At 36.0% G+C, this 115,343-nt stretch carries 93 protein-coding genes (2 of these 93 cut by a window edge); 52 read left to right on the plus strand and 41 right to left on the minus strand.

Annotated features, from left to right (window positions below):
* Nucleotides 1-1,155: the 3' portion of an AMP-binding protein gene (locus tag CC99x_RS05890; protein WP_083477251.1), read on the plus strand. It extends 1,653 nt beyond the left edge of the window; the window shows 1,155 of its 2,808 coding nt (coding positions 1,654-2,808); the start codon falls outside the window, past its left edge; it ends in the stop codon at nt 1,153-1,155.
* Nucleotides 1,156-1,184: 29 nt separating this feature from the next.
* Entirely contained in the window at nt 1,185-1,418 is a 234-nt protein-coding gene (locus CC99x_RS05895) for a hypothetical protein (protein ID WP_057622727.1), read from the plus strand.
* 78 nt (nt 1,419-1,496) lie between these two features.
* Here the strand turns inward: CC99x_RS05895 and CC99x_RS05900 are convergent, their stop codons facing one another.
* Together CC99x_RS05900 and CC99x_RS05905 are read right to left on the minus strand one after the other, a co-directional pair.
* Nucleotides 1,497-2,216 (minus strand): DsbA family protein, encoded by a 720-nt coding sequence (locus tag CC99x_RS05900; protein WP_057622726.1) that lies wholly within the window; start codon nt 2,214-2,216, stop codon nt 1,497-1,499.
* A 55-nt stretch (nt 2,217-2,271) separates the two neighbouring features.
* Nucleotides 2,272-3,666 (minus strand): MATE family efflux transporter, encoded by a 1,395-nt coding sequence (locus CC99x_RS05905; protein ID WP_057622725.1) that lies wholly within the window; start codon nt 3,664-3,666, stop codon nt 2,272-2,274.
* Between the two features lie 507 nt (nt 3,667-4,173).
* Here CC99x_RS05905 and gstA point away from each other — a divergent pair.
* A complete protein-coding gene (gstA, locus tag CC99x_RS05910) occupies nt 4,174-4,785 on the plus strand; it encodes a glutathione transferase GstA (protein WP_057622722.1) in 612 nt (203 codons plus the stop codon).
* Nucleotides 4,786-5,398: 613 nt separating this feature from the next.
* On the opposite strand, the gene CC99x_RS05915 is transcribed toward gstA, so the two are convergent.
* Together CC99x_RS05915 and CC99x_RS05920 are read right to left on the minus strand one after the other, a co-directional pair.
* Nucleotides 5,399-9,229, minus strand: a complete 3,831-nt coding sequence (locus CC99x_RS05915; RefSeq protein WP_057622719.1) for a tRNA nucleotidyltransferase/poly(A) polymerase family protein — start codon at nt 9,227-9,229, stop codon at nt 5,399-5,401.
* Between the two features lie 144 nt (nt 9,230-9,373).
* Complete coding sequence (locus tag CC99x_RS05920) at nt 9,374-11,215, minus strand: DEAD/DEAH box helicase (protein ID WP_057622717.1); 1,842 nt, start codon at nt 11,213-11,215, stop codon at nt 9,374-9,376.
* Nucleotides 11,216-11,528: 313 nt separating this feature from the next.
* Here CC99x_RS05920 and CC99x_RS05925 point away from each other — a divergent pair, with 313 nt between their 5' ends.
* Nucleotides 11,529-12,716: a BaiN/RdsA family NAD(P)/FAD-dependent oxidoreductase gene (locus CC99x_RS05925; RefSeq protein WP_057623214.1), complete on the plus strand. Its 1,188-nt coding sequence runs from the start codon at nt 11,529-11,531 to the stop codon at nt 12,714-12,716.
* Nucleotides 12,717-12,730: 14 nt separating this feature from the next.
* On the opposite strand, the gene CC99x_RS05930 is transcribed toward CC99x_RS05925, so the two are convergent.
* A complete protein-coding gene (locus CC99x_RS05930; protein WP_057622715.1) occupies nt 12,731-13,966 on the minus strand; it encodes a Ppx/GppA phosphatase family protein in 1,236 nt (411 codons plus the stop codon).
* 252 nt (nt 13,967-14,218) lie between these two features.
* On the opposite strand from CC99x_RS05930, the gene CC99x_RS05935 reads away from it, so the two are divergent.
* From CC99x_RS05935 to CC99x_RS05950, 4 genes are all read left to right on the plus strand, one after another.
* Entirely contained in the window at nt 14,219-15,274 is a 1,056-nt protein-coding gene (locus CC99x_RS05935; RefSeq protein ID WP_057622714.1) for a hypothetical protein, read from the plus strand.
* 106 nt (nt 15,275-15,380) lie between these two features.
* Nucleotides 15,381-15,836 carry a YaiI/YqxD family protein gene (locus CC99x_RS05940; protein ID WP_057622712.1) on the plus strand — a complete coding sequence of 152 codons (456 nt, stop codon included), beginning with the start codon at nt 15,381-15,383 and terminating at the stop codon, nt 15,834-15,836.
* Between the two features lie 204 nt (nt 15,837-16,040).
* Nucleotides 16,041-17,726, plus strand: a complete 1,686-nt coding sequence (locus CC99x_RS05945) for a putative bifunctional diguanylate cyclase/phosphodiesterase (RefSeq protein ID WP_057622709.1) — start codon at nt 16,041-16,043, stop codon at nt 17,724-17,726.
* 8 nt (nt 17,727-17,734) lie between these two features.
* A complete protein-coding gene (locus CC99x_RS05950) occupies nt 17,735-19,015 on the plus strand; it encodes an urea ABC transporter substrate-binding protein (protein WP_057623213.1) in 1,281 nt (426 codons plus the stop codon).
* A gap of 4 nt (nt 19,016-19,019) precedes the next feature.
* Here CC99x_RS05950 and CC99x_RS05955 read toward each other — a convergent pair whose 3' ends face one another.
* On the minus strand, nt 19,020-21,359 hold the full coding sequence (locus CC99x_RS05955; protein WP_057622707.1) for an SPM autocatalytic domain-containing protein: 2,340 nt from the start codon (nt 21,357-21,359) through the stop codon (nt 19,020-19,022).
* A gap of 433 nt (nt 21,360-21,792) precedes the next feature.
* Here CC99x_RS05955 and CC99x_RS05960 point away from each other — a divergent pair, with 433 nt between their 5' ends.
* The 4 genes from CC99x_RS05960 to CC99x_RS05975 all read left to right on the plus strand — a co-directional run bounded on the left by CC99x_RS05960 (nt 21,793) and on the right by CC99x_RS05975 (nt 26,692).
* Nucleotides 21,793-22,569, plus strand: coding sequence for a hypothetical protein (locus tag CC99x_RS05960; RefSeq protein WP_057622705.1), 777 nt, complete (start codon nt 21,793-21,795; stop codon nt 22,567-22,569).
* 246 nt (nt 22,570-22,815) lie between these two features.
* Nucleotides 22,816-25,260, plus strand: coding sequence for an ankyrin repeat domain-containing protein (locus tag CC99x_RS05965; protein WP_158003179.1), 2,445 nt, complete (start codon nt 22,816-22,818; stop codon nt 25,258-25,260).
* Nucleotides 25,257-25,742, plus strand: a complete 486-nt coding sequence (locus tag CC99x_RS05970) for a hypothetical protein (RefSeq protein WP_057622701.1) — start codon at nt 25,257-25,259, stop codon at nt 25,740-25,742. Before CC99x_RS05965 ends, CC99x_RS05970 begins: the two co-directional genes overlap by 4 nt.
* Before the next feature lie 155 nt (nt 25,743-25,897).
* Nucleotides 25,898-26,692 carry a hypothetical protein gene (locus tag CC99x_RS05975; RefSeq protein WP_057622699.1) on the plus strand — a complete coding sequence of 265 codons (795 nt, stop codon included), beginning with the start codon at nt 25,898-25,900 and terminating at the stop codon, nt 26,690-26,692.
* Nucleotides 26,693-26,697: 5 nt separating this feature from the next.
* Here CC99x_RS05975 and CC99x_RS05980 read toward each other — a convergent pair whose 3' ends face one another.
* A complete protein-coding gene (locus CC99x_RS05980; RefSeq protein WP_057622697.1) occupies nt 26,698-27,093 on the minus strand; it encodes a Fur family transcriptional regulator in 396 nt (131 codons plus the stop codon).
* 166 nt (nt 27,094-27,259) lie between these two features.
* On the opposite strand from CC99x_RS05980, the gene CC99x_RS05985 reads away from it, so the two are divergent.
* Both CC99x_RS05985 and CC99x_RS05990 read left to right on the plus strand, forming a co-directional pair.
* The gene (locus tag CC99x_RS05985; protein ID WP_057622695.1) at nt 27,260-27,727 is read left to right on the plus strand and encodes a Dps family protein; all 468 of its coding nucleotides are present in this window, start codon (nt 27,260-27,262) and stop codon (nt 27,725-27,727) included.
* 91 nt (nt 27,728-27,818) lie between these two features.
* Complete coding sequence (locus CC99x_RS05990) at nt 27,819-28,580, plus strand: ZIP family metal transporter (protein WP_057622694.1); 762 nt, start codon at nt 27,819-27,821, stop codon at nt 28,578-28,580.
* Between the two features lie 17 nt (nt 28,581-28,597).
* Here the strand turns inward: CC99x_RS05990 and CC99x_RS05995 are convergent, their stop codons facing one another.
* Nucleotides 28,598-29,617: a class I fructose-bisphosphate aldolase gene (locus tag CC99x_RS05995; protein ID WP_057622693.1), complete on the minus strand. Its 1,020-nt coding sequence runs from the start codon at nt 29,615-29,617 to the stop codon at nt 28,598-28,600.
* Between the two features lie 266 nt (nt 29,618-29,883).
* On the opposite strand from CC99x_RS05995, the gene CC99x_RS06000 reads away from it, so the two are divergent.
* Nucleotides 29,884-31,167: a hypothetical protein gene (locus CC99x_RS06000; RefSeq protein ID WP_057622691.1), complete on the plus strand. Its 1,284-nt coding sequence runs from the start codon at nt 29,884-29,886 to the stop codon at nt 31,165-31,167.
* Between the two features lie 12 nt (nt 31,168-31,179).
* On the opposite strand, the gene CC99x_RS06005 is transcribed toward CC99x_RS06000, so the two are convergent.
* Entirely contained in the window at nt 31,180-31,404 is a 225-nt protein-coding gene (locus CC99x_RS06005) for a hypothetical protein (protein ID WP_057622689.1), read from the minus strand.
* A gap of 344 nt (nt 31,405-31,748) precedes the next feature.
* Between CC99x_RS06005 and CC99x_RS06010 the strand changes: the two genes are divergently transcribed.
* Together CC99x_RS06010 and CC99x_RS06015 are read left to right on the plus strand one after the other, a co-directional pair.
* Complete coding sequence (locus CC99x_RS06010) at nt 31,749-34,481, plus strand: hypothetical protein (protein WP_057622687.1); 2,733 nt, start codon at nt 31,749-31,751, stop codon at nt 34,479-34,481.
* A gap of 41 nt (nt 34,482-34,522) precedes the next feature.
* Nucleotides 34,523-34,756, plus strand: coding sequence for a hypothetical protein (locus tag CC99x_RS06015; RefSeq protein ID WP_057622686.1), 234 nt, complete (start codon nt 34,523-34,525; stop codon nt 34,754-34,756).
* Nucleotides 34,757-34,843: 87 nt separating this feature from the next.
* Here the strand turns inward: CC99x_RS06015 and CC99x_RS06020 are convergent, their stop codons facing one another.
* Both CC99x_RS06020 and CC99x_RS06025 read right to left on the minus strand, forming a co-directional pair.
* Entirely contained in the window at nt 34,844-35,575 is a 732-nt protein-coding gene (locus tag CC99x_RS06020) for an alpha/beta fold hydrolase (protein ID WP_141651860.1), read from the minus strand.
* 119 nt (nt 35,576-35,694) lie between these two features.
* Nucleotides 35,695-35,937 (minus strand): hypothetical protein, encoded by a 243-nt coding sequence (locus CC99x_RS06025; RefSeq protein WP_057622682.1) that lies wholly within the window; start codon nt 35,935-35,937, stop codon nt 35,695-35,697.
* A gap of 155 nt (nt 35,938-36,092) precedes the next feature.
* On the opposite strand from CC99x_RS06025, the gene CC99x_RS06030 reads away from it, so the two are divergent.
* Entirely contained in the window at nt 36,093-36,473 is a 381-nt protein-coding gene (locus tag CC99x_RS06030; protein ID WP_057622680.1) for a hypothetical protein, read from the plus strand.
* Nucleotides 36,474-36,483: 10 nt separating this feature from the next.
* On the opposite strand, the gene CC99x_RS06035 is transcribed toward CC99x_RS06030, so the two are convergent.
* Both CC99x_RS06035 and CC99x_RS06040 read right to left on the minus strand, forming a co-directional pair.
* Complete coding sequence (locus tag CC99x_RS06035; protein WP_057622678.1) at nt 36,484-38,040, minus strand: hypothetical protein; 1,557 nt, start codon at nt 38,038-38,040, stop codon at nt 36,484-36,486.
* A gap of 149 nt (nt 38,041-38,189) precedes the next feature.
* A complete protein-coding gene (locus CC99x_RS06040; RefSeq protein ID WP_057622676.1) occupies nt 38,190-39,743 on the minus strand; it encodes a hypothetical protein in 1,554 nt (517 codons plus the stop codon).
* Nucleotides 39,744-40,055: 312 nt separating this feature from the next.
* On the opposite strand from CC99x_RS06040, the gene CC99x_RS06045 reads away from it, so the two are divergent.
* The 3 genes from CC99x_RS06045 (at nt 40,056) to CC99x_RS06055 (ending at nt 43,638) form a co-directional block, all read left to right on the plus strand.
* The gene (locus tag CC99x_RS06045; RefSeq protein WP_057622674.1) at nt 40,056-42,560 is read left to right on the plus strand and encodes a hypothetical protein; all 2,505 of its coding nucleotides are present in this window, start codon (nt 40,056-40,058) and stop codon (nt 42,558-42,560) included.
* A gap of 126 nt (nt 42,561-42,686) precedes the next feature.
* Nucleotides 42,687-42,992, plus strand: a complete 306-nt coding sequence (locus tag CC99x_RS06050; protein WP_141651859.1) for a hypothetical protein — start codon at nt 42,687-42,689, stop codon at nt 42,990-42,992.
* 10 nt (nt 42,993-43,002) lie between these two features.
* Nucleotides 43,003-43,638 (plus strand): DUF4166 domain-containing protein, encoded by a 636-nt coding sequence (locus CC99x_RS06055; RefSeq protein WP_057622670.1) that lies wholly within the window; start codon nt 43,003-43,005, stop codon nt 43,636-43,638.
* Here the strand turns inward: CC99x_RS06055 and CC99x_RS06060 are convergent.
* Nucleotides 43,604-44,002, minus strand: a complete 399-nt coding sequence (locus tag CC99x_RS06060) for a thiol-disulfide oxidoreductase DCC family protein (RefSeq protein WP_057622668.1) — start codon at nt 44,000-44,002, stop codon at nt 43,604-43,606. The two genes, CC99x_RS06055 and CC99x_RS06060, sit on opposite strands and share 35 nt — an antisense overlap.
* A gap of 32 nt (nt 44,003-44,034) precedes the next feature.
* Nucleotides 44,035-44,811 carry a hypothetical protein gene (locus CC99x_RS06065; RefSeq protein ID WP_057622666.1) on the minus strand — a complete coding sequence of 259 codons (777 nt, stop codon included), beginning with the start codon at nt 44,809-44,811 and terminating at the stop codon, nt 44,035-44,037.
* A 176-nt stretch (nt 44,812-44,987) separates the two neighbouring features.
* Here CC99x_RS06065 and CC99x_RS06070 point away from each other — a divergent pair, with 176 nt between their 5' ends.
* From CC99x_RS06070 to CC99x_RS06080, 3 genes are all read left to right on the plus strand, one after another.
* Entirely contained in the window at nt 44,988-46,613 is a 1,626-nt protein-coding gene (locus tag CC99x_RS06070) for an MFS transporter (protein WP_057622664.1), read from the plus strand.
* A 135-nt stretch (nt 46,614-46,748) separates the two neighbouring features.
* On the plus strand, nt 46,749-47,069 hold the full coding sequence (locus tag CC99x_RS06075) for a helix-turn-helix domain-containing protein (RefSeq protein ID WP_057622662.1): 321 nt from the start codon (nt 46,749-46,751) through the stop codon (nt 47,067-47,069).
* 32 nt (nt 47,070-47,101) lie between these two features.
* Complete coding sequence (locus CC99x_RS06080; protein ID WP_057623211.1) at nt 47,102-48,304, plus strand: type II toxin-antitoxin system HipA family toxin; 1,203 nt, start codon at nt 47,102-47,104, stop codon at nt 48,302-48,304.
* 11 nt (nt 48,305-48,315) lie between these two features.
* Here the strand turns inward: CC99x_RS06080 and CC99x_RS06085 are convergent, their stop codons facing one another.
* Nucleotides 48,316-48,750 (minus strand): hypothetical protein, encoded by a 435-nt coding sequence (locus tag CC99x_RS06085; protein ID WP_057622660.1) that lies wholly within the window; start codon nt 48,748-48,750, stop codon nt 48,316-48,318.
* 230 nt (nt 48,751-48,980) lie between these two features.
* Between CC99x_RS06085 and CC99x_RS06090 the strand changes: the two genes are divergently transcribed.
* Entirely contained in the window at nt 48,981-50,603 is a 1,623-nt protein-coding gene (locus CC99x_RS06090) for a hypothetical protein (RefSeq protein WP_057622659.1), read from the plus strand.
* Nucleotides 50,604-50,605: 2 nt separating this feature from the next.
* Here CC99x_RS06090 and CC99x_RS06095 read toward each other — a convergent pair whose 3' ends face one another.
* Nucleotides 50,606-52,135: a protein kinase domain-containing protein gene (locus tag CC99x_RS06095; RefSeq protein ID WP_057622657.1), complete on the minus strand. Its 1,530-nt coding sequence runs from the start codon at nt 52,133-52,135 to the stop codon at nt 50,606-50,608.
* A gap of 231 nt (nt 52,136-52,366) precedes the next feature.
* Between CC99x_RS06095 and CC99x_RS06100 the strand changes: the two genes are divergently transcribed.
* Both CC99x_RS06100 and CC99x_RS06105 read left to right on the plus strand, forming a co-directional pair.
* Nucleotides 52,367-53,392 carry a hypothetical protein gene (locus CC99x_RS06100; RefSeq protein WP_057622655.1) on the plus strand — a complete coding sequence of 342 codons (1,026 nt, stop codon included), beginning with the start codon at nt 52,367-52,369 and terminating at the stop codon, nt 53,390-53,392.
* Nucleotides 53,393-53,616: 224 nt separating this feature from the next.
* Nucleotides 53,617-53,862, plus strand: coding sequence for a hypothetical protein (locus tag CC99x_RS06105; RefSeq protein WP_057622653.1), 246 nt, complete (start codon nt 53,617-53,619; stop codon nt 53,860-53,862).
* 79 nt (nt 53,863-53,941) lie between these two features.
* On the opposite strand, the gene CC99x_RS06110 is transcribed toward CC99x_RS06105, so the two are convergent.
* On the minus strand, nt 53,942-55,735 hold the full coding sequence (locus CC99x_RS06110) for an ATP-binding cassette domain-containing protein (RefSeq protein WP_158003178.1): 1,794 nt from the start codon (nt 55,733-55,735) through the stop codon (nt 53,942-53,944).
* A gap of 521 nt (nt 55,736-56,256) precedes the next feature.
* Between CC99x_RS06110 and CC99x_RS06115 the strand changes: the two genes are divergently transcribed.
* The 4 genes from CC99x_RS06115 to CC99x_RS06130 all read left to right on the plus strand — a co-directional run bounded on the left by CC99x_RS06115 (nt 56,257) and on the right by CC99x_RS06130 (nt 60,735).
* Nucleotides 56,257-57,639 (plus strand): glycosyltransferase family 88 protein, encoded by a 1,383-nt coding sequence (locus CC99x_RS06115; RefSeq protein ID WP_057622649.1) that lies wholly within the window; start codon nt 56,257-56,259, stop codon nt 57,637-57,639.
* Nucleotides 57,640-57,683: 44 nt separating this feature from the next.
* Complete coding sequence (locus CC99x_RS06120; RefSeq protein ID WP_057622647.1) at nt 57,684-58,682, plus strand: hypothetical protein; 999 nt, start codon at nt 57,684-57,686, stop codon at nt 58,680-58,682.
* A gap of 80 nt (nt 58,683-58,762) precedes the next feature.
* The gene (locus CC99x_RS06125; protein ID WP_057622645.1) at nt 58,763-59,062 is read left to right on the plus strand and encodes a hypothetical protein; all 300 of its coding nucleotides are present in this window, start codon (nt 58,763-58,765) and stop codon (nt 59,060-59,062) included.
* Between the two features lie 1,088 nt (nt 59,063-60,150).
* Nucleotides 60,151-60,735, plus strand: coding sequence for a YybH family protein (locus CC99x_RS06130; protein ID WP_057622640.1), 585 nt, complete (start codon nt 60,151-60,153; stop codon nt 60,733-60,735).
* Nucleotides 60,736-60,854: 119 nt separating this feature from the next.
* Here CC99x_RS06130 and CC99x_RS06135 read toward each other — a convergent pair whose 3' ends face one another.
* Nucleotides 60,855-62,234, minus strand: a complete 1,380-nt coding sequence (locus tag CC99x_RS06135; protein WP_057622639.1) for a hypothetical protein — start codon at nt 62,232-62,234, stop codon at nt 60,855-60,857.
* Nucleotides 62,235-62,452: 218 nt separating this feature from the next.
* Between CC99x_RS06135 and CC99x_RS06140 the strand changes: the two genes are divergently transcribed.
* Entirely contained in the window at nt 62,453-64,729 is a 2,277-nt protein-coding gene (locus CC99x_RS06140) for a hypothetical protein (protein ID WP_057622637.1), read from the plus strand.
* A gap of 43 nt (nt 64,730-64,772) precedes the next feature.
* Here the strand turns inward: CC99x_RS06140 and CC99x_RS06145 are convergent, their stop codons facing one another.
* Nucleotides 64,773-65,339, minus strand: coding sequence for a manganese efflux pump MntP (locus CC99x_RS06145; protein WP_057622635.1), 567 nt, complete (start codon nt 65,337-65,339; stop codon nt 64,773-64,775).
* A 167-nt stretch (nt 65,340-65,506) separates the two neighbouring features.
* Between CC99x_RS06145 and CC99x_RS06150 the strand changes: the two genes are divergently transcribed.
* Nucleotides 65,507-65,863, plus strand: coding sequence for a TfoX/Sxy family protein (locus CC99x_RS06150; RefSeq protein ID WP_057622632.1), 357 nt, complete (start codon nt 65,507-65,509; stop codon nt 65,861-65,863).
* A gap of 7 nt (nt 65,864-65,870) precedes the next feature.
* Here the strand turns inward: CC99x_RS06150 and CC99x_RS06155 are convergent, their stop codons facing one another.
* Nucleotides 65,871-66,059: a hypothetical protein gene (locus CC99x_RS06155; RefSeq protein ID WP_057622631.1), complete on the minus strand. Its 189-nt coding sequence runs from the start codon at nt 66,057-66,059 to the stop codon at nt 65,871-65,873.
* Nucleotides 66,060-66,259: 200 nt separating this feature from the next.
* Between CC99x_RS06155 and CC99x_RS06160 the strand changes: the two genes are divergently transcribed.
* Nucleotides 66,260-66,562 carry an HVO_A0114 family putative DNA-binding protein gene (locus CC99x_RS06160; RefSeq protein ID WP_057622629.1) on the plus strand — a complete coding sequence of 101 codons (303 nt, stop codon included), beginning with the start codon at nt 66,260-66,262 and terminating at the stop codon, nt 66,560-66,562.
* 69 nt (nt 66,563-66,631) lie between these two features.
* On the opposite strand, the gene CC99x_RS06165 is transcribed toward CC99x_RS06160, so the two are convergent.
* Nucleotides 66,632-67,705, minus strand: a complete 1,074-nt coding sequence (locus tag CC99x_RS06165; protein WP_057622626.1) for a hypothetical protein — start codon at nt 67,703-67,705, stop codon at nt 66,632-66,634.
* Between the two features lie 344 nt (nt 67,706-68,049).
* Between CC99x_RS06165 and CC99x_RS06170 the strand changes: the two genes are divergently transcribed.
* Nucleotides 68,050-68,505 (plus strand): hypothetical protein, encoded by a 456-nt coding sequence (locus tag CC99x_RS06170; RefSeq protein ID WP_057622625.1) that lies wholly within the window; start codon nt 68,050-68,052, stop codon nt 68,503-68,505.
* A 70-nt stretch (nt 68,506-68,575) separates the two neighbouring features.
* Here CC99x_RS06170 and CC99x_RS06175 read toward each other — a convergent pair whose 3' ends face one another.
* Nucleotides 68,576-70,276, minus strand: coding sequence for a hypothetical protein (locus tag CC99x_RS06175; protein WP_057622623.1), 1,701 nt, complete (start codon nt 70,274-70,276; stop codon nt 68,576-68,578).
* Between the two features lie 256 nt (nt 70,277-70,532).
* Nucleotides 70,533-70,754 carry a hypothetical protein gene (locus CC99x_RS06180; RefSeq protein ID WP_141651857.1) on the minus strand — a complete coding sequence of 74 codons (222 nt, stop codon included), beginning with the start codon at nt 70,752-70,754 and terminating at the stop codon, nt 70,533-70,535.
* Nucleotides 70,755-70,988: 234 nt separating this feature from the next.
* On the opposite strand from CC99x_RS06180, the gene CC99x_RS06185 reads away from it, so the two are divergent.
* The 4 genes from CC99x_RS06185 to CC99x_RS06200 all read left to right on the plus strand — a co-directional run bounded on the left by CC99x_RS06185 (nt 70,989) and on the right by CC99x_RS06200 (nt 74,210).
* Nucleotides 70,989-71,726 (plus strand): DUF2520 domain-containing protein, encoded by a 738-nt coding sequence (locus CC99x_RS06185; protein ID WP_057622620.1) that lies wholly within the window; start codon nt 70,989-70,991, stop codon nt 71,724-71,726.
* A complete protein-coding gene (gene panB, locus CC99x_RS06190; protein ID WP_057622618.1) occupies nt 71,723-72,508 on the plus strand; it encodes a 3-methyl-2-oxobutanoate hydroxymethyltransferase in 786 nt (261 codons plus the stop codon). The genes CC99x_RS06185 and panB overlap by 4 nt, the downstream gene beginning before the upstream one ends.
* A 25-nt stretch (nt 72,509-72,533) precedes the next feature.
* Complete coding sequence (gene panC / locus CC99x_RS06195; RefSeq protein ID WP_057622616.1) at nt 72,534-73,334, plus strand: pantoate--beta-alanine ligase; 801 nt, start codon at nt 72,534-72,536, stop codon at nt 73,332-73,334.
* A gap of 108 nt (nt 73,335-73,442) precedes the next feature.
* Nucleotides 73,443-74,210 carry a type III pantothenate kinase gene (locus tag CC99x_RS06200; protein ID WP_057622615.1) on the plus strand — a complete coding sequence of 256 codons (768 nt, stop codon included), beginning with the start codon at nt 73,443-73,445 and terminating at the stop codon, nt 74,208-74,210.
* A 145-nt stretch (nt 74,211-74,355) separates the two neighbouring features.
* Here CC99x_RS06200 and CC99x_RS06205 read toward each other — a convergent pair whose 3' ends face one another.
* The 8 genes from CC99x_RS06205 to CC99x_RS06240 form a co-directional block, all read right to left on the minus strand.
* Nucleotides 74,356-76,758 (minus strand): ankyrin repeat domain-containing protein, encoded by a 2,403-nt coding sequence (locus CC99x_RS06205; RefSeq protein WP_320416227.1) that lies wholly within the window; start codon nt 76,756-76,758, stop codon nt 74,356-74,358.
* A gap of 188 nt (nt 76,759-76,946) precedes the next feature.
* Nucleotides 76,947-77,990 (minus strand): ankyrin repeat domain-containing protein, encoded by a 1,044-nt coding sequence (locus CC99x_RS06210; RefSeq protein WP_057622611.1) that lies wholly within the window; start codon nt 77,988-77,990, stop codon nt 76,947-76,949.
* 217 nt (nt 77,991-78,207) lie between these two features.
* Complete coding sequence (locus CC99x_RS06215) at nt 78,208-80,127, minus strand: ankyrin repeat domain-containing protein (protein WP_057622610.1); 1,920 nt, start codon at nt 80,125-80,127, stop codon at nt 78,208-78,210.
* A gap of 276 nt (nt 80,128-80,403) precedes the next feature.
* Nucleotides 80,404-80,679 (minus strand): ankyrin repeat domain-containing protein, encoded by a 276-nt coding sequence (locus CC99x_RS06220; protein WP_320416228.1) that lies wholly within the window; start codon nt 80,677-80,679, stop codon nt 80,404-80,406.
* Nucleotides 80,680-81,085: 406 nt separating this feature from the next.
* Nucleotides 81,086-82,447 (minus strand): ankyrin repeat domain-containing protein, encoded by a 1,362-nt coding sequence (locus CC99x_RS06225; RefSeq protein ID WP_057622604.1) that lies wholly within the window; start codon nt 82,445-82,447, stop codon nt 81,086-81,088.
* Nucleotides 82,448-82,692: 245 nt separating this feature from the next.
* The gene (locus CC99x_RS06230; protein ID WP_057622602.1) at nt 82,693-84,678 is read right to left on the minus strand and encodes an ankyrin repeat domain-containing protein; all 1,986 of its coding nucleotides are present in this window, start codon (nt 84,676-84,678) and stop codon (nt 82,693-82,695) included.
* 189 nt (nt 84,679-84,867) lie between these two features.
* Complete coding sequence (locus CC99x_RS06235) at nt 84,868-85,290, minus strand: hypothetical protein (protein WP_057622598.1); 423 nt, start codon at nt 85,288-85,290, stop codon at nt 84,868-84,870.
* 301 nt (nt 85,291-85,591) lie between these two features.
* Nucleotides 85,592-85,891, minus strand: a complete 300-nt coding sequence (locus CC99x_RS06240) for a hypothetical protein (protein ID WP_057622596.1) — start codon at nt 85,889-85,891, stop codon at nt 85,592-85,594.
* Between the two features lie 172 nt (nt 85,892-86,063).
* On the opposite strand from CC99x_RS06240, the gene CC99x_RS06245 reads away from it, so the two are divergent.
* On the plus strand, nt 86,064-87,044 hold the full coding sequence (locus CC99x_RS06245) for a retropepsin-like aspartic protease (RefSeq protein WP_057622594.1): 981 nt from the start codon (nt 86,064-86,066) through the stop codon (nt 87,042-87,044).
* Nucleotides 87,045-87,448: 404 nt separating this feature from the next.
* On the opposite strand, the gene CC99x_RS06250 is transcribed toward CC99x_RS06245, so the two are convergent.
* The 4 genes from CC99x_RS06250 to CC99x_RS06265 form a co-directional block, all read right to left on the minus strand.
* Entirely contained in the window at nt 87,449-87,814 is a 366-nt protein-coding gene (locus CC99x_RS06250; RefSeq protein WP_057622592.1) for an RT0821/Lpp0805 family surface protein, read from the minus strand.
* 166 nt (nt 87,815-87,980) lie between these two features.
* The gene (locus CC99x_RS06255; protein ID WP_057622589.1) at nt 87,981-91,538 is read right to left on the minus strand and encodes a translocation/assembly module TamB domain-containing protein; all 3,558 of its coding nucleotides are present in this window, start codon (nt 91,536-91,538) and stop codon (nt 87,981-87,983) included.
* Between the two features lie 12 nt (nt 91,539-91,550).
* Nucleotides 91,551-93,257, minus strand: a complete 1,707-nt coding sequence (locus tag CC99x_RS06260; protein WP_057622587.1) for an autotransporter assembly complex protein TamA — start codon at nt 93,255-93,257, stop codon at nt 91,551-91,553.
* Between the two features lie 229 nt (nt 93,258-93,486).
* A complete protein-coding gene (locus CC99x_RS06265) occupies nt 93,487-95,055 on the minus strand; it encodes a S1C family serine protease (protein WP_158003177.1) in 1,569 nt (522 codons plus the stop codon).
* A 439-nt stretch (nt 95,056-95,494) separates the two neighbouring features.
* On the opposite strand from CC99x_RS06265, the gene gshA reads away from it, so the two are divergent.
* Nucleotides 95,495-96,784: a glutamate--cysteine ligase gene (gshA, locus tag CC99x_RS06270; protein WP_057622583.1), complete on the plus strand. Its 1,290-nt coding sequence runs from the start codon at nt 95,495-95,497 to the stop codon at nt 96,782-96,784.
* Complete coding sequence (gene gshB, locus CC99x_RS06275; protein WP_057622582.1) at nt 96,784-97,728, plus strand: glutathione synthase; 945 nt, start codon at nt 96,784-96,786, stop codon at nt 97,726-97,728. Before gshA ends, gshB begins: the two co-directional genes overlap by 1 nt.
* 361 nt (nt 97,729-98,089) lie before the next feature.
* Here the strand turns inward: gshB and CC99x_RS06280 are convergent, their stop codons facing one another.
* Nucleotides 98,090-100,102 (minus strand): NADPH-dependent 2,4-dienoyl-CoA reductase, encoded by a 2,013-nt coding sequence (locus CC99x_RS06280; protein WP_057622580.1) that lies wholly within the window; start codon nt 100,100-100,102, stop codon nt 98,090-98,092.
* Nucleotides 100,103-100,364: 262 nt separating this feature from the next.
* On the opposite strand from CC99x_RS06280, the gene CC99x_RS06285 reads away from it, so the two are divergent.
* The 5 genes from CC99x_RS06285 to CC99x_RS06305 all read left to right on the plus strand — a co-directional run bounded on the left by CC99x_RS06285 (nt 100,365) and on the right by CC99x_RS06305 (nt 105,940).
* On the plus strand, nt 100,365-100,946 hold the full coding sequence (locus tag CC99x_RS06285; RefSeq protein ID WP_057622578.1) for a hypothetical protein: 582 nt from the start codon (nt 100,365-100,367) through the stop codon (nt 100,944-100,946).
* The gene (locus CC99x_RS06290; RefSeq protein WP_057622575.1) at nt 100,946-101,875 is read left to right on the plus strand and encodes a DUF2157 domain-containing protein; all 930 of its coding nucleotides are present in this window, start codon (nt 100,946-100,948) and stop codon (nt 101,873-101,875) included. The genes CC99x_RS06285 and CC99x_RS06290 overlap by 1 nt, the downstream gene beginning before the upstream one ends.
* 115 nt (nt 101,876-101,990) lie before the next feature.
* On the plus strand, nt 101,991-102,590 hold the full coding sequence (locus CC99x_RS06295; protein ID WP_057622572.1) for a LemA family protein: 600 nt from the start codon (nt 101,991-101,993) through the stop codon (nt 102,588-102,590).
* A 14-nt stretch (nt 102,591-102,604) separates the two neighbouring features.
* Nucleotides 102,605-104,557 (plus strand): M48 family metallopeptidase, encoded by a 1,953-nt coding sequence (locus tag CC99x_RS06300; RefSeq protein ID WP_057622571.1) that lies wholly within the window; start codon nt 102,605-102,607, stop codon nt 104,555-104,557.
* Nucleotides 104,558-104,566: 9 nt separating this feature from the next.
* Nucleotides 104,567-105,940 (plus strand): FAD/NAD(P)-binding protein, encoded by a 1,374-nt coding sequence (locus CC99x_RS06305; RefSeq protein ID WP_057622569.1) that lies wholly within the window; start codon nt 104,567-104,569, stop codon nt 105,938-105,940.
* A gap of 80 nt (nt 105,941-106,020) precedes the next feature.
* Here the strand turns inward: CC99x_RS06305 and CC99x_RS06310 are convergent, their stop codons facing one another.
* The gene (locus CC99x_RS06310; protein ID WP_057622567.1) at nt 106,021-106,803 is read right to left on the minus strand and encodes a hypothetical protein; all 783 of its coding nucleotides are present in this window, start codon (nt 106,801-106,803) and stop codon (nt 106,021-106,023) included.
* A gap of 239 nt (nt 106,804-107,042) precedes the next feature.
* Between CC99x_RS06310 and CC99x_RS06315 the strand changes: the two genes are divergently transcribed.
* From CC99x_RS06315 to CC99x_RS06330, 4 genes are all read left to right on the plus strand, one after another.
* Nucleotides 107,043-107,720, plus strand: a complete 678-nt coding sequence (locus CC99x_RS06315; RefSeq protein WP_057622565.1) for a L,D-transpeptidase — start codon at nt 107,043-107,045, stop codon at nt 107,718-107,720.
* A 172-nt stretch (nt 107,721-107,892) separates the two neighbouring features.
* Nucleotides 107,893-108,111: a hypothetical protein gene (locus CC99x_RS06320; RefSeq protein WP_057622564.1), complete on the plus strand. Its 219-nt coding sequence runs from the start codon at nt 107,893-107,895 to the stop codon at nt 108,109-108,111.
* The gene (locus CC99x_RS06325; protein WP_057622562.1) at nt 108,104-108,889 is read left to right on the plus strand and encodes a 3-deoxy-manno-octulosonate cytidylyltransferase; all 786 of its coding nucleotides are present in this window, start codon (nt 108,104-108,106) and stop codon (nt 108,887-108,889) included. Before CC99x_RS06320 ends, CC99x_RS06325 begins: the two co-directional genes overlap by 8 nt.
* On the plus strand, nt 108,886-109,542 hold the full coding sequence (locus tag CC99x_RS06330; protein ID WP_057622560.1) for a histidine phosphatase family protein: 657 nt from the start codon (nt 108,886-108,888) through the stop codon (nt 109,540-109,542). Before CC99x_RS06325 ends, CC99x_RS06330 begins: the two co-directional genes overlap by 4 nt.
* Nucleotides 109,543-109,589: 47 nt before the next feature.
* On the opposite strand, the gene CC99x_RS06335 is transcribed toward CC99x_RS06330, so the two are convergent.
* Nucleotides 109,590-113,771 carry a hypothetical protein gene (locus CC99x_RS06335; protein ID WP_057622558.1) on the minus strand — a complete coding sequence of 1,394 codons (4,182 nt, stop codon included), beginning with the start codon at nt 113,769-113,771 and terminating at the stop codon, nt 109,590-109,592.
* Between the two features lie 240 nt (nt 113,772-114,011).
* Here CC99x_RS06335 and CC99x_RS06340 point away from each other — a divergent pair, with 240 nt between their 5' ends.
* Nucleotides 114,012-114,869 carry an ankyrin repeat domain-containing protein gene (locus CC99x_RS06340; RefSeq protein ID WP_057622555.1) on the plus strand — a complete coding sequence of 286 codons (858 nt, stop codon included), beginning with the start codon at nt 114,012-114,014 and terminating at the stop codon, nt 114,867-114,869.
* Between the two features lie 117 nt (nt 114,870-114,986).
* Here CC99x_RS06340 and CC99x_RS06345 read toward each other — a convergent pair whose 3' ends face one another.
* Both CC99x_RS06345 and CC99x_RS06350 read right to left on the minus strand, forming a co-directional pair.
* On the minus strand, nt 114,987-115,295 hold the full coding sequence (locus tag CC99x_RS06345) for a hypothetical protein (RefSeq protein ID WP_057622553.1): 309 nt from the start codon (nt 115,293-115,295) through the stop codon (nt 114,987-114,989).
* 27 nt (nt 115,296-115,322) lie between these two features.
* Nucleotides 115,323-115,343, minus strand: the 3' end of a protein-coding gene (locus CC99x_RS06350; RefSeq protein ID WP_057622550.1) for a hypothetical protein. Its footprint extends 258 nt past the window's final position; 21 of the gene's 279 nt are visible here — the last part of the coding sequence; its start codon lies off the right edge, out of view; its stop codon occupies nt 115,323-115,325.

Raw genomic sequence — 115,343 nt, forward strand, 5'->3', positions numbered from 1 at the left:
TACATCACAGGTAGAAAGAAAGATATTATTATTAAAGCAGGGCGTAATTTATTTCCAGAAGTAATTGAAGATGTCACTGGCCAAGTTAATGGAGTGCGCAAGGGGGCTGTGGTTGCATTTGGCGTCGTTGATAGTAGGTTAGGCACAGAGAAGTTAATTATTGTTGCAGAATCTCAAGAGCATAATAAAGATATGCAATCCAAAATGATTCAAGCCATTATTGAGCGTGTAACCCTTGCTATAGGCATACCACCGGATGAGGTTAAAATCGTTTCGCCGAACACAATTCCCAAAACCTCTAGTGGAAAATTGCAACGTTCGCAATGCAAAATAATGTACGAGTCAGGAAGCCTCACAAAATGGAATCTACCTTTATGGCTTCAAGTTACTAAAATTTTTCTAAAGGCATGCCTTTCTAAAGGTTTAAAGAAAGTAAGTACTATTCTCCAATTTTTATATACATGCTATGTATGGCTAATATCTATTGCAATCATTATCCCTGTTTGGCTTATGGTCATGCTCTTATCGCCCGCCAAAAGTAGAAGCATTGCTAGAATAGGTGCAAAAATACTCTTAAAGCTAGCGTGCATTAAAATTAAGATTGTTGATCCTTCTCATTCACTAAAAAATAATATTGCAAAAGTATTAGTTGCGAATCATGCTAGTTATATCGATGGGCTCATTTTGTATTCTATTTTGTCTGATAAGTTCTCGTTCATTGTTAAAAAAGGTGTATTTAAAGCCCCTTTGTTAAAAAATTTAATGCTAAAGCATCAGCATTTTGGGGTTGATAGAGAGGATTTTCAAAAAAATATTGAAGATACGCAAAACATTATAGACTCTTTAAAAAATGGCCGTTCATTAGCTGTATTTCCTGAAGGCACTTTTATTGCTGCTAAAGGACTTAGAGCTTTTAAATCTGGCGCTTTTAAAATTGCAACAGAAAACAATTTGCCAGTGTTGCCGGTAGCCTTATCTGGAGCGAGAGAGGTTTTACGTTCTCAAGAATGGTTATTAAAGCCTAATACTATTCAAGTGACGGTCGGAGCGCTTATTTATCCTAATGAAAATTCATGGCAAGAAATGACACGGTTGCAATCTCAGGCGAGAGCCTTTATTGTTAGCCACTGTGGTGAATCTAGTATTGAGATGTAAAATAAAGTAGTACCAAGGAGTTTATTCAGATGCAGGTTTTATCTGATGAAGAAGTAAAGTGCGTTGTTGGTGGTTATAGCATGTTTGATATTACCATCAGTACGACGGTGTGGGGGGGGCTATTGAGTTTATGGAAAGGTGATCCGACTTGGCTATTGTGCGGTTTGGTCGCAGGACTCATTTTAAGTGCGACTAAAGTAGCTGACGATAAACTAGGCTATACAACTAAAGAGAAGACCGGCGAGATTGATCTTGGTCTTTAGTTGTTTAACTTTTTTGATATACAACATTAACATCTTTCATAAACTCCCAGCAGTTGCTTGAGAGCTTAAATCCTATTGCTATTTTTGTGGGATAATGCCATACAAAAATCGTTTTAGTTCCGTTCTTTCTAAAGAACCTTGAACATAGTAAATATGTGGTTTTTTATTTAGATCTATGCCATAGATAATGAAAGTAGGCGTGCCAGAGATTTTAAGTGCTTTAGCAAGCGCATAATTGTTAGAGATAATTTGATAGGTCTCTTTGGATTCCATATCACGTTTTAATTGTTTAATATCTAATTTTAGTTTTTCAGCTTGATGAATAATAGAGCCATTTGTGAGATCGTTGTAATACATCAATGCACGGTGGTAGCTGACATATTGGCTCTGCTGTTTGCTCGCTATTGCAGCCCTTGCTGCATATCGTGCTTGATCCCCTCGGATGGGGAATTCTTTGTAGATAATTTGTATATTGGGGTGTTTAGCAGTAAATGAACTGAGTCTTTTGGCCATTTGTTTACAGTGCCCGCAGGTATAGTCAAAAAACTCTACCAGTAGTGGGTGTTCTACCTTCGATAGATCCTGCGTTTCAAATATTTCTGCTTCACGATTGATGATTATTTTTTTAAGCTCAGCAATTTCTTTGGGTGATGAGTCACCTAGCAAGCCTGGGCTAATGATGGTAATCATATCTGGTGTAATTGCTGCTGAGACGAAGATGGGAAATACTAATAAAGAAATGGCTGCCAGATGAATGGCTGATTTTTTAAACAGATCGATAGCCTTGGTTATTTTCATATCAAATATTCCGTTTCGAAGATGCCAGCTAATTTAAAGAATTATAGTAGCCGAATTATAGCTGAATATAAACGCATTTATGTCGTTCATTGTATAAAAATCTTAGATAGTAGCAAATAAAGAGTGTGCAACAAAACAGTGTAGAAATTTGGATAGTTAGTATAGGGCTGCCTTCATTGACATAAACAAATAGATAAACAGGAAGCAAAAAGAGTATCCAGGTACCAATGGCATTCATATAAAAAATAAATTTAGTATCACCAATAGCTGTTAAAATGCCATCTACAACCCAGACCATGCCATCAAAAAAGATAGCTATCCATAACCAAATCAAACTGCTTTGCACCAGTTCTATAAGATTTGTGGAATTTTGTGTATTTTCTGGCAGAAAAAGATTGATCCATAACTCAGGCAAGACAATCAAAGGTATTGCTAGAATAACCGCAAAAATAGCGAATATTGTGAGTCCTGCTTTTAAAATTTCAGGTAATTTTTCGCGATGATTTGCGCCGATATAATTTGCTGCTACGGCGGTTGTACTTTTTTGCAAGCAATCGGTTACAAAATAAGAAAGCATCCATACAGATAAAGCAATAGACACGAGCGTTACATGTGCAAAGCTTAGTTTGCTTAGAAAAATTAAATTGATTGCCCAAGCTGTTGTTGCTGATAAGTGTCCTAGTGCGTTGGGTAACCCAATTTTAATTGATTTTTGAAACAGTACTTTGCTAAACCGCCATTGATGCGTGCCGTACATTTTTCGATAAGCCGGCTTGATAAAATCTTTTAAGAGGATAGAAAAGATAATGACATTTGCAATGCCGGTAGAAATAGCTGCACCCTGTGCGCCATATCCTTGCATGATTCCTTCAATCCCAAAGATAAATAAATAAGAAAGTGGTACATTTGCTAAATTACCAATAAAAAAAGCAATTAATAATGTTTTAAAATCACCCCTGCCCAAATAAAAAATAGAAAGAGAAGCACACAGCGGGAACAAAGGGCCAAAAATCATAATCCAAGTAAAATAAGGGATTGCATGTTCTGCAATTGGTGCTGCAAATATGTATTGACTGCCCCATATGCCAATCGGAATCATGATGCAGCCAAATAATAGTGAAAACCAGATCATTTGCCAGACAGGTGATCCTAATTGTTTATATTGCTTGGCACCATTGTATTGACCAACAAAAACTTCACCAACCATTGCGATAGATACTGAACCAATCTGAAAAATAAAAAAAATATTGGCGGCGGTGGTGGCTGCAACCATGGCGTGCGTATCATATTGTGCTAAGAAAATCCTGTCTAAAAAAATCATTAAAGCAGAGGATAATTCTGTTGCCATTAATGGCAGACATAATAAAAATAGCTGTCGGATACCAAAATATTTTGTTGAAATTAAATGATTATTATTTAATTTTGCATGTAATAGCGAAGCGGTTGTCATAAGACACCAAAGTAAGTCCTAAATAAAATGATAGTGGAGGTTGTCTCAAAAATGCCATTTTTCGTTGATCCTTTGTTGCAGCTCCTTTTGCGCAGCTCAAAGAATCTACGCCTTGGCTGAACAAAAAATTACTATTTTTGAGAAAGCTTCTAATGATAAAGAAAATAATATATGTGCTATTTGTTAAAATAGTCAGTAAAAATGAAGATCTTTTTCAAAATGGTGAATCATAAAATGAATAAATATTAAATTTATTAACAATAATAGCATATTTTTTAAAAAAGAGAAGCTGAATACTTTGCCTGGTATGTAAAAGCCGATAAAAGCACAAGAATATAATTATTTTAAAAAATATAATGCAAAAATAGGCTAAATTATGTAAATGCTATATGTGTAATTGTATGTAAAGATGTTCAAGCAATTGACTCATTTGTGTATATCTATAAAATTTATCTGGCGCTTTAAAGATTATTTATTGAGCCGCTCAACTAAGATTAAGGGGGATCTATGAAACTTTATTATTCTTCAGGTGCATGTTCACTGGCACCACATATTATTCTTGCTGAATGTGGTGAAAAATATACTTTAGAAAAAGTAGATTTACAGAACAAAAAAACGGAATCAGGCAAAGATTTTCTTCTTATCAACATGAAGGGCTATGTGCCTGCTCTAGAGCTGAATAACAAAGAAATACTTACGGAAGTGGGCGTTATTCTTCAGTATATTGCGCATCAGCATCCAGCAGCACAATTGGTTGCTGAGTCAAACAGCTTTGAGCATTATAAAATGCTTGAATGGTTAAGTTTTATTAGTTCTGAAATTCATAAAAATTTTGGATCTTTATTTGCACCTCAAATACCAGAGACTTATGTTGAAATGATCAAAGCAAAAATCAACAATAGATTGAAAGTATTAGAGCAAGCTTTAGAAGGTAAACAGTATCTTTTTGCAAATCGTTTTACCATCTTAGACGCTTATTTATTCACTGTCCTTAGGTGGGCACATCATTTAAAAATTCCCGTGGAAAATTTTGCCGCAGTAACGGACTATTTTTCAAGAATAAAAGAGCGTCCTTCTGTTAAGCAAGCGATGCAAGAAGAAGGTTTGATTAAACCATAAATATAGTTTACCCATGTCTCTTCGAGGGAGGGGCTTCTCCCTCTCGCAATCTGAGTGATTCCAAAGGGATTTTTGGGGTTTGATTATATAACACCTATACAAGTATATACTTTGGTGCGAAGCACCTTACGCCCACTTTGTAATCAAAGGGGGCAGCCGTTTACGGCGGGGGATTTGTAATTTCAGGTTAAGGCTAAATGCTCACAGAAAATGAAATGCCCGATATTTACGCATTCATATGACAGGATTTTGAAGAAGCTCATTGTGAGTAATATAAATTTCGAGATGTATGTTTAAGAGAAGCAAAAATACATGTATTGAGCTTCAATAATTATGAAGTTAAACATCAAATGGATGGTGTACTTGAAAAATTGAATTCTATCATAGAATAGATAAAACAGTTTGGAACAGAGAAAGATTGATAAAAATCCCCCGCCGTAAACGGCTGCCCCCTTTGATTACAAAGTGGGCGTAAGGTGCTTCGCACCAAAGCACATACTTGTATAGGTGCTAATGTTTTACTCCTTAAGTTGACGCTTATGAGCGGAGGCAATCCAGTAGCCCTTTGGGCTACCAGGCGCAAAACGCCAATTTCCTTTCTACGAATGACCGTCTATAAATGGTTTGTCTTCTTTTTATCTGTACTATAGCTTGATATCTGGTGGTCTTTCTTTTTGAATTTTCGGTTTTGCCGTGTGTGGATTGACATAGGGACAAAAGCAGGTTTCTCCTCAAGTGCGGCTTGCATTATTTCGCTTGAAGTTGACGAGCTAGGCGCACGTGGTTGTCTTTGAGAGGGATAAGAATAATACTGTACATATTGCTTATATTGAGACAATATTCCTATCACTTGGTATTCGTTATCTTGCGAGCGCCTTGTCGTATCAAACATAAGAGAGGCAACGATCTTTTGTATTTTATTTCTTTCTGCTAATTCACACGAGCCTGTATAATTTGCAAAGAAATTATTTAGACAATGCTCCAATTTTTCTTGCGGTGATGTCTCTGGTGTAAGTTGCAGCATGGGAATAAGCGTAAACACTGCGAGTACATAATAATAATTATAATTTTCTTGCGCCAATGAAAACTCATGTAGTTTTTGTGTAATAAAGCCAAAAAGCATTGGATCTTGATATAAAAACAGTATATCTATCATCTTTAACAGTGGGCAAATTTGAGGAAGGATCTGACCTGTCAGGATAAGAGCTAAATTTTGTCTGGCGTATGTACTCACAAAAAGATATTCTATATTTTTCAAGTAAATTCCAATATCAAGACTTTTTATTTCTTCCGCGTGTTTGAGTAGCATACACCAGTCATGAGACGATATAGATTTGTCTAACTGCTGAGAAAATCGAATAAATCGCATCATTAATGAAGGATCGCTTTCAAACCGCTTTTCAATATCTCCTAGCATAATAAGATAAGGAGCGTGTAGATCTTGCTTCTTTTCTAAGAGATCATATACTGCTCCGTCATCTTTGCAGATAAAAGTATTGATAGATAAATCACGTTCTTTTAATTTATCTTCTAATTTATGCCATGGCTCACACCACAGATCTATTTTGCCCAATTTGAATTTTCTAGGTTCAAGCAACTCCTGTGAGAATCCAGATTTAATATGCAAAGGTAAATCACTTGCTTTGCAGTTTACAATGATATCGACATCTTCGTGAGGTGAGAGGGGGATACCTAATAAACGATTTCTGACAAAGCCACCTGAGAAGTAATATTCTATGCCAGCTGTTTTAAGCGTTTTAAGGATATAGAGCGTCTCAGGTGGAAGTGTAATGTGAGCAAAAGGCATCAATCCATCGGTTGCAGGCAGTTGAAGCGTTGATAGTTCTTGTTCACGCTCAGAAAATACGGCACTTTGAGAGGCGTGTAATGACGAGACTTGTATTTGCTGTTGTTCTTTTTCTTTCTCAAACGCCTGTTCTTGTCTTGTGTAGTGAGTGGCCTCTAATTCACGTATAGCCTTTTCATGTCTGACTGTGATGCCTTGAATGTTTTGCATATGATCGTTTTTCAATTGCGAGAGTGCAAGTTCAAGCTTTTGTTGTAGAGCTTCAATTTCTTTATGTAAACGCTGATCGCATTTTTCTTGGTGCGTTTTGATAGCTTTTTCATTGCTTGCAGTCAAGGCTTGGATAGTTAATTCATGATTTTCGCGCATGCTTTTTAATTTTTGTTCATGCCGGATCTTTAGTTTTGAGGCAGCTCTATTTTTCGTTGTCCCTAGTTGTTGGGTGGTTTTTTTAAATTCTGCTGCAAATGTTCTTTCTTGCGCTGAGATATCATTTTGGTACTGCGATTGTATGGTTTCTATTGCTTGTGAATGCATTTCTTTCAGTGACTGAATTTCCGATTCATGGCTTTTTTGCAGTGTTTGTATCTTTTTGTCATATTGTTTTTTCTTTCTTGTTTTGAATTTTTCAATATTTTTTTCATGCTGTGCTTGTTCAATATCTAAAGCATTTTTATGTCGAAAGGTGAGCGATTGTATGTGTTCTTGGAAGTTATTCTCTAAATCAAGGCTGATTTGAGATTTTTCTTTTTGATGCGTTTGACGCATTTGTGCTTTCTTTTCTTCAAACAGAGCCTCTATTCTTTTTGTTTCGGTGAGCAATTTTTGTTCATATTCTGCTCGTAAAGATTCTAGGGAGCGATGATGTGCTTTTTCCTCTATTTTTAGCTCAGATTCATGACTGTGTATCAATGTAATCATCCGAGGATCTAATGCAACGTCCTGTCCTGCACTGAATAAATCTTCTTCGTGTTTTAAGGGGGCAGAGGAATTATTATCTGCTTCAGGTGTGTGATTTGTCTCTTCTTTTATCAGTTTAGAGGGAGACACTTCTGTAGGTTCTAAAATTAATTCACTCAGTTGGTCAGCAACACTGTCAATAAAACGATTAAAGTTAACATCATCCTCTGTTTCTGCGGTTTCTATTCTTTCCAGTAGTGGCGGCAATGATTTTGAAGAAGAGGGTTGCTGTGCTTGTGATGCCTTTGCTTTTGTAGGAAGCGCATTTTTAAAATCATTGCCAAGATCGTCTGCTAATTTTTTAAATAAAGCCAAAATTATTTGGTGGTAAAATATATTATCCAATGTGCTGGACTTGGCTGTTTTGTATAGCGCGAGTGCTAAACTAAAATGTGCTTGAATGAGTGTGGCGGTTTTTAGCTCATTTGGAAGTATTTTGTATTGTGAAAATAGAGCGAGCGCATTTCGAAATTGCATTGTCAAAGGTAGAATAGTCTGTGTTTCTGCTTCTTTGTCAAGCGCTAATTTGCATTCGTTTACTGTTTGACAGATATATTCTATATCATAGTGTGTCGCATCTGTAAAAGGTGAGCTAACGGCGGGCGTCCAATCTTGTTCATAAAAGAAAGATAGCGTGCCTAAAAAAGGTAGCCATGTATTATCTAATACAGAACCCGCTATTTGCTCTATGTGCTCATATTTGTCGCGCTGCCATTTATATATACCATCGATAAACTCTATAGATGTCTCGGGCGAGACAAAGCGATCTTTGCCTTCATAGGATGCTTCGAGAAAGCTTTGTGCTATTTTATGAATCGTGCCAGCTTCTTTGCTACGTTTGCAACTATACAGAAAATAAGCGATTGATTGATAGCATAGTAAGAGTTCACAGGTTTTTTGCCAGGCTAGCTGTTTATCTGACACTTCTTCGCAAGGTAGCGCTTGCAAGTAAATTTGATATTCTTCTGCATAACAAATCAACCAATCTGCTTTTTCTAGGAGATATACATAGCAATCATAGTAATTAGTAGCACTCAGCTTGCATAGAATGAAATAATCGGTTAAATGAGAAGTGGCTTGGGTTAAATCTACAAACATATTCATCATAGATTTCTGTCTGAGATTTAGCCGTTCCTCGCCATATTTTTCAAGTAATGTTAATACAGTTTGCCATACATTTACTTTTTCATAACCCAGTAAAAATAAATGCTCAGATTCCCTGACTTTTTTATTAAATAATTCAATTTGCTTTTCAGGATTGCTCTCGATTTGTCCTGTTTGGATCTGCCGTAACCGTTGTGTAATGAGTGCATATGGAATTTCGTGCTTTTGTAGAAAATAGGTTTCAATAGTATTAATCAGTGACTTAAGGCGTAAGCGAACAAAGTTTTCATGCTTGCTGAGAAATGAATTTAATAATTCATTTCTTCTTTGTGTGTTATGTAATTTTGTCGAATTAATGAACTCAACTGTTTGTGCTTCAAGTGTTTTTAATTGACTAAAAATTTGACTTACTTCAGGAGGTAAACCAGACTGCTCTGGATTTTCTAAAGCTGCCTCTAGACTGATGTGCTGTATGACAGGAGCAACGACAGAAGTGTTTAAGGAGGTAGAGGCTTGTTGTTTTGCTTGATGTTTTTTTATCAGTCTTTTTCGCGTGGCGCCGTGCTTGGACATGTAATACCTAAAGTAAGTCATGAGACAAAATTAAATAGTAGTTAATTATATTACTATTTTGTTGCAATGACTACTTTAAGCGACTGCTCTCATTGCAATGAGAGCAGTCAATAAAATGCTGAGTTCTGAGAAAGGAATGATCAATTAAGCAAAAGAAGTAGGCTGCTTATCCACCGATCTATCTCTTCTCTTTCCTTTATCTTTCATGTCTCTGCTTCTTACTTTTTTATGATCTCGTTTAGGCTTTTCGCTACGAGGTGCGCCTTCTGACTGCTCTCTATTGCCTGTATAACGAGAGATGCTAAGCTTACTGCCGGCAACCCATACTTTTTCTAAAGTTTGTAGCGCCTTAGTTGGCAGCTGGCTAGGCAGCTCGACGACACTATAGTCTTGGAAAATTTTAATATCGCCAATATATTCACTATCTAAAGAAATTTCATTCGCAATGGCGCCAACAATGTTGCCTGGACTAACACCGTGCGTGCGTCCTACTTCAATGCGGTAGGGGGACAAATCAAGATCTTTTCTGAATCGTTTACCATAGGGTTTTGATGAACGTTCTCCTTCCTCTTGACCTCGACCCTCTCTATCTTCTCTTCTAAAGCCACGATTGTCTTGAAAAGAAGAAGGTGCGAATTCTTTATTTGCTTTATTAACTTTAGCGTTGAAATTGCTGATTTTATTACTGAATTGAATTTGTGCCAATGCACTTGCAACAGCTAATTCTGAAATTTCGTTTTCTTGACAATATTCTTTGATGAGATTTTCAAAAATCTGATCTGCTTTCCCAGCTAAAACATCTGTAATCTTTTGTTTGATTTTTGCTATTTGATTCTTGCGAACAAGTTCAAAAGATGGAAGTTCCATAAGGCTGATTTGTTGTTTTATTACACGCTCTAGGGTTTTGAGTTTATAAGCATCGCCACGTGTGCAGAATAAGATGGCTTTACCTTCACGTCCGGCACGACCTGTACGACCAATGCGGTGAATATAAGCATCAATATTGTGAGGCATGTCATAATTGATAACATGTGATATGCGGCTTACATCTAAACCACGTGCTGCAACGTCGGTTGCAACGATAATATTAAATTTGCCAGACTTGAGCGCTTCAACTGTTTTTTCACGTTGTTTTTGCTCCATTTCACCATTGAGGGGAGAGGTGTGATAGCCTAAATCACGTAATTGGTCAGCTACCGTAAGTGTTGTTACTTTTGTACGCACAAAAATAATCACGCCGTCTGTTGGTTCTGTTTCTAAAATGCGAACAAGTGCATCAAATTTAGTCCCTTCTTTTAGTACTAAATATTTTTGAGCAATGGTTGACGCCGTTGCTGTCTTTGCTTGAATCGTAATTCGTGCAGGATTATTTTGATGTTTTTGCGCAATTTTTTGAATAGGCGCAGGCATTGTTGCTGAAAACAAGATGGTTTGTCTGTCTTTGGGGGTTTTGTTAATGATTAATTCAACATCATCAATGAAGCCCATTTTCAACATTTCGTCTGCTTCATCTAATACAAAATGTGTAATATTTGAGAGATCTATGGTGCCGCGATTAATATGATCAATCACTCGACCAGGTGTTCCCACAATAACAGAAGGTGCATTTCTTAATTGCTTCATCTGAATGGTATAACTTTGACCACCATAAATGGTTGCAATTCTAAATTGCTTCATGTGCATGGCATAACGGCTAAAGTTGTCTGATACCTGAATCGCTAATTCTCGGGTAGGCGCTAAAATCAATACTTGTGGATGTTGTGCACTAGGATCGATCTGAGACAAGATCGGGAGCGCAAATGCTGCCGTTTTACCTGTTCCTGTTTGTGCTTGACCAATCAAATCTCTGCCATCTAAAAGCAAAGGAATGGATTGCGCTTGAATTGGAGAAGGTTCTTTATAGCCAACCTCATCGAGCGCCTGCAAAAGGCTAGGGTTTAAATTAAAATCACTAAAACTCGTTGCGGTAGGGTGCAAAGAAGACATTCATTTACCTCGAAAATTATATAAATTTACATGACTATTGTTATCAAGTTACTAAGAAGTGATTACAATTGAAGCAGTTAGCCGGCATTCTATGCCTTTTCAACGCTAAAAGCTATAGGTTTCGAATAACTTTTAGCTGCAGGGCGCACAATATTAAGGGAAGCTGCCTTTGCCATCTTGCAATCCTTATTTTACTTCATCATTACTGGGTACATAGTGAGTAGTTGCACGCTTTTGGGTTGCTACTGAAACTTGTATCGACCTAGGTCTTACTTTAACATACATGCAAACTTATGTGTTAACTGTTAAACTCATGTCGAAAAACTATGATGTCGTGATTCTCGGTGCTGGGGCAGCCGGTCTTATGTGTGCCATTGAGGCTGCTAAACGAAAGCGACAGGTGCTGGTTATTGATCATGCCAATAAGCCAGGCAAAAAAATTCTCATGTCTGGTGGTGGGCGTTGTAATTTTACCAACCTGCATACCAGTCCTGACAAATATATTTCCCACAATCCACATTTTTGTAAATCAGCCCTCAGCCGCTATACGCCCTGGCATTTTATAGAACTGATTAACAAATATAGGATTGCTTATCATGAAAAGCATCTGGGCCAATTGTTTTGTGATGAGAAATCTAAAGATGTTGTAGATTTATTGTTGGCAGAATGTCAAAAATATGGGGTGAGCATTCAGCTGGGTCAATCCATTACAGAAGTTCATCAACGTGCAGAAAACCAATTTACACTCGTAGCCATCAACGCAGTCCATTATCAATGCGAGTCTTTGGTTATTGCAACAGGTGGTTTGTCGATTCCTACGATGGGAGCCAGCGGTTTCGGCTACAATATTGCTAAACAATTTGAAATGCCGGTTCACCCAACCCGCGCAGGCTTAGTTCCACTGACATTGCATAAACAAGATGTAGAGCGTTTTGCTAGCTTGTCTGGTGTTTCACAAGATATTTGTGCAATGGTCAATAAACAATCATTTAAAGAAAGTATGTTGTTTACTCATCGCGGTTTAAGTGGTCCTGCTATTCTACAGATATCTTCTTATTGGAAAGCAGGAGAAGCTGTTGTTATAAATTTATGTCCTCACTATAGCATTGCACAGCTTATCGAAAATACACTCAAGATATCTGGAAATCAGTCTTTAAAAACGTTCTTAAGACACCTACTTTCAAAACGCCTTGTGAGCATATTATGGTCGGCAGATTTTCTTGATAAATCATTAAAAAGCCTTAGCTCAAAAGAAATCGCAGCATTAGAAAAGTCAGTGCATGCCTGGGAAATTGTACCCAATGGCACAGAAGGTTATCGTACGGCCGAAGTGACTTTAGGGGGTGTGGATTGTAATGCCGTTTCCTCTAAAAATTTTGAAGCCAATGCTGTGAAAGGGCTTTATTTTATTGGTGAAGTTTTGGACGTTACAGGTTGGTTAGGGGGCTATAATTTTCAATGGGCGTGGGCGTCCGGCTGGTCTGCCGGACAGTTTGTGTGACAAAAATGTTGCTTTTAATGTATGGCAAGATTTTGAGAAAGTATATTCCCTTGTGCAATTAAGCCATCTGTATTATTGGCTTTGACAGTGCTAACCTGCTCAACATTGAATTTTTCCATGAAAGCACTTACCAAGATGAGATTGGTAATCGCCGTTTTGCTAAAAGAAGGATTTTTTAATTGCAATAGACCTGCGATTTGTTGATCATTTAAATTATATAATAATTCTGCTGCTTGAGAGATTTGTTCTTTACTGTAAGTGTCAGCATGGATATTTAAGACTTGATTGATGGTATTTTGTACCGATGCATTGTGCACAGCGCCGATCGCTAAGATGTCGGAGCCTTGCTCAATATGGGCTTTTATAATTGCGCTATCGCGCTCATTAAACACCAATTGTTCTTTGGCCAATGCAAAAGCAACAGAAAATTCCATGTTATTAATAGGATTGGGGGTTAAAGACAGATCTTCAAGCGCTCTTATATGTTGATTAAATAGCGTCATAAAGGTTGAAGACGCGATTGTGCTTTGCAAGATAGTAAATTCACCATTTTCTTCTTGATGCGTTATTTGCATGCTACCACCGCCAATATCCCAGACAATAGGATCAGACCAATCAATCAGATCTCCATGAGGATTTTCCTTAGCAGCAGCAGATTTTGCAGCATAATAACCTAAAACACCTTCTTCTTCTTGAGAAATAACACTGATATGAATATCTAATTCAGATTCTATTTTAGATAAAAATAAATCAGCATTTTCTGCTTTCCTAAAAGCTGCGGTTGCCACACCATAATGCTCAAGTGCTAGATCTAAATTTAATTTCTCAAAGTCAGCTTCTATCAGTGCTTTATGATTTTTTAACTGTTCAAGTCCCATTTCCATAATTAAATCTGAAAATTGATTGTTTTCTGATTGCTCTAAATCTAGGCTGTATGTCATAGGGAAAGAGTATTCTGCGAATACGGCTTCGATATGCATTGCTTCAGTATTAAAGAGCACGCCCTTTATTTTTGTACCACCTGATCCCATATCATAAGCCACACGACCCGAGTATTGACTCAGATCAATGTTTTTAAAGTTGAGTTCATGATCTGTGCTTTCTGGCAGGGAAGTATTGTCTGAAGGTTGGGCTGTTTCGCTATCAACGATTAGATCAAAGCAGCTAGCGCTGTAGAAAGTATCCAAAAAACCATTGACGTAATCGGATGGTTCAAGAGGAGATCCTGCATCAAAACTATCAAAGGCCATAGGAAGTTCTTATTCTAACATTCATAAAAGAAAATGTGAGTATAGCAGCTAAATTGAGTTTGTAAAGTTGCAAACTTGTAGAAACTACAAGCAATTGATGTATATGCTCGAATTTCCTAAATTGAGAATAAGTATTCATATTAATCAGAAAATCCCAGCCATTTATCATTGATAAATAGATCTCTAACCTGATAAAAGTTAGTATGCTTTCATTAACGCGGTTTTAGATTACACAATGAGGCAAGAAAGATAATGTTTAACAATTGGTTCTATAAAAATGTCACAGAATCTGCGCTCACTTATATACCTTCCAATTTTGAGAACATTCCTGAAAGTGGTGTGATCGAATATGCTATTAAGAAATTAAATGATACGGCAGCAGAAGTTACTCAGCCAGGTTGTCCAGCACAAATTGTAGATTGCACAGATTTGAATGTAGCACATAAGATTAGTTATGCTGTAGACAATTGTGTATCTATGACGCTTCAATGTGGTCATGAAGTAAAACAAGTGTTTAGCATGGATGAAGTAATGACTTTACCTTCCTCTCTGTCAAAAGTGGCTCAAGAAGGCTTGGGCGATTTGATGCATGTCACAACACAATATGGTGATCAATTATCACAGGCTTGGTTAGAGTGGCAAAGTACTGCAATGAACAGGTTGCCTGATGCAGACATCGTTACCAATACCGCAAAAAGTTTTTTTGAAAGTATTAATCCTGTAAACCTGTATCAACAATCTATACATATTTTATCTACACATTTTGATGATACATCTAGAATGAATGGTAGTACTACTGGAACCAATACAATTAAATCAATTTTTGATGCAATAAATCCAGTTAATTTATACCAACAACATGCTTCTGGCTGGGGAGATTATATTGGTGGATTTTTTAGATCAAGCACCCCAGAGATTACTGCGATTCCTTTGCAAGAAGAGAGTACAGAATCTTTGTTGAATCCTGCAAACTTAGCAAGCAAATTAATAAATTTTGCAAGCAGCTATTTTGAAGAAGCTGCGCCTGAAAAAATTGCATGTGCTTGGGATGATTTCTCGTGTCATCAGGATGCTTTGAGTGAAGCAATGCAAGCTTGTTCAAATGAAGAAAAGCTTGGCTATCTTCAGTGTGCCCTAAGTACGCTTCAACAATATGCCAGCGAATATGATATAAATGAAGTCTTTGAAGATATTCAAGAAAATTATTTGCCAAGTGCTGCTGTAACTTGTACTGTTATTGCCGCAGTGTCCGGGGTTGTCATTGCTGCTGCTGCAATTCGTAAATACAATAGACAGAAAGGCAAGTAAATTTTCTCTTTTCTTTATATATAAGAGTATAGGTATTGTGAAAAACACAAATTAGCTATACTCTTAACGCTTTAAATGTGGATAGAAATGACAAGGGTAGGGTTATTTGAAAATATTGGTTGATGCGGATGCCTGTCCAAACGTGATTAAAGAAATTTTATATCGTGCATCAAAGCGAACTTCGATTTCTTTGGTCTTTGTGGCAAATAAGCCACTGCAAATCCCTCGTAGCCCCCTTATCAAATTTGTATTGGTTGGCAGTGGCTTTGATGTGGCAGATAGTACCATTGTCGAGATGACCGAGACGAATGATCTCGTTATTACGGCTGATATCCCTCTTGCTGCACAAATTATAGAAAAGAAAGCATATGCACTGAACCCTCGTGGTATCTTCTATGACAGTGATAATATGAGCCAGAAACTTGCCATGCGTAATCTCATGGAAGAACTCCGCTCTTCAGGCACATTGATGGGGGGAGGACCTGCGCCCATTGATAAAAGAGATCAACAACAATTCGCAAATGCGCTCGATAGCTATTTAGCAAAAGCGCGAAGACGATAGAACCAGTGCAAATGAGCCACATAAAGAAATATTTTTAAAACTATAAATATACAGTTATTCCTGATGTTTCCATTTCTTCTATAATTTCAATAATCCTCATTATTTATATTCTCTTAATAAATGCTAAGTATATTTACAGATCTTGATGGTTCCATTCTTTGGCCGTTGCTAACGACTCTGTTTGGTTTGGCATTGTGCACTTGTATGATAGTCATCAATAAATTGCATTACTATTTACACAAAATTAAAAAAATGAATGCCGTTTTAAGTGATCTTACCTTGATTCCTCTAGCAAACCCTAATCCAGTATTGGGCGTTGATAGAATGGGCGTGATCACTTTTGCAAATCACGGCAGTGAGATTATTCTTGCTGAATGGAAAGTCAGTTTAAATGAAAGAGTGCCACCGGAATGGCGAGAAATTATTCATCAGATTTTGATATCAAAAAAAATACAAAATGTAGAGATGCGTTGTGGTGAACAGTCGTATATCCTAACGATTGTTCCTAAGCAACATAATTTTGTAAATCTATATGGTATGGAGATTACTCCCTATAAAAATTTAGAAAAAGAATTATTAAATCGCGCTATCAGTGATGAACAAACAAAGTTACCTAATAGAGTAGCTTTTAAGCAATCATTGGATGTGAAAAGCTTAGAGGCAAAGAGAACCAAATCGAAGCTCGGTATTCTGGTTGCGCGTATTGATGATTTTTCTCAATTAGTTTATACCTATGGACAAGAGATTTCTAGTCAACTTTTATATGAGTTTTCGCAACGCTTAACGACTTTTGCTAATAAGAACAGCACTATTGCGAGAATTAGTGAGAGTGAGTTTGGTTTGCTTGAACCTAAAATGACAGAGTCTTCTATTTTGGCTGATTATGTGACAAATCTAATAGAAAAATGTACGCAACCTTATTTTATTCATAATAGAAATATTGTAATCTCAATATCTATTGGTATTACCATTTGCCCTAATGATGGTGATTCTGCAGAAATCTTATCTAGAAATGCTCAATTGGCAGTTAATAGAACGAGTGATACACGCAATCAATATGAGTTTTTTCAAAGAGGCATGGAAGAACAGATTCAGATGAAACGTCAAATTATAGCCGATCTGCATGACGCTTTGGGAAAGCAGCAGTTTGAACTATTTTATCAACCTCAAATACATTTACAAACACAAGAGCTTGTGGGATGTGAAGCTTTAATTCGCTGGAAACACCCTCAAAAAGGTTATATTTCACCGTTTTATTTTATTCCTGCTGCGGAAGAGGGTAATTTAATCATGCCCATTGGTGAATGGGTGCTCAATGAAGCATGTGGGCAAATTGCAAAATGGAAAGCAGCGGGATTTAGACCAATAAAGGTAGCTGTAAACTTATCAGCGAGACAAATTTTAAAGGCAGGGATTATTGATTTTATTACGGAAACAATGAACAAAAATCAAGTTACAGAGGATTGGCTTGCATTAGAACTAACTGAAAGTGCATTGGTAGAAGATCAGCAACATGCCATTGAGGTTATGAAGCAAATTAAATCGCTGGGTTTGGATTTGGCATTGGATGATTTTGGTACAGGCTATTCATCCTTGAGCTATCTGTTACAATTCCCAATTGATAAAATTAAAATCGATCGTTCTTTTGTGAAAATAATTGAAAATGAAAACGATGAGCATGCGGTGACAAAAGGGATTATTGATCTAGGACACAGTATGGGGCTTGCTATTGTGGTTGAAGGTGTTGAAACTGCTGCGCAATTAAATTATTTTATCAAACATAAATGCGATATTATACAAGGGTTTATTTTTGGTAAGCCAGAACCGGCAGAAGTATTCGAGAAATTTTATGCAGTAAATTGGAAAAGCGAAATTGAAAGGCATAAGTGATCAATCCTATGTTGTCAATTAATTATTTTTTGGAAGTCGTGGCATTTATTACGGTAATGATCGTATTTATCACTTTTTTTTATTTCTTCTTCAGGCATATTGTGAGGCGCAATAAATCATCTTTTATTAAAGTTGGCATATTACATTCTTTAACAGGTACTATGGCGATCAGTGAAAAATCTGTCGTAGATGCGATGCTATTGGCAATTGATGATATTAATCTCAAGGGAGGAGTATTAGGTCGAAAAATTAAGCCAATTATTGCAGATGGATGTTCTGATGCGGATGTCTTTGCTAAAAAAGCAGAGAAACTCATTCTAAAAGACAAAGTTTCGGTAATTTTTGGTTGTTGGACATCCGACTGTCGCAAAGCAGTTAAAGTAATTGTAGAAAAGCATGAGCATTTATTAGTTTATCCATTACAATATGAAGGGCTTGAAGAATCAAAAAACATTATATACTGTGGTGCTATACCAAATCAGCAGATTATTCCTGCTATTAAATGGGTGTTTGATAATCTTGGTAAGCGGTTTTTTCTTGTGGGTTCAGATTATATTTTTCCACATACGGCAAATGAAATTATAAAAGATCAAGTCAAAGCTTTGAAAGGAGAGGTGGTAGGTGAAGAATATTTACCACTGGGTAGCTCTGACGCGAGCAGCATTGTTAGCAAAATACTGAAGTCAAATCCAGATGTTATTATTAATACAATTAATGGGAGCAGTAATGTTGATTTTTTTAAGGCATTAAGAAAATCTAATATCATGCCATCTAATATTCCATCTATGTCTTTTAGCATTGGCGCAGAAGAGTTAAAACACTTGAATGATTGTGATATGGTTGGAGACTATGCTGCATGGAGCTATTTTCAAGAAATACCCAGCATGATAAATCAGATTTTTGTTCAAAAATATAAAGAAAAATACGGAAAACATAGAGTAACAGATGATCCAATTGAGACAGGTTATTTATCCGTACTTTTATGGTCTGAAGCTGCTCAAGAAGCAAAGACAGATGATACATTAGCAGTAAGAGAAGTGATGAAACATCAGTTTTGTTATGCGCCTGAAGGGCGTGTTGCCATTGATGCGGATAACCAGCACACGGCTAGAATCCTAAGAATTGGGAAGATTCGAAAGGATGGTAAATTTGACATTGTTTGGACTTCAGGACATCTAATATTACCCTCACCTTATCCAGAGTTTAGAACCAAGCAGGAATGGGATACTTTTTTACATAGTTTATATAAGAAATGGGGGAACCGGTGGTCTTCCCCAGAAAAAAATTAATATTTTATAATTCTACGGTTTCTGCCACTTCTTGTAAAACAGGAGGTGGAGGTGCCCATTCTGCAATAGGCATCTTTGAATCGCTGGTCTGAGGCACTTCTGAGTAGCTCAATAAAACGTCCGCAGCTGCTAAACTTTCACCATTCACTTTTTGTGCGCTAATGGTTCCAAGGATAGTGTTTCCATTCAGCATTTGTAAATGGCCATCAGAAGTTAGATTAATAGAAAGAATACCTAAGTCATCTAGACTAGAATATTCTCCTGCATCCGTAATGCCGTTTTGATTTTTATCTTGCCAAATGCCCATTTGCTTCCATGCGACGTCTTGTGCATCGAGTATATTGTCTTTGTTGCTGTCAAAAACCAATTGCAAGCCTTCTAAGTCAGATTTTGCATCAGGATGCCAATTCGCAAAAGAAAATTCATTTACATTTGTGATTTGTTTATCATCGAATAAGTCAAAAACAAGGATACCATCATTAGGGCCAACCCAAGCTGTTTGTTCTTTTATGCCATCGTTATCCACGTCAAATAAGACATTGGATTCTTCATGAGAGAGTAAATTGAAGAAGCCATCGCCATCAAGATCAAAGACAATAGGCGCAGTTTCTCCTTCACTACTATTTTCACCGCCCTCATATGGGGTGCAAATAGTATCCATATATTGTTCAAATGTCTGTATATAAATATTGGGATCATTATAGAGCGCACCATGTGGTAAATACTCGCCAGACACAAAACTTTCGGGATCTCCAGAACCAAAATATTGGCTTGCACTATAGGTAAAGGTGTATACACCACTTTGATTAATCTCGTCTTCATTTCCATAGTCACTACGCACTAAATACATATCGGTTCCATTAGGTGCTTCGAGCGTGAGGGAAAATGCGCCATTGTTAAAATTGGCGATATCGAGATAAACAGAGATACTAAAATCAGAAATATTTTGAGACTGTATATCCTGGACAAGAAGCTCGTTCCATTGCCATAATCCTGATGAGCCAGGATCAACAACCATATTCGCATCAGGACTGGTAAAGGTTTGTCCATCGCCGAAATTTATTTCCCACGAGGAAACACTGATTGAAGCAGCATCGCTCGATCCTTCAAATTCTGCCTGAAGCCAAAGTGTCCAGTAACCATTTACATCACAAGCACAGCCACATTCATCAATAGAACAAGCATCATTGAGAAAACCTGTAAGACTATAGCCATCACCGCTGTTATAAGTGTTATAAATGCCCGTGTCAATATCTCCATCAGGTGTGCCCGAATCATTATCAAAATTTGGATCTAACGTAAGATTGGGTAAACTTAGATCGCTGTCATCTAGCTCGTAAACACCATTATATCCCAATACAGAAGAGGAGTTAGATCCATCAGAGTTGAATCCTGATAAAAGCACTATCGAAGATCCATTGGGCGCAAATAATGTTAGAACTAATCCATCACCATTTGGTATCTCTAGATCTAAGGTCACCGTCATGGATAGCGGTAAGTCTGCACAAGCATCTTCAACGAGGATTGACATTGTATTAAGATAATAGGGAATATTATTATAGGGAGGGAGATTAGGATCGTCCCAACTAAGACTCGTATCGCTGCTAAAACTGAGTCCATTACTGAAATTTAAAGTAATGCTATTGATGATTCCAGCTATATTGACTTCTTCGCCCCATTCACCAGGATCGTGAAGGACCACTAGAGTCCACTGCCCACTCAAATCACAATCACAGCTGCAACCACATCCTTCTTCCGTTGCAAGGCTAACGGTGCTTGGCAAGACTTCTGTATAAAAGCTTTGTACATAAAAGCTAGAAGAAAAGACATCTAAATTTCTTTCTTGAGAAAGAACAGAAGTATTGTTGCCAATGCCAATATTTGCATAATCCTCATCCCAACCATCACGAATAGAGAGTGGATTGGGGAGTGGTGTTAAATATTTATTGACTTGAGATTGACTGATGTCAACATTAGCCTCTGTATTACTATTATCATTGTCGCTGGATTGAGTTTCAGAAAATGAGGATGAATCATCTTTTGGTTTTTCAGAATCATCATTTTCAGTTTGGGGTTTTGCATTCTCTTCAGTTGTTTCTTGTGCTTTTATATCTTCTGTATCCTGACTATCTTGTTTTTCTTTTGCGGTTTTTTTGTCTGCTTCTAATTTTGCAAGCACCATCTCAACCATATCAATGGGTATGGCTTGAGTCGCATCATTAAAAGCGACGAGCGAGGATGTTGCATGATAACTATGTGTTTTTTCAACAAGCCAGTCATAGGGAGAAAAAGCTTTAGAACTAATTTGTGATATATCTGGTAATAGTATGTTGGGGTCTTTCATAATTTGCCTACTACTTGCAATCTAAAGACTGCTTTTTATCTGGCCTAGATCTATCATGGCAAATTGTTAGTCAAATAGCTACTTGGGTTTTTCTCCAGCAAAGGGAATTTGCTGCAGATTGGCTAAAATATTCTTTAATAACAATGGATTAATATGTCTTCACGCGTCAATAAAGAGGGGAGAGGGCAGTGATAGAACACTTAAGATAGATTTCTCTGTATTATAAAATTCTTTGTAATTGCATCTATTCTATATTTTTATTTATCTTTCAATATAAGGTTGGATGATTAATTACTCAAGTAAATACACTAATCTCACCATTATTTATTGGAGTGGGTGGTACTACATAGCAAATTGATTAGCATTACTATAAAATACAAGGCTTATTAAAGATGATTTTTTGATGAATTCTTTGTTTTTTTAAGGGTTTTTAATGTTGCAGGGTATAAGTATTCAAGAAAATATAGTGGATTTCTATACCGCAATTAAAGATGGCAATTTTGCAGTCGTTAATCGATTTTTAGAGTCCGATATTGTCAAAGATAATATTGCTTCTAATGATATAGCCGTGTCTAGAATGCTTTTTGCATTGAGTAAGAATAAAAATCTTGTTGTACTCAACCGTCTTTTAGAACTTAGAATGGTGCAAGATAATATTGCAGCTAATTACAATCAAGTTTTTTATTGTGCATATTATAATGGTAATAATGACGTCGTTAATCGGCTCTTAGATTTTAGAGCGGTACGGCTAGAGCTACTTCAGTCAGAGGCTAACATAGATGAGAGCGTTCTTGCGATCGCACGAGAAAAAGAAAAATTAATGCTCTGTAAAATTGCGGAACCAAGTGATGTATGTGTTTTTGGAGTATCTAAGAAAAGAAGAAGAGAAGAATCCCTTAATGATTTAGAGCAAATAGCACCATCTTCTAAAAAAAGTAGGCATTGTCTCAAAATAGAAATAGAGCATAGCGCATCTAAGAAAAGAACAAGAGAAGAACAGCATGATGATTTAGATCAAGAGAATCCAAGAAAAAGACAAAAAATAGAAATAGATGCACTCATGGTTCAGGATAACACTTTGAGGTTTAGCCAAACAAAGTCAAGTGACTCTGGTGCACCGCACCCTTCTGTGATAGAAGATTTTGAGCATTTATGGTTAGATGCAAGTGATGCTCCACAGTCTTTAACTACGCCAAAAATAAGATTTTAGAACTATTGAATCTTTAAGTTACATTTGTCAATCAATTAAATTTTATGAGTCACAATTTACTTACTTAATGGCTTTGCTGCCTATCTTTCTAATAAACCATTTCCTATCAAGCACAGCGTTAATGTTTATTTAACTATCTACTACTTTTATCTCTATAGCAATGTCAATAGTAATTATTACTATAAGAAAAATAATATTAATCTGTTATACATGCATTTTTTATTGTCTTTTATAAAGAGTTTGAATTTGCCAAGTGTAAAAAAAGAGCGTTTTTGTACTGCTATTAGGGATGGCGATCTTGATGCGCTAAACTTTCTTCTGGAAGACAAAGAAGTAAGAGAGGATATCCTTGAGTACTTTAAAGGATCTTATATAAGAGTAATTAAAGATGACCGTCTTGACGTGTTGAATCGTCTATTAGAATTTCCAGAAATACACAAAAATATTACCTTTTGGCACAATGATGTTCTTCGTTGTGCAGCTGAAAATGGTCGTCTTGCTATAGTGGATCGACTGTTAGTTTTTGATGACGTGCAAGATAGGATTGCAATTAATGATAACAAAGCTTTTTATAGCGCATATCACAATGGGCATCTTAGTGTGGTGATGCGCCTTTTAGAGTATCCATTAGTTCAGAATAATATAGATTTAAGAGATATCAATAGTATTCTTCGTCCGGCTGTTAATCATTATTTTAAGGTTGTAAATTATTTATTATATTTTTTTGTGCAAAATAATATAATTGGCGTTCGTTATGGCGAGATTCTTGTGTGTGCGACTGGTTATGGTTGTTGTGAGGTTGTAAGTTTTCTTTTGAGCTTCCCTGTCATTCAAGGTGATGCAGTTGCTCTGCATAAAGCGCTTAGCAGAGCCGCTTTTAGAGGGGGTCTTAAGAGCATAAATTATTTTTTGGCGCTTCCGATAGTAAGACAAAATACTGCTGCATTGTATGATGCTCTTTATCAGGCGACTTCAAACGGCTGGGACGCAATCGTAGATCATTTTTTGGCTCTTGATGAAATTACAGCTAATAATAACGAAGTTTTCCGTTTAGCAGTTCGGAATGGCTCTTTTCGTATAGTGAGTCGCCTCCTAGAAATTCCAAAAGTGGCAAATAACATCGTAGCTGAAAACAATGAAGCTTTTTGTTGGGCATCTAGAAATGGCCGTCTTGACATAGCTAATTTGCTTTTAACCTTTCCAAAGGTGACAAACAACATTGCAGCCAATAATAACCAAGCATTTCGTTGGGCTGCTCAAAATGGCCATCTTGAGATAATTAAGCTTCTTTTAGCATTTCCAGATGTGGCAAACAACATTGCAGCTGAAAACAATGAAGCTTTTTGTTGGGCATCTAGAAATGGCCGTCTTGACATAGCTAATTTGCTTTTAATCTTTCTAAAGGTGGAAAACAACATTACAGCCAATAATAACCAAGCATTTCGTTGGGCTGCTAAAAATGGCCATCTTGATATGGTTAAGCTTCTTTTGACATTTCCAGATGTGGTAAACAACATTGCAGCTGAAAACAACGAAGCATTCCGTTGGGCTGCTCAAAATGGCCATCTTGAGATAATTAAGCTTCTTTTAACATTTCCAGATGTGGCAAATAACATTGCAGCCAACAATAACGAAGCATTCCGTTGGGCTGCTAAAAATGGCCATCTTGAGATAATTAAGCTTTTTTTAGAATTTCCAGATGTGCTAAACAACATTGCAGCTGAAAACAATGAAGCATTCCATTGTGCCGCTCAAAATGGCCGTCTTGATATAGTGAATCTTCTGCTAGCGTTTTCAGTGGTGGTAGAGAATATTGTTGCTAACGACAACTACGCTTTTCGTGTGGCTTATGCTCGAGGGCATATAGATGTGTGGCATCGTCTTTTAGATTTTCCCGCAGTCCGAGCAGCCGTATTGGCAGAGGATAATGTAGACAAAAATCTTCTCACAATCGCGCAAGACAAAGAAAGCTCAATACGTGATCTAAACCTGCAAGAGCAAGGCATCGTATATACACTCAAAAAGCTTTATCCTGATTTGAATATTAATGAAGAGCTAAACTCTCTAAACACTTATCTTGAAGCGCGTCTTGCAAGCAAAGGCTTAAGTTTGGAGCGTAGTGAAGGAGATGAATTAACGCGTCAACTCTTAGATGCAGATCATCAAGCATGGCGTTATCTTGCACGCCCTAATCATTGGATGTCGCCTAAAGCAAGATTTGTAGAAGTAACAGAGAAAGGAAGACAATCTTCAATTAAGGATGAAAATTGGCATCTATTAGCGCTGATTTGGCATACTTTAAATGATGAAAAAATTGAGTTGCTAGATAAAGATAATAGGGAGTTGATAGAAAATAACACTGTTTTGATGGATGATGGCGATGTCAGTAAAGCAAAACCAGCAAGTGTAGCGGGGATTTTTAGCAACTTAAGAGAAAGCTTTGTATTAACCTTAGCCTTATTAGACCGAGCGCATAATTATGATACTAAAGAAGAAATCGATGATGGCGATTTGGATAAACCAAGCTGTAGCATGGGTGTATCGAAGCGCTTGGTAACATCAATGAAAGGTCTTGACGTTGCAGATAATTCAGATACAAGACCCATAGGGGTTAATTATTTAGCAGAGCGTTTTAAGGAACAGTTAATCACGCATGAAGCTAAAGGATTGTTGCCTAAGTTAAAGGCTTGAGTCATACAGAATTAGTGCAGCTTAATGAACTTTTAGATAAATTGATCATAGATACTGATGGATCAGTATTAAATGGGCTATCATCAATATTGTCATTAGAGTCTCAAGAGGTAGATGATTTTATTAATGCGACAAAAAAATATTATGGTGAGTTACGATTTTCGGCCTTGAGAAATTTATCTTATCAGGGCGTTATTCATGAAGATGCAGAAGCGATGATAAGCTGTTTAGCAACTATCCCATATATTGCTTTTTCTCAAGAGATTTATCACTTTGTGAATCAAGCATTAAAAGAACGCTGTGAAGCGATCAACGTAGATGCAGTTATGATTGAAAGGCCTGTTTTGCTATTTAGTGATGAAACAGAGTCAAGCAATTCAAGAGCGCCAGCACTTGCTATAGAGGAAGATTTTGGGGATTTACGATTAGAGGCAAGCAATGAATCATCATCTTTAAAAAATATGCAAAGGAAAAATTTTTAGAAGCTATTGAGTGTGTTTTTTCGGATATTTATAGGTATCCTCATCGTCACTGTGCATAAGTGCAGCGCATGTTTATCAGGTGTTTTTATAGATTGTCATTCATTATCCTATACTGTATAGAAGTGAAATACGGTTTTATAGAGAGATGGCATAAAATGACAGACGATGATAAACCCATTAAGATTCTAATCGCAACACCTTGTTATCAAGGCATGTGTCACGCTGACTATACACTCTCTCTTGTGAAAACTTTTGCTTATTTTCAAAATAAAAAAAACATTAAAATCGCGCATAAATTTATTTTGTACGATAGTCTTGTACCGCGTGCTAGAAATTATTTTTCTGCAATGGCATTAAGTGATAAAACCATTACGCATTTATTATTTATTGATGCAGATATAGGATGGTTGCCCGAAGATATCATGAGATTGATCTCTCATAATAAGCCTATTATTGGGGCAGCTATTGCCAAGAAAAAATATATATGGGACAAATTGCGTAACGAACATGTCAAGCAGATTTTATTGGATGATAGTTTGCCGATTGAAGAATATAGAAATAGAATTCGTGCTTGCCTTGTTGAGTATGCTGTTAATTTCGGTGCCTCAAGAGAGATTAAAGATGGTGTGCTTGAGGTTGAACATATTGGTACGGCATTCATGCTGATACAAAGACAAGCTTTAGAGAAATTATGCCAACATTACCCTGAATTAAAGATTAGGCAATCGAATCATGAGTTATTATCTATAGAGGCTCTAAATCACTTTTACTGTTTGTTTGAATTAAGATTACAAGAAGGCAGATATTTGTCCGAGGATTTCAGCTTTTGCAAGAGATGGAATGATTTAGGCGGAAAAATTTATGCCGATCTGAGCATAAGTCTTATGCACCATGGTGCAGAAGATTATTATGGTAGTATTCTTGGCCTTGACAAAACAAATAGAAAATAATTGAGCTATCGTTTTTTGTGAGCATAGATAAAAACGTCTACCTTTTCAACAGCATAATCTTCAATCTGATGTGAAAACTGAATGGATTTAGCATCGATATCTTGAAATTTTCCTGTTTTTGTATCTACAAGGTGATAATGGTGATGTGTGTTTTTATCGTAGTAAATTGTTTTTGATCCAGGAGGACTCATTGCATGAATCATACCTTTTTCAACAAAGACATTCAGTGTGTTATAGATGGTGGCAACGCTAATCTTAGGACAGTGTTTTTGCGTCCAGTCAATAATATCATCTGCTGTAGGATGATCGGCAATTTCATATATGAAATGTAAAATCATAATACGCTGATTTGTAGCTGTTAAACCAGATTTCTCAATCAATTTAGATTCTATTTCATACATGGTTTAAGATAACCTTAAAGTAAGTAATTGATATACATACATATTAAAACACCTTATACCTATATTATAGAATAAATTTAAAATTATAACAATTATATATCTTGAATAATTATTAAATTATAACTATTCTAAATTTAAGGCTTGTTATAAATAATGAGAGGCTCATATGAATGTACACCCAATTGAAAAGCAAAATGCTAAAGTAGCTAAAATTTTAAAAGCAGTTTTGGCAGATACTTTCGTGCTGTATCTTAAAACATTAAATTATCATTGGCATGTCACTGGAAATTCCTTTTATAGCTTACACAAATTATTTGAAGAGCAATACAAGGCATTAGCAGAATCTTTAGATGAGATTGCAGAAAGAATTCGTCAATTAAATGAAATAGCACCTGCCACGATTAAATCAATTTTAATGCATACGCAGTTAGAAGAAACTGAAAAACGCTTAAGTGCGAATGAAATGATTAATGATCTTATTGAGAGTCATCGTACTATCAATGAGTCTTGTAAAAAAGCTATAGAAGTAGCTGGTAAAATTCATGATGATGCAACCGTTGATCTGCTTACACAGCGTGTTGTATACCACGAAAAAGTAATTTGGATGTTAAAAAGCATGCTTTCTTCGGTATAAAAATCATGTGCAAAGGCAATATAGTCAAAGCACATGAATTGTAGAGTTCATGTGCAAAGACTATAAAGAGTGAGCATCTATAGGAGATATCATGGTCGATAATGCATTGCCTGCCCTAGGTCTTAGTTTTTTAGCGGGATTAGCCACAACAATTGGTGGCATACTATGCATTTATATTGGTAGAGAGTCATCTGTAAAAATGGGAGCAGCTTTAGCATTGACAGCTGGTGTCATGCTCTATGTTTCATTTATGGAGCTTTTGCCTGAAGGACAATTACTCTTATCAAGCTCTTTTCCCAATCTCAATGCATTATTAATTTTACATTGTCTTATACTTACACTCATTGTTATTTTCTTCTTAGAGAAAGGGCACAAAAAATGTTTATCTGAGGAAGCTTTACTTTATAAGTCCAGCCTTTTTATTGTTGTCTCCTTGACATTGCATAATTTCCCTGAAGGGATGGCAACACTTGCCTCTACATTGGCTGATTTTAAGCTAGGGCTTGTCAGTGCATTTGCAATTGCAATGCATAATATTCCAGAAGGTCTTGCCATTGCCATACCTGTTTATAAGCTGACGGGTAGCTATAAAAAAGCCATATTTTATGCTTTTCTATCTGGAATGGCGGAGCCTATAGGCGCATTGATAGGATTGTTTTTTTTAAACCAATTTATGAGCGAGGCAGTATTAGGTGTTATTCTCTGTAGTATTGCTACTATTATGATTTATATTTCAATGATTCAAATTATTCCATTAGCACGAGGAATGGCAAAAACCAGTGTTGTTACGATGGCAACGCTGGCGGGTATGCTGGTAATGGGACTTAGTATCACGCTCTTCAGCTTAAGTTAAAGCTAATTACTTAGCTTTTAAACTTCTTGGCTTGAGTCATAGCTCCCCAGCATAGCCGCGCTGTTTAAGCGTGCTCGCTTTAATAAAGCCTGTTGTGCTTTAAGATTGTTTTCAGTTTTGCCCTCCCAGATCTTTAGACAGGGATCTTGCAAGGCTCGCCCATAGGAAAAGCTCAAGTTCCAAGGCTGATTGCTAAGTTGATGGATGGCATTCAGTATAGCTGTGGCTTGCTCAGGTGATTGCCCTCCAGATAAGAAATTAATGCTTGGCACAGCCGCAGGCACAGTTCTTCTAAATACGCCTATCGTTGCTTGGGCAATTTCAGAGATAGAATTTTGTGTGACAGCGGTTTTGCCTGGCAATACCATGCTGGGCTTTAAAACAATATATTCTAAAAGAACATTATGTTTTGCAAGGGCTTTAAATACACTTCTTAATACTTCTTCTGTAATGGCTGCACATTCTGCAAGTGTGTGAGAACCATCGATGAGGATTTCGGGTTCAACAATAGGCACAATTGCATGGTGCTGACATATTGCGGCATACATACCCAAGCTATTGGCATTGGTTTTGATTGCCAGAGAAGAGGGCTTGGGTGATACTTGAAAGACAGCCCGCCATTTTGCGAATTTTGCACCTTGAGATTTATAGGCAGCTACTCTATCTGTTAATCCATCTAATCCCTGTGTAATTTTGTCATTTTCAACATTCACCAACGGAATCAGACCTTTGTCAACTTTTATGCCTGGCACAATATCTTGTTGTTCCAAGCATTGAACAAAAGATAGCCCTGAAGTTGTTTTTTGTTGCAGGCTTTCTTCAAATAAAATGATGCCTGAGATATATTGTGATAAACCTGGGGTTGTAAATAATAACTCACGGTAAGCACGTCTATTTTCTTCTGTTGGTTCAAGGCGAATACTTTCAAATCGCTTGGTAATGGTTGCCAAACTTTCATCAGCGGCTAATATACCTTTGGCTGGCTGTATGATTTTATTAATAATTTCTGAAAGATGTCTTGCATTCACTGTGTTCATAGCAACCCCTATCTGCAAATAAATATAGATTTTATATATCCTTCACAGATGAATCTTACCCGTTGTTTTATAAAAAGTATAAGATATATTATAGTCACATCGGCGTAAATGAGGATTACGAAAAGGTGATGCCCTCCGATGGCTCATGTGCGAAGACTAATACCTACTGTCCCCTGAATGCTTATTTTGGTCGGATATTCATATATTTTTTTGCTTAATACTCTATATTATCGGATTGATAAAAAAAGATATATTTGGTTATTGATATGAAAGAATTCATACGAACATGTGCAGAAAAAATAGGTGTTTTGGATCCAGTTATGGAGCCTGTTTGTGAGCATATCAGTGATTTTCTCTGTCAGTATACAGAGGGAACGCATAAATTAAATGATTATTTACCAAGCCGTTTATTTGATGCTACAGATTCTATTATTGATTGGTCTTATGAAAATCCTTGGGCTGTTGCTAAAAATGTATTATCTGCTGTAGGCATAGGATATTACCTTTATAATAATATAAAAAACGATAAAACATTAAGCTTTGCACTTTCCTATGAGTCTATCTATGGTAGACGGAAGGGTAATGCACATAAACCTGAAGCGCCTGTTTCTTCTGTACTGAATAAACTTAGTAGCTCGAAAAACACAGGATTATCTTTTGATCTTGATGCAATGAAGAAGCCCAATATTTTTGATTTTAAAGATAATATTGAGGTAACAGCTCTTATTAAAATATATGAAAAAGTATATACTGATGAGCATGGTGCAGAGAGTTGTTTAGGTGTGTTTAATCGTAGACCTATCTTAAAATTAGAAAACGATGGTATTTTCCAAGCTGTTACATATGTTGCTGTCGATGCCTCATTTCCAGATAAACAAACTGTGAGTGAGAGCTTAAATGATTGGCTTATGAATATGCTGGCTTTTTGTGTTGTAACAAATCAAGCCATGCTGCCCCTTGAGTTTAGAACTATGATGATGATAAATCATAGCAATGCACATTGGACTGTGTTAAATGCCTCTTTAAAAACGAATGAAGCAACACAAAGCTTTTTTCAAGAAGCAAAAAGAAGGTATTCTCATTTGTTTGCCTACCAACGTGATGGCATCATCAATAACTATTTAGATATTAATAATGCTAAAAATATAATGATGACTATGCTTTCTGAGCCTAGCGCACCTGCATTATCATTTGCAGAGATTGAGTTGGTGCATCATGATTCTATAAATCATAGTGGTTGTCATATATTAGTAGGAAGTTCTTTGGCAACATTTAAAACACTTTTTGAAAATACAAACTATTTTTACGAAGAGGTACCACAACAGCGTGGTAATACCTGTGCAGATCATGCCGTCTACATGGGAATGTCTAGCAGTTTGTTTAATATTCCCGTCACAGAGGCAAATTCATCTGAATTAAGATCTTTGACAGAAGCGGTGCATCCAAGAGTTGAGACTCAAAGAATATTGGAGGAGCAATACCAATCTTATATTGAATTTGAGGTGCAATCTGAAGATGCCGAGAAGGTCAAACGTTTGTTAGGAATGTAGCGTGCTAGATCTTCAGATCTTCTTTTTAGTCAAAGTGGGGGGCGATGCTGTCTTGACCAAGCTTAAATTTTCCTCAGTGCTCTCAACTGGTGCATGATCTTCACTTAAAACTCCCGCACTGACTCGCTGAAAGAGTAACAGCATGCTTTGTGATTCGTTACTGGGTAAGAAATTACCATCTGCGAAGACTTCAAGCATAGATGTTTTTTTAGATTTTGGGGCAGGCGCTTTTAACATTTTAGAACACTTATACATTATTTAAGAGTTAGTAAACTTTTTGACTTTGCTATTCTGAGATTTTTGAGTAGATAAGTCAACAGCATCCATACAACATTATTCGTGTATCCACATGATAAAACAATTATGACTTGATGGGGTATAGATCGTTATAGCTCTTAAGCTATTTATAAATATTCCTCCGATACTTATGAAGGCACTTTTTTTTTTGAAATTTTAATGCTAATACTCTAAAGAGTTGAGTCAATTAACTAGAAGGAAGCTATCTCAAAAATAGTAGCTTTGTTTTGGAGCGTTTTTGAGCCAGCTTCTTGTGTGTATACACATTTTGAGTGAGATGCATCATGCTAGGAAATAAAATTAAATCACAGTATATAGAAGCGCTAAATTCTCCCAATTTAGATTCTTCTGATTTGATTCTAATGAGTATTCAGTTGTTAGAAGCTGAATTAAAAGTAGAGTTGGTAGATGTCAGAAATGCTTATATTCAGAATGATTATTCTACTGCAAAGCAGATAATAAATAATTTATGCGCCAATAATATTGAAGATCAACGCATTGCAATGCTTGTTATACAAAAAATGCTGCAAGTAAGAGATATTCCAGAAGAAAATCAAAGTAGACGCTATTTTGAGGCACGATTTTCAAAGGCATTATTGGGTGGTTTGAATGAAAGAGATTTTGAAGCCTTGAATCATTTTTTGCAAACCATAAGAAGATTAGACACGGATGGTGCATTCGCGAGTCAATTACCCACAGCAGATGTAATGACATTGCAAGATGCTGTTAAAGTTGTGAATGTGGTGCGTGGTTTTGGAGATGATAATCCTATCGTCAATGGATATAGAGGGCCATTGCGTAAAAAAAGCCCTATTGTGCCAAGAAAGGATAGAGACGACACGCCTATCAAAGAGGATGATAATAGTCGTGCAAAACCACTATCATTAAACCCTGGGGTTATGAAAGCTTCTGCGCCGATACCCGTGGATGAACAATTAGATAAAGCATTGCAAGGAAAAACACCGGATACATTTAGAATTGATAGAGGCGTTAATGATGGTTTTTCTGCAACAAGAGCAGATATTCCTTTTGTGAATTCTGTTTCTGGCACCGCATTTAGCTTGTCGGTGATGTTACACTTCTTCTTAGAGGAAAATAAGGGGCAAGAAGGTTTAGAAGCAGAAGTTGATAGCATCATAAGAGCATTTATGGGACACATGTGCGGAAAAGGCTATCATAGTATGGGAGAAATGATTGAGGTTTTGCGAGATCCTTCGGTGCAAAATTTATTTGCGCAGCATCAAATAGCTTTAAATTTAGATTTTAATTCAGATACAACACGCGATACCTTTAAAGCTGCGGCAAGCTACAGCAAAACAATCAATATCAAAAGAAAGTTCAGCGAAGAGCTTGTGGTACAGCATCAACAAAAAATGGAAGATGGCTGGAACATTCAACCCATAGACGCTAAACAATATTTACAAAAAGTTAGAGATAAAGAGGCTATTATTATTGATGCACCTCATACCATCATCAACAATGGTATATTTTCACATGAATATATTGGTGAAATCTGTGAGCTAGTTGGTAATTATAATCTTGCGGAGAATGTTGCCTTTCCTCCAGAGCGATTAGCATTATTTCATACAACCGCATTTATTGAAACAGAGATTCAAAGAGATCCAGATGCCAGTGAGATAGAAAAGCGCGCAGAAGATGATTTGTATTCGATGGTTTATGATGAATTTTATCCAAGTGTATTGGAGAAGATTAATGCTTCTAAAGATCGATTTGATGCACTACAAGATTTAATATTTAATGACGCGCGCACTACCATAATGAATTATTCAAATGGTAATTATGATGCAAGTGTCAGAGCGCAAATCAAAGATCCTTTTTTCTTAGAATGTTTAGACTATCTAGATAAAATTCAAACAAGATTTCTTGAGAATAAAGTATCCCATGGCCAATATAAAGAAAATGCTGACTTGGGCAGCATTATGATTAGAGCGCTTTTTACCAAGATGTATAATCGTGAAATGGGTCAAAAAATAGCCAGTATTGTAGATGAGGTTGGCAATGATATTATCAAGAAAAAACAATATCCTCGTATGTCAGTGCACGCAAGAGACGATCGTCATACTTATATGATGATGGGCGCACCTGCTTGTGGCAAAGGAGTAGCTTTAGGTAGGGCCGCTATATTAGCAGAAGAAACACATCAAGTTGCTTGGCGTGATGTATGTAAAATTAACACAGACGACCATAGAGCTATCGTAACCCAAGGACAACATCTTGGACAAGACACAAAAATTCATGCTCAGCTCAGTAATGTTGAATCAATGATCATTACATCAATTGCGAATCAAAAATATAATCAGAAATTAAAATCAGGTGGTGCGCCTCATTTATTGATAGATACTGTGATGCCTTTGATGAGAAAATTCAATATAGGTTTGGAGCAAGATGGACAGTTGCATGTCTTTGCTGTTACGGCTCCTGTAGACGAATCCCTCAAACGCATGGTTGCTCGTGGACAGGATACGGGGCGATATGTGAGTTCAAACTATGTGATTCAAGCACATCAGTCTGTTAGCAATGATTTGATTAAGAATTTATGTAGCCTAACAGATGCGGGCAAAAATTTTGATTTTGTTATATTAGACACCCATGTTCCATTAGGATCAGATCCTATTGTCGTGATGGTGGGGGATACAGCGCTTAAAAAATTACTCATTTTCGATGAAGATGCAGCGGCATACTTCTATGGTAAAAAAAATATAGATACCAACGGAAGGAGTATGGCTCAATTATATCAAGATAGACCTATGATGGATAATGGTTATTTGGATGTGTTTAAGGCAAGTGGCTTTGAGGTTGCACTCCCAAGTCAGAGCATAAATGCTTCTTCTTTTATATCTGAACCAGAGCCAGTATCCCCCACATCAAATCGACAAACATTGCTGCTGAAATTTGATCAGACTAAAAGTGTGGAAATACCCAGTGTTAAGCAAACATCTGGTCTAGCGATAGATCTTAAAAAAACAGAAGAAAAAAAGGGACCAATTATACGGTGATTATAATTTTTTTGAAGTTAAATAAATGAAAAAGGTGATATATGCCTAAGAATATTGACCCAAGCAAAAGTGATGAAAAATCTAACGAGGCGCATACTCAAGCGCTTAAGAAGAAAAAATCTATGCTTAAAGTATTTGAGCATGGTCAATTTATGCCAGAAAGAGAAACGGCTGCCGCACAAGATTTATATACAAGGGTGAGCAATGGTTCTATGAGTGAGGATTCATTGATTGATTTTCAGAACGATAGTATGAAACCCGCTGCTGGAAGATAAATAAAATGAGCGAGAATTTTGTTGTTGTGTCTGATTTTTACGCCCCATCTTTTAGATGCCATTACTCTCAGTGCTTCAACGCTTGCCTTATAAGATAGTTTGAATAGATTGTTTTAGTACCTCTACTAATGCTTCTGGATGCCCATGAAAGGGACAGTGATCGGTTTTTAATTCATAGACACGAGAGACATTCCCTCGTTGAATCATGCGTTCTTGATCATAAGGTAAGAGAACCCTATCGTCTAGGCATTTGACATATGCTTTAGCAACAGAGCCAAAACCTTCAGGCGATAAAAATTTTATTTTTGTGCTAAATGCTTTAAGAGGTTCTGGAATCATAGATTGAAGTTCTTTTTCAGCAATTAGAGGCGGGCAGCTATTATAAATCAGAGATTTTGCTCTATCAGATCGCTTAATTTCGATCTTATTTAAAGCGGGATATGATATTGCTTCTGTTGAAATACCTGGGTTACTAATAGTAGCGGCAATATCAAATAAGCATTCATCGGATTGTGGTATAAAAGCAGCAATATAAATCAGTTGCTTGATGAGATGTGGTTGATTTTCTGCAACTTGAGAGATAGTTAAGCCCGCTAAACTATGTCCAATAACAATGCAAGGTTCACCAATAGACTTGAGATAATTTTCTAGGGTAGTTACATAGTCGTTCAGTGTGAGTCGCTTGTAAGTCGAGGAGTTTTCAAAAATGCGACCTGGCATATTAATAGCGTGGACAGTGCCCAGCGTTTGTAAGCCTTTTAATATTTGTTTCCAGCATGAAGCTGTGTGCCACGCGCCATGAACGAGAACGATATGCATAGTTTTAAGAGGTATGTAGTTACTGTAAAGGAATAGTATATCTGCTGAGGCTTGATTTTTCACCTAGAGAGAAGGGGGGATTTGAGTGAAGTCCCCCTATTTGTCGCTATATGTAAGGATTATTTGTATGAAGATATCGCTTCATATATGTTGTAGCCAAGATAGTAAATGCTTTGGGCAGGGAGGATCACAAAAGCACAAGGAATACCAATAAGGAATCCTGCCGTTGCTCCTACAGTATCAACACCTGCTTGAAAGCCTGTTGAAAAATTAATAGGGGCATTGGGATCAACAGGAATCAGCAGGTTGATGCTATTAGCGCCCGATACAAAGGTTTGTTCTTGATTTGATAATACTCTCATTTTTTAACACCATAAAAGCTAACTAACAAATAACAGGTGGACATGGTAGCGGTTTATGATATTAATATCAAGTCTACCAACTAGAATATTTGACAGCTTTGAACTCAAATGTTAGTTTGGCCTTTTTATCCCGTTTTAAATTAGGGTGAAGTTATATGTTGTCTTCTTTCACGCCAACAGATTCTTGTGTTGAACCAGATATCCATCCCCTACAGAGTCGCTTGCTAGGCTTATTAGATCAAACTTGGGATAAATGCGAAAAAAATTCTGTAGGTGTAGATAATCAAGAGCGATATGCAATGGTAGCACAAGTGCCACGTGTTGTAGAAAACAGGGCTAAAGCCAACATAGCATTTGATGCGATATCAAGTGAATTGAACAATATTCATAGTGACGAAGCTGTACTTGCTTTTTTAGAAAGCCCCTTGATAAAAAGCGAAGGGCTATTTTTTAGGATATTAAGAGGAAAAATCAATAAGTACCTTGTTCCTGATTTTGAGCCTGAAGTACAGGAGAAGATTCGTTATCAGAAATAATATCCGTTTATTATCTGCGAAATGAGTCCTTATTGAAGGATAAATTTGTATTGGGCTCAGGGCTTATAGCGTCTTCTTTGGTTGCAACAACAACACCTTTGCTAAAACATATAGGTTCTGCAGATATAGAGAGTGTGCTCACACTGTAATCTTGTGCTTCATCTTGTATTGTTGATGAAGATGTTGTTAATGAAGATAATATTGCCAATGAGAGATTTTCCAATTGATACTTCTCTAACTCATGTGCAAGCACATTAATCTGATCGCTAAACACTCCAATCTTAGATTGAGCAAATAAAGTAAGTGTCGATCTTAGAAGTGCTTCGCATTTTTGAGGACTGTTTAATTTCACTCTGCTATAGAGCGCTATCAAGTCATTAAAACATAAAATGCTTTTATCGGCATCGCCCTGGTATTGCAAAGCAACAAGTTGTAATAACAATAATTCTAAATGAATAATGTCTCGTTCTTCTTGAGGAGAGATAGAGTCTAATCGCTTAAATGCTAATTGAATATATTGCAAAGCAAATTCTGTATTATGAGATTCAGGTAATAGATAAAAATTTGCAGCAAATACTAGACTGAAAACGATCATGGATTTGTTTTCTAGTCTGGATGCAGCGCCCATATAAGACAAAGAGATACGAAATGCTTCGGCAGCTTTAGGGTGATTGCCAGACTCATAGCTATGTTTTGCATAGACTAAGAGCATGGTTAAGACTTTTGTTTGAGCGCTTGTTGCACAGGCATGGGCCGTTTTTTCAAATAATGATAAATCATTGAGTAGTGTGAAGGCGGTGCTCCACTCTCTTTTTTCCATCAATAATAAAAATAACTGGGAAATAATAGAAACGAGAAGGGGATGCACATTATTATTATCATTTTCCAATTCATCAGAACTGACAGATAAGTAGAGTTGATATGCATTTTTTAAGGCTTGAATGGCTGCATCTATATTTTTATTCATTCGATGAAGCTGGCATAAATGATACTGTATTTCTAGGTTAGAATTCAGATAGTGAATGATGCCGATAGCGCCATTACTGCGCCATCTTGTCAGTGTATTTTGGCAAAATTGTAATTGTGTGTATCCTGCCTGGGTATCATGTTGTTGTATATATAAAGTAGCTAGTAATAAGTTGCTTTCCATCCACTTAAGATCATAGCCTTGCTCATCATTTCCGTGACAATAAATTAATTCACCAATAGCCTCGGGTATTTTATCTAGTAATACATAAGCGCGTGCTCTTAAGTAATAAGAATTAATACTTGTATATTCAGCACTAGGTGATAGTTGCTCCAAGATTTTTAGGGGCGCATTTAGTTGTAAATAACAATCACACAACCAGCTTTGCACTTGGCGATAGAACTCTCTTTTCTTCTTTGCTTCAGTTGTCTGGGATAAGGAGGAGGGCGTTAATCGCTCAAGCGCGACAAGATAGTCATTTGCAGCGCTCTGATATTGTTGATTGCGGAAAGAATCCTTCGCTTGAAGGAGCAAGCTTTTGAGGTCAATTGCTCCGTGATTCTGGGTCGTAGTTGTCAATGTGCGCTTGTCGCCTAGCATTTTATTTTAGTCCCTGACATTGAGGGGTATTGATGCTGAAACATTTTTTATGTATTGACATTCAATAATTTCATACAGCTAAATAAGCGACTACTCTATCACAAGGCAGAGATAGATTTCACTATAATTTTTAGAGTATATGCACCAGACTATTTTATATGGTAGCTGTGTGCCTTTGCTAGGCTTTCTCTTCTTGTTCTTTCTACAAAGCTTAGGTTGCCATCTTCGGCTATCGCTTCGTTCTCTTCTTTTTCAGTGTTATAGCTTAAAAGAACAGAAGGCGGATTAATGACTGGAGGTAGTGCGCTTGTTGATTGTGCAGACGTTTCTATAGATAAAATATCTAAAAGCATATTGGTTGCAATAATAGGTAGTTGTATTTTCTCTAGCTCAATTTTAAAGATAGCGATTTGATTTTGGAATGTAAGATTATCGGTTGCGTCAAAAAGTGGTAGTAATTTTTCAAGCAAAGTACAAAGGGATGAAGGAGAGTCTATTTCTGCCTTTAGCAGCATTAATTGATTGAATATTGTGATAGCATCTGCTGTTTTATCTAGTTGCTGTTCGCAGATGAGTCGCATCAATAATATTTCAATGGTTGCAAGCTTCTGTTGGTCTCTTGGTAAAAAAATAATATTTTTTTGAGCAATATTCAAAAAAAGTAAAGCTAGGTCGATTCTTTTACTTGTAGGTTGTAAGTAAAGATTAGCTGCAACGATACAAACTTTGCAAATAAGTTCTTTGGGAATAATGTTTTGCTGCGCCCAAGAGAGCGCGCGGTTCAATTGTTCGACAGCGATTAATATGTTGCCTTGCTCATAATTAAGCTTTAGTCCGATTAAGTATGCATTGAATGCTTTGGTTTTGGCTTCTAAACTGGCGTAGGTTATTTCTTCATCCATCAGTTCTACCAGTGATTGATGTACTTCCAAAATTTCAGTGATATCTGATTTTTTATTTAATAAAAGCAGTAAGGTTGCATTGGCGGAGAGTATATTAAGTTTTATATCTTGATCAATGAGTGTGCTAAATTCTTGCTTATATTGTTTGTACAGATGAATGGCTTTTTGCAAACTATGAATGGCTAAAGAAATATTGCTTTCAGCACGATAGATATTACTGGCGTGACAGAGACATTCAATTTGAGTAATCAGAAAATATTTTGTTGTGCGATTTGCTACTGGAAGATCAGAAAGATAATTAGTAATAATAGATAATAATCCTTTGGCTTGAGTGAATTGGTGTTCTTCAATTAAAAGTGGTATTAACCAGAAAGCGGCTTCTATGGCTGCTAATTGCTGAAAATCATTTTTTTCAAGCGGTGCTGTTGCTTGTTGAAGTTGCATTATAGCTTCTGTTCGCTTTCCCAATTGTAAAAATGCTCTTGCTTTTAATATTAAAGTCTCGCATTGAGTATGATCATTTTCAAGAGAGGGATAATTTTTAATTGTTGTTAATGCATCTGCTGCGTGCAAAGTGGATATTTGGCATTTTACAAGTGCGAGTAATGCTTTATGGTAAAGCAAAGACAACCTAGGCCCTAAAGGCTTGTTAAGCCGAGTCGTTTGAGCGCTTATCTCATGAATAGCTGCTTTATAGTGTAATTCAGCTGTTGAGTAGTCATTTTTAGCAAAAGCAGTATTTGCAGTCAATAATTCTTCTTTAAAATCAATGATTTTTGTGTGTTTTAAGCCATTGAGCATTGACTGATTTCCCCATTGATTGACTGTTATTTAGAGTCTGTTCTCACACAAGATTACATCGAGCTAGTTGAAGAAATCAAAATATTAAAGATAAACGGCATAGCTTTATCGACCAAAGGTTGTTTTATTCATAGGAATAGATTTTCTACTTTAAAAAAATATATTGAATTTTTCTTTGATAATTAAAATTTTTTGGCAACCATCTCTTTTTTATTACAGTTTATCTGGAATCATTACAGTCTTGGATTAAATATTGTTATAAGTATTCTAAATAATTTATTAAACAATATGGTTTCTTACGGGTGAGGTACTATGTCTAATGATGGGCCAGTTAAAATTGAAGATAAACAAATAATTGATATGCCATTTTTATATCCTGATCGCATTTTGGAATTATCGAAAAAATCAGCGTTATCTTCGAAAATAGAGATAGAGCCAGCTGTAAAAGCCACAGCAAAAGAAGTTATTGAAAGTAGCATGGACAGTATAGACGATGAATTTGATCTATCAGAAGATGAACTTGAGTTTTTATCGCCTGGAGAAGCATCAGAATCCCAAGCACGTGTAGACCTATCTTCCAAAGCAGCGGATGATATCGTCATAGAAGAGCATAAATTGAGTCTGCTTGATTTTCTGATTGCTCGTTCTGGCTATCCTATTCAGGATATTGAAAATTATTCTGAGCACTATCGCTTGCAATTTGAAAATATTATTCTAGAAAAAGATGGTATTTTTGAAAAATTCTTTTTGGCAGTTCAAAATAATATTGAACTGCTATCAGCAGAAAAAGGCAATGAAAAAAAATCTAAGGCAACGATCACAAAAGAAGCAAGAGAGAAAGCTTTGGTTGATTTTGGTCCAGCTATTTTTAGTAGATTGGGCGCCTATTATGCCAAAGATAGTAAATACTATTTTGAACAAAATGAATTAGCGGTTGAATTATCTGCCTATTTTTTAAAACAATTATATCAAACACCCGTTGTAGCAAAGAAGATGCTTCAGTCGCACAAAAATAAAGTTGATGCGCACCATAAAATTAAATTAGCTGAATTGCAAGAGAGATTGCCAACTACTTTTTACGGGGAAATTAGTGAGCTTGCTCTGATTAAAGATGATTTTGATTTATTTTTATTGTCTCCAAGCGTTCTTTCATTAGCTCAAAACCAACCATTCAAGTTTGTTGAACCATCGTTTAGCCGAGGATCTTTGTTGCTTGAATTACAAGAAGTATTAGAAAGGTCGCACAATCTTTTTAGAGTCAAACATGGCTGTTCTCAACGAGACATGTTGAGCAGCGTTTCTTCAGATGTTGAATATTATGATATTTGGTCAGAAATTGAAACTCCAGAGCATGAATTAGCAGAGAGATTCTCGCGCATAAGCTTTGAACGAGAAACTGAAATGCTACCATCAGAGTTTTTAAATATAAAAATCAGATATTTTAGTGATTTTTTATTTCAAAATAATTTTGACTTCAATATTTTGAACAATTTAAACGCAGTTGAAAAAATATATATAGTAAAGAAATTTGTTATAGATACTGTTAATAATATATTAAAGCCAAACCTTTTATCTGAGATAAAAGCGAACGAGGGCAAAATCAAAGCTGTTAAATTGCAATTAACACAAGCAAGAAAAAGGGTAGAGGATAAATACCTTAAGGATAATCACGGAGGAAAAGCGCTAAAAGATCTTTCAAAAGAATTAGGAAAAGGTGCTGCAGAGATTTCTGCTAACATAAAAGCGCAAGTAGAGGTCGATGAAGAATGTATCCGTCTAAATGGAACGTTAGTTGCTTTAGAAAATAAACAAGCACTAGCGTCTTTAGATGCGATTGAAAAAGCTGCACAAGAATTTAAAGATGAATTTATTCATTTGTATCATCCTGAGATTTTAGTTGTAAAAAAAGCGCTTGAAAAAAGCTATAAAGAACTATGTGATGCTCAAAAAGCTACAGAAGTTTTTTTGAAGACTGGCGGAACAACAAGTTGTTTGACATTTTTGCCAATTAAAATTTCTAGTGATTCTCCTGGTCCTGATAGGTATGAGTGTTTAGTTGCGATGGCAGGAGCAGAAATTCAAGAAACAGATGATGCTATTAATGCACACGCTTTATTAGAAGCGTTCTCAGCAGGGTTAGAGCAATTTAATGATTTTACTTTCCGTTATGTTGGTCAAAGCTCTCATGCTTTAGATTTATTGTTAAAACAGATTGGAAAAGGTTTGTCTGGCAGAGAATACGCTCTTTCTTCAATGAAGCAGGACATTTTGCCTGTGTATGAAAAATCTTGTGCAGAAAAACGCTTAATCAATGAATTAATTGCTTTGTTTTCTTCGTATGGTGAGCAGGTACAAGTATTAGGTTGTGATAATATTGCATTGCCAAAATACATTGATACGACACCGGAAAGGCAGAAGGCACTTGCGCCAGTTGTCGAAGAGCCAGTATGTGATGATAAAAAAGCAAAGAAAAAGCAAGCGTCTAACAAAGAAGACTCTTCAAAGAAAGGCTCAAATTATTTTACAATTGATGCAAAGCTTTCAAATGAGAAAGATGATATCACTTATCTTTCCGCAGAGCATATTACCTGTTGTTCGTCTTGCCAAGCACAAAAACCAGCTGTGATGACGGTTTTGTTCAATGCTTTAAGACAATCGGAAAAATTAGCAGAAAAACAACGTGTATTATTATCTGCAATGCCCGTCAAAGAGGAAGAAAAGGTTAGCATTGTGAATGCTGATGCAAGACATTGTGGCATGCAAAGTGGTGTTATTGAGAGTAAAGACGCTCGAAAAACACTCGTTTGTTCTATGTAGATAGAGCACTAGAATAACTTGCCAAGAAGAGGTATTGGAAACAGTACCTCTTTTTTTGTTTATATTTTTAGTACTAATTTGTTATATTGTCTTTTTATAAAATTCTGATAAATAAGACAAAGTAGTATGACTCAATTATCTAAATTCTTTTTATTTATCCTATTCTTTTCACTGTCTGCTTGTAATCATACGCCTTCGCTTGGCGAAAGAATGATCCTTAAAGGTTCTCATACACAAGCATTGGGTGAAAAATGGACAGAAGGGCATCAGTTAGTAGAGAAAGGCAATAAGCAAATCAAAAATGGCAAGGAAATGGTCAAAAAAGGTGAGCACCTTGTAGACAAAGGAAAAGCCAACATTCGAGCAGGACAGAAGATGGTCAAGCAAGGGCAAAAAATGATGGAAAAAAGTGAGTCATCCTTCCAAGAATAAGTGTTTATATATGAAAGAAAAAAAGATTATATTTCAAAATATTTTTGGAGAAAAGTGGCAGCACTTACCTGAAGTTTTTAAAAAGCATTATGCTGTTCGCGAATACAGCAATGACAAAATAACCTCTACAGGGACTATCACAGTGCGCCTCTCATGGCTTACTAAGTTGTTCAGTCCATTTATGAGTTGGATGGGAATTTTGCCACCTTTGAGTGAGACCAATATCCCTATTACCGTTATTTTTTCTGCTAAACCAACATCAAATGCTTTTCATTTTGAACGAATATTTTATTATTCAAAAAGAAAGCCTTATTTTTTTAAAAGCAAGATGGTTCCTTTAGCGGGTAACAAGATTGTTGAGTTAACTCAATGGGGTATGGGATGGATGTTTTGCTGCGAGTTTTCAGATAATCTTGTAAAATTGCGGCATGAGCGCTTTGTCTTTAAGTTATTTTCTTTATATATTCCACTACCCGTTGCTTTAATCTTAGGTAAGTGTTTTGCAGAAGAAATGGCTATATCGGAAGATAAATTTAGCATGAAGATGCAATTTGTACATCCTTGGTTTGGGGTTACCTATGAATATTTTGGTGACTTTAAGATTGAAAATCCTAAGGGTGCTCAATCTTTGAAACTCCCAGAATAAGTAATAGCAGATTTCGAATCGTTCTTAAAATAGGGTATAAGATTTTAGAAAGTGTTTTAGATTTAAAAATAAGGACATTCAGTTTATTAAAGAAATCACTGGAAGTACCTACCAAGGAAAGAAAGTGCACGGCTTCTTGACCGTGATAATATTTATCTTGAAACTTTACAATAAAACCTTCATTTAAATCATAACCTTTGTTCATAACCTCCTCAACCAATGGGTGAGGGATGCGAGCATTTATGATTTCTAAATGACCCACAGAGCTTCTGATTTTAATCACTTTAGAGCAATAAGCGCAGATAGGGCAATCACCATCATAAATGAGATAAAGAATATCGTTATTACTGGGGGTTGTTGACATTTTTCTTCTTTTTGCCTTCGAAGACTATAAGTTTAACTGAAATACGCCTCATTACGACGCAGATACTTTAAAATTACCACCCCCAAGAGATAAATAAAAGAAAAGGGCGAGATAAAAATAAGCATGAGTGGCCACAGATTTGAGCCAGCTATTAATGCAAATATTGTATATATGCCAAGTGGGATCATCACGAATAATGGTATACGCGCTGCCTTTCTCCAATTATCTTCGTATTTACACAGCGTATAGATTTGCAAAATCAAATACCCTGGTGTCATTAAAAACATAATCTGCATTAGAAAACCAAATAGAAATGAACTTTCTGTATTCATGGCAGCGGTGGATACTGAATTTTGCTGTATGTTGTTCAATGTCTGTGCCCAGTCTGCAATAGGCGTGGGGGTAGAGGCAATGCGGTTTGTCCAGTTTGCGGAGAGATTTAAATCTTGACTGCCGATTTGTTGCCACTGCTGATTGTAAATATTTACACGAATTTTATTAATGCTTGTTGGACCGTCATAGGCTAGCCATGCAATAGCCTCACCCTTTCCCTGCGCATAAACTGGTGAAGGGTTATAGCGTACATTTTTTTCATTCTGTATATCATTTAAAAGGCCTCTTGCTTGAAAACGTAAAGGCTGTTCAGATTGATATTGAATGCGTACGAAGAGCGCTTCATCTTTATGTAAGATAGTTGAGAAGTTCGGACTTATTTGGGGGCTGGTTTGCGTTAATTCTACCTCAAAGGCCAGCAAGCTTCCATGATGTATCCATAAGAAGACAATAAAAAGTAAGCGAGGAAGATACATGCACTTTTGCCTCATAATTAATACAGTGTTTTCCCATAGACGAGATGAAACTGAATAATATACTAATCTATAGATAGCAGATTATTGAGATTAAGGACAGAATAGCTAGCGTGCAAACATTGTGAGACGTGGTATTTTGCGTGGTGCTTGCCTGCGGTGAAATAGGATAATTATTTATGCTAGCCGACAAAAAGAATTCTGCATTTACACCTTTTCAATATCAAGCCTTTACTATTTTATGGTTAGCTGCACTTTTTTCTAATATTGGCACCTGGATGCATTCGGTAGGTGCCAGCTGGTTAATGGCTACCTTATCCACTTCGCCTTTTATGGTCTCTTTGGTGCAAACAGCGACCACTTTACCTGTCTTTTTCTTTGCTTTGCCAGCGGGTGCTTTAGCTGATATTTTCCATCGCAGAACCATACTACTGATCGTTAATGCATATATGGGTATAGCAGCAACCCTATTTGCTTTGCTGGTTTGGCAAGACTGTATGAATCCAAGCCTACTTCTTATCTTGACGCTTTTGATGGGTACAGGAACAGCTTTTATGGCTCCGGCTTGGCAAGCGGTTATGCCAGCACTTGTCCCCAAAGAAACCTTGCCAGAAGCCGTCGCCTTAAGTGGTATTAGCGTTAATGTAAGTCGAGCGATAGGGCCGGCGTTGGCGGGTATTATGATTACGGGTCATAATATGGCATCGCCTTTTTTTGCGAATGCACTATCCTATATTGTGATCATTTCAGCACTATTATGGTGCAAGAAATATTTACCCTATACCCCTAAAAAAACACCGCCAGAACGTGTGCGACATGCAATGAAAGCAGGCGTTCGCTACGCTTTTCATAGCACGCCACTTAAAGCGACGATGTTACATGCCTTGGGTTTTATGTTTTGTGCTAATTCTTTTTGGGGCATGCTGCCTATTATTACCAAAGAAGTTTTGCACGGAGATGCGAGTTTTTTTGGAATGTTGATGGCGGCCGTGGGATTGGGAGCAGTAACGGGCGCTTTAGTGATGCCGAAACTGAACACACGTTTACATGCAAATCATTTAACACTCTTAGGAACCTTGTGCACAGCAGGTGTATGTGCTTACTACAGTGTGCCACATTTTAAATGGTTAATGATTTTTGCAAGCTTTATCTTTGGTATTGGATGGATTTTTGTGATCTCTTCCGTCACCGTTTCTGCGCAACAAGCCTTGCCTGATTGGGTTCGTGCGCGTGGGTTGGCTATTTTTCTCATGATATTGTTTGGTGGCATGAGTTTGGGCGCCGCTTTTTGGGGATGGCTTGCGGGTGTAACCTCCATTCAAATAACTATGTTAGCATCCGCCATCAGCAGTATTATTTTTATTGCTTGCGTTTATCGAGTCAAATTACAGCAAGGCGCTATGCTTGATTTGACTCCCTCAGAGCATTGGCCTGTTCCCGTTGTGCATGAAAATGTACATTACGATAAAGGGCCAGTAATGATCACCGTTTCTTATCAAGTTGCACATAAACATAGACATGAATTTATCAAGGCAATTTATGATTTAAAAAATGTACGTTTGCGTAGTGGTGCTCATCATTGGGGACTTTTTGAAGATACAGAAAAACAAGGCCATTTTACCGAATATTTCCTAGAAGATAGCTGGGCAGCACATATACACCACCATGAGCGTGTCAGTAATGCAGATATTCCCTTACAAGACAAAGTAAATGCGCTTCATGAAGGGGAAGGCGCCCCCAAAGTATTTCATAATGTGGCGGTGTATCCTGAGAAAAAGAAAAAAGAAAAAAAAAGATCAAGATAGAAAGTAGCTCATTTTGATGTGTTATAATATATCATATATATTTTTTGATATATATAAATATATCGATTGTTTGCTTTTTTTATTGATATACTCTAATATATCAAATTAAGAAACTGATATATTAAAGAGTATCAAATGAATCATGTACCTGCACTAGAGTACCTTGCTGAGACGCTACGGCGCGCGAGAGAAGCTAAAGGCCTTAGCCAGCGTGCATTGAGCACTAAAGTAGGTGTCCCACAAAGCCATATCTCAAAAATAGAAAATGCAAATGTTGATTTGCAAACTTCCAGCCTTATTGAAATTGCGCGTACACTTGATCTTGAGTTGATGCTGATTCCACGTCCATTGATAACAACAGTAAAGGCTTTGAACCAGAATAGGGTTTCACTAGACATCAATAAAAAGGATATACCTGTTCCAGCCTATCGTTTAGATGATATGGATGAGGCGTAAATAAAGTGTCAGCTTTGACCGTCTTACGCATTATGCTGCACGATAAAGAGATCGGCACCTTGGCGCAGCTTCCAGATGATAGAAATTTGTTTGTCTTTAATGAAAATTATATACATGATCCCATGCGTTCAACTTTAAGCTTATCCTATAAAGATAAGCTAGGCGGTTTGATTAGCCATACAAAACCGACACAAACACGATTGCCTGCTTTTTTTTCTAATTTACTACCAGAAGGGCGGATGCGTGAGTATCTTGCGGAGCGTGCGCTTGTAAAATCCGAACGAGAATTCTTTCTGTTGTGGATGCTCGGACAAGATCTATCAGGTGCTATTAAAGTGTTGCCCGTTGATAAAGATGCGCTACCTAAAGAAGTCTCTCGTATGCAAGAAAAGCGCAAGCATATTACCCAAGATGAAAGAGTGCTACGTTTTTCTTTGGCAGGTGTTCAGCTCAAGTTTTCTTGCATAAAAAAAGCACGAGGTGGCTTAACTATTCCTGTTGATGGGATTGGTGGTTCTTGGATCGTAAAACTACCAGATACACATTTTAAGGGGGTGCCTGAAAATGAATTTGTTATGATGGAACTAGCAAGACGCATAGGGATCGATGTACCAGAAACAATGCTAGTTCCTTTGGACAAAATTGTCGGTCTTCCCAAAGGTATTGAGCAAGCTGGCAGGCATGCTTATGCCATTAAACGTTTTGATAGAACAGAAGATGGCAGGGGCATTCATATTGAAGACTTCGCTCAAATTTTTTCTGTTTATCCAGAAAAAAAATATAGTGCAGCGAACTATCGCAATATTGCTGAAGTGATTTGGGTTGAAATGGGAGAGGTGGGTATTGTTGAATTTATGCGTCGATTTATTTTCAATGCATTGATAGGCAACGCAGATATGCATGTAAAAAATTGGTCTATTATTTATCCAGATGGGCGTACAGCAGCACTAGCGCCCGCTTATGATTTTCTTTCTACGATTCCTTATATTAGAGATGATGAGTTTGCGCTTAAATTTGTAGATTCAAAAGCTTTTGATTCTTTAACAGTTGAGCAATTAAATCGATTTTCTGCGAAGGTTGGTGTGCCTAAAAAGCTTATACTAGATACCACAATGGAAACGATTGAAAATTTTCAAGAACATTGGAAGAATATAAATGATTTAGGGCTTTCAAAAGATCTAAAGAAAATAATCAATACCCATTTAAAAAAAATACCGCTTTATCGCCTTCGATAAAGCTTTCAAATTTAAAATAGATCTGAAGATCGCTTTTTGTTTTTCTTGCTATCGCCCAAAAGAGCGTAATCTTCTGTAGAAGATTCTGCTAGCAGTGGTGTTGTTTCGGAACTGGAGTTTAATCTAAGCTTCGCCTGGTTATTTTTATAGCTAGGGACAATAGCTTTATTCTCAGATTCAGAAGCAAGAAAACCCTCTCTATATACGCTTAAGCATCTTGCTACATCTTCAGCCGCTCGTATGAACGCTGAACCTAAATTTTTATCGAGCCATGTACGCTGTGCAGATGGTTTAATTTCTTCAATACGCTCATTAAACGCATCAGCTGTCAAATTTGGATGAATATGCTGCAACAAATAAACCACAAGCGCTTTAAATTCACCGTATTTTTGAAAAGATTTTAAATGTTCAATGGCTGCTGAGAGTGGGTGATGACTTTGTAACATCCTTATAAGCCTCTTATCATTCGAATGGTTGCAAGATCAAATGTGTATTTAAATGAAAGCATATAAATGCCTTTTTGACTACTGAACAGAATAGCAAGAATTATTGTTGTTTAAGTGATTATACACACAATGGCTTATCCATAAACAGGCGAATTATGTGATTCTTTCATTGATCTTAAATAGCATTGTTAGTAAGATTACAAACCCGATTGCTTAAATAACTTTATACTATGATTTCAAATGCATCTTTAGCCAATACCCCCCCCCATACAACAGACACACAACTTGTTGCCTTTAACCACTCTTATTCTCAGCTACCCAGTGTTATGGCTACTTTATCAAGTCCTGCGATTACATCTCATGATATGTCTGCAGAAGAATTTCAAGTTAGATTAAATAACATTGCTGCCCTTATGGAGTGGCGAGCCAATAATATTGGTTATGCGTTTGGTGTGCAGTTAGGGCATATGATTGGAACACGTGCGTGCACAGATGATGGTTATTCTTCCGTCCAAAGCGCTTCTTATTTTGAAGAATATGACACCGTGGACATGGAAGAGGGCACAGAAAATGAAGATAATATACAAACAAATGCACTGGTTATCCGAGAAACGACGCCACAGCAGCAAGATAATTTTTCTTCTGATCCCAACCCTCTTCATTCATTTTGGCATGCATCGATAAACAGTATCGATGGACACTTTTCAAGCATGCGACAAAGATTAAATTCTGTTGTACAAGGGGCTGTAGATACAACTTGCAGAACAATAAAAAATGTATATGAGCGTGTACTTATACATGCTACAGAGCCATTACAATTTACATTTAAGCAAATGAAAAAATATGAAAATCTCAAGGGAAGTATATTACCTAAACCGAAAGCAATTCAGTTCGTTACCGCCAATGATCCTGAAGGTGTTTTTGCTGCTGATGGTCATGTAAATAGATTTAATGAGGCTTCCTTATATCAGCAAGGATATAGATTGTATCGGGAGCCAATTAGCAGTGCAGAGCAAATATGTAAAATACTTTTTACCGATTATAGAGGTAAAAAATTTGATTTTATAAGCATTGAAGGGCATGGTTCTACTTATTATGTAGAATTTAGTCGAAATATGGGGGATAACGATCCTAAGTTGACTGCCAAAAATATTCGAAAGCAACTGCATTGCCTGCCACAATATATGCATGAGAGATCGAAAATTACTTTTCGCTCTTGTTCTACAGGTGCTTTCTCAAAACTACCTTATTACAATAAACTGCTAGAAGAAGATTTAGTTTTTACTGTAAAAGACTATTTTCAAAGTGGTATAGATTATTTATTGTATGGTAATCAAGATAATTTGGCGACAGCGACTTATCGTTTTTTATCCAAAACAAATCCTGGTATAGAAATATCTGCCCCTGGATTAAATACATATGGTTCTTATGTACATTCTATTGAACCCTTTGATGTTGTATCTCCTTCACGACTGAATGGTCAATATTATGCAAACAGCAATCTTATTTATAATAAACACAGTATTGCTCTCATAGATAAATTAAGAGAATTATCAGAGTTTGATCCTGAAAATTCGCATATCGCATTTTTAGATGATGCAAATCTAAAAGTAGAATGGATAAAAAAAATCCAACCAGATATTCATGAACTTAAAATGGCATTGAAGCTAAATATGCGTGATAAACGTGTACAAGATGAATATTTATATGGGCAAATATATCTAGATGCAAACACAATGATTCTGCAAATGATGTTCACTTATGCTGGACAGCTTGTTTTAACATTGTCCGCTGGATTAGCCGTTAACTATGCACGCAAAAAATTACGACCAGCAAAAGTGAACAAAGTATAGTATTAACCCATACTCATTCGCATGGATTGCTCGCTTGCCATGCAGCGTTGTTTAATCTGTTCAAGAGCAGTGGCGCTATCTAATCTGTCATTTGCGTGCACACGGAGTAAGCCGTCAATAATTGGATTGCCGCTTTTTTTCGCATACGTTACTATGGAGATAGTCGGTTTTTTGCCATGCATTAATTCATAATACATCACACCAAGCGCCCAACAATCATTAGAAGGACAAGCTTTACCTGGTTCTATGATTTGATCTTTGAAACGATTGAAGACATCTTTGCCAAGTGTTCTCAACGAATTAGAAAAATAATAATTGTATTGTTCTGAATTCCTGTCTTGATAATAGGCAAGAATTTGGGGGGACTCATAACCCAGTGTACTTAATGGTGCATGAATATTGCGATTATTTTTAACAGAAATACCAAAATCACTCAGCTTTGCCACTAATGCCCCTGATTTATCTCTATAAATAAGAATATTTTGTGGTTTAATATCTTGATGCACAACATTTTTAGCGTGTGTAAATGCAACAGCATCCATGATTTGCATCATTAGAATTTCTTTTTCTTCTGGTGAGCATGAAATGTTTCCATTGATAACATCTTCTAAAGTACCAATAGCCAACTTAGAATACAGCGTTATTTTTTTTCCATTTTTATATCTAGTTCCAATTTCAAAATGCGCAATGTGCGGATGCACTAATTGATTGGTAAGCTCAGCTTCGGAAATTGCTTCTCGTATTTCGCTTTTAATTTTAGAGCATGCCCAGGTTTTGGGTATATCAGAATCAAGCTGATAACAACGTAATACCGTTTTAAACGTTCCTTTGCCAAGCAATGCATTGGAGAGATCTTTTGTTCCCATTTTAGATTTTCTATTCGTCTCTACAAAAAGTCTTAATTTTCCTGAGGCGGACTTTGAAATTTGTAGATTTCTCGCTAATTTTGTTGTTCCTTTATTAAGGCGAATTGATTTTCCATTGACTAGATTTGACAGCTTGGTCACATTTCGAGTCACATAATTAATAACATACTCGAAAATATTTTTTAAATCGTCTTGAAAGAATATATCTTCAAGCAGATCAGGTACAACGTTTTTATTTGCATTGTTGCGCAACCGTTGAACAAATCTACCCAATGCAGAAAAGAGATCTATTTCTTTTCGAACTGGTGTTCTAACAATTTTGCGTTTTCTTTTGATTTTTTTTATTGGCTTTTCTGCAATATCAGTCAATTGTTTTTGCGCAGGTTCTTCTCGTCGAATACGTTTTGCAGTGTTTGTAGCTTCGTCAGGAGATTTTAGCGATGCTTGAAATTCAAATCGTGATCTTTTTTTAGCTCTTGTATCTTCTTCAATCAGCATAGGATCGTCTAGCACAGGCACTTGAGAAAATTTTTGTATTGCGAACGATTGAAAATCAGCTGCAAATGATTTTTGAACGAGAGGCACTGTAGGGCCAGCTATAAAATTGTAGATTTTAGAAAATAGCGATGGCTCTGTTTCTTGCGTTGAAAAACTATTACCTAACATGTGTGCCTCAGTTCATAACTTTAGAATATTTTTTTAATGCAAAGCAGTCTAAATATAAAAAAGTAATTTAACAAACATGTTTGGATGAACGGCTGAAATTGTCCTACCGTTAGCAATAATCTTATTTTATAGGACAGCCATAATAATATTTTTCTCAACTATTTGATTTATTTATGAATAATACTTCGGTAATATATGGTTCTTAACTAAAAAGTGATGTAGAGAAATGTTATGGTGGTAGGTGTCCCTCATCAATGGTCTTTAAGTCAAGCTTCGCGTCTGCTTACAGTTGCGCGTCTATTATTTACACCAGACAGTGGCTTTTATTTAAAAAATTCTAAAGCTTTAGGTTTGTTTAGAGAAGATCCTGACACTGAGTTACTGAATATGTGTAGAGAAAAAATGCTTGCATTTTTTGATTCACCTGAATATTTGGAGCAGTTGCTTCATTTCTGCTACATAATCAATTCCTCGCCCACTGCGGCGCAGAGAGAGGAATTAGCAACATCTGCATTAGCAAAGCTCATGCTTGAGATAACAGACACAGAAAAAGCAAAAATATGGGGTTGGCTCATTAAAGAGTCTTTTCGCCAAGGCGATATATTAGATATAAGTAATCCGTCTGTTGATAAATATTGGCGAATATTTTGCAATAAGCTCAAAAAAATAGCTAAGGCCAGAGAATTTGATTCGACAAAAATTGTAGATTGTGTCTTTACTTTTATTGAAAAACTAAAAGAAATTAAGGCGGATAAATCTGCTCGAGCTTTTGAAAGTTATATCGACTTGGCCAAAATTATAATGCATCGCTGGGAGCAGGAAAATACAGATCCTGAGGTATCAATTTCTTCTGTTTTAGGAATGCTGTTGGGGCCAAGCTTATTTACTGCATTGAAGCTACAAAACCAGATATTTTCTTATAAAAAGCATGAAGCGCTTGCTGTCAAACTTTCCAAAGAGTCAAAGTTTAGCAGAACATTTATGCAAGCAATATTGTGTATGCAAACTTTAGAAAATGATTTTATATTAGCAGAAGATCTGGTAGGTAGATTAAATCAACTTACCATCACTGATTCTTCTGAGGCGCAAACAGTGTATTCTCCTCAGTTCAATATTAATCCGCTCTTTGACATATCTGCTGTGAAAGCGAAGAAGCAAGCAATCAAAGGGGATAAAGAAGATATTCAAGTCCACATGAATCCATTATTTGGAAAGATGTTGCCAGATTCAATGAGGCGCAGCCCAACGAATAAATAGCAGCTGTCTCAACAATAGAATTGATGACAAAGGTGCTTGATTACAGCAGAATTAATGCATTTTGTTGTAAAACTTTCATAAAAGTGATGTTGGAGTGATTACAGAATTATGCTTTAATTGGATGTTTTTTGAGGCATATGACTGTTAATAATAATAAACAACCTTTATTGCATAGCTCTTCTGTTTATGCAGCAAGGCGATAATAAACTTATAGGGAATAAACAATGGCAAATAGTGGCCCCATGATTCAATTACAACTTTTAATGTTAGCAGATTTGGCAAGACCAGAACCAAGGCGAACACTGCAAGATGAAGAGAGCGCTAGAAAAAAGGATTTGAACTTTCTCTATAGCGAAACTAAACATAGACAGAAAGTAGAGCGGAATCAGGAAAAAAAACATCGAGGAAACAAGCCTGTTCATTATGGCAAGTCATCCACACCTATACAAAAGAGAAAAGGCAAATTCTAAACCTAGATTAATACGATTAACGCAATGCAAATTCTAAGATTATTTGCATTGCGTTAATCGAGCCAGGGAGGGTTAGTAATTACGCGACTTTTCTTGTTTTCGTCTTAGAAAGATGTACTTTATTATCACAGAAATCGCCGTTACTTGGATTGTGATCGGTATAGAGAATGGTTGTATTTGGCAAATGATTTTTGAGCAAGTGTTCTATTTTGCCTTTATTATTTGTTTTTGCATCATGATCGACTCTAGAGGTTGCCTCATCCATAAAAAGTATATCTGGCTGCTTCATGATTGCAGAGATGATTTCTACTCTTTGTTTTTCGCCATCACTTAAATGTGGTCCATTCCAATCTTTAACAACTTCTAAGTCATTAATTGTTTGATCTTTAAAGCTTAATTCTTTCATAAGCGCTTTGATTTTTGCAATTTCTTGAAGGGTCGCTTTATCTTTGCGAGGGTATAAAATAGCTGCCAACAAGCTTTTATTCAATGGAAAGTAAGGCGTTGATGGTACAAAATGAGTTTTCTTTGTGAGGCCACTGATCTCGCCACTTGCATAAGGAGAAAGTCCTGCTGCGGCACGTAGAATAGAGGTTTTTCCACTACCTGATGCGCCTTGTAATAGTGTGACTTTCCCTTTGGGAATATTGACTGAAAAATTAGTTAAAATAGGGGAGCCATCAGGTCTTTTGAGATTGAGATTTTTAATGCTAATTTCAGTATTGCTGCCTTCTGTGAAGTGCAACTTTGATGCATTTTCTTCTTGAATTTTTTCCCAATTGCCCAACATGGCATTAAATTTTTCTATACGTTTTAAAGAAACAGCGCACTCAGTTACTTCATCAAAGTTATCGCTTTTCCATGTGAAAAAATTAACTACGTTTTGAAAATGATAAGGAATTTCTAAGATGCTAGAAAAATCGAGTTTTTTTGCAATAATATTAGGTGCACAAAGTAAAATAGCAAAAAAGGAAGTGAATTCCGCGTGTAAATTTGTTGCAAAGCCTAAGATTGCTCGTATTTTAGAGGCTGAACTTTGAACAACTTTGCTTTGCTTAATGGTTTTGAGTAATGAGTGATGCTCGTAATTACCTCCATTTTTGAAAGCAATACCTTCGGCATATGTTTTAACATGATGCGCTTGCGCCTGTACTTTTGCTTCCATTCTTGCTTGGCGAGACTGGAGGCTTTCTAAAGTATCACCCATTTTGTTTATAACGTGATTATAAACTAAAGCGTATAATACTGTGCTCACAACAAGATAACCGGGTAGCGCAAAAGAAAGAGAAAACAAGGTAATTTCAAGAGGGGCTGATAACATATAAAGCCCAACAATACCGACTGCAAAATTACTTACTGTTGTTAGAAAATTGTCAAATAGCTCCATTACTTTTGCATTTAATTTAGCATTATCTTGACTCAAAATTTTAGCGGGCGTTTGTGTATTATTGCCTGGTAATAGAGCTGAGCCATAATATGCTTTGCTTTTCATCCATCTTTTTTCAATGCTTTTATTAATCGCATGAGACAATGAGCTGCCTAAAGCGCTTGCCATCCAAGCATCAATCGCTGTAATTGCCCCATAACCAACAATCGCTACCAGGAATTGAGTTGCAGCATAGAAAAATGCAGTGTAGGTAACGCCTGGCAACATGAGTAATCCCATCATAGATTGCAAAGAGACGTTAACAAAAACTAATGCAAAAGCGAGCAGAAAATTACCCAAAACAACGCCTGATAACCACAATGTTCTTTTACGATTTTTAGCCTCAAAGCCTAAATAAGGGCGGTATAATTTATATAAGCGTTTTGCTAAAGCACTTAAGCCTATGGGTTCATCTTCTTGTTTTATTTTGCTTTCTTCTTTACTCATTTTTTTCATAACTCCATAAGAGAAAAGGCGAAATGTTAATCTCGCTTAAATATTCATGACAATCGTAAAGGTTACGAGGTCATGAATAGCTTATCTCGTCTAATTTTGATGGTATTTTATATGCTTTATGTTATCGATTACGGTATTGTCAGGATATCTTAAGAAGGATTATAGTCTTCGCACATGATCTTTCGGCATTGTTGTCTCTTTGCCATCTTGCAATCCTCATGTGCTTTTATAACACGGCTAATGTATACCATAAGCCAGCATAGAAACATGCCACTTATCGTACATGCACTACCATTCATCGGTTTTTAGACTATTTTTTGAAATATTGATATAAATATCAATTGGTTAATTTTTACAGACCTTAGTATTAGGTTATAAAACTAAGTAGAATTATATGGCGCTATGCGATAAAAGGAGGAAGAAGCTTGATGATTGCAGTGCAGCATTTTATAAGAGGAAGCATATAATGGTCAAAGGCTCAAATCCTCATAATTTAGGGTTAAATAATATTTATGTCAAAGTCTGGTCCCGTTTGGAAGATAGAAACCAAGCGGCATTATAAAATATGGTTTAGCGCTAATCCTGATGAATTTCTAAATGACGAAAACAAGCTAAGATTTATTCGAGCCTGCCTCGATAATCCTGATATTCGTTTTTCTTTTGTTTATAGCTCAGCTATTTTAAGTGAATTCGCTATTGCAGAATTGAAGGACTTTTGTGCAAAACTCAATATTCAAGCAGTTGACGTTGATAGCGATGTTTTAAGGCTGCTTGCGCATAGACTTGATAAAAAAAGTTATCATCACGCAATGCAAGAAATAAGACATGCTGTGAAAAAACAAGGTGGAAATCTGGCGGCCGCTTCAGATTTGATTCGCTGGTTGCCTGGTCTCATACAATGTTGTGGCATTTATTCTGATTTTGACGTTGAATTAAAATTTCAAAAACTTGAACCTGTTATCAATGTTAAATCTCCGGTTATACTACCAACGACACTTGAATTTGAAGACGATGCATTAAATGCGTATACCATTAATAATGAATTTTTAGCCTTTGCTTTCGATGAAGATAATACAACGCAATTGTCGGCAGACAGTATCGAAATTATTAGAATTGTACAAAAAGAAATGCTCAAGCGCTATACTCAGCCAACTTTAGCAATGCTCTCTCCCGTTATTTCTGGCTTTCAAAATCCAAACACACGTAATTTACCATTAAAAATTATTTTACATTCTTTTAGCACAAATAGCGCAGATGACTCAATCTTTGCGCTTCGCCATTTTATTCAACAATTAGATTTTAAGATACTGTCTAAAACGCTTTATCATAAAGTACTGCCTAAAATATTAGGCGAGAATAATATTGATGATTTTTCTGACAACGAGCTTTGTATATTAATTGGGAAATACAGAAGAAGACAAATTGAGGCTAAATATCCCGGTAAGATGAAAGATCTGAAAGATGAGCAGATTGCAATGCAGTTTTTAGAAAGATTAAAGCAAGCACTCTATAAAGCTAGTGTAGAATGTATTTCCGGGCCTTTTGTCTCTATGGCTGTCCTTAAAAATCGACTTCAATCGTTTGATTTTGGTGATTCTATTTTTTCTCACCCAATAGAAGTACAGCAATTTTTGATAAGGGCAATATCTGATTTCGGATTAATAGAAAACAACCTTTCAGAATGTGTATTTGGCCAGGATTTTAACGCTCAACAGGGAATCATGCTTAGCGATCAATCTTGGACGGAAGTAGGTGAGCTTAATTTGCGCAATCGCTCTGAGCTTATTAGACATGCTGCGATTGTTATCCAGCGCGCTGTTCGTCGACACATGTTACAAGAGGAAAAAGAAGCCGATCTATCAAATAGGACAGCCACAATAAGTTGCTTTACCTAAAATTTTTGAGCTAGAATTCCATTCAGTAATAAGGGATTCAAGTTATGACAGTAGCTCGCTCAGAACAAATCGATTTAAATGCAACACCGTATTATCATGTCATGAATCGATGTGTACGCCGTAGTTTTCTCTGTGGTTATGATAAGCTTACCCAAACCGATTATTCTCATAGAAAAGAATGGATAGTCAATCGATTAAAATATCTATCAGATATTTTTGCCATTAAAATTTGTGCCTATGCCATTATGAGCAATCATTATCATGTTGTTTTATATGTCGATGAGCAACAATCTCAAGCCTGGAATGAAAAAGAAATTATAAATCGTTGGACATCCATCTTTCCTAAAGACGCCGAAGAAAATAAGCATTTAAAACAAAAAATTCAACTTTGGAAAGAGCGACTCACCAGCATCAGCTGGTTTATGCGTTGTTTAAATGAACGAATAGCGCGCGATGTAAACGAAGAAGATGATACCGCAGGACGCTTTTGGGAAGGACGCTTTAAATCTCAAGCCTTATTAGATGAGGGAGCACTTTTAAGTGCTATGGTTTATGTGGATTTAAATCCGGTGAGAGCTGGAATCACAGATACGCCTGAAGAATCTGAATTTACTTCCATTTATGAACGCATTCAGCATATTTCTAAGCAATTAAAGGTCAATAAGCCAAAATCGATTAAACAGCAAAAACATGAAAAGGCTGATGTATATAATAATCTTTCTCAACCCAAATCTTTAGTACCTTTTGTTCATATGTCAGAGCATCACTCTCATGCTATTGATTTTAAACTGGTTGATTATTTAGAACTTGTTGATTACACAGGACGAATGATTCGTGATGATAAAGAGGCGGGCAGTATCCCTGAATGTCTGGACCCGATTTTAACTCGCTTGCAACTCGAACCTCAAAATTGGATTTCTCTTGTCAAAAATTTAGGTAAAAGCTTTTCACATGCAGTAGGTAGTGAGATCTTACTACTCAATTTTGCTAATAACCGTAGCGTAAAGGGTATAAGACAAGCGAAGAAAGTTTATAGTACTTAAGCTGTAAAAAAATATCAATCTACGCATTATTTGGCTAAAATGCAATTTTTTTCTCTAGTGAAGTAAATAAAGGAAAATATATGTACGAATTGAACAAAAATCAAAGCGCTTTAGTTTCTGGTGGCTTATATAGCTATATTGCCCAGAGTTGGAATGAGAATGAAGCGATTGCTGGTGGCGCTATTGCTGGTGTAGTAGGGGCAGGGTTAGGTGGTATATTTTGCGCATCTGGTGCTGCATTACAAATAGTTACGAGTGTCGCCATTGGTGGAATAACAGGTTTTGGCATTGGTTATGGTGCTACTATGCTTATGAACTCAAGCACAGTAAACAATATGTGGTATGATTTTAATTATAATTCCATTATTTTTGCTGCTTAGTGTCACTATTCAAGCTTGAGTTTTACTCTCAAGCCTTTAATACTGTTCTTTCTTTATATGTTGTGCTTTCTGCGGAAAGCTGTTCTGCTAAGTGCACTTGCGCATACTGATCTGCTTAATGTCTTGCATACTGATTTAAAATATTAAAGCTTATTCGCATTAGATCATTCTGACGTTGTCTACGCTTATTTTCCAATTGCATTTTTTCCTCTTCAGACATTTTTTGCTAATAGCAAGCAATTAACATAAATTTTTCTCTCTTGGATTATGCAACTACGAAATACATAATTTTATCACATCAATTATGGTTTTTAAATTATAGGACAGCCAATAAAAGTTGATTTACTATCAAAAATATGGCTGTCCTATTTGTTTTAGTCAATTGTGATATGTCACTAATAATTTTGTAAAATATTTTATTTTAATAAACATATATTTAGATGCATATCAGGAAGGGTACTGGAACTTTTATTCAGTTGTGTTTGTCGAACTAGCAAAAATTTATTTAAGGTGGTAACCGATATGAAAATTCCAAAACTACTTTTTGTATTAGGTGCGACAGTGGTAATAAGTGGTTGTGAGGCGCTTAGCACAAAAAGCAATTATTATAGAACATCTAGCGTTGATTATTATCAGCCCGTTTCAAGTTACATTGTAACTGAAAGGAGATATGTTCATCCATATTATAATAATAGATACAGGCATTATGAATATCGTTCTTCTGTATCACCTTATAATTCATATTATTATGAGTATGATTATAGCGCGCCTAGAGATCCTTTTAGATATTATTATCAACACAGAAGCCCAGATCATTACTCCCAATACCACAGCTATTGGCATAGACGTTATTGACACTAGAAGCTGCCTCAAAAAAGCCTCTTTGTGTTGATCTTATCTTGGAATATTGAGTTGCTTTAAGCTTTAACGGCTTATGAATGCATATAATCATTAAACATCTTTGCAACTATTTTATAGGAATAAAAGATTTTGCCTTATGAAAATAGATAGTTGCATTACTACAACACAAAGTGGATATTAATACTATTTATAATAGATCTCCTATTACCACCAAAAGTGATTACTGCATGAAAACTTATGTTTTTTTGGTTTTGCTGATTAACTTGTTATTTACCTCAATGAGCTTTGCAAATGAATATGCAGATGATCGTCGTAAAATGAAAATCATGTTGACTCAAATAGTAAAAGATTTAAATGATGGCTCACTTAATAATTTTGATCAATATCTCTCTAAAGAGGCTGTTGTTACCTTCTATGATGGCGAATACGCAACAGGCATTCCTGCCATTAAAAAATGCATGGAAAAAATGTTAACAGGTGATAATCCAGTCTTAAAAAGCATAAGAACAACAGCTAAAGAAACAGAAGAGGCAAAAGTATACCCTAATAATACAGCCATTGCTTATGGTCAGATTGCAAATGATTTAGTATTTATTAATGGAAAATCTATGCATATTGATGGTAGATGGACCACAAGTCTAATAAAGCAAGATGAACAGTGGAAAATTACAAGTCTGCATTTTTCAGCGAATCTCTTTGATAATGCTATTTTAAATGAGGCGAAAGAAAGACTTCTGATGTTCTGTAGTATTGCATTGATAATTGGTTTTATTCTAGGCTGGATATTAAAGAAACATAAAAAATCGTTATAATCCTAATTCTATCAGTAGAATTATACTATGTCTAAGATTAGCCATACATGACTCACATGCCGCATCTACATCAGTAGAGGCATTTTTTTATTCTTTAGTAAATGATTTTGAAGAAAAATTTATTGATAACGATTGGGGGCACGCCGCATTCGAGTACTTCTTCTTGGGCTTTCTCTTGTGTAAACAGGCATAGAAAGGTTTTGAGGTGCATTATTGTCTAAGGATTCCTCATCACTATCATCTACAAGCGGTTCGATTGATGAAAGATTAGGGCTATTTTCAAGATCAAATGACGAATTCAAACTAGCATTTTGTGAATTTTGTCGTGGAAAATTAAATAACAATCCTTGCGGCTGCCTTATATTTTCCCATTCTAAAGAGCCATCATTAAACATACGCTGACGCAATTGTTCAATAGAGATAACTGGTGCCTCGGCTCTTGTGTTTGTATTGATTCTTTCAATCATCTTCTCTCTTGATAAAGCTTGTTCAAAAAAATCAGAAAGCAATGAATTGAAAACTTCTGTTTTATCACAAGTTATGGCATAAGCATAAGCAAATGCGACATCTGCGCGCTGGCGAATGATTGTATGCAATAAGTCACAAACGCTAGATGTGCTAATAGCATGTGGACCACAAGCATAATTAAAATTTGCATAAAGAAAAGTACATATTGCTTGTTCGGCAGTTATTATATGATGAGGATTTTCATTATCTGGTGCAATGCTCTGATCATTAGAGATCAGAACCACAAGATTATTTTTTGAGCCATCTTGATGATGAAGCGTAAAAGACCATTTTAAACCATATGCATCTATATAATTACCATCAATTTTTCCTTGAATATCAGCGCAATTTATAAGTCCTGATGTTTCGGATAATTTTTCAATCACCTCTTGATAGCGAAGTGTGCCTCCCAGTATTTCTGCAAACTTTTCTGTAAGAGTGCAACGCTCTGAGCCAGGCGCAGGTGGTAATGCATTTCTGAGTGTTTCACGCGTAGCGTCAGCATTTGCCGTTATTATCGCTCTTTCTTGAATACGAGCGTTTTTGATCTCTAAACCTATTTTGCTCAAGTAGGTTGCTTGATCTGCAGTTTCTGTGAGGATAAGATCTTGAAAAGCTTTCTCAATATCTGCATCTGTTGCCTCTTCTAAATCAGACAATAAAGTAGATATTTTTTCTTCTTTTACTGTCTCATCATCTGTATCAAAATCAGTTTCTATAAATTTTACAGGATAATTTTTTATATATTGAAGTGAGATATACATATCATAGTCATTTAGCATATCTTCTATTTTTTTGATGTCTTCATACAATTTATTATTTATTGCAGGAGTGGATGTGATGATTTGTTTGTGTTCACAAATTTCTGTGAGTAAATGTGCAGCTATATCAAATTCTTCAGGTTTTTCAAAATGAAAATGTTTAACAACATTTTGAATATTTTCTTGTATTTCTTGCGCGAATGAAGAAGAACTAAAATTTAGCTGTGCCATAAGAAGATTTACCTTTAAAATAGCTTTCTAATCAAGGGTTAGGATACTACCTTAGATATTGAATATTGCAAGCATTATTTTCGTGCATATACTTCAATATTTTTCAATAAATTAAGAGAGCGCCTACAATTATGCTATCCAGATTAATTTTTTAATGCGCTACCTAAAATCAATTAGAATCTATATAAAGCAAGTATTATAAAAATGGTGGATTGACTATGCCTAATGATAAAGAATCACAAGATATTGAGGCAATTAATAAGACTGTCATGTCAGCACTTGAAATGTTAATGGGAGCAGGGGGACATAAAGCAGGTTTTAAAGGCTTAAAGAGTTCTCGCTCATCCGCTCTAAAAATAGCCAAAGGGATTGCCACTGATCATACACACCGTGGCTATAAAGATGTGACAATGCAAGCTTTTCAGCGTGGATTACAGCGGATATTAGATGATTATTTTGTAGCGCTTAAATTACTAGAAGGCTCAAAAATCGATGATGTCCATATCCTTGATAAATTATCAGATCATGCTAATTGTGATTATATTTTAAAAATATTAGGATTCACAAAAGCGGCACGCAAAACAATTCATTTAAGTATAGAAGGCCCTCCTGCATTAAACGCCCAACAAATATTTCAAGAAATAAATAATTTACTCGTATTAAAAGGGCAAAAAAATACAGAAGACAGAAAGCAGCGGATCGAATTAATGATTTCTGGTGCTATGTGCTATTTACCTTTTTCTGAACCCAATGATGGACATCCCGTTAATATCCCCATTAAAGATGTTAATGGCCACTATCATCAACAAGCGACTCAGGTAGAGCGCATTAACATGAACCCTGGAATAGGAGGGCCTTATCATGCATTATATCTGAGGCCAGCGCAACCAGCAGTAGAATACACACAAGGTCATGTTGTATTTATGGGAACAAATCCATTACCTACTTCTTCAGGCCCTTCTATTACGATACATGCAGATACCATTTCTGGTAATAGTATTGGAGAAAATTTTGTTCAAGCATCTGAAGATCGATTTGAAAAATTGTTTAAGGAACAATTCAAAAATAATTTAAAAAATCTACTAGAGAATCATTTGAATGATTTTAAAAATACTCAAGGTGTTGTGGATTATGAAAAACTTTGGTTGGCAGCACGCCTTAAGTGCGTAGGACAAAGCTTAGGAGGTTCTATATCACTGCAAATGCTTGTTAAATTTCCCTTTATGGTTGAAATATCTGCTTTTGAACCGCCATTTTTACTTGAAAAGCATAGAGAAGAAATGCAATCTAATTTAGAGAATGCGCATGTTCATTTTAACCAAATACTCAATGAAATTGCGCCTGAAATACAAAACAAACAAGCTTTAAAGGATCTTAAAAAAAGTTTTCCTAAAGACAGTAAAACACTTCATGGTGTTTTAAAAAATAATAACATTGTGATAGCTCAATTAATTGATTTTGCGACAAAATTTGGTACCTTTTCGCCACCCACTAAAATTTTACATGTAGACACAGATAAAACCGCTCCTAAATATTCTGCAATTAAAGATTATATTTATAAACGTGTGATGGCTTACTCGTTGCTTTCGCATGCAATGATTTTAGCGGGGCAAAATGATAAGAAGATTAAAGAACTTGATAACTTAGATGAGTTGTTTACTCACAAATCTAGAAGACGATTTACAAATGTTTTAAGCGCAGTGGTTTGGAAAGCAATTAATCATCCTATGTCTGGCTATATCCGGTTGAAAAATTATATACTCAATCATGTGTATGATCCCATGTTAAATCCTGATAAACATCCAAAATATCGAGAAACGAATATCGTTATTCTTAACAAACAACTTAATGGAAAGTGGGCCACTATTCAGCAAGCGCTTAATAACTTAGACGATTCTAACAGTTGGCAAACAGGCGCACATGTACAAAATAAAATGAATGAACTATCTAGAATGATGCAACGTGCAGAACAACTTGGAATAGATACAACGCATATTTTATCCGAGATCAAATCTATTTATGATAGTATTTATAATTCTGGCAATACAGATATTGGAAAGAAAGAAATTTATCTGGGATATTTAATGCATGTATTATATCCCACTACGAATAACATACAACAAGAGTTTCAAGAACAAATTATACAAACTGCTATTATACAACTAAAATCAACACCTTTTTCAGTATCAAATATTACTGAGATGTATGTATTATTGAATGACGACAAAAGAAGAGATTTTATTACTGAATTGAAAGTACATATAGAGAAAAATGGTAATTTGTCAGAATTTTCTAAGCTCATCAAAAGTCTTTCAGATCACGCTCAACGTAACTCAGAAAAATCATCACTTAAAGATTTATCCAGAAAGCATCATTCAGAAGAACATCATCGACGTTGTTTTTTACCATTTCAATTCTTCAAATCTTCATCTGTTAATACAATTGCATCTGATTTGGAACCACCACAACCGTCGAAACGAAGGGGATTGAAATAAGATAGCACGATGAAAAAATATTTGAGCTTAAATAATTATTTACTTAAACAGAAGGAAGATTAAGATGTTCAAATAATATCTTTGTGCCAATTAAAATCAAGGATAAACCTCCCAGCACTTCAGCAATTTTACCGGCTTTTGTGCCAAGATAATGTCCCATCATAATGCCAAGAGTACTCATACAAAATGTTGCTGTACCAATGATACTGGCCATTAGCCAAATATTGGCTTCCAACAACGCGAGTGTGGCACCTACGGCCATAGAGTCTATACTGGTGCCTATAGCTGTTAGAATCAGAACACTTATCTTATGTTCTTGCTTGAGCTCAATTTCTGTCTTGTGAAAGCCCTCATAAATCATCTTAGCACCAATCAGTGATAAAATAGTAAATGCAATCCAATGATCGATGGAAGAAATAAATCCACCGGCCATCAGCCCAATGCTCCATCCAATAATGGGAGAAACAGTTTCAACTATTCCAAAGATCAAACCAATTCGCATTGCGTAACCCAAGCTTGGTTTATGCAAACTAATCCCTTTGCCTATAGCAACCGCAAAAGCATCCATCGACATACTAAATGCAATGATGGTATTTGAAATAATGCTCATAATATCCTCTGTACGCACTTGTATAGTACAGACTGCATCTAATACTTCACAAGCCAAAGTAATTTAGTCAAAAAACAGGCTAACGCTGTAACCTTCACATTGTATGATAGTATAAATTTATAAGATAATTTAATGCTTCGAATAGTCTCAAAAGCTAGGTGACTAATATGGCCGTTTCAAATACTGAAAAAGAATATGCAATGTATGTCGTAGATCTTATGCAATCCATTGGGCCTGTTTATTCAAAAAAAATGTTTGGGGGCTATGGCATTTTTCTGGATGGTTTAATGTTTGGCTTAATTGCTAATAGTGTACTTTACTTAAAAGCAGACAAAGCGACTGAAACAGATTTTACAGAAAGAGGGCTTGAAGCCTTTTCATATCAAAAACAAGGTAAAATTTTTAAATTAGGCTATTTTCAAGCGCCCGAAGAAACCTTAGACAATATTGGAGAAATGCGTGATTGGGCAAATAAAGCTTACAGTGTGGCTATAAGAGCAGCCAACCCAAAGAAGAAAAAATAAATTTTCTTTAGAGTCCTTTCACTTTATTTTTTCCAATTAAAAAAGAAAGGGGGGGAGATACTGGGCTGGTTGCCATAAATGATGAGCCAAATATTTTTTCCATTCGTCGTTGGATAAGCGTTTTATAATGTATATTTTTCTTCATACATTTGCTCATCACAGTCCCATATTTAGCTACTATTTTTTTACTAATCATGTTTTTATCCATTAAAGAAACAATTATTTTTTCATTAATAATTGTTCTGATCCAACAATAACAGACAAAATGCATAATATTGGCGCTCTATTGTACTTTCATGTTTGCAACCAAGATGTGCATATACTGTTATAAAGCGCTTAATATTGCTTCATTTTATTGATAATAACTATGTTACTTTGCTAGAAAGAAGTGTAATAGTGTTCTTACACGCAAAGTTTGGGCAGACAAAACTGGGGGGTAACCAGGTATGCGTTGGCCTATTAAAATTCTTATCTGAAAATAAATTTGATCTTATTGATCTCATTCGTGATAAACCGCAATCAATTTCCGAGCTGGTTAAAGCATTGCATCGTAATCGCGCGGCTGTTACCAGAGATGTTAATACTTTGGAAGAATATGGCTTGGTTAAATCTGAAATGGTGGTAAACGCGGGTCATGGTCGTGTAAGAATCGTGATGCCTGTAACTAAGGAAGCAGTAACCTTACAAATTAGACCCTGAATTGCATAGTACACTTATACTATGCATCTTGAGATCGCCTCAAAAATAGCCGGCCAACTAATTTGTCAGCTATTTCTTGGCATGTCTCTTTTTATGTTTTGCGGCATTTGAGCTATCGCTGTCTTCTGGTGCAGCTTCGTCGATTGTTAAAACTTCAGCAATGTGTTGACGATATGGACTGTAATTAAAAAATTCTTGTTTGCTAAATGCTTCAAATATATTTAAGTTAAATTCTCCTCGAGCATGTTTTTCCATTAATGCACATAGAGACACGCCACAATCATAGATATTCTGCTGATTTGGCATTTTGAAAGATTCATATGCGATTATTGCTTCAGGATGTAATTTTGAAAAATATGTGGAAGTATTTTTGAGATATTCTGCATGATGTTGCAACATATCTAAGCTATCGCTCCCATAGATCTTAATGTATTCTAAATCTGTCAAATCTGCTAGCAAGCTATAATAATGTGATCCATCATTGACAGAAATAGCGACATGTTTCTTCCCTTTCAGCTGCTCTGCTGCTTTCTTCAGTATTTGCTTAAGCGGAATTTGCACAAAACCTTCGTCTTGTGTTTCTTCTAGGGCTTCTGGTGTTTCTGACCCAGATTGTAAATCTTGCAGAAACGGTATAATGGTTAAGCCATAATCTATAAATTTAAAATCAGTATGAATCTGCTCCAATTTTTGTGCAAATTTACGAATTAAAATACTAGACATCCAAAGCTCTTCTGGCTCTATATCTGTTTTTTTAAAACGTAAACGCTCTTCTGCTTTGGGATCAACAGACTGAATCGTGCTATCTCTTGAATATTTATCCTTAAGTTTTGCAAGATTCTGTTCATGAAGTAAGTTTGAAGAAGGACAACTAAAGCTTAGCCCATTTTCTTTATCGCAAATGAATTCTAAAGCAGATGGAGAGGATGCTGCCTCAGCTTCTTCATCTTCACTTGAGTCATCGATTGATAAATCGATAACTTCAGCTTTTCTTGTTTTTGGACGTTTATGATGTGCTTTTTCTTTTTGGTTGAGTATCGAATGAGGGCGTTTTTTATGGTTATGTTGGGGGGAAACGGTAGTTTGCTCCTCTTCACTTGAACCCAAAAACCAATAAAAAGGCTTAAAAAACATGTTAAGCATAAAAACACCATAATAGAGCGTATATTCAATATCATGGCATTATAACGGTAGAAATACTGCCGTGCGATACTGTTGGTCGGACTAATACATGATTTTATCAATATATACTCATTAAAACCATCATCGAGCACAATTGGCCTAAAGATCTTACGTCCCTTCTCTCCCTATTATCATGATCTTTTAGGCAGCCTTCATAACCTGTATTTCGTTTTCTTTGCGTTATAAGGATTGGGGCAAGCCTGTACTATAGCAAATCATAGCTTTATAAAAATAATTTGATATCATTCATTAAATGATTAATTACTCGCACTGTACTAAGCAAAATAACTACATAGGAAATTTAAATGGTTTATAGCAAGCCGCTGTTTTTTGGGCTATTGGCATGTCTCGTTTTGAATTGCTCAGCATCTGAGCAACATGCTTCTTCCGCAAAAAATAAAGCAATGATTGTCACAATCGATAACACACAAAAAAATAAAGACTTGTCTCAGTATTCAGACAATGATGCCTTGCTAGATTTGTCAAAAAAATTAGATGATTTTGTGGAAATATCTTCAAATTGTCTTGGAAAGACAGAAATTAAAACATCAATTTGCATAGTGCGGGAGCTGGAAAAAATAGCAGGCGAACAAAATAATTATATAGCGCAACATATGCTGGGAAATATATATGAAAAAAGAGACAATTTTAAACTTTCTCTTCAATGGTATGAACTAGCTCTTTCAAATGAAAATTTACCACATTTTTATAAAGCTCAAATCCAAGCAGACTATGAACGTGTAAGATTAAAAGTGTTTTAAAATGATGTAATGTGGGATTAAAAAATCAGGCGGTTGTATACCGCCTTTCCGTTTCTAATTTTATCAAAAATCAAAATCCTTTTTTCTTAGGGCTACTAGAAGTTCCGGCATTATCATTATAATACTCTGCATCTAATTCAATAGAGGCGCACGTTTCGGCGCCTATCCTAACCTCTGCCTTTTCGCCAGCCAACGGAGGTATTGTTAACAGATTATTTTCTGTTTCCTCATCATTCACATTCTCATCACAGAGTAACTCTATAAGAGAAGATGATGGCATACTATTACTAGGCTGATATTCTCTACGCTTCTTTTTAGGGGTAGTTAATACTGCCAATCTTTCTCTGGGATCCATCTTTGTATCGCCTACACAGTTTCGCATGGCATATAGCTGATACATTGGGGTGGTGCGGCTATCGACAGGAACACCATCTTCAATATCACGTACTTTTTGCCAACACTCAAATGTTTCTTCATCTTTTCTTAGTTTTTCGGCTAATGCAGCACAGAGATCTGTGTCTTTAAGAGGGCGCCACTGTTTACTTGCCCATTTATATATTTCCGTGAATACCGCATCTACGGTTGCTGTCTTCTCGCTCATTAATTCTAGCTTTTTTGACTCACATGTTTCGTAAGTTTTATCAATCATAAAATGAATCAAGTGAAGAGTCGTTGCTCTTAATTCTGGCTCAAGATTTTTTCGCTTTTTTATAACATTTTCGTAAAAATCCATTACAAATTGATACTGCTCAGCAGGATTGGTTTTGCTATAGAATCCTTCAAAAAAGTCATTATTTCCAAAAAAATCTAATTGCCCATTGACTTCCTCACGAAACCTTAATAATAGAGGCAAAGTTTGAGCAGTTTTTTCGTCAAAATCTTCTTCAATTGTCCGGTTCATTTCAGCAAGCGGATCCAATTTTTGAAGATTGCCCGCTACTGTATGTAAGCTAGAGATATCAGCAGTTTCACTGATAATGGTGGCTATTTTTTTTAAATGCGTAATGTCTCGTTCGGCTAAAATCAACTTGGATAGATTATCTAATATCGCTACGTTTTCTACAGCAATGATATGATTGACATGAGGATTTGTTAATAACGCTTCGCGATGCAATGGGTCTAATATATAATTAATCGCTTGATGCAAATCATAAGCACTATGCCTTGACAATATAAGTTCGGCATATTGTTTTAGTAGTTCTAAATTTTCTGTTTGTAAAATAATTGCGGCATATTGCTTTGTGGTTATTACATTGCTTGCATCAAAAATCAAATAAGCAAATTTCTCATACAAAAGCGTAATCCATTCTTTTATTTTGGGTCTTACTTCAAATAAATGTCTGTCTGCTACTTCATTATTAATAATTGCACGCTCTAATCGTGCAACTTGTTGGTAAACCACTTTAGGACTGTAGCCTTCTGATGCAACAATATTCTCTGCATCTGAGACTAAAACAGATGGCGCACAAAATACTGCTTGTTCCACAAGTATGGCAACATTTATCACTTCTTTTAAATCTTCAGGAAGTGCTACTTTAAAAGCATACTTATTTACAATCTTACCAATTTGAGCGGTACGCATGTGCTTAATAAATTCTTCAAGTACGTTTCTTAGTTCAGAATTTGATATTACTTTTTCATCTTGAGAATCTATCTTATCAGTGGGAAATTTATCTACAATATATTTTTCTAAGGTTTGTATTAAAGCCGAACCAAAGGCTATGTTCATGGATCTTAGGCTGGAAAATTCTGTAAGGTAAATATTAGGCATTAAGTTGTTAGCTTGCTACTTAAAAGGGAAATGATTTTAACATCATGTCTAACTAATTACCAAGACTAGATTTACAGTGTAATTGCAATTAATTCAGATGAAAATGAATCGCTTAAGAGATAGTGGAAGAATTTTATACCTAAAACAAGCCCCTGCTTAATTTGAGCTAGATGTCGTAAGTTGTTCGACAAACATCAAAAATCCCCTACTGATTTTAGTAAGTAAGGGATTGTTTAAAAATAAAAAACTATAATGATTATCTTTTCTTCTTATGCTTTTTGTGCGTGGTTTCTTCATGCTCAGGCTGCGCCCCGGGCAATTCAACACCTACTTTTCCTAGTAATTCTGCCCCTTTCTTTCCTGCATCGACTATTGTTTGGCCTGCTGCTATGGCTTCTTCTGCGCTAATAGTGCCATCCTTATCCGTATCAATCGCAGATTTTGTTTTGTTTTTGAACATAGTTAGACAGTTACCCATTTTTAATCCTTTAATTATTTTTTTTCCGACTGAACTTTGATAATACCACTTTTAAAATGCCGGTCTTCTGATTTTTAAAACAGAATTATTTCTTTACAAGAGCTTCGATATACAGCATAAACTTTACAAAACCATCTTTGATTGTGTAAATTGACCCTCGCGATGACTTATCAAATTAAGAAAGCATCGACAACTTTAACCAACTAACCTAAAAACTAATATAGGACTTGATCCATGAGACAAGTACCACGATATGCCATCATTGGCGCAGGCAAAATGGCTACACATTTTGCACATTACTTAAAACTACTTGCCATTCCTCACACTCAGCTCTCTCGTGCAGAAATCACTCAAGAAAAGCTTCAAAGCACATTACTGTCTTGCGACAGGCTATGTCTTTTAATCAGTGATGGGGCTATTCCTGATTTTATTGAAGCGCATTCACTGAGATACAATAGTAAAATTATACATTTTTCAGGTAGCCTTGTTATTGAGGGATGCTATAGCGCGCATCCATTGATGACATTTGGTACTGAACTATATACACAAGAACAATATCAATCCTTTCCTTTCATTATAGAGCAAGAAGGTTCTGATTTTGAAAATCTCCTTCCCGGGATCCCCAATCAACATTATAAAATACCTAAAAATTTAAAGCCTTTTTATCACAGCTTATGCGTAATGAGTGGGAATTTTAGCTGTATTTTATGGAAAAAATATTTTCAAGAACTAAAAGAAAAATTTAACATTTTAGAAAAAGACGCAAAACCTTATTTAAATATTATTTTTCAAAACATCTGCAATAATCCCTACGCAGCCTTAACAGGACCATTGATAAGGCAAGATAAGACGACGATTGAGTCTAATATGAATGCTTTAGACAATGACCCTTTTCAGCCTATTTACCAAGCCTTTGCAAGCGCTTTTCAAAACATACACCCAAACTATACAACGGAAGATACCTTGTCATGAAAATCACTGAACTCAAAAATGCCAAATTAAGAAATAACAAAATTACGATGGTAACTTGCTACGATTTTTGGAGCGCAAAAATCATTGCAAACACTCAAGTTGATATGATTTTGGTTGGCGATTCATTAGCAATGGTTATGCATGGATATACAACCACTGTACCCACAACTGTTGAGCTAATGTGCTTACATGTACAAGCGGTTGCTAAAGGAGCACCCCATAAATTAATTGTGGGAGATATGCCCTTCTTATCCTATCGAAAATCACTCGATCAAACGATGCTTGCTGTTGAAAGACTCATGCAAAGTGGCAGCCATGCAGTCAAACTTGAAGGTGGTCTGGGTAATGAAGAAGCCATTAAGCATATCGTTCAGTCTGGGGTATCCGTGATCGGACATATTGGCCTCACCCCACAGTCAATTCATCAATTGGGTGGCCATAAAGTACAAGGTAGTGAAGATGCAAAAGCAAATACACTGCTCACAGAGGCAAAAATACTAGAAGATGCGGGATGCTGTGCCCTTGTTTTAGAGTGCGTGCCAGAAAATTTGGCAGATCGCATTACTCAAGAATTAAGTATACCCACTATCGGCATCGGTGCCGGTAATAAAGTAGATGGACAAGTATTAGTTTTACAAGATTTGCTTGGAATGGATCCTGAATTTCAGCCTAAATTTTTAAGAAAATACTTAAATGGCTTCGATTTGTTAAAAGAAGCAATTGATCAATACAGTGCGGAAGTTAAGTCTGGTGCTTTTCCCTCTGCTCAACACAGTTATTAACTATCTACAAAAAGAAGTAAAAAATATGCAAATCATTGACTCCATCCATGAATGGAAAAAAATTAGAGAAACACTGCAAAATGAAAGCATCGGCTTTGTCCCCACTATGGGAAATTTGCATGCAGGACATGCTTCTTTGTTAAAAAGAAGCATCCATGAAAATAGCACAACTATTTTAAGCATATTTGTTAACCCCACCCAATTTAATGATGCCAATGATTTGAGTCGTTATCCAAAGACTTTAGAGGCCGATCTTGATATAGCTAAAGATTTAGGTGTTGATTATGTTTTTTTCCCTAATACAGACATGATGTACCCTGACAAATATCGATATAAAGTCACAGAAAATGCCTTTAGTGCTCAATTAGAAGGTCAACATAGGCCAGGTCACTTCGATGGGGTACTCACTGTCGTACTCAAATTATTTAATCTGATTAAGCCACATAAAGCATATTTTGGTGAGAAAGATAGACAGCAATTACTCTTAATTCAAGATATGGTAAAAGTCTTATTTTTGGATATAGAGATTATCCCGTGCCCTACTATTCGGGATGCCTCTGGTCTTGCTTTAAGCTCTCGTAATCAATTCTTATCTATAGAAAACAAACTGTTAGCTTCTAGGTTCCCTGCAATTCTACAAAGCAATAAAGCCCTCGAAGAAATTATTGGTCAACTATCAAACTTGGGGTTTGTAGTAGATTATGTAGAAGACTATGGTCAATATCGCTTTGGTGCGGTTAAAATACAGTCTGTAAGATTAATAGATAATTTTGATATACCCACAACAGATGATTCTGTGGTTAGGCGGCGAGTGTACGAGCAATAGGAGTGATGTATTGTGAGATGCGCGAAGCCAACAACGCCGACATTGCGCCCTTTAGGGCTAAGATTCATTTGTGAAGGGTATAAGCGAAGCTGAGAGGAATGTTCAAAGATGCTTTTATGTTTAGATGTCGGCAATTCACAAATTTTCGCTGGGTTATTTGATAACCAAAGCTTGGTTTTAAAATTTCGTTATGATAGCCGACATAGCTTTACCTCTGATCAATTTGGCGTCTTTATAAGAGGATTATTAAGAGAGCATAACTTTGACCCTCAAAGTATTAAGCAAGTAGCCTTAGCCTCTGTGGTGCCTGAGCTGGATTACTCCATTCGTGCAGGATGTATAAAATATTTAAATTGTGATCCCTTTATTTTAAAAGCAGGCGTCAAAACTGGCCTCAAGATAAAATATCATAATCCACTGGAAGTGGGCGCTGATCGCATTGCCAATGCAATTGCTGCTTGCTCTCAATTCCCCAATCAAAATATCATGGTTGTTAGCCTAGGAACAGCAACGACTTTTTGCTGTATTACAGAGGACAAATCCTATCTGGGAGGCGCTATTTTTCCAGGATTTTCATTGTGCATGAATGCATTACAAGAAGGCACCTCAAAATTAAAATCGGTGAGTATCGCCAAGCCAGAACAAGTGGTTGGCCAATCCACCTATCATGCCATCCAATCTGGCTTGTACTATGGACAGTTAGGTACAATCAAAGAGCAAATTTTTCAAGCTACAAGAACCGTATTTAATAAAAAGCCTCCTTGTGTTATCGGTACTGGCGGTTTCAGTCATTTATTTGAAGGTGAAACAGTTTTTAATGCCATTATTCCCGATCTCGTTCTTCATGGGATCCGTTTAGCCAATAATCAGCAATAAATTTATCTTGTCCAAGTAATAAGACTTAAAAGCCGTTTATTAAGCTGAAGCGTTTCCAGAAAGTTTTTGTACTGAAAAAATAAAAAAACATGTCATGCCAGCGAAGGCTGGCATCCAGATGACTTTTGAATTTTTATCTAAAATTTTAACTCAATTTTTTCTTTTTCTTAGGTGGTGCTAAGTCATCAAATCCTTCAGAATCTAACTGCATATCACCAAAACGCTCTGTGAAAGGAGCAGGGTTACGCGAATTGCTTGATTCAGTTTGGCTAAATTGCAAAATATTATTCTTAATCATGGCCACGTCTATATCAGTTCCTATTTCATTGTTAGCTTTTTTTAAAATTTTTACTTGATTCATAAGCTCATAAATCTCTTGGGCAAAACTAATATGCAGATTACTTGCCCATGTTTCTATCATCTGCCCTGCATCCTCATAGATCTGATCTTGATAAGACAGCTTTCTTAAAGACAAAAATCGTAATTCACCATAATATTTTTTTGTTTCTTTAATAAAAATATCTATTTCCTCATTTCTTAGCGACAGCATATCTAACAATTCTTTTTGCGCAGACTCATCTCTATCAAGAACCAATTTATCTAAGAGCAACTTGAGATTTTCCAGTTCTACATTACTTAAATTTTTTAATCTTGGTAATATACCTTGACCATCATTAGTAATGAGCTGCTCTTTAAAACGATTTAACAAATAATTAACCCCTATCGGTCTTGTCTCCGGCTTCTCTGCTATAGCTAAACCAATCATTGTATCTAGTAAACGTCGTCTTACACCTGTATTGCAACTTGGTTCATCATATCCTTTATTATCTACTTCATTATCATCAAAGTTATGTGCTCTATTTAAGAGAGCCAATGTTTTTATGAAGGTTTCTTTTTGGTTATTACAAACCTCCTCTTTAGTGGTTACTCCTTTTTCTATCAAATTCATATTATCATTGCTCAGCTCAATATTTTCATCATTTAGAGCATGCCAAATCAGCGCTAACAAACGCCAATCTTCAGGGGTGATTGAGGTTTGCCTTGCCTTTGATGTTCCTTCTACAAATTTTGCATTAGGAGATATCCATTTATTCTTAGAACCTGCAAACAAATAGCGCCAGGCCTGATGTTCTATATTTAAGAGCTGACGCTTCGTTAATTTTCTATCTTTTTTGTCTAGCTCCAATTTTAATTTTTTCTTCGCAAGACGGCCGGTAAGATACGCTTTCAAATCATTTAATGATTTTTTTTCATCCAGATAAGGGTAAAGCTTCTCTAGTGCATGCACGATACCTTGTTCTTGCAGGTTCAATAAGCGTTGTGAATTTTCTTTGTCTTGCGCCATTGCACGAAGGTCTTCAACGACATTATCTGCATCCAATATCGCTGCTCGTACCGCATCAACCCTTAAAAGACGCTCAACAACATCAGAAAAATTATTCAAATATGCCTGACGAATAATTTCGTTATGATTGTTTGCGATTTTATTTCTTACAGCATCAATCTCTAAAAGAAGATCAATTGATGCAAGCTTTTTGTATTTGTCACATTTTTTATATTGTGCAACTATTCGAAAAATTTCATTATCTTTGTCAGCAATTTTGTCTCGCACCGTTTCAAATTCCAAAAGACGAGAAATCACAAGAAACGCGACTTTTTCAGCAGCCAGATGAAGAGCATAATTACCATTTTCATAAACAATTCTCTGCAATTTGTCAATTTTCAAAAGGCGATCTACAACAGCAAGGCGCTCACAGATAATTGCTCTATGGAAAGCATTTTTGATAATATAAATATCATCATTTATTTCTTCAAATTCTAAAAAAAGATTAACCACATCAAAATGACCATTTTCTGCAGCCCAATAAAAAGCCCTATCTAGTAGTGCACCACGTACTGATGGAAACTCTAAAAGACGAACAACCACATCAAGACAACCATTTTTAGCAGCCAAACATAAGGCTAAATTATCATCTATTGAAACACGATTTTTAATAGAGTTAATTTCCAACAAGAGATTGACCAGATCAAGAGAGCCATTCTGACAGGCCAAACGGAACGCAGTATTATTAACATCTTCAACAATATTATTTTTGACCACATTAGAAGATAAAAGATGACGTACCATATTAATATCGCCATACAAAATCGCAGTACAAAAAAATTCATAATTAATTTCAACATCTTTTCGATAGACTAAAAATCTCAAGCAATCATAAATTTCATCATTCTTTTGTTTTTGGCATGCTCGCTCTAAATCATCGAGTATGTGTAACATGTTACTTGTATCTGATAGGCCTGTGGCAATGCTGCGGCTTTGAGTTATTGAGATTGTTTTCAGATTACTTCCCATACTGGCAAAGCAATAAATTTCATGTAGAAAAGCAATTTGAGGACGATCTGCCAACGTATTTATCAGTTCTGTTGCATTTTCATAAATACGCCCGTGATAAGAAAAATTTCTCAAAGCCAAGAAGTGTGACTTACCATAAAATTTTATTCTGTTTTCAATGAAATTCTCTACGTCTCTGCTGTCTAGTGATAGCATGATAGACAACGATTTTTGTAAAGACTCATCCTGATCTGAAAACTTATCTAGCAGTTCTTGAAGATTTCTTAATTCGACAACGCTCAATCTTTTTAATTTAGGCAATATGCCTGTACCACTTGTAATCAGTTGTTCTTTAAAACACTTTACTAAGTAATTAATACTTAACCGTAGGCTACGGTCTTTAGTTATAGATATTTTTTTTTGGATCTCCCACACACTGGCTGGCTGGCTGGCTGGCTGGCTGGCTGGCTGGCTGGCTGGCTGGCTGGCTGGCTGGCTGGCTGGCTGGCTGGCTGGCTGGCTGGCTGGCTGGCTGGCTGGCTAACAAGATAATAAATTTTATCTGCAAAAGCAAGTTGAGGATGCTTTGCCAAAGTGTTTATCAGTTCTGCTGCATCTTTATAAATATGCTCGTGATAAGAAAAATCTCTCAAAGCCAAGAAACGTGATTCACCATAAAAATCTTTTCTGCTTTTTATAAAAGCTTCTACTTCTTGATTACTTAGTGAGAGTATGGCGGATAACGATTCTTGTACGGACTCATCGTTGTCTAAAAACTTACCTAATAATTCGTGAAGATTTTTTAATTCGGCATCACTCAAGCTTTTTAATTTTGGCAATATGCCTTGACTATCATGAGTAATCAATTGATCTTTAAAAGACTTTACTAAATAATTAACACTTATTGGTCTGTTACCCGGCTTTTCTGCTATAGCACGTCTCGATTCTTTACGCTCTTGAATTATAGAACGAAAATTCTTATCTGCAGCATCATCAGAAATTAACACTAGATCTTGTACGTCTGAAAAATCTAGAAGACGAATGCACACATTCATATGGCCGTTCTGAGCAGCCGCACGAAAAACTTTGTTATTATCGATCGCAATTATACTTCTAACAGCATAAAACTCTAGCAGCCGATTGACGATAGCAAGATTGCCATTTTGAGCGGCCAAATAAAGCACTTCATTGCGATTAGATGCAATGTTATCTTGCACCGCATAAATTTTCAGGAGCGAATTTACTATATCAAGATCTCCGATGTTAACAGCTGCACGAAGTACTATATCAAAATCGCCACTTTCAATAGCTGTACGAAGTTCTTTGTTACTACTATTAATATTTTCTAAAAATTTCTTTTTATAGGCATCATAAAAAGAAATAAAACTATCAACGTATTCATTAACTTCATTCTTTATATTTTTTTTAATACTAAAAGAATCCAGCATTTTTATACCTTTAACTGAGTTTTATATTTAAATAAATTTTGCCAGCCTATCAAATTAAGCGCATAATTTCCTATAGCATTAATTGCTATTGATTTTCCTGTATGGTAGTAAAAAAAGACGGTAGGTAGGGTTTTATATATGTGCTATTACACTTTTCTTCATGCAATAGCACATGTTTACATCTTTCTTCAAAAAGCCAAATCTTCTTAAGAATAGATTAAGGTTTTCGGAGACGAATATTCGAAGACTCTAATTCACTAGATTCTAGTTGCATATCACTAAAACGCTCTGCTAAAGGCTCAGGATTAGGCGTATTGTTTGATTTTCTTTTACTAAATTGCAAAATGCTGCTCTCATGCATGGCAACATCTATATCATTTTGAAACATTGTTGGCTCAGCAAAGCCTAACTGCATATCACCAAAACGCTCTGTCAAAGAATCAGGGTTACGCGAATTGCTTGATTCTGTCGTACTAAATTGCAAACCTTGCTGTTTCAGTGCTTGTATTGAGTTTTCTTTATCTTGCGCTAAAGCACAAAGATTTTTATATAGATTGTCTTCTACCAATCTTCCGGTACGCAACAATGCGGCACGCACCGCATCAATCTCTATCAGACGAGAGACTACAGCATGATGACCATTTGCAGCTGCTGAACGAAGTGCCTTATTATTATTGATGGTGATCTTGTCTATCACTGCTGGGAACTCTAAAAGACGGTTTACGACATCAAGATGACCATTGCGAGCAGACCAGCAAAGTGCTTTGTTATCCTCTGCAGAAATATTATCTTTTACTGCCTCAAATCTTAAAAGACGATTGACTGTAGCAAGATCGCCATTGTGAGCAAAACAGCGAAATGCTTCATTGTTCCTGGCAGCAATGTCATCTCTTATTGTCTTAAACTCTAAAAGGCGATCGACTACATTAAGATGGTTATTGCGAGCAGACAAACGAAGTGCTGCGTTATCTTTGACAGCAATGTTATCTTTTACTGCCTTAAATTCTAAAAGGCGATTAACAACATCAATACGACCATATTGAGCTGCCCGGCGAAATGCTTTGTTATTCTCGGCAGAAATGTTATCTTTTACTGTCTTAAATTTTAAAAGACGATTAACGATATCAAGATTGCCATTTTGAGCTGCAACAAAAAGTGCTGCGGTACCATAAACGGCAATGTTATCTTGTACTTCCTTAAACGCTAAAAGACGCTCGACTACATTAAGATGCCCATATTCAACCGCATCGAGAAATGCTCTTTCATTGTTTGTAGTGATGTTATCACGGACGACGCTATTGTTGGTTAAATGATCCTCAACCTTAAACAGATCGCCATTTTGAATTGCTGTATAAAAATCTATTTCAAAATGCTTTTTTGTGCTAGATGTTCTATCAGGATTACGCGTATTGCTTGATTTGGTTTGGCTAATAAATTGCAAATTTTTCTGTTTCAGTGCTTGTATTGCGTTTTCTTTACCTCGCGCTAAAGCACGAAGATCTTCATCTGTATTGTCTGCTGCTAATATGGCTCTACGGACTTCATCAAACTGCATCAGATATGCGATGACATCATAATATTCGTTATAGTATGCTACTAAAAAAGTGTCATTATGGTATTGTGTAATATTATTTCTAACATCTGGATACTCTAAAAGACGAATCACTACAGACAGGCATCCGCTTTCAACAGCAAGGCAAAATGCTTCATTCTTATTTGCTGCAATATCGCGCTCTACCTCCTTGAATTTCAAAAAACGATTTACAATATCAATATGATCATTTTCAGCTGCCATACAGAACGCTTGATTATTTTCGGTAGCAAACATCTCTGCAACTTTATCGATCTCTAAAAGATGATTAACCATTTCAGTATGGCCTTTCCTAGCAGCTGCACAAAGCGTTTGATTATTTTTTGAATCAGCGCTATTTTGAACGCTTTGCATTTTTAAAAGGCGATAAAATATATCAAGATGCCCCTTGCACACGGCTCTATAAAGAGCGTCACCATTTCTGATTAAAGTAGAATTTTGAACCATCTCATCTTCTAAAAGACGCTCAACATCGTCTAAAGATCCTTTGCTGATTGCTTCATAAAGCTGATCATTTTTTTGTGTGAGAGTAAATGAATCCAGCATTATCAACACCTTATATTTTTCAATGATAATATTTTTTGTTAGAACCTCTTTATTTAAATTAAAATAGAAATTCTTTCTATAGCATTAATTACTATTGACATCGTCACATGGTCGTGATGGACAAAAATTGGGTATATATTATGGTGAAAATAGGTATGATTATTGAAGTATTCTTAAGAAGAGTTGGTGAGCAGATAAATTTTTTAAAATATTTGCTTTAAAAATCCTCCCGCTGCAAATGGCAACTCTCTTACATTTTTTCGTCAGACAAAGTACTCAGTAATTTTTAAGGCTTTCTTCTGATACAGCCGCTCGTTCAATATTAAATTTTTGAAGAAGCTCTACTATATCAAGGTGGCGATTATTATCAGCCAAGCGTAAAGCGTCGTTGTACCAGGATGTAATCTCATCTGCTACTTCAGGAAATTCTAGAAAGCGCTTCACTATATCAAAGTGGCCACTATGAGCCGCCCAAAGTAAAGCGCTATTTTTATTGTTCGCAACCTCCCTTGCCACTGCCGGAAATTCTAAAAGACGGTTCATTATCTCAATACATCCACTATAATGTTATTGACCACCGACTGAGACTCTAAAAATCGGTTTACTATATCAAGACGCCTCATACAAATAGCACTGCAAAGAGGATAGTGGCCTTTAGTTACAAGATAAACCTGTATCACCTCATGCTCTAAAAATTTATTAATATCTTCTAAGCATCCTTTTTGAAGGGCTGCATAAAAATCATTAATATATATTTTTGTTTCATCAGACGAGCCAAACATTCTTTTACCTTTTAAATAAAAAAAATTTTTTGATTAAAACAAAGCAATGTTATTGTTTGCTATAGCAACAACTGCTATTGACAAAGATTATCCTATTCTTCTTTGGATACTCCTCTTCTCACCTATCCTCATCATTTATATCTTTCTTCAAAAACCTAAATTTCATGAGGAACAAATTAAGGTTTCGAGAAATGAATATTTAAATGCTTTGATTCATTAGAATCTAACTGCATATCACCAAAAGGCTCTGCCAAAGGTTTAGGATTACGTGCATTACTTGATTCTGTTTGACTAAATTGCAAAACGCGGCTCTCATGCATGGCAACGTCTATATCAATTTTTGGAGATATTTCTGGCTCAACAAATTGCAAAATATCTTTTGCATAGAGATTACCGCCTAAAAAAACTTCCCCTATGAAACTTGTACATTCATTTTTTATTATCTTCAAACCACTCAAGCATACTAACAAGTGTTCTTGTACAAGCATGCTGCAACCTGGCTTGTCTAGCCCACCATCATCAATACCATTATTAAAATTATGCTTTCTAGCTAAAACAACCAGATTTAATAAAAAATTTTCTTTTAAAGAATTATTCCCGCCATTTTTTGCTAGCTGGTTTTTCTGCATGAGGGCGACACAAGCCTCATTATAGTTAATATGCCCTTCACAGATGGCACGCCATATATGCCCTAACAAATGCAAATCTTTCTCTGTAATTGAAGACCGTCTGCCTTGCGCTGTATTTTTTACAAAATTAGCGCCTGGAGACATCCAGAAATTAGGATCTCCAAATAAATATCGATAAACTTGGTGGTGTGTATTTAAGAGCGGAGAATTTAATTCATCTCCATCCCTCATCTTTAAGCTCAAACCTTGAGCCGCAAGGCTTGTTTCAAGGTAGCTTTTTAAAGAGTTGAGTGACATAGCTGCTATTACTGCTCCCCATAAATCCTTAGAAGAAGGCTCTTTTTTACATGCGGCTAAAACATAAGACTTTATACGTTCTTTTTGGGGGGGCAATGCTGCTACTACCGCGCGTACTTCATCAAATTCCATTAAGCGTTTTACAATTGCATCATATCTAAATTTATATGCTGTTTGTAAAGCACGGTTATTACCGGCAGTGATATTTTTTGTTACTTCTGGAAATTTCAAAAGACAGTTCACCACATCCAAACGCCCATGCAAAACAGCAGTCATAAGCAATATGTTGTCGTTAATTGCAACATTATTTTTTACACCATCAAACTCCAACAAAAATTCAATTATACCAAGATTTCCTTTCTCAATAGCCAAACAAAGCGCATAATTACCGCTGCCTCCAACTGCATTCTTAACACCTCCAAATGTTAAAAGATATTCAATTATATGAATGTGTTCATTCTGAATAGCGGTACAAAGTGCCTTATTGTTTTTAGATGCAATTTTGTTTTTTAATGCATTATTTTCTAGCTGCTGCTTAACTTTATACAAATTACCTTTTTTGATTGCAGATAAAAATTCCTTAAACTCTATCGATGTGATTTTTCCCAGCATAAAAAATATCTCTTTATCTTTATTCTTTGAGTCCAGAATCTCTTTATTTAAATTAAAATAGAAATTCTTTCTATAGCATTAATTGCTATTGACTTCGCGACACGATTATGGGAAGGAAGTGAGCTGTGGGTATAATTATGCGAAAAATATGATACATTTTATGTAAATACCATATAATGATATGTTTCTTTTCTTGTTGATGAACAACCTGGGGGCTTTGAAAGCCCCCAGAGAAATGCTAAAAATTATCCTATCCTTCTTCTTTTCTTTGGATTTTCCTCTTCTTGCCTATCCTCATCAAAGGCTTCTTCTCTTTTTCTTTTCTTAGATGCTTTATCAGGATTGCGTGCATTGCTAGATTCTGTTTCACTAAATTGCAAAACATTAGTCTTAAGCATGACCGCATCTGTATCCGCTTCATTTTGTTGTTTTTCTTTTAGTGCAAGCTCTTGCTCAACAAATTGAAAAACTTCATTCGCAAAAGCAATGTGTGGATGAGCAGCCAATCCTCGCATCAGGTTTTCTGCATTTTGATAGACTGTTCCTTGGTAAGATAGGTTGTGCAAGGCTAAGAAACGAAGTTCTCCGTAATAATTCTTTGCCTCTTCAATAAATGCATCTACTTCTTGCGACTCGAATGCCAATATTGATACTAGTTCATCCAGCACCGAACCATCATTCTCCATGATAAATTTATCTAACAGCTCATTAAGCTGTTTTAATGCTGCATGGCTTAAGTTTTTTAACTTAGGCAACAATCCTTTAGCTTCATGCGTGATTAACTGTTCTTTGAAGCGCGCAGCCAAATAATCTGCACCGATGGGTCTTGTATCTGGCTTTTCTGCTATCTCCAAGCCGATTAGGCCTGTGAGCAAGCGCTGAGTCACACCCATGCTGCAACTGGGTTCATCTAACTTACCATTATCTTTTTGATTGTCACCATAATTATGTGCTCTAGCCAATAAAGCCAAGGTGGATATAAAGCTTTCTATTAAGTTGCGTCTAATCAGCTCTAAACTAGCAAGGCCTTCTTTGGTTAATTGAGCATTCTCTATTAAGGCAAGATTATCGGCATTCAGCTTAATGTTCTTATCAGTCAATGCTCGCCAAATTAATGCTAATAAATGCCAATCTTTTTCTGCGATTGAGGATTGTCTGCCTTGTTCTGTAACCTCTACAAAATTAGCCTCTGGAGACATCCAGGAATTTGGACGTGCAAACAAATAACGCCAAGCTTGGTGATATATACCATCAACTTGATACTGAAAATTACGTCTACTAAAAATCAAATGCAGTCGTTTAGCTTTACAACCCTTTTCAAGATAATTTCTTAACGATTTTAATTCTTTTTCTATGGCTGAAATATTTTTTGAGTCTAAATCTGGGTACAGCTTTTGCAATGCATTCACTATGCCTTGTTCTTGCAGGTTTAATGCGCGCATTGAGTTTTCTGTGTTTTGCGCTAAGGCACGAAGGTTTTCATCTGCATTGTCTGCTGCCAATACGGCGGCACGTACTGCCGGAAACTGCATCAGACGATTCACTACAGCATGATACCCCTTCAAATATGCCCAACGAAGTGCTGCGTTATCATCAGCAGTGATGTTATTTACCACGGCAGGAAACTCTAATAGCCGATTTACTATAGCAAGATGACCATTACGAGCAGACCAACAAAAGATATTATTTCCATTCATTGCATCTAGTATAAAATGAGTTTGTACTGCGGGAATTTTTAAAAGGCAATTTACAATTTCAATATGACCGCACATGCTTGCCCCGGAAAGAGCAGAATTATTAGCATCTGTAACCTTATCTCGCACTGATTTAAACTTCAAAAAGCGCTTTACTATAGCAAGATGCCCATGCTGTGCCGCTAAAGAAAGAGCTTGATTATCATAATATGCAAGACCAACTCGTATTGTAGGAAACTCTAAAAGACGCTCTAAAATATCCAAATGCCCATGCATTGCCACAAAAGCAATAGCACTATGCTTAGGATCTGCAATCATTTTTCGTAGTATTTTAAACTTTAAAAGGCGATTAAATACGGCAAGATTGCTACAACTAAAAGTAACGAAATGAAAAACCATGTCAAGATTAATTGTGATATCATCTCTCACTTCTTTGCGTTCTAAAAGCTGATTAAGAGCATCTAGATTACCTTCGTGAATGACGTTACAAAGAGCAAGCATATTTTCTCTACTATTTTCATTTAAAAATCCTAGCATTTCATCCTCGCAAAATTATTTGAATAACTTTGTGGAGAATTAAAGCAAATTTAGCTTGTGATTTTCTATTGTATTAATTGCTATTGATATTTCTGGTCGGCAGTAGAGAACAGACAAGAGGTATGATTGTTAACAGTTATATAGAGTGCTGGAGACACTAGGTCTCCAGTAAACATTTAAATGGGTAAATTAGCCTCGCTTTTTGTTTTTCTGCAAGGGTGTATCTTGCCCTGAATCATTAAGCGCTTCTTTTTTTAGTCTTTCAGAACGTCTAGGCAATTCTGTTTCATTAAATATCAAAGTACGTTCTCCATTAATCATAAGCTTATCTAATTCTGTCTTTCTTCTTTTCTTAGGTGGCTCTGCTTGCGCCAAATCACTAAGAGATTCTTCTCTTGCTCTTTTAGATGCACCATCACGACTTGACTCTGACTCTAGCTCAAACAAACTACTACCTCGCACAACACTTTCTAATGTACCCTTAGGTAATTTTGCTAATAGCTTATATAGTTCTTCTATGTCTTGTATCTGTTTATTGTACTTTTTCCACTCTGGAGACAGAGTTTCATCAACTTTTTGCGATGCGCCAGAAGAATTATGTATAGATTTCATTTAAAACACCTTAATTTTATTCATTTAAAATACCTGACCAAGTCACAAAGCAAACTTGGCTCTGGCATTAAAGCAAATTAAGATCGTTTTTTGCCATTGCATTAATTGCTATTGACATTGATGATTGCTAACAAAAAACAGATAATTGGTATATTCGTAGAAATATTCATATTTTTTTACAAAATATGCTCTATGCAAAATGCATTTGCAGATCTTTGGAAATTAGATATTGGTAATTAAAAGACAATAAAAAAGGCGCAAATTGCGCCTTTCCTATTTTTCATCAACCACGAGGAAATCTTTATTTGGCTGTTTTTAGCCTATTTGGATTTGAAATACCCAACATCATTTCAAACATATCTAATTGAGATTCTGCTTGAGGGTTTTTGCCCAATAATTCAAGTTCTTGTAATCTTTGTAAGTAATCGGGTGTTTGGCCACTTACGATATCTTCATAATTTTTGCCCAAGCGGATTAAAAAAGTTTTCATAAAGCCTTCGGTGACAGAGCCACCTATCAACTCTATCTGAATCAGTTCGCACAAAGTAAGACCAACTGTTTGTAATCTCTCTAATAGTTCAGAATGTGTCTTGCTGACCATGATTCACCTTAACTTTAAAAACCAGCCATTTATCGGGTAATGCATGCATTCTAACAGTTTTTGAAAGCAAATCAACTAATTTTTTTTATTTATTTTTGCTGTATATACACTTACTGGTTTGTGGTGTATCAGACTTGAAACTATACTTTTGAAAAACGCTGAGAACCATATAATGCACAGGCTTATTCAAAGGCTTACAACCATTGCGACTGTATTTATAAGCGCTCATAGCTTTGCCGATACAAACAAAGCAACCTTCACTTACCGTGATGATACCAAAACGTTTATACCAGGCTCCCATGAAATAAAAAACAATCTGACAGTTAATGCGCCTATTGGCGATAATGGATTAATGAGTCCTATTATCAAAATTAAAATAAATGGCCATGGCCCCTACAACTTCTTATTTGACACAGGTTTTTCTCGCTCTATGATTTCTAAGGCACTAGCAGAGAAACTTCAACTCACAAAAATAGATACAGAAAAGGTAACAGCAACCACTCCTACACAAGTGGTTAATACTTTTCAACATCGATATTTGGTAGAAAAACTTCAAATAGGTGATGCTGTTATCAGAGATTATGGAATGGTTGCCTCAAGCGGATTTGAGGATGATGTTCAGGATCTAAAGCGTCTAAAAGTAGATGGTGTTTTAAGTGCGAATGCTTTTTATGGATTACTGCTCACGCTTGATTACAAAAATGAAAAAATACATATTCAAAATGGGGATTTATTGCAGGAATCTAATGAAACAATCCCATATGCACACACCTCAGACGTTCCTATTGTTAATATTAAACTTAAATTTGATAAACTAAAAAAAGATGTTGAGCAAACAGCCATTATAGATACTGGTTTTGGCGCTTATTTTTTCATCAATGCTTGTAATATACCAGAAATGCTAAATTTTAGAGGTCGAGAAAATTTAATTGCATATGATTACCTTGGTTATGAGCAAACAAAATATTTTGCGCAAATGTATGGTGATATTGTTATTTCAGATAAATACACCATTAATTCACCCTACATAACTTTTGGAAAAGTAAATTGTGAAGTAGAAAATCCACATGGGTTGATTGGACGAACCTTTTTTGAAAAATACAAAGTTACCATTGATCAAAAAAATAGTCTTGTAAAACTTACAAAATATTAGAGACTGTTGACATTTTTCTGACCTACTTACCGACCGCTACGTCCCGCGGCTTGTCCTTGAATCTTAGTCACATTTTTGATTAGGCTACAGAGTTATATTTTTAACAGAACTCTCGATGAGCGTAGCGAATAAAAAATCTCACTTTTTGAAGGGGGATGCGCACTGACAAGTGCGTAAGGGGGATTTATGCTGGAGGCTAAGTTTAAAAAGCTAAATCCCTCTGCTCGTACAGCTATGCTATACGAGCGTCTCCCTTTATAAAAGTGAGAAAATGTTCGCTTTGCGAACGAAAAAAAGACAGTTACTATGCTTATATCAACTTATATAGAAGAGACAGGGACAAGCCGCGGGACGTAGCGGTCGGTAAGTAGGTCAGCAAAAAGCATTTTTTCACTTTGCCTATATTACTTATTAGGAAAAGTAAAAGGCATCATTTCTATTTTATCATCGTTATCTTTGCACAAAGTGGCTGCAAATCTTACGGCCTCTCCATTTTTAAAATGTATATTGTGCTCTACCTCGTGGCAAGCATGATTATTAATTTTAAAAACACGAATTAACTTAACTGTCCCTGATAATCCTGTTTCTTTATTATCCCAAGGTATTTCTTCTCCAATCGATTTCTGAGGCAATTCATGTCTAGAGATATTTTTCATCATATCCAAGTCTGAACGCACCAAAGGCTGCGGTAAGTAATCATTCCAGGCAGCATTTGCACTATTAAAATACAGCCCCATCAATAATAAGAAGGTGATATTTTGCGTTTTCATATACATACCTAAGTTATGTTTATAAAGCTTTGAATCATTAAAAAAATGTATGATCTCCTAACTATCTAATATTACAGTGCCCTAGTAATATTTCGACTTATAAATTAAGCATGGAGTTCAAATATTATTTAGTGCGCATGCACGTTTTTTTTTCATATTAAGACATCTAATAATCTTTTTTCCAAAATATTTTAATGTCATTTCCAGATGTGCCTGGCCCTCCACTACTTTCAATGGTGATATTGTCCGTTGCTTCAATCTGAATGGATAATTTTGAATCTTGTAGCGTTGCGCCTTGTTGCCCACCAACATACACTTTATCAAAAAGATATTTCCCTGCACCAATAGAAAACGGCTGTGTATCACTTGAGTTGACATCAAGCAGATCAAACTTTAAGAGTGAGCGCGTCTTATCTAATAGATCCAAGCTCCCTCCTCGGCTTTGCATATTGTTTAAGCTGCTCAATGTACTTGCTAAACGAACAGCCTGAATGGGGGTCAGTTTTTTGATTTCATGACCAAAGAGTAGCTTTGCAATAATTTCATCTTCTGGCAATACAGGAATTGAGGATACCTTTATTTTTGCTTTTTCTGGTGAGCCAGTTATTTCAACAATGGCTGTCAAATTGCTAACTTTAGACTCAGCTCTAAAATCTAAATACACATCCTCTTTATCAACCTGCACATTACCTTTAGTGATAATAAATTTTTTGTTTAAAAAAACATATTTTCCTTTTAAAACTTGTAATTTTCCGTGAAAAATAGGTTGTGTATGACTGCCTGTGATTTGCAATTTTCCACCCAGCTCTGCATCCAAACCTTTGCCTCTGATAAAAGCCCGCTTATCAATGCCAACCACTAAATCCAGCATAATCTCAAAAGCGCTTTTCTTTTTTAAAGATTTTTCAAAATCTGCTTTTGATATAACATTAATTTCAGGAACATTACTTTGAAAACTATCTGGCACTTTAATATTTAATTCTGAAAAATCAATTTTTCCAGATAAGCGCGGCGCCAAAAGATTCCCATCTAGTTTCAAATTAGCATCTACGATGCCTTGATATTTATCAGAATTAAAAAGCCTCATTTTGTTCAGTGTGCCATTGACAGCAAGACCAGCCACATCTTCTCTCGCTAAATCAATAACGCCATTAAATTCAGCTTTACCTCTAGCATCATCTTGAATAGATAATTTACGAAGATGAACCTTATCTCCATTGGCAACAGCGTTTAAATCAATATTTTTCAAATGTATTGCAAAATTTTCATCATCAAAACCACCTTTGCTTATATTAAAAGAGCCAAATAATTGAGGCTTTTCTAAAGTTCCTTCAAAGCGAAGATCGGTTTCCAAAGTGCCATAAAATTCTTTTTTATCTAAAATCAATAATTGTGATATAGCGCTCATATCTGTTTGAGATTTGATTTTAGCGAAAAATGGCTTGTCTGCATTAAAGTGCATAATATCATTCCAGCTACTTTGAAAAGTGATATCACTCAATTTACTTCTATGGCCATCTAAAACAGAATGTGCTATCAATAGATCTTCTTTTAATGAAAGATCAACATTAAAATTAAGCGCCCTATTTAAGAGACTATCACTATCGATATAGAAATTTTCCACTTTAGCCGTTATATCCATATTAGGCTTATCATGCGTTCCTGAAATATTGCCTTCAGCAGATACGCTACCTTTTAATATAGAGATTGGCAAAAATCGCAAGAGAGTTGCAGATGCCCCATTTAAAGAAAAATCAAACTGCTGCGCATCCGAACTATAATATCCTTTTGCTGCAAATTTTCCATCATTGATGGTTGCTTTACACTTTTTTAATATTAATTTATGATTTTCTTCAATAAGCGCATAGATATCTACATTATCAATAGAGAGAGAGACATTTTGATCATGATAAAATCCCTTCAATATGCGCATATCACCTAAGATTTGCGGATTCTCATACGTTCCTAAAATCTGTAAATCAGAATCTAAAATCCCTGAAACCTGGTACGACTTTTTGTTAAAGACTTGAGACAAATTATCCAATGAGGATTTAATTTTTATTTTTGCATTTAATGCTTTTCTTTCATTAAATGAAATAAGGCTTGCCCAATCAGACTGGGCAAAAATCTCTAAAGTAGGCTTATCATCTGCATTAATCGCCATTTCTATATTTAATTGTTTGTTAGCGACAATGGCATTTGCGTTTGCATTTATCACAGAGCCTGAAAACCTGTCGTTTTTATTCAGACTTGTTTTATAATTTATTGCAACATTTATTTTAGGATTAAAAATATTACCGCTAGCAAGTATTTTTGCATCAGCAATGCCTGGCAGAATTTCTAGATCTCCATGACTCAGTGAGGGCACGGAAAAATTTTTCAAATCAGCATCAATCGATAGATTACCTGTGATATTGGGCTTTGGATAATTACCCAATAAAACGAGATCTGCCTTTAAAGTACCTTTTAGATCATATGTAAAAATTGGCGGTAAATTTTCTAATTTTGATTTTACTAAAATTTTAGCATTCAGTGGTTGCTCTATATCAAAGGCAGGAAAATCTGCTAAGTGTGTTGATAGTGTCACACCCAATGCAGTTTTTTTATCAAGCTCAACATTAGCATTTAGAACTAAATTCTTTTTCTTTATCGAAAAATTATTATCTATTTTAAAAGGTGCTAAATAAGATCTCTGTGTATCCTTTAAAACAGCATTATAGGTGATGCTTCCTTTTACAAAAGGATCATACAGATTGCCTTCTATATTCAAAGCCCCGTCTAAAAATCCTTTTGAAAGTTCAACTTCATTATAAAGAAAAGCAGGTATTGGAAATTGAAGGATATCTGCTTTCATTGCCAAAGTGTTATCATCATAAAGACCGCTTAGAATTGTATTACCATCTTTATAACCTATCTTTACTTGCTTAATTTCAATTCGTTTATTATCAAAAATGTTTAGCGCACCCTCAATCTTGAATTGTTCTTGATAAATTTCTGTATTTTCAGACATAACATTTAAAGAATAGCCCTCTTTTTTGAGTGAAAAATCCCCCGTTATCGTTGATTTTATTGGGTAATAAGCGACATCAAGAGGATATATTTCATCTAAAAGATAAGGCTTTTCTTCTGTGAATGAAAGCATGAACTCTGTTTTTTCTTGTTCAGCACGTGTATTTAAATTAAGCAATGTGGTTTTATGGCTGTCTGATAATTTTAGATGAATCGCTTGAGTAATAAGATTCACATCTCCATCAACAATAAAAATCTTATGGTTTTTGAGTATATTAACTTGCAATTCTTCAATAACAAGTGGAATTACTAATGATTCCAGTGAAAATGATTGATTGCTTTTTTCTGGAGGTGTTTCTGTATTATTTTTTTTATCAGCGACAAAGAGAGATTGTATATTTAATTTTTCGATATGAATTTTCTTTTCAAATAAAGATTGTAATTGCCAAATCACACTTAATTCTTTCACTGTATACAAAAGGCCATCGGAATGATGGCTTAAAGAAAGTTCTTCAATACTAAAATCTGAAAGCAAATTACCTTTTATATTATTGAGAACAACTTGATAATCAGAATAATCATTAAACAAATCAATGGCACTTGACAAGAATATTTTTTGACCGGCAGGAATCAAGAGAAATAGCAGGATAATGACTGCCATGCTCGTGGGCAACCAGAAAATAAGCTTTGCAATATTTTTTAAAATTTTTAACATTTGAGGCAGCTTCTAATAAGATTGACCAATACTTATATATATTTGATAACTATCATCTATACCTTCTCGTTTACGGATCGGCATCCCTACATCAAAGCGCAAGGGGCCAAAACTGGTAAAATAACGAAGGCCAAATCCAGCCGCCCATCGAATAGGTAAACTGAAATCAGGTATTTTTTGATCAAAGATATTTCCACCATCTAAGAAAATAACAAAACCATAGGTATCTGTAATTTTCTGCCTGATTTCAGTAGAAAGCTCAATGAGAGAACGACCACCTTGCGCTTCATTATCAACCAATCGTCCGAGAGATTGATATTCATAACCTCGGACAGATTGTCCCCCACCCGCATAAAAACGCAAATCAGCAGGGATTAATGCACGAGAAGATCCCGCAATACTCCCCAGCGCACATCTAGCAGCCCAAATAGTATAATTACTTTCATTTAATGCCCAATAATGATTCGCATCTACTCTGGACTTATAAAATATAGTGCTTGTATCAAATAAATCCCAATAAGGTGCTGATTCAAATTTAAAATATAATCCTTTAGCAGGATCTAAAATATTATTTCTTGAGTCAAAGCTTAAATTAACAGGCAAATATAACAGCCCAAAATTTTCTGTTTTCGACAACTCTCGCACTTGAGTTAAATAGTGACCGATACCATATTGAAAGCTCCAGTGCTTATTCATTCTTTTTCTAATATTTGCAGAAGACGACCAACTGGATGATTCATATTTATTTGTATCTTCATGCTTTAATTCAGATTGTATGATTAAACTTTGATTTCTATTACCCATAAAAAGATCTGTATAGGTCGTCTTAAGATTTTGCAGCCGTTGATTAACAGTGCTTTCAAATTTAAGCAGCTCTGCCATACCGAAAAAATTGCGATGCTCCCAGCTACCATAAAACCCTGGCCCTTTATCAGAGTGATAGCCAGCCCCTAAACGTATGGTTCGATGCACTTTTTCTGTTAATTCGATGGTTATGGGGATCTGATTTGTATTGATAGGTGTATCAGAGTACTGAACTGTAGCATCTGCAAATACTGGCTTTAGCAGCATCTTTGAGCGAAATTTTTTTATTTTAGATGGCTTGAAACATTCTCCTTCTTCCCAGGTAATGTCTCTATACACATATTTTTCTTTTATGGTTTTTAAGCCTTGAATATATGTTTTCCCCCACACGACTTGAGGGGAATCTGCAACCTTAAAGTACAATTCGGCTGTATGTGCTTTGAAATCAAGTACTGCTTGATGAGATATATTAATATTGGCAAGGCAATTGAACTCTTCAACTTTTTTTGACAGCGTTTTTTCTGAATCCAGAACTTTTTGCGCTAAAAGTAGATCGTTCACTTTAATGTCTAATACATTAATGTCTGGTGCTCTTATCTCTTTTCCCGTTTGCAAATAAATATGGCTGATGGTAAAAGATTGTTTGGGGTTAATAAAGAAATTTACTTTAACGTTAGTCTTCGATATTTGATATATTTTCGTGTCGATGGTTGCTGCATAGTATCCTTGTGCATGCAAAAGCTGAGTCATTAGCTCCTTTTCAATCTTTGTTTTTTCTTCAATCTCTCTCATGGATTTGATTTTTTGATTATTCAATTCCATCTCTTTTTTGAAGTCTTTAAAATGTTCTTGCATCTTAGCATTTGCTTCAACCAATATGTCCGTTTGGACTTTATAGGCCTGCGATGCCGTCATATAAAAAAGCATTAAAGGGATGGAAATAAGTTTAAGAGCTTGCATTATTTAGAAGGAAACAATATTGTTAAAAGACTAACATATATAAAATATCTATGAATGATAGGAAACAATCATATCACATCTCTTTCTTGATAGCCTCTATAACCTAATCTGATTTGTTTGGCAAAGCACTGTCTACTTCGAAGGGATTTTGAAACATAGCTTCAAAAATCCCTTCGCTCACTATTTAACGCATTGTGGCACGCTTTAAGCTTGTTTTTTCATCTTGACCAGATAATAACGACGATGATACAGACAATACTTCAGATTGATCCGCTCTATTGCTTGCTAACAAACTCTTAAACCCAGGGGTGAACTGCCTATACTCTGGACAACCTGGTTTATAGCTAGGCTCAACTAAGAGATCATCCGAGCGATCTTGAGCAATACGCTGCGCGCTTAATATTTTTGCATTCTCTTCAGGCGATATTCGTTTGAAGACAAAAACAGAACCTTGTTTGGTTTCAATTTTATGGCGTTCCCCATCATGCGCTTCTAAAGCCGCAATCACCTCTCTTAGATTTCTCACTTTCTTACCATTAATAGATTTAATGATTTCTCTTTCTTGGCGTTTGTCTAAGCCTCGCGTGTGCTCAGATGCAAAAATGGTGTGAATCATTACTTTTTCATCACCAGGTTGCTTTTTAGATTTTGCTCTGTAACGTGCATGATTTGAAGCATAATGCGTCACAGGGGCAAAGGCAATGCCAGAATGAACATAATAAGTCGGTGCTTTATCCCACTCTTTTTGCGCCAATTTCGTCGTACTACTTCTATCTAAGAGCGGTATTGTCACACTCAAGCGTTCCCCTTTTCTAAGGATATCAAGCTCTATCGAATCACCAATAGATTTATCTCTGATCAAATGTATAAATTTTATTCTATTGCTGAAAGATGTCTCAACATTGCCATCGTTTTGGATTTTTTTACCATCGATAGCTAATAAAATATCATCTGGCTTTATTAAATCATGACAAGAGGATAGTCTGTCTACCGATTTAACACGAATACCACTTTCCCCTTCATTTAATCCATATTCATCACGAATATATTTATTTTCCATCTTTTGATAGGTGAATTCTAAGTTTGGAAAGCCCTTATAGAGATCTGATTGAACTGTATCTGCAATAAAGTGCCTTAATACAGGCGCTGGAATAATGTAGCCTAACCCATCGCCAAACATAATACCCTGGAAAGCAACGCCTAAAACCTTATTTTCAAAGATAGCCGGTCCACCACTATTACCCGGATTAATTTCTGCTGTGACTTGTGTGTGTAATAGTTCGACACCCGAATGGCAATAACTACCAACCTCACTTCTAGAAACCATTCCCTTTGTAATACACATTTCGTTTCCCCCCATTGGGAAACCAACGACTTTTAACTTATCTTGTAAACCTGGCATTCCACCAAGCTCTAGTGGTTTTACTTTTTCCCAGAATGATTCATCTTCTACCTGCAGCATGGCTAAATCACAATCATGATCAATATTTACTACTTTTGCTAAATATTTGGTATCATCACTTGCAATGCGAACCTCTAGTTGTGATGCATCAGCAGATACATGAGCATTGGTAATGATATAAGGTTTTCCTTCAAAATTTACCACAAATCCAGAACCACCCCATGCGCTAGATTGAGGGCCTTGCCAAGGATATGAATAGCTATATTCATGTCCTTCTGCTGATATTTTCAATACAGAATGTTTGTACAATTCTAAGTCGTCTTTAGGTGATGAGCTTGTTGATCCTATCATGACACTTTTCCTTGTGTTGCTTGTAACAATTCTTTCTGCCTCAAATATTAATTTTTTCATATTTGATGCTTTGCAAATAGATACGTTTTGATATGTGATGAATCAAATTTCGCGATCTATTAAAAATCAACTTATGGAAATTCCAAGGTAAAATCAACAAAAAAACAATTTAATTTTAGTAACGATTGTCAAAATGTACAGTCTTGCAGTGTGAAAGCAAAATGCTGATAGATACAATATCTTTTATCTTAAAATAGCCTCTAGAACCACTTTTATAGATGATTTATATTAATTGCGTCTGAAATTATCTTAAGCTTACTTATGCTCCTTTCAAAAGCTCTCATTATCACTATGTTAGCTTGATAAGAACAGAAAATAGTTACATTTTTCTCGTTTCTGTTGTAATCTTGTTTTTTAACTGTATAAAATATTCGATGTTATGGAACACCAACAGGTCCCTCATTTACGCACAGCCGGCATAGCGCCATTATCATTATTAGAAAAAAGAATTATTGACGCACAAGTTAAAATTGAAACGTGGTTCAGGCAAGCTTTCCAAGATAAGCCCACGCTCATTACCTCATCCGTAGATATTCGTAATGCAGGTTTTAAAATAGCTCCCGTTGATACAAACCTATTTCCGGCCGGCTTTAATAATCTAAGTGTTGATTCATATCCACTTGCTATTCAAGCGCTACAATTCACAATAGAAAAATTTCATCAAAAATGTCAAAAAATATTAATTATTCCAGAAAATCATACACGTAACCCGCATTATTTTGAAAGCTTATCTGTCTTATCAAACTTATTAATGAAAGCTGGCTTTGAGATTCAGATAGGCTCTTTGATTGCAGAAAAATCCCCTATTACAATACAAGTATCAGCGCAAGATCAGCTAACACTCATGCCGGTTACGCTTGATCAAGACAAAATTATTGCTGAAAATTTTCGCGCTTGTATGGTGCTTTTGAATAATGATCTTTCAGATGGCATACCTGATATTATTATGCAATCTAAGCAATTAATCACACCGCCACCACAATTGGGCTGGAAACATCGATTAAAATCGATGCATTTTGAATTTTATAAACAAATAACTGAAGAATTTTCAAAAGTTATTGACGTTGATCCATGGTATATCACGCCTGAATTTGAAGATTGTGGAGAAATAAATTTCGTAGATAAAATAGGCGAAGAATGTCTTATTGAAAAAACAGAAAGACTGTTTCAGAACATTAGGAAAAAATATAAAGAATATAACATTGAACGCAATCCTTTTGTTGTTATTAAAGCCAATCAAGGCACCTATGGCATGGCTGTCATGATGGTACAATCCTCTGAAGAGCTCAAAAATTTAAACCGCAAACAACGACAAAAAATGGCAAAATCCAAAGGTGGGCAGGCAGTTAATCATGTGATTATACAAGAAGGGGTGCACACCATTGAGACTGTTGGAGAGCAGCACTCTGTTGCTGAGCCTGTTGTTTATATGATAGGAAACCATGTTGTTGGTGGTTTTTATAGAGTGCATATGAATAAAGGCCCAGAGGAAAACTTAAATGCGCCAGGCATGCATTTTGAACCTTTAGCTTTTGATGAATGTTGCAACAACCCTGATAACCGAATGAGTACGCATGCTTCGCAAAATAAGTTTTATGTATATAGTGTCATTGCCAGGCTAGCACTCTTGGCAACCTGTTATGAAGCTGAAAGCATAAGGAACCAATAATGAAAATTTTATTTATTATTGATCCAATAGAGTCGCTCAACTTATATAAAGACACTTCTTTTGCTTTTATGTTAGAGGCACAACATCGAAAATATGAGATCTACTACTGCGAACAAAGGCATCTTTACTATCATCAAGAAGATGTTTTGGCCGATGTTTTTCGCATTACTGTAAAAAACGCACCAGAAGAGGCTATTCACTGTATTCAAGAAGAAAAAGATTTTTCACTCTCAAGCTTTGATGTGATCTTAATGCGTAAAGATCCCCCTTTTAATTTGCAATATATTTATACAACCTATTTGTTAGAGATTGTAGAGAAAAAAGGTGTACTCATTGTTAATAGACCACAGAGTTTACGTGACTGTAATGAAAAAATATTCGCTTTAACCTTTCCACACTGCACACCTGCCTTAATGGTTAGTAGTCAAAAAGCAAAATTACAAGACTTTATACAAAGGCAATCACAATGTGTCTTAAAGCCTTTAGATGGGATGGGGGGACGTGAAATCTTTCTCAGCAATGCAAGCGATCTCAATTTGTCTGTTATTATTGAAACACTCACAAAAAATGAAACAACTCCGATTATGGTGCAACAATTTGTACCCGAAATCACTGAGGGCGATAAAAGAATTTTACTCATTAATGGTTACCCCATTGATTATGCGCTTGCACGTATCCCACCTAAAGGTGAAATCAGAGGCAATTTAGCCGCTGGCGGCTCTGGTATAGCAGTAGCCTTAACAGATAGAGATAGATGGATATGCGAACAAATTGGACCCACCCTAAGAGAAAAAGGCTTACACTTTGTTGGTATAGACGTAATTGGCAATTATTTGACTGAAATTAATGTGACAAGCCCAACTTGTGTACGTGAAATTGATAAAGCCTTTAATCTCAATATCAGTGCGCTCTTTTGGGATCATGTTGTAGAACAGTTGAATTAATTGGCACATCACTGTCGAGAAGTCCACAAGAAAGCAGTCTAGAAATACCCAGATTGCCACAGTCGTTTCACTCCCTCTCAATCTGAGCAATCCCCCACGAATTTTCACTAGGTTGTCATCCCAGAATTTTGCGAAGCAAAATATCTGGGATCCACAGGCGTTTTGCGCCTGGTAGCCTTTTGGGCTACTGGATGCCAGCCTTCGCTGGCATGACATATTATCTGATTTTCTCGAATAAAAATTTTATGGGGATCGCTCAGATTGCAAGCTTCGCGAAGTAATCTATCTTAAGTACTTTAAGGAGAACACATAGTAAAAAAATTTTAAGATGGATTACCACGCAAAAGATACAACTTTTAATTTATAGCGTCTCAGCCAATTCTGCCCCTTGCCTGATGGCGCGCGCAGCGTCCAACTCTAATGCTTGATCTGCACCACCAATAATAAAAACGCTTTCAAATTTTTCTTTTAATGGTTCATATAAATCACGCAATGCCATTTGTCCAGCACAGGTAATGATATGATCAACAGACAAGACTCTTTCAATGCCACCTTGTTTAATATGTAATCCATTATCATCAATTTTTGTATACTCAACACCAGCCAACATTTCCACTTTATGGTGTTTTAATGATGTTCGATGAATCCACCCGGTGGTTTTTCCCAAATTCTGTCCTAATTTGCTATTTTTACGCTGGCAAAGATATATTCTTCGTGAACTTTCTATATTTGTGTGCGCAGCTAAACCACCACGATGTTGATAGGATTTATCAATACCCCATTCTTGATAAAAATGTTCGTCTGCTTGTTTATCATGAGGATGCAATAAATAAGAAGCTACATCAAAGCCTATGCCACCCGCGCCAATAATGGCTATATTGTTTCCAACATTTTTCTGCCCTGTTAACAGCTCAATATAAGAAATAACTTTGGGATGTTCAATACCAGCAATATAAGGAGTACGTGGAACAATGCCCGTTGCGACTACTACGATATCAAATTCTGTATTTTGTAAATCAGGCAATTGTACGGTTTGATTTAGTTTAACAACCACACCGGCTTTTTGAAGTCGCTGTTTAAAATAATCAAGACTTTCTTGAAATTCTGCTTTTCCAGGGATTCGTTTTGCAAGATTAAATTGCCCACCCAGCTCATTTGCTTTTTCAAACAAGGTCACTTTATGCCCTTTTTCAGCAGCAAAAGATGAAAATGCCAATCCTGCAGGCCCTGCACCAATCACAGCAATTCGTTTTTTGTGATGCGTAACTTGTAATTTAAATTCAGTTTCTCTGCAAGCAATCGGATTAACAAGGCAAGTTGCTCTTTTCTTTTGGAATACATGATCTAGACACGATTGATTGCAGGCAATACAAATATTTATTTCTTTTGTTCGATTTGTGAACGCTTTATTTGCAAATTCTGGGTCGGCCAAAAAAGGTCGTGCCATTGATATTAAATCTGCTTGATTGTGTTCTAAAATTTTCTCTGCAACTTCTGGATGATTAATTCTATTTGTGGCGACCAAGGGTATGCTAACACTCTGTTTCAAACGCTCCGTTACCCAAGCAAAACCAGCACGAGGAACAGCTTGCGCAATGGTTGGGATACGCGCTTCATGCCAACCAATACCTGTATTGATAATAGTAACGCCATTTGCTTGTAAAGCCTGAGCAAGCATAACAATCTCTTCCCAACTACTCCCCTTCTCGATTAAATCCAGCATTGACAGTCTAAAAATAATGATAAATTTTTCACCCACCGATTCACGTGTTGCTTTTACAATTTCAAGTGGGAAACGCATTCTATTTTCAAAGCTTCCGCCCCATTCATCTGTTCTACGATTGGTATGAGAAGCCAAAAATTGATTAATGAGATAGCCTTCAGAACCCATAATTTCAATCCCATCATACCCTGCAGCTTGTGCTAATTTTGCACAACGCACAAAATCTGAAATCGTTGAAACTATCCCACGCTTGCTAAGCGCCCAAGGCGTAAATAGACTGATCGGTGATTTGATTCTAGATGGCGCTACGCACAATGGATGATAACCATAGCGCCCTGCATGAAGGATTTGTAATGCAATTTTACCGTCCTCACGATGAACAGCATCGGTTATCTTTGCATGGTCGCTGCACTGTTTAGTACTTGTGAGAGAAAGTGCAAAGGGGGCTAACCATCCAGCCCTATTCGGTGCGACACCACCTGTTACAATAAGCCCTACCCCACCTTTAGCACGCGCTTGATAAAAAACACTTAATTTATCGAATCCTTGCTTCTCTTCTTCAAGTCCTGTGTGCATTGACCCCATGATTAAACGATTTTTTAAAGCCGTAAAACCAAGAGATAACGGTGTAAATATTTTATTGTAAATCATATAAAGACCAAAATAAGGTTTAAAGTTAAAGCGTTAATTTCTTATTATAGTCACAGCAAATGAATTATTGAGTAGGCGTCGAGCCTCGAGCAACCAGAGTGTACATATTGGTACATGAGGATTGCGAGATGGCGAAGACAACCCCCTCAAAAACTCATGTGTGAAGACTATACTTTGTCTGACTTTACTATACTATGGATGTTGTTGTTTTGTCGCACGATTTTATTTTTTGTTAGATAACTATTTAAGATCGGAATAAAATATGACCAAAATCAAAAATAATATTTTCTTGATATTGGGGGTAGCACTACCCGTATTAATTGTAACCTTCGTATGGATACTACGCATAGCGCATCAGAGAAATATACCACCACCTCAATACAACTTTATTTACGTTGAAAATAACTATAGCTATAATCGCATTGTATTAGAAAACAATGCTGTATATGTAATCACTGCCAAAGTCCCCGCCCCAACAGCAAACAATCCTCAGCCGCTCCCAAAACAACAGCCCAAGCTATATTTGTATGATTTGCAAAGTCAATCAGCCAATGAGCTTTCTTATCATGCTCCAATGCCTAATCCTGATAACGAACAGAAAACTTTCATTTTTAACATAAAAAATGCAAGCTTAAGTACAGACTATAAATCTCCAGATAACTTTATCTTTGAATCACGTTATCGAGGAGGCAGTGCAGGCATTATATTTGGTGGTCATACCGGCTTCTCTCATGAATATTATCTTAAAAATGATGGAAAAAAATTTCCCATTAACATTAAGAAAGAGAATCCATCAAACTATGTTCAATTTTTAGCCTGGATAGTCCCCAATGGGAGCCAATAATGGACAAAAAAAAAGCGCTGCAAGAGATACAAAACATTACACTCACAAATGAGTTATCTGCCCAAGAAGTATATGATTTTTTAATTGCAGATAAATCGAGTGTCACAGCAGCAGAAGCTAAAAGTACTTTATTAACACGTGTGCTTGCCTATTTAGGTGGTGTCTTTCTATTGGGCGGAATTATTGCTTATACCTCTATGTTTTGGGAAAACATGAGTCCCTTTTTCAGGGTATTTATTGCACTTGGATCTGGTTTTGCTCTATTTCTTATGGCCATACTCTCCGAGTCTAATAAAAATCTAACTAAGTTAATAACCCCTATTCATATTTTAGCTATTTTGCTGCAAGGTGCTGGCCTACTTATCTTTCTTAGTGAATATTATGAACCCAGTGGTCGCTGGCAAGAGCCAATGCTCTTTGTATCCGGCGTATTGCTGTTACAGCAATTATTCACTTTCTTTGCCATTAAGAGAACTGTTTTACTCTTTAATGCTATCGCATGTTGTTTTTTTGTTCTAGGCTCCATCTTTAATATAATTCACATAGATGAAAATATTGCTTTCTCACTCATTGGTATTGGCTATGTTGCAGCATCATTTTATCTGGATAAAACAGAATTTAACAAAATCACACCTTTCTGGTATTTTGTTGGGAGTTGCTGCGCCTTAATTGCACTCTTTGATCTGCTTGAAGAACAAAACATAGATGTACTCTTTTTATTACCAAGCTGCTTTTTGGTTTATCTGAGTACACTTGCGCACAGTCGCACTTTGCTGTTTGTCAGTATTGTGTCTATCTTTTTATTCTTGGGTTACTTTACTTTCACCTATTTTGCAGACTCAATCGGCTGGCCATTATCGCTGATTATCATGGGGTTGGTGTTGTTTGCTTTAAGTAGTGTTGGATTTAAACTCAGCAAGAAGCTTTAAATTAAGGCGCTGTAAATTTATTTAAGAATCCCTCTCGTTAATTAGTCTAGGGGCATAACTATAAAATGATAATATTATATAATTAGATTAAGGCATTTATTCAAAAGGAAAAGTCATGACAGCAATCAATATTTTTCTCATTTTTGTCGGCGTATTTGCCGTTGTTTTATTATATGGTGTTGTTATTTATAACAGCCTTATTGCACTTCGTAATCGCTTCAAAAATGCTTTCTCGCAGATCGATGTACAATTACAAAGACGTTATGATCTTATTCCTAATTTAGTTGAAACAACAAAAGCTTATATGAAGCATGAAAGAGAAACGCTTGATGCCGTCATCACTGCACGAAATCAAGCCTCTTCAGCAGAAGCCATTGTGGCGAAAGATCCAGGCCACCCAGATGCAATGAAAAAACTCATTTCTGCAGAAACAGTTCTTTCAAGCTCTATGGGACGTTTATTCGCACTAGCAGAAAATTACCCTGATCTAAAAGCCAATCAAACCATGCAACAATTAATGGAAGAATTATCATCAACTGAAAATAAAGTTGGTTTTGCAAGACAAGCTTTCAATGATGCCGTTATGCTTTACAATACAGCTCGAGAACAATTTCCTCAAAATATTATTGCCGGTATGTTTCAATTTCAAGCAGCAACACATTATGAAATTGAAGAACCAGAAGCTAAAAAACCAATTAAAGTATCTTTTAATTGAGATAAGAGCTGAACTTGAATTTTTTTGAACACCAAGATAAAGCACGTAGAAAATCAAAAATATTAATTCTATATTTTATCTTGGCACTTCTCATCATGATTTTGGCAATGAATGCTGCCGTATATGGCATTCTCTATTATACATCACAGCAAGTGCCTGACTTACGCTCGCTGATGAATGAGCCGCTTTGGGTTTATATTTCTTTAGCCTTAACCATCATTATTGTGTCTGGCAGCTTATTCAAAATGTACGCGCTAAGAGGCGGTGGCACGAGCGTTGCCAATATGGTAAATGCACGTCGCATCCTTACAGACAGTAGTGACTTTCATGAGAAACGCCTTATTCATGTTGTAGAAGAGATGTCCATTGCTTCTGGGGTTCCTATGCCTGCTCTTTACATCATGGATAAAGAAATGGGTATTAATGCCTTTGTTGCTGGCATTACTCCCAAAGATACTGTATTGGTCGTCACAAAAGGCTCTTTGGAAAACTTAAACCGAGAAGAGCTGCAAGCAGTTATTGGACACGAGTTTAGCCATATCTTCAACGGCGACATGAAAATTAATATTCGACTCATGGCAATATTGGCTGGCATTTTATTGATTGGTAATGTGGGTTCAATAGTCCTCAGAAACGCTAGCTACTCATCTGGCTCTAAGCGCCGTGATGGTAAAGGCGGTGGTGGCGTTATTATCATACTCTTAATCGCACTCGTCATGATTGTTTTTGGCTATCTAGGTCTTTTCTTGGGGAGAATTATTAAAGCTGCTGTTTCTAGACAACGTGAATTACTGGCGGATGCTTGCTCTGTTCAATACACCCGCTACCCACAAGGATTGGCTTCTGCATTTAAACGTATGCTTATGCTTGAAGAAGGCTCTAAGCTAAAGAGCCCACAAGTTGAAGACATTAACCATTTATGCTTTGGCGAAGCTATGTCATTCACCTTTTTTAATAGCTTATTTGCCACTCATCCCCCTCTTGATCAACGTATTAAAGCAATAGATCCCTATGGGAAATACGGACTTTTAGATAATACTGCAAAAGAAGAAAAGCAAAGCGGTGATGTTACAGGGGCAAAAAAAACAAATTTAGAAAGCGTTTTAGCACCTATCATGTATACCATGGCAGCCACAGCTGGTGCTGCTAATACACATGCAGAAATAATGAAAAACAGTATTGGAAACCCATCAGATGCGCATTTTGAACACGCCAAAAATATTCATAATCTCTTGCCAGAAGCTCTGTTAGATAGAGCAAGAAATAAAGAAAAAATTGAATATTTATATTATGGCTTAATACTACGACGTTATAAAAATAAAACCCCTATTGTAGAATATTTAAGCCAAACATTAAGTAAAGCTGAGCTTGAATCCGTCAATGAAATTTATGAAATGCTTAAGCCTTTACCACTTGAAACATTAGTACCATTATTTGATATTAGTTTACCAGCTTTCTCTGAAAACTCGCTTGAAAAAAGAAATGTGATTTACAATCACATTGAAGCACTTTCTCAGACATTAATGCCCTCATTATTCCGTTTTGCCTTGCTCACACTTCTCGGTAAAAAATTGACAGACAGTACACGCATATCAGATAGACCTAAATACTATTCTCTGGATTCAGTCCGAGAAGAAATTGCAATTCTGTTTGCCTTTGTCACAAATTATAGTTATAGCAATGAATCTCAAAGAAATGAACATTTCACAAATATTGTTAAAATCCTACTATCTGAACCTATAGAGAAACCCAACATCAAGACTTTTAAAGCGATTCAATTTAGAAATACTTTAGAAAAGCTTAATAAATTAACACCAGAATTAAAAGAAAAAATAATTTCTTCCTGTGTTGAATTAGTGTTATCTGATAACCATGTTAAAATACAAGAAGCAGAAATAATACGTGTGATTTCAGGATGTCTAGACAGTCCAATGCCTCCTCTTCTCACGGAACAAATAAAAAAATAATGAATAAAGATGAAAACAAAGAATAATAATTTTAATATCGCCATCATTGGCGCAGGTTTTTCTGGTAGTACCTTAGCGATACAACTCAAAAAAATAGCCACCACAGCAATAAGAATTGCGCTTATCAATGATAGCTCGCAAATAAATCGAGGTCTTGCCTATTCAACTTCTGAGCAGTACCACCTTCTCAATGTTCCTGCAGGAAAAATGAGTGCATTTGAAGATCATGCAGACGATTTTGTATCTTGGCTAAAAGAACATGAGAATTGCAAGATGGGTGGAGAGAATATATCTGAACAATTTTTCCCACGAAAATTGTATGGCACTTATCTAGAATCTCGATTTACAGAAACCCTTAAAGATAAGCATATGCCTGCACATATTGAAAGCATAAGCGCCCAAGCAATACAATTATGCAAGAAAGAAAATCAATATCATATCACATTGAACAATGCTGAAACACTCATCGCAGACAAACTTATATTAGCCATTGGCAATCCAAAACCAATCAATGTATTGAAAAACTATGGTCTTGAGCAACATAAAAACTATCTTATCGATCCTTGGAGTTTTAATCAAATTAAAGCCATTCCAACAACAGCACCTATTGTTATCATTGGTACAGGGTTAACGGCTATTGATATTCTACTTTCACTACAAAATCAAAAACATGCAGGAAAAATATATTTATTATCTAGACATAGCTTGTTACCTAAAGTGCATGAGCCTTATACGCCTTTGCCAGCACAAATACTTTCCGATCATTTTAAAACCCCCAAACATGCGCTTGCCTATATTCGTCATAAAATAAAATCAGAAAATTTAAATTGGCGCGCAGTTGTTGATTCCTTACGTCCTATTACACAAAATATTTGGCTACAATGGAATCATGACGATAGAGTAAAATTTATGCGTCATTTAAAATCATTCTGGGAAGTGCATCGACATAGAATTGCGCCTCAAGTCAATGCCACGCTTCAGGCAATGCTTTCAAGTGGCCAAGCACAAGTAATAAATGCAAAGTTATCAGCCATTACACAAAGTACAAATAATTTTAAACTTAGTTTAAATAAAAAACATGATAAAGCATCAATATTGATTGATGCAGGATATATTATTAATAGTACCGGGCCTAATTATCTCTCTTTATATGATACTGCGCTGTTTCAATCGCTTGTCCAACAAAATCTTATCACATGGGATCCACTCAAGTTGGGGTTCGCTGTAGATAATGATTTTCAATTATTATCTACAAGTGGCATAGCATCAAAAAACTTATTTGCAGCTGGCCCACTCTGTAAAGCACTTCTCTGGGAGATAACCGCTGTACCTGATATTCGAATACAAATAAAAAAATTAGCCAATGTTTTGATTGATTGCTAGAGGCCATATTCTGCAACAATCAAGCAACCAAGTCAGAAGAAGAGTGGCTGCAAAAGACACAACCACTTTCAAGGCATCTTTTAGATAAAACGCACGCCTTCTAATCGATCTTGTAATATCTGCGCATACTGTAAATCCAGCGCTTCCTGTCTTGCTTTTTCTGAATCTTCATGTGTTATTTCTGCTTGTAGTTGTCTAGCAAATTCTTCATCATTTATAAACATTTGTAGTCGCTCAACTGCACTAAACCGTAGAAAAGAAGAAGACGTTAACACTTCTTCATCGCTTGAAGAATCATCAAAAGATGGTGGAGTATCCTCATCTAACAGAGCGATTAAATCTTCAAAATCAAAACTAGGAGGCATTAAATCTAAGGCGCATGCTTCATTTAATTTATCTAAAATCCTTTCTAAATGCTTCGCAGTAGAATTGTGTTTATTCAAATTATTTTCTTCAAGACACGAGATATAGAACTGTTCTCGATCATTTCTAAAATCTTCTAGTTCTCTTCTGCCTTGCTCTAAAATATCTGGATGTTGTCCCAAAAATGTCTGAATATCTGCATTGGATTCAGCAAATCCAGCTTCCTCTGCAGCAGCGACAAATATCCGTACTGCAAATGAAGCATCAATGCCTTTATTTTGATCATAATCAATATTGGCTCTGGTGTGAGGACACTCAAAAGCTTGGCCTACAGGAGAATAATTCTCAATATCAGTATTTGCAAACAATGGTATTCTCATGAGCAAATCTGCTTGTATTTCTTCCTGCGCGTACGAAAGTAAACTATATTGCGCTGTTAAATCATAGTTAATTTGAGTTGTAAACAGTTCTAGCAAATCGTTAAATTGTTCTTGGTTCATTGAAAAATCCTATACATTATTTCAAAATTTACGGCGATTATAATATTAATTATTCATAATAAAAAAAGATAAGCGATAAACGATTGAATCAACAGAGCAAACGGTATATTTTTACAGGCAGAAATACACAGTTGCGCTTTTTATTTCTTTGTTTTTTTTGAACCCATCTCTTCTTTATCCTGTCATAACAACAAATGTAAAAAAATTTTCGTTTATGTATAAGATAAGTGAGGTCTGATATGTTGAAATATATAGCATTTATTTGCTGCTTGGGGCTTATGCTTCCCGTAGCGCAAGCAAAAACCTATGGTCAGAAGTTGTGTGGAAATCCCAAATATGACTGTATCAGAACAAAACCAGGTGATAATTGGCATAAATTATTTCCAGATGCTCGTGAACGTGAAATTGTTCGAAAAGTAAACAGAATGAATGTTAATTTAACCTCTGGAACGACAATAGCAATTCCCAAAAACTTACATTCTGTTAATTATCTATCACTTTCCCCCTTTCCTAACCAAATCAACCCTCAAAATTCATCTCTTATAAAAGTAGATCTAAGTAATTTGGCCTGGGGTGCTTACGATGCAAGTGGCAGACTGGTCAATTGGGGGCCTGTTTCTGGAGGACAAAACTATTGTGCAGACGTTAAGCGTGGTTGCAACACAATAACGGGTACTTTTAAAGTTCAGCGTAAGCAAGGCGCTGCTTGTAAATCCAGTAAATATCCACTTCCCAAAGGCGGTGCACCAATGCCTTATTGCATGCATTTTCATGGCGGCTATGCCCTACATGGATCAAACACAGTTCCAGGCTATAATGCCAGCCATGGCTGTGTAAGAATGTTTACAGAAGATGCTCAATGGTTAAACCAATCTTTTGTACGGGTTGGAACAACTATCGTTAAAGTATTTAGATAAACACCTTCTCAGTTCTATCCACAGAGCGAATAAAAGGCTAAAGCATAGGTTTTAGCCTTTTTTCTTTCTCTCTCAAACAAAGTTAACCAACCAATATCTTATAAACATCGATGCTTTACATTGATAATAAGAATCATTATCATCTTTTCTTTTTTTAAAGAGCTTACTCACTATGAACACAGCATTAAAAGTATTAAATCAAACAGAAATAGAACAAGTGCAAGGAGGAAATTTATTCTTTTATCTATTAGAATTACCCCACATTATAATGGGACTTAGAGAGTTCGTTAACTATGCAATTGGCCGAGGCATAAATGGCTGTGAAAATATTGATGAGTCCGATTATATAACGCAAGGATTTTGTAGTTTACTAGGCACTAATAATGAATAAAGCATCAACTTATGTTGTCATTCCTGCGCGCTATCAATCAAGCCGCTTTCCAGGCAAACCCCTAGCCCCTATTTTAGGGGTTAGCATGCTAGAACGTGTATGGCGTATAGCAACGCATACGCAATTTTCACACAATGTCTGGATAGCAACGGATGATGATAGAATTCAGAGTCATGCCTTATCATTTCAGGCAAATGTGATTATGACACCCGAAGCCTGTCGCAATGGAACTGAGCGTGTTTATGAAGCTGTAAAAGCGTTTGCTGCGCCTAACAGTATTGTGGTGAGCTTACAAGGTGATGCTGTCTTAACCCCTCCTTGGGTCATTGATGCCTTGATTAAAGCCTTAGAAACAGATCCAAGTGTTGGTATTGCAACCCCCGCACAAGCTGTTACAGGTGACTCTATTGCCAAATTTCTTGAACAAAAAAAGATTAGCCCATCAACAGGAACAACCGTTACTTTTGATTTACAGCATCGTGCGCTCTATTTTTCAAAACAAGTAATACCTTATGCGCATAGTGCACACCAAATCTTACACAGACATATTGGCATGTACGCTTATCGCTTCGATGCGCTTGAAAAATTACAAGCACTACCCCCTTCTCCATTAGAAGAAGTCGAAAAGCTAGAACAATTACGTGCCTTAGAAAACAATATTCCAATCAAAATTGCTGTTGTTGATTATAAAGGACGAACACATGCGTCTGTTGACAGTCCTAAAGATGTTCCATGGGTTGAGCAATTAATCTCTGAAGAAGGCGAATTAGTTTTATGAGCAGTGTAACGCTCTACTTATACCGACACGGCAATACTTTTGAAGCAGGCGACAAAGTTGTTCAGGTGGGACTCAAATCTGATCTTCCTTTAACAACCGTTGGAAAGCAACAAGCAGAGAGCTTTGGTGCTTATTTACAAAAATCTAGCATATCACCAAATAGCATTTTCAGTGGCCAACTCCAAAGACAAACAGAATCTGCTCATATTCTGCAAAGCTATTTCCCGCAGACAATACTAAAAACCCACGTTCAAGCATTGGATGAAATAGATTATGGTTTGTGGGAAGGATTAACGGCGAATGAAATTACTGAAAATTGGGAACATCAAGCACAATGCTGGCATACTCAAGCAATATGGCCTAATGACATATTCAAGCAATCACGAGAATATCACCTACAACACATTACCGAATTTCTAACTGCACTTTATAACAAGCAAGGTGAGAAAAACGCTCCCGTTATTGTAGTTTCTAGTAATGGCATCATTCGGCTTTTTTTATATTTCTCAAACTTATGGGAAAATATTTGTGCAACCAGCGCAATGAATAATTATAAAGTGGGCACAGGGAATTTCTGTAAAGTACAATTGCACGAAAATAATATAATTACGATTGACGAATGGAATGTGAATCCCGCAAAAAGATTAAGCTAAATTCACATTCAACGTTGACCAGTCTGACATGCGTTGTATTACTTCAATTACCACCAACCTTTCTTGGGAGCTACCGCATTTGAACTAGATGATGATTGTGTGGGATTGCATGCTGCCAAAAGTCCATCCAGATTTTTATCTTGCTTGAATTTTTCTTTCAATGCATCTCGTTCTTCTGGGCTTTTATCTTGAAGATGCTGAGCAAGCTCTTTATATTTTGTTATTTTATCGTCACCCTCAGCATTTACTGTTTTCCCAGCCAACAACTCAATAACTCCACAAACATCTGCATAATTAGCAGCTGTGCTTGAAAATATGGCACACATAACAGGAGATAAACCGTCTTTATTTTCAACAATTTTCAAACCATTGGCGCCTAGATTTGCTCCAAAAACACTATAAATACCATCGTAAAGCTTTCCAGAAATATTCCAACTACCGCCACGAGGTACTTTCAAATCTTCGCAATTCTCAATCGCATTTAGCACATCCAAACGCCCATTTTTAGCCAATACATGCAAGACCGTCTCTCCATTGTCATTCAAGGCATTACATTGGGCTTTCCCTTCTGCAGTCTTTAATAATCCCACAACAAGATCTGCTATCTTATCAATGAGAACGATTTCGTGCAAAACAGCCCCATTAAACAAGTCGTGCTCAAAATCTTTATTCACTAAATCTCTGATTAAGCCCTGATTAAAAGGCGTAGCATCTCTATTCAAAACCTCTTGCAATAATGACTTTGCCCGAGGCGATTTTTTCATATTCTCCCAAAGTTCTGAATTTAAAATTTTTTTTGAATAAACTAATGTTTCATTTTTCTTCAAACACTGCAGGAAAACTTCGCAAAGTACATCATTTGGATTAGCACTACGGTTGCCACATTCTTCAGATAAAACCCTATTTATTTGAGCCTCTTTGCTTTCTTCAGAATTAGGTGTATGGGAGATCTTTTTAATAATTTCTTTGGCCAAATCATAGCGCTGCAATGTCGATTTTTCTATCAAGGAACCAGCATCTTTTTTATTGGCCTCTGATATTTGCCTCAATTGATTTTCGAGTACATTTAATTTTTCTTGAGCATCTGGTTCTGCAATCGATAACCGACTTAAATCAGCATGAATTTCTTTCAATGCTTTTTTAAATGAAGCTGAATTTACTTTGGAAAAAAACACCCCACCAAAATAAGCTCCTAATTTAGTATTATATCCTAACATTTCATTTTTATATATTGCCTTGACATATTTATCAATCTGTCTTGAAAGTTGAATATATTGCTGTATGATTCCATCATCATTCAAAAGCTTTGTAACATCGGAAGGAATCGGTTTTCCTAAAAAATCATAACGACCAGTACCAACCATTGTGGCAGCACCAAACTCACCATCCGCAGCCATTACCTCTGTAATCCACTTTTTCTCTTTGCCTTCTTTCAAAAGCTTTTGCACCTCTTTTAAAATTTTTCCATATTTTCTGCTCGTTGCGCCAAGCTCTTCTGGGTATTGGCTCACGAGTCTTGAGATGGTTTCTAATTGATAATTATGCATCTTTTGATCGACCGTGTTAATTTGCACACTATTGTTGTGAATCAGATCATTAATAAATGCCTCTTCCATTTTATATTGATATATTGCTTTCATTTTGAAGACTGCAATGATTTCTGTTTTTATGTCATCAGGATAATCAGCATTTTCTTGTACATGCTTGATAAATGCGGCTGATTTTTCTTCAAATGCACGAAGTAGTTCAGGATGAGAAGGAGCATACAACAATCGCATACCAATTTCATTTAAATCTAAAAACTGCATTGAGGTAGACATTAATGTATCCGTCATTCTCTCAGTTGATATACCTCTACTTAAAAAATAATTTTCAAAATCAAACCAATAGGGATTATTAAATTTATGCGCTCTTTTAGAACTGTCTACCCCCCCAACATAAGATGTCTCTGGATACCACATTTGTTTTTTAGGTTGAAATTCTAGATTTGGGTAGCGTTTTGATAATTGCATATATTCTTTTTTATTGTCATTATCTCTAACCCAAATATAGCGCTCCCCCTCAGAATCGGTTGTGAGAAGCTTTATGCGACGACTTACATTTGTTGTATCTAGCTTCATTTCTTTAAACCAGTCACCCAATAGTTTCTGCTTTTCCGGATCATTAGGATTAAAGTAAATCTCATAGATATCTTTTTTTAACAAGAAATACAACTGCTTTGTTAAATTAGAATCTGCAGCCATTTTAAGTTTACACTCAGTAAAGAAATTTTGGATTTTCAACGTATCAGCATCGCTAAATTGTGCGTTCGTTTTCAACTTTAAAAAAATAGGTCCATACTCACTTTCAAAATCCTCTGTCGACTTCCCCAAGGCTGTCAAAAATGCCTGCTTTGTTCTTGTATAACCTTTAGGAAAATCATTTTTATCATATTTATCGTTTACCAAAAAGTAAGAGACATTGTCTGCAACATTAGAATTTGCAGAAAATATGTTAAATAGGGTTGTTGTTTGAAAAGAGGGCAGATTGTCAGCAAACAAGTATTCTATAGCATCTGCTCTATTAAACTCTATAGAAGCGCGACCTGCTTCCTTTATAAATCGGCTGGTCTGCGCTATTTTGTAAGAATCTTGCCCGTTATTGGAATGATCACTTAAATTACCCTTCATGGTGCCATGGCCACCCACCACAGACATAACCTTCTGTTTGGTGGTTGGCTCAAAAGTTGGTATTGTAGGCTGAAATGCTTCCCTATAATCTGCATCTGCTAACAGAATAAAAGCATCGGCAACTGTGCTTGGCATTTCTTCGTAAGTGAAAGCAATGCTTTGACCATAAATTGGCAAGTTATAATTTGCTGTCCATCCTAGATAACCGTCTTTAACATTTCCAAGACCGGCTCGGCCTTCAACAGGATCATAGGCTAATAATTTTGTCTTTAACTGTATCTCGTTATTTCTTATTTTTTTAAGCGCTGCGATTATGTTCTGTTGTTCAATAGCTTGATTCTGCTTAAGCGCTGTGGTTATTTCTTTTTGTTCAATAGCTGGATTCTTCTTAGTAAGCTCTGTTCTTATTTGCTGTTCAATATCTTTATTCTGCTGAGAATGTTTATTTTTTTCTACAATGCTGTTTGCTAATGTTTCTATCTGTTCATCCGTGAGACCTGATAAAGACTGCATCCATTTATCCATACAATCAGCCATAGCAAAACTTGTAATGGCGCCTCTACTGTGCCCAGTAACATTAACTTTTATTTTATTGAGACCATCTGTAATTAATTTGATCATCTCAGGTATAAAATGCATTTCCATTGCTGTAGTGATTCTAGCCTCAATACCAGATCCTAATAGATTTCCTGCAACATCACCTTCTGTTACAGCGAGTTTATCATTATGCTTTGAATCATAATGATCTAAATATACTAAAGGTTGATCTAAAGACATAACCGCTGTGCCCACCCCTCGCATCAGCATCACACGTTTTTTTTCTTCTAATGCTTTTTGCAGCGCTAAATTACAGAGTACATCTCCACCTTCATATATATCAAAATGCCCCGCAAATAAAGGCGCACCAGCGGTGCCCATGAAGAAGATATTAATATCATTCGTTTTTACTTGCTCTTTATACTTATGTTTGTCTTCAAGAATCCAACCATCTGCGAACTTTTGATCTCGAGTTCCATTTGAGAGATGGCTGAGACAACTCCGTAATTGTGCCTCTTTTTCTTTTCTGATCAATGTTCCAATATTGCTTTCTGGATCATGTTTATCCTTAGAAACATCAAAATCTATTGGCGACATTTCTTCTACTAGAGTAAAAAGCCAGCCATTAATGTCAGCAATATCATCTTGATTTTGAATCGGTGCTAAGTCTAAATCAGACTTAACACCTAAAATTCTAGCTTGATCAGCAATATTAATACTTTTAAGTGCATCAAACATTTCACGCAAAAGCGCCACGTTCATCTTTTTAATAGCTAACTCTAAAATTGTATGGTCATTGATTTCTTGTTGTTGAAGACTTGCATCTTGATTTAAAGTATTCAATGACGTAGATATTTTAGACAAATCTAACTCTACCAAATCTATCTGCACAGCAGGCAGAGAACTTGAGCTACTAGAGGAGCTACTGGGGATGCTGGGGATCCTGGTGTCGGAGCTACTGTTATACAATCTATCAAAACAGGCTCGTTTAAATGCGTCTTCATAGTCTTTGGTAGTAGTCATTTTTTTATCCTCTATTCAACGTTTAATAGTTTGTCTGCCAAAAATTGATTTAGTTCAAATAAATTAAAGTGAGTGAACGATCACCTTATTAATTTATCGATAATTTAGAAAAACCTCAATAAAATCAAGATAAAAGGTAGCTCAAGAAATATATTTGGATACACAGCTGACAAAGGGGTTGAATTAACGGACAAGCGGTTGTAATATAACTAACCTATTTTTTTTGGAGGATATATACACATGATAGATAAGTTGAAACTTCTAAGAGCAATGCAAGCCAAGGATTCGGCCATAGCTATAGCAGAAATTAATTCAGCAGATATAGCATCAGCAGAAATTAATTCAGCAGATATAGCATCTCTTAACTTCTATTTTAAAGAAAATTCAGCTGCATCAAATGAATATACGCTACTTCACTATGCTGTACAGTGTCAGTTACCAGAGGTTGTTGACGCCCTTCTAAAGAAAGGCATGGATCCAGAAATTAAATCATTAGGAGAGCGCAAACACGGTGCGTTTTTGGAAACACCCTTACATACAGCCGTGAGACAATTGCTTTATTATATTAGCAATGAGGCAGAAAAAATATCAATGCTTCGTATTATTGAGATACTATTAAGTCAAAGTCCTAATACTCGATTAGCGCTGAATGGGGATCAAGCTACCCCTATCCATCTGGCAACTTATAATGAAAAAGCATTGTCTGCCTTGAAATTATTTTTTAATCCACGCTTTCCTGGAGTGGACATTAATCTTACAAATAGTTACGGATCTACACTATTGCACAAAGCTGCTGTTTGTAATAACGCTCCTGCATTAAAATTCTTACTCAAGATGCGAGCAAATCCAAGACTATATAATCATGCTGGAAAGTTAGCAATTGATTCAGCAAGAAAAGGAACAGAAATACACAATATATTGAAGCCATATCATGAAACAGTTAGAAGTCTTCAAACTTTATGCTTTTACAAACTTTATCAAGAAAAAGCACAAGTAGTAAATATAATTCCCGTCACATTAGCTCGACGCTTTGAGGAGATCTCGCTGGAAATTCAAAGCCAAGAAGAGGCACGTAGGCGTGCTACATTGTTGTCATAGCTTGAAGTAAATATGGAAGTTATTCTACCTTGTTTTAAAACAGCCAATCTATTGGCTGTTTTAAAATAACGAAGTTAAAGAAGCAGAGCTTAGGAATGCTGACTTTTACTAGAAAAACTATCCAGCTTCACTCTCATCTTTTTCATTTTCAATCCAGTTGGTTAAAGCAGTAATAATTTTATTGGCTTGATCAATACTAGAGATATTAAATTTAGATTTCTGAAAATATTCATTATTACGTTTCTGGTAACGACGAATTGTAAATTTTGCAGGGCCATAAGCTTGATCTTTTTTGTTCCAATCCTGATATTTAAATATGACGGTAGCCCACGCACCCTTGGTTAAAATTACTTTATCCAACTCATTTACGGTTACCACACCGTCTTCTTCATATTTTATAGTAATATCATCTACAACGGATGCCATTGTTCATACCCTCTTTATAATTAAGGCCTAATGTTTTGATTTTTCGCT

It is taken from the genome of Candidatus Berkiella cookevillensis, assembly GCF_001431315.2.
GTDB lineage: Bacteria > Pseudomonadota > Gammaproteobacteria > Berkiellales > Berkiellaceae > Berkiella_A > Berkiella_A cookevillensis.

Excerpts from the sequence above, each read along its gene's own strand:
- CC99x_RS05930 (WP_057622715.1), bottom strand. The coding sequence starts at position 13,966 with ATGGCCTTTGATAGTTTTGATGCAGGATCTCCTCTTGAACCATCCGAT.
- CC99x_RS06285 (WP_057622578.1), top strand. The coding sequence starts at position 100,365 with ATGACCAAAATCAAAAATAATATTTTCTTGATATTGGGGGTAGCACTA.
- CC99x_RS06260 (WP_057622587.1), bottom strand. The coding sequence starts at position 93,257 with ATGACGGCATCGCAGGCCTATAAAGTCCAAACGGACATATTGGTTGAA.
- CC99x_RS06165 (WP_057622626.1), bottom strand. The coding sequence starts at position 67,705 with ATGCTTAACATGTTTTTTAAGCCTTTTTATTGGTTTTTGGGTTCAAGT.
- CC99x_RS06305 (WP_057622569.1), top strand. The coding sequence starts at position 104,567 with ATGAAAACAAAGAATAATAATTTTAATATCGCCATCATTGGCGCAGGT.
- CC99x_RS06280 (WP_057622580.1), bottom strand. The coding sequence starts at position 100,102 with ATGATTTACAATAAAATATTTACACCGTTATCTCTTGGTTTTACGGCT.
- CC99x_RS06340 (WP_057622555.1), top strand. The coding sequence starts at position 114,012 with ATGATAGATAAGTTGAAACTTCTAAGAGCAATGCAAGCCAAGGATTCG.
- CC99x_RS06065 (WP_057622666.1), bottom strand. The coding sequence starts at position 44,811 with ATGTATCTTCCTCGCTTACTTTTTATTGTCTTCTTATGGATACATCAT.
- CC99x_RS06200 (WP_057622615.1), top strand. The coding sequence starts at position 73,443 with ATGCTTTTATGTTTAGATGTCGGCAATTCACAAATTTTCGCTGGGTTA.
- CC99x_RS06120 (WP_057622647.1), top strand. The coding sequence starts at position 57,684 with ATGACAGTAGCTCGCTCAGAACAAATCGATTTAAATGCAACACCGTAT.
- CC99x_RS06245 (WP_057622594.1), top strand. The coding sequence starts at position 86,064 with ATGCACAGGCTTATTCAAAGGCTTACAACCATTGCGACTGTATTTATA.
- CC99x_RS06335 (WP_057622558.1), bottom strand. The coding sequence starts at position 113,771 with ATGACTACTACCAAAGACTATGAAGACGCATTTAAACGAGCCTGTTTT.
- CC99x_RS05895 (WP_057622727.1), top strand. The coding sequence starts at position 1,185 with ATGCAGGTTTTATCTGATGAAGAAGTAAAGTGCGTTGTTGGTGGTTAT.
- CC99x_RS06325 (WP_057622562.1), top strand. The coding sequence starts at position 108,104 with ATGAATAAAGCATCAACTTATGTTGTCATTCCTGCGCGCTATCAATCA.
- CC99x_RS06145 (WP_057622635.1), bottom strand. The coding sequence starts at position 65,339 with ATGAGCATTATTTCAAATACCATCATTGCATTTAGTATGTCGATGGAT.
- CC99x_RS05925 (WP_057623214.1), top strand. The coding sequence starts at position 11,529 with ATGTCGAAAAACTATGATGTCGTGATTCTCGGTGCTGGGGCAGCCGGT.
- CC99x_RS06180 (WP_141651857.1), bottom strand. The coding sequence starts at position 70,754 with ATGGGTAACTGTCTAACTATGTTCAAAAACAAAACAAAATCTGCGATT.
- CC99x_RS05900 (WP_057622726.1), bottom strand. The coding sequence starts at position 2,216 with ATGAAAATAACCAAGGCTATCGATCTGTTTAAAAAATCAGCCATTCAT.
- CC99x_RS06135 (WP_057622639.1), bottom strand. The coding sequence starts at position 62,234 with ATGGCACAGCTAAATTTTAGTTCTTCTTCATTCGCGCAAGAAATACAA.
- CC99x_RS06050 (WP_141651859.1), top strand. The coding sequence starts at position 42,687 with ATGACTCAATTATCTAAATTCTTTTTATTTATCCTATTCTTTTCACTG.
- CC99x_RS06015 (WP_057622686.1), top strand. The coding sequence starts at position 34,523 with ATGCCTAAGAATATTGACCCAAGCAAAAGTGATGAAAAATCTAACGAG.
- CC99x_RS06290 (WP_057622575.1), top strand. The coding sequence starts at position 100,946 with ATGGACAAAAAAAAAGCGCTGCAAGAGATACAAAACATTACACTCACA.
- gshB (WP_057622582.1), top strand. The coding sequence starts at position 96,784 with ATGAAAATTTTATTTATTATTGATCCAATAGAGTCGCTCAACTTATAT.
- CC99x_RS06250 (WP_057622592.1), bottom strand. The coding sequence starts at position 87,814 with ATGAAAACGCAAAATATCACCTTCTTATTATTGATGGGGCTGTATTTT.
- CC99x_RS06130 (WP_057622640.1), top strand. The coding sequence starts at position 60,151 with ATGAAAACTTATGTTTTTTTGGTTTTGCTGATTAACTTGTTATTTACC.
- CC99x_RS05905 (WP_057622725.1), bottom strand. The coding sequence starts at position 3,666 with ATGACAACCGCTTCGCTATTACATGCAAAATTAAATAATAATCATTTA.
- CC99x_RS06115 (WP_057622649.1), top strand. The coding sequence starts at position 56,257 with ATGTCAAAGTCTGGTCCCGTTTGGAAGATAGAAACCAAGCGGCATTAT.
- CC99x_RS06045 (WP_057622674.1), top strand. The coding sequence starts at position 40,056 with ATGTCTAATGATGGGCCAGTTAAAATTGAAGATAAACAAATAATTGAT.
- CC99x_RS05990 (WP_057622694.1), top strand. The coding sequence starts at position 27,819 with ATGGTCGATAATGCATTGCCTGCCCTAGGTCTTAGTTTTTTAGCGGGA.
- CC99x_RS06205 (WP_320416227.1), bottom strand. The coding sequence starts at position 76,758 with ATGCTATCACTAGACAGCAGAGACGTAGAGAATTTCATTGAAAACAGA.
- gshA (WP_057622583.1), top strand. The coding sequence starts at position 95,495 with ATGGAACACCAACAGGTCCCTCATTTACGCACAGCCGGCATAGCGCCA.
- CC99x_RS06210 (WP_057622611.1), bottom strand. The coding sequence starts at position 77,990 with ATGCTGGATTCTTTTAGTATTAAAAAAAATATAAAGAATGAAGTTAAT.
- CC99x_RS06155 (WP_057622631.1), bottom strand. The coding sequence starts at position 66,059 with ATGATTAGTAAAAAAATAGTAGCTAAATATGGGACTGTGATGAGCAAA.
- CC99x_RS06175 (WP_057622623.1), bottom strand. The coding sequence starts at position 70,276 with ATGCCTAATATTTACCTTACAGAATTTTCCAGCCTAAGATCCATGAAC.
- CC99x_RS05915 (WP_057622719.1), bottom strand. The coding sequence starts at position 9,229 with ATGTCCAAGCACGGCGCCACGCGAAAAAGACTGATAAAAAAACATCAA.
- CC99x_RS05950 (WP_057623213.1), top strand. The coding sequence starts at position 17,735 with ATGTTGTCAATTAATTATTTTTTGGAAGTCGTGGCATTTATTACGGTA.
- CC99x_RS06315 (WP_057622565.1), top strand. The coding sequence starts at position 107,043 with ATGTTGAAATATATAGCATTTATTTGCTGCTTGGGGCTTATGCTTCCC.
- CC99x_RS06035 (WP_057622678.1), bottom strand. The coding sequence starts at position 38,040 with ATGCTAGGCGACAAGCGCACATTGACAACTACGACCCAGAATCACGGA.
- CC99x_RS06060 (WP_057622668.1), bottom strand. The coding sequence starts at position 44,002 with ATGTCAACAACCCCCAGTAATAACGATATTCTTTATCTCATTTATGAT.
- CC99x_RS06010 (WP_057622687.1), top strand. The coding sequence starts at position 31,749 with ATGCTAGGAAATAAAATTAAATCACAGTATATAGAAGCGCTAAATTCT.
- CC99x_RS06235 (WP_057622598.1), bottom strand. The coding sequence starts at position 85,290 with ATGAAATCTATACATAATTCTTCTGGCGCATCGCAAAAAGTTGATGAA.
- CC99x_RS06320 (WP_057622564.1), top strand. The coding sequence starts at position 107,893 with ATGAACACAGCATTAAAAGTATTAAATCAAACAGAAATAGAACAAGTG.
- CC99x_RS06070 (WP_057622664.1), top strand. The coding sequence starts at position 44,988 with ATGCTAGCCGACAAAAAGAATTCTGCATTTACACCTTTTCAATATCAA.
- CC99x_RS06345 (WP_057622553.1), bottom strand. The coding sequence starts at position 115,295 with ATGGCATCCGTTGTAGATGATATTACTATAAAATATGAAGAAGACGGT.
- CC99x_RS06225 (WP_057622604.1), bottom strand. The coding sequence starts at position 82,447 with ATGCTGGGAAAAATCACATCGATAGAGTTTAAGGAATTTTTATCTGCA.
- CC99x_RS06040 (WP_057622676.1), bottom strand. The coding sequence starts at position 39,743 with ATGCTCAATGGCTTAAAACACACAAAAATCATTGATTTTAAAGAAGAA.
- CC99x_RS06075 (WP_057622662.1), top strand. The coding sequence starts at position 46,749 with ATGAATCATGTACCTGCACTAGAGTACCTTGCTGAGACGCTACGGCGC.
- CC99x_RS06110 (WP_158003178.1), bottom strand. The coding sequence starts at position 55,735 with ATGAGTAAAGAAGAAAGCAAAATAAAACAAGAAGATGAACCCATAGGC.
- CC99x_RS05985 (WP_057622695.1), top strand. The coding sequence starts at position 27,260 with ATGAATGTACACCCAATTGAAAAGCAAAATGCTAAAGTAGCTAAAATT.
- CC99x_RS05955 (WP_057622707.1), bottom strand. The coding sequence starts at position 21,359 with ATGAAAGACCCCAACATACTATTACCAGATATATCACAAATTAGTTCT.
- CC99x_RS06330 (WP_057622560.1), top strand. The coding sequence starts at position 108,886 with ATGAGCAGTGTAACGCTCTACTTATACCGACACGGCAATACTTTTGAA.
- CC99x_RS05935 (WP_057622714.1), top strand. The coding sequence starts at position 14,219 with ATGTTTAACAATTGGTTCTATAAAAATGTCACAGAATCTGCGCTCACT.
- CC99x_RS06090 (WP_057622659.1), top strand. The coding sequence starts at position 48,981 with ATGATTTCAAATGCATCTTTAGCCAATACCCCCCCCCATACAACAGAC.
- CC99x_RS06085 (WP_057622660.1), bottom strand. The coding sequence starts at position 48,750 with ATGTTACAAAGTCATCACCCACTCTCAGCAGCCATTGAACATTTAAAA.
- CC99x_RS06185 (WP_057622620.1), top strand. The coding sequence starts at position 70,989 with ATGAGACAAGTACCACGATATGCCATCATTGGCGCAGGCAAAATGGCT.
- CC99x_RS06100 (WP_057622655.1), top strand. The coding sequence starts at position 52,367 with ATGGTGGTAGGTGTCCCTCATCAATGGTCTTTAAGTCAAGCTTCGCGT.
- CC99x_RS06215 (WP_057622610.1), bottom strand. The coding sequence starts at position 80,127 with ATGCTGGATTCATTTACTCTCACACAAAAAAATGATCAGCTTTATGAA.
- panC (WP_057622616.1), top strand. The coding sequence starts at position 72,534 with ATGCAAATCATTGACTCCATCCATGAATGGAAAAAAATTAGAGAAACA.
- CC99x_RS06030 (WP_057622680.1), top strand. The coding sequence starts at position 36,093 with ATGTTGTCTTCTTTCACGCCAACAGATTCTTGTGTTGAACCAGATATC.
- CC99x_RS06265 (WP_158003177.1), bottom strand. The coding sequence starts at position 95,055 with ATGATAGGATCAACAAGCTCATCACCTAAAGACGACTTAGAATTGTAC.
- gstA (WP_057622722.1), top strand. The coding sequence starts at position 4,174 with ATGAAACTTTATTATTCTTCAGGTGCATGTTCACTGGCACCACATATT.
- CC99x_RS05975 (WP_057622699.1), top strand. The coding sequence starts at position 25,898 with ATGACAGACGATGATAAACCCATTAAGATTCTAATCGCAACACCTTGT.
- CC99x_RS06125 (WP_057622645.1), top strand. The coding sequence starts at position 58,763 with ATGTACGAATTGAACAAAAATCAAAGCGCTTTAGTTTCTGGTGGCTTA.
- CC99x_RS05995 (WP_057622693.1), bottom strand. The coding sequence starts at position 29,617 with ATGAACACAGTGAATGCAAGACATCTTTCAGAAATTATTAATAAAATC.
- CC99x_RS05980 (WP_057622697.1), bottom strand. The coding sequence starts at position 27,093 with ATGTATGAAATAGAATCTAAATTGATTGAGAAATCTGGTTTAACAGCT.
- CC99x_RS06310 (WP_057622567.1), bottom strand. The coding sequence starts at position 106,803 with ATGAACCAAGAACAATTTAACGATTTGCTAGAACTGTTTACAACTCAA.
- CC99x_RS06080 (WP_057623211.1), top strand. The coding sequence starts at position 47,102 with ATGCTGCACGATAAAGAGATCGGCACCTTGGCGCAGCTTCCAGATGAT.
- CC99x_RS06230 (WP_057622602.1), bottom strand. The coding sequence starts at position 84,678 with ATGCTAGGATTTTTAAATGAAAATAGTAGAGAAAATATGCTTGCTCTT.
- CC99x_RS06150 (WP_057622632.1), top strand. The coding sequence starts at position 65,507 with ATGGCCGTTTCAAATACTGAAAAAGAATATGCAATGTATGTCGTAGAT.
- CC99x_RS06255 (WP_057622589.1), bottom strand. The coding sequence starts at position 91,538 with ATGTTAAAAATTTTAAAAAATATTGCAAAGCTTATTTTCTGGTTGCCC.
- CC99x_RS05945 (WP_057622709.1), top strand. The coding sequence starts at position 16,041 with ATGATAGTCATCAATAAATTGCATTACTATTTACACAAAATTAAAAAA.
- CC99x_RS06055 (WP_057622670.1), top strand. The coding sequence starts at position 43,003 with ATGAAAGAAAAAAAGATTATATTTCAAAATATTTTTGGAGAAAAGTGG.
- CC99x_RS06105 (WP_057622653.1), top strand. The coding sequence starts at position 53,617 with ATGGCAAATAGTGGCCCCATGATTCAATTACAACTTTTAATGTTAGCA.
- CC99x_RS06020 (WP_141651860.1), bottom strand. The coding sequence starts at position 35,575 with ATGCATATCGTTCTCGTTCATGGCGCGTGGCACACAGCTTCATGCTGG.
- CC99x_RS05960 (WP_057622705.1), top strand. The coding sequence starts at position 21,793 with ATGTTGCAGGGTATAAGTATTCAAGAAAATATAGTGGATTTCTATACC.
- CC99x_RS06025 (WP_057622682.1), bottom strand. The coding sequence starts at position 35,937 with ATGAGAGTATTATCAAATCAAGAACAAACCTTTGTATCGGGCGCTAAT.
- CC99x_RS06095 (WP_057622657.1), bottom strand. The coding sequence starts at position 52,135 with ATGTTAGGTAATAGTTTTTCAACGCAAGAAACAGAGCCATCGCTATTT.
- panB (WP_057622618.1), top strand. The coding sequence starts at position 71,723 with ATGAAAATCACTGAACTCAAAAATGCCAAATTAAGAAATAACAAAATT.
- CC99x_RS06170 (WP_057622625.1), top strand. The coding sequence starts at position 68,050 with ATGGTTTATAGCAAGCCGCTGTTTTTTGGGCTATTGGCATGTCTCGTT.
- CC99x_RS06005 (WP_057622689.1), bottom strand. The coding sequence starts at position 31,404 with ATGTTAAAAGCGCCTGCCCCAAAATCTAAAAAAACATCTATGCTTGAA.
- CC99x_RS06000 (WP_057622691.1), top strand. The coding sequence starts at position 29,884 with ATGAAAGAATTCATACGAACATGTGCAGAAAAAATAGGTGTTTTGGAT.
- CC99x_RS05920 (WP_057622717.1), bottom strand. The coding sequence starts at position 11,215 with ATGTCTTCTTTGCACCCTACCGCAACGAGTTTTAGTGATTTTAATTTA.
- CC99x_RS06295 (WP_057622572.1), top strand. The coding sequence starts at position 101,991 with ATGACAGCAATCAATATTTTTCTCATTTTTGTCGGCGTATTTGCCGTT.
- CC99x_RS06240 (WP_057622596.1), bottom strand. The coding sequence starts at position 85,891 with ATGGTCAGCAAGACACATTCTGAACTATTAGAGAGATTACAAACAGTT.
- CC99x_RS06140 (WP_057622637.1), top strand. The coding sequence starts at position 62,453 with ATGCCTAATGATAAAGAATCACAAGATATTGAGGCAATTAATAAGACT.